The following is a 115,343-nucleotide window of genomic DNA, read 5'->3' on the forward strand; positions in this document are numbered from 1 at the left end:
CCCATGGAAACCGTGCGACCCGAGTCCGTCGGCCTGTCGAGCGAACAGCTCGCCCACGTCGACCGCCACCTGAAAGAGAACTACGTCGATCCCGGCAAGATTCCCGGCTGCCAGGTCCTGGTGTTCCGCCGCGGCGGACTCGCCCATCACAGCGTGCTCGGAAAGGCGGACCTCGAACGCGGAACCGCCGCCGCCGAGGACACGATCTACCGCATCTATTCCATGACGAAGCCGATCACCTCGGTGGCGCTCATGCAGCTCCACGAGGAGGCGCGCTTCTCGCTCTCGGATCCCGTCCATCGCTACATCCCCGAGTTCCGGGACCTGCGCGTCTACGAACAGGGTGTGTATCCGCACTACGTGACGGTGCCCTGCGAGCGGCCGATGACGATCCGGGACCTGCTCACCCACCAGTCGGGCCTGACCTACGGGTTCATGGCGCGGACGAACGTCGACGCCGGGTACCGCAAGGCAGGGATCGGGGACAAGAAGCGGAGCGCGACCCTCGAGGAAATGACGACCGACCTCGCCGCGCTGCCGCTCGAGTTCTCGCCGGGGACGGCCTGGAACTACTCCGTCTCGACCGACGTCTGCGGTCGTCTCGTCGAGGTCCTCTCGGGCCAGTCGCTGGACGCCTATTTTCGCGAGCGGATCCTCGACCCCCTCGGCATGGCAGACACCGGCTTCAGCGTGCCCGATGCGGACCTCCCGCGCTTCGCCGCGAACTACGAGCGGCGGCGGAACAAGACGCTTCGCCTCGTCGACGACCCGCTCGACAGCGAGTACAAGGAAGGCGTGACGCTCCTGTCGGGCGGCGGCGGCCTCGTCTCGACCGCGGCGGACTACCTCCGTTTCTGCCGCATGCTGCTCGGGGGTGGGACGCTCGACGGAACGCGCATCCTCGGCCGGAAGACCCTCGATCTGATGACCCGCAATCATCTTCCGGAGGGACGTGACCTGACCGAAACGAGCATCGGCTCCTTCGCCGAGACGCCCTACGAGGGGACGGGCTTCGGCCTCGGTTTCTCGGTCATCCTCGATACCGTGCGGGGGCAGAACGTGGGCACGCCCGGCGAGTTCGCCTGGGGCGGCGCGGCCAGCACGGTCTTCTGGGTGGACCCCGTGGAAGACCTCACGGTCGTGTTCCTGACCCAGCTCATGCCTTCCCGGACCTTCGATTTCCGCGGGCAGCTCAAGTCGATCGTCTACGGCGCCCTGCTGAACGACTGAGCGGGACCCGCCGTCCCGTGCGCTGGCCCGGCCCCGGTTCAGCGCCGCCCGGGCCGCCCCGCGCGCAGGACGGGGGAGGGCGAATCGTCGCGTCGGCCGGCCTCGGAGTGACGCGCGGTTCGGCCGGCATTGCCGACGAAGGCCCCCGCATCTGATACCCCTCTCTTTCGCGCGCGCCGCTCCCGGCGCGACTCCGCCGGGCTGGATCCGATTCTCCCGGCCAGCACAGGCGACCGGACCGACGCCGAGCGACCCCGCTCCGCATCTCCCGGCGCTCCGCATCGCCCGGAAAGGAGACCCCCGAGATGGCCGTCATCCTCAGCGAAGAGCAGCTGATGCTGCGCGAGAGCGCGCAGACCTTCCTCGCAGACCAATCCCCCGTCACCCGGATGCGCGAGCTCCGCGATGCTTTCGACGAGAAGGGCTACACGCCCGAGATCTGGCGTCAGATGGCCGACCTCGGCTGGCTGGGCATCCTGCTCGACGAAGACCACGGCGGGAGCGGGATGGGCGTCGCCGACCTCGGCGTCGTGCTGTGGGAATGCGGCAGGGTGCTCGCCCCCGAGCCGCTTCTCTCGACGTTGCTGCTCGGCGCCAACGCCGTCCGACTGAGCGGCAACGAGCCGCTCCAGAAGGACGTGTTGCCGGCGGTCGCGGAAGGGGACCGGATCGTCGCCTTCGCCCTCGAGGAGACGGGCCGCTTCGATCCCTACGGTGTGGCGACGAAGGTCGAGGGCGGCGCGATCAGCGGCACGAAGCTTCACGTGCTCGATGCCCACGTGGCCGACCAGATCGTCGTCGTCGCGCGGACGGCCGGTGCGGTCGGCGATCGGGACGGTCTCGCGCTCTATCTCGTCGACGCGAGCGCCTCGGGCGTGACGATCACGCGCAACAACCGCGTGGACGGACGGAACGTCGCGCAGGTGGAGTTCGACGGCGTCGAGGTCGGGGCGGATCGCCTGCTCGGCAACGCAGACCTCCTCGATCGGGTGATCGACCAGGCGACGGTCGGTCTGGCTGCGGAGATGCTGGGGACGGCGGAAGAAGCCTTCGAGCGGACGCTGCAGTACCTGAAGGACCGCGAGCAGTTCGGCGAGAAGATCGGGACGTTCCAGGCGCTCCGACACCGCGCCGCCGAGATGTTCTCCGAGCTCGAGTTCGCTCGCTCGATCGTGCGCGACGCCCTCTCGGCCGTCGACGAGGGACGCGAGGACGCGGCCCAGTGCGTGAGCGCGGCGAAGGCCCAGGCCAGCAAGGCCGGTCGACTGATCGGCGCCGAAGCGATCCAGATGCACGGTGGGATCGGCATGACCGACGAAGAGGAGATCGGTCTCTTCTTCAAGCGACTCAAGGCCGCCGAGCTCAGCCTCGGTGACGAGACCTATCACCAGCGCCGCTTCGCGACGCTGCAGGGCTACTAGACCCGGTAAAGAAGAGGAGCACTCCGATGGCAGACCTCGAAGCGTTCAAGGAAGAAGTCCGCGCGATCATCGCAGAGCACCTCCCCGAGGAGCTCCGCGTCGGCAATCGCCCCGACCTCCCCAAGGAGCCCCTCGGCAAGTGGATCAGCGTGATGGCCGACCACGGCTGGATCACGCCGGATTGGCCGAAGGAGTACGGCGGTGGCGGCCTCGATCGCAAGCACACCGCGGCGCTCAAGGCGGAGCTCAAGAAGGTGCGCGCGCCGGTCGTCAGCAGCTTCGGCGTGTCGATGCTCGGTCCGACGCTGCTCGAGTACGGGACCGAGGAACAGAAGCAGGAGTTCCTGCCGAAGATCTCGAAGCACACGATGCGATGGTGTCAGGGCTTCAGCGAGCCCGGCTCGGGCTCCGACCTCGCGAGCCTGCAGTGCCGCGCGGAGAAGGAAGGCGACGAGTACGTCATCACGGGTCAGAAGATCTGGACGACCGGCGCCGATCGCGCCGATTGGATCTTCTGCCTCGTCCGGACCGATTTCGACGCGCCGAAGCACGAGGGCATCAGCTTCATCCTCTTCCCGATGCACCAGGACGGCGTCGAGGTGGCGCCGCTCACGCTGATCGACGGCTCCGCGCACTTCTCGCAGGTCTTCTTCGACAACGCCCGGGCCAAGGCGGAGCACGTCGTGGGTCCGCTGAACGGCGGATGGACGGTGGCCAAGCGCCTCCTCCAGCACGAGCGGAGCACGGACGGCTCGAGCGACGGCGGGATCGGTGGCGCCGCCAAGGAGACGATCAGCGACTTCGTGAAGCGTGAGGTCGGGCTCGAAGGCGGGGTCCTGGCGGACTCCACCCTTCGCGAGCGCCTCGCCGCGCACGAGATCGACAAGCGCGCGCTCGGACTGACGATGCGCCGCGCCGCGGAAGAGGCGCGCGCCGGTCAGAAGGGACGCGACATCGGATCCCTGGGCAAGTTCCGCTGGGCCAACATGGTCAAGAACGAGCAGGACATCGCGGTCGATGCAGCCGGGACCCAGAGCCTCGGATGGGATGGACCGGGGTACGAGTCCGCCCAGCTCGAGCGAACGAAGAAGTGGCTGATCACGCGGGCCGACTCGATCTGGGGCGGAACGAACGAGATCCAGCTCAACGTGATCGCCAAGCGCGTCCTCGGCCTCCCCGAGTAGGATCCCCCGACGACGAGCGATCGGCCCGGGCCCTTCGCTCGTCTCGCGCGGATCTCGCCCGGCTTCGCATCGCGCTGCGTCGCAGACCCGCTGCGGGCGGAGTCGTGCGACCGCGCAGGGCTAGAACGTGCCCACGATGTTGAAGAAGAAGCCGTGGTGGTCGTAGGAGAGGTCCGTCAGGTCTTCCGAGAAGTCGGTGAAGTTGTACCCGACGCCGGCCTTCAGGTGGTCGCCGAAGTAGCGGTAGACGGCGGTGAGCGCGCCGGCGCGGCGCTCGTCGAGATCGGGGAGGGCGAGGACGCGGCCCTCGGCCATGGCTTCCCAGTCCTCGAGGAATCGCCAGTCGAGGCGCACGATCCCGAGGTGCGCGTCGTTGTCGAAATAGTCCGGGTCCTCGCGGTCGAGGCTGACCTGGCTCAGCCGGTAGGCGTAGCGGGCACCGATCGTCCAGCAGTCGGTCAGGTCGTAGCTCGCATCGATCGAGGCGATGTGGCTCTTCTGCAGGAACTGGGCGGAGGTGCCGTTCTGCCCCGTCTGGTCCGCGGTCGGGACGTTGTAGAAGTAGGTGTACTTCACGAGCGAGAAGAAGCGGTCGTGGGCCACCGGTCGGTAGGCGTAGCCGAGAATCGCCTCCGTGAAGCCGCCGTCGAAGAAGTCCCCTTCGGAGCTGTCGCTGATCGCGTGGTTGAACTTCGCGAGCAGGCGTCCGTCCTCGTCCATCTGCCACTTCAGATTGTTGCGGAAGAGCCAGGTCGACTGCTCCGAATGCGAACCATCCCCCTGCTCGGTGTCGAGGAAGACGTATTCGATCCCGCTCGAGAACTGGAGGTCCTCGCCGGAGAAGCCCCCCCGAAGGCCGGCGGCGCGGCGAGTGGTGTCCGCCGCCGTCCGTCGATCCCGCGTCTCGCCGTCCTCCCAGCTCACGCCGACCGTCCAGCGCTCGGCCGGCGCGTAGTCGACGCCGACCGCGCGAGTGAGACCGACGACCGACGCGTGCTGGTACTGGTTCTCGGCGTAGACGCTGGCGCTGTCGCCGAATCGTGATCGTGCGCCGGTGGTCAGGCTCCCGCGTCGCGCGCTGAGCCCGTCGAAGCCACGCTCGTTGTCGAGCGCGTAGTTCATGTAGAGCTGGGTCCGTTCGTCGTGCTGGTAGTGGCTGCCCGCTCGCGCGGCCGGACCGAGGTCGCCGTGGGAGACCTCGCCGTCCAGACTGAGGCGGTCGCTGATCCGGTACTCGCCGCCGACGCCGCCGCGGTGGTTGTCGTCGCGGTCACCCGTCGATCGGACCGTGGCCTGTCCGAAGGCATAGGCCTGGACTCGTCCGTCGCCGTCCCAGCCGACCTGGAGAACGGCATCGGTCCGGTCGCCTTCCTCCTGGGTCACCGCCACGACCGCCGAGTCGTCGCGACGATCCTCGTGCCGCGCGCCCGCCTCGATCTGCCAGTCGTTCGCGATCGTCACCCGGACGTCGACCTCGGCGGCCGTCAGGACGAGGCCGTCCTCCTGTTCGGTATGGTCGGCCTTCGCGCGGAGCTCGATGTCTTCGCCCACGGGAAGATCGAGGGTGGCGCCGAACTGCTCGGTGTCCGTTGCGGCGTTGAGCCCCGGCGCGGAGTAGCCGGCGTCGAGCCGCTGGCCGTAGGCGGTCAAGCGGCCCCGCATCGCGGCGATCCACTCCGCGAATTCGACGCTCGCGTCGACGCGATAGGCGTAGGCGTCGTCCTCTTCGAGGGCGGGATCCGCCGACGGCTCGAAGTCGAATCCGCCGTCGTTCGAGAGGAGCGAGGTCGAAAGGCGTCCCTCGCTCCGGCTCGCCTGGATCTTGAGCCAGGAGCCGGCACTGCGTCGCAAGGTCAGGTCGGCGGCGTAGAGGCTGGTGTCGGTCGAGGACGCCTCGTTGCGGTTGACCGTGATGCCGAGCTTCGCGAGGTCTCCAATCCAATAGTGAGCGCGCGCACCGGCGTTCAGGACGTCGACCTCGTCGAAGCCCGGTGTGTACTCGTACTGGACGACCAGCCAGACTTCGTCGCCGCTCAGTCCGTCGTTCCGGACGAGCAGGCGATCGTCGGCGATCGCCGAGAGCGGTTCGCTCAGGAGCACACGGCCCTGGATGTAGTCGACGTCGTAGTCGAGCTCGGGCTGGAGACGCGCGACCTCGCGCACGAGACCCGTTGCCTTGTCGCGGACCTCGACGCGGAGTCGCTCGGAGCCGATCAGGAGGTCGCGGCGATTCAGGAAGTAGAGCGAGCCGCCCGTTCCGCGGAATTCCTCGCGGCTCGGGACGGTCCCGGGCTCCGAGGCGAACGCGTCGAGGAGGATCCGGCGCTCGCCGAAGCTCGTCGTGTCCGTGGACTGCGTCCGCAGGTTGGCACCGTAGAGTCCGCGCTCGACCAGGGCGAGCTCGTTGTCGTCGTAGCGAACGAGGAAGTTGCCCCAGAGCAGGTGGTCGTCGCCCTTTTCGAGCTTCACGTAGAACTTGCCGAGGGTCGGTGCGAGCTCTTCGACCGAGCTGTCGTCGCCGAAGGTCGGGAGGTGGTAGTCGGGATCGAGCCGACGGAAGAGCTGGCGAGGCGACTTGTCGAGGAAGTTCGAGAACAGGTTGTCGATCGGCCCTTCACGCGTATCGGCGCTGGCGGTGAGCTCCCAGTCCTCGCCCCACTTCCCGTTCGTGAAGAAGGCGAGCCGGCCGTTCGCCCAGTCATCGAGGTCCGGGCCGTTGGTGCCGTCGAGCGCATCCGACGGTCCGTCGCCGAGATCCGTGGACAGGGTGAGATCGGCCAGGCCGACGAAGAACCAGTCGTTCCGTTCGAGCTCGAGGTCGCGCAGGAAGAGCTCGCCGTTGCCTTCCTCGTCGAGGACCGCCACCTCGACCGTGTGCAGACCGGCCGGCAGCAGCACTTCGCCGGTGAACTGACCGTCCGGGTTCACGGGCAGCTCGGTTCCGGCCAGCCAGACGGTGTGGCCCGCCGGGATGTCGTCGCCGGTAATGCGCACGCTGCTGGCGCTTCCGATCGGGATGTTGCGGACGGTGCGGTCGCTCTCGCCGTAGCCGGCGAGGAGTGCTTCGCCCTCCGTGATCTCCGGCTCGAAGGCGTCCAGCGGGCCTTCGCCGCTCTCGCTGGGCGCCAGCCAGAGCGACTGCGGGGCCGTCTCGTCCCAGAGGCCGTCCTCGTCGTAGACGCGAAGCACGACCGCGAGCGCTTCGAAGGGCGATCGGGCGAGGCTCGGATCCGGGGTCCAGCTGCCTTCTCCGTCGGCGTCGAGCTCGGCGATCGCGATCGGCTCGTCCCGGACCGAGTCGCCCTGCACGAAGATCCGGACCTCCGCCCGCTCGATGAAGTGCGGGTAGTTGTTGTACATGCGGAAGCGAACGGGCTCGCCGGTCGACGTCATGGGTGTCGAGGAGAGGCTCAGTCTTCGCTCGGACTCGAGGTCGTCGAAGCGGAAGGCGATCTCTGCGTCTTCGAGCGCGACGTCGGTGCAGCGCTGGATGTCGGCCGAGTTGCGACGGGGGTCGTCGATCGGCACGCCGTCGACGGTGATGCGCATCGGGTTCAGTGAGAGCGGCGCCTGCGGCTCGAGCTCGCGCGTCAGGGCGAGGGCCTCGATGCCGTCGCGTCGATCGTCGATCGCCGGCTCGTCGTAGACCACCTGGACCCGGATGTGATCGGAATCGCCCTGGAAGAAGCCCCCGTTCACGACGTCGTCCGCGTGAACGAAGCCCCGTCCCTCGTGCTCGACCTGGTCGTCACGCAGCGTGAGCAGCTCCTGCACCCGCTCGAGCGTCCGCCGCGCCCGCGACGTCGACAGGCCGATGTCGTCGCCGTAGACATCGGCGACGCGACGCGTGAGGCCCGCGTTCCGCGTGTAGCCGATGAAGCGCACGCGCGGCGCCTCGCGCTCGGCGATCTCCGAGAGAGCGCGCTCGAGTCGGTCCAGGAAGTCCGCCGGAATCACGGCCTCGCCGTCGACGAATGCGAGCGGAGGGAGACTTCCCTCGCTCGGCTCGTGGATCCGGGTCACCGCCGTATCCGCGTCATCGTCGCTCGGACAGATCTGCGGCTCGTTCGGGAGCTCGAGGAGCGCATCGTCGTACCAGAACTCGACCTCGATCCGTCGGTTGAGTGCGCGTCCGCGTTCCGTCGCGTTCGAGGCGACCGGCCGCGAAGCGCCGAGTCCGTCGCTGTCGACGGCGGCGGAGGGCAGATCGAGGGCGTCCATCAGCTGGAGCGCGACCCGGCGGGCGCGAGCCTTCGAGAGGGAGCGGGCGTCGCCGTAGATCCGGGCGGCGCGACCCTCGAGCGGGACGTCGTCCGTGTGGGCGATGAGCTTGATCGTCACGTTCCGGCGATCCGCCAGACGCTCGAGGGTCTCCCGGATCTGTGCGACGAAACGGTTCGGAAGATCGGTCAGCTCGTCTCGGTACGGGAGCGGCTGGATCAGGTTGCGGATACGCGCGCGCTTCTCGTGGCCGTCGCGGTAGCGGAGCTTGCAGACGGTCTCGGTCCGGCAGACCTTGAATCGACGCACGTCCTCGCGAACCACGACGTCTTCGGTCCCCGCGACGGCGCGGGGCTCGTCGTACCAGATCTCGACCTCGACGCGACGGTTCAGCGCTCGGCCCTCGGGTGTGTCGTTCGAGGAGAGGGGCTGGGTGGCTCCGACCCAGGAGAACGAGATCGATTCCGGCGGGAGGGAGAGGGCGCGCTGGAGCAGCTCCGCCATCTCGCCGGCCCGTTCGCGCGAGAGCCCCTCGTTGTCGCCGAATCGCGCGCGGAGCTCGGCGGAGAGCGCCTGGTCGTCGGCGTGGCCCACGAGGTGGAGTCGCACGTTCTGCAGGTGCTGCATCGACGCGAGCTGGTCGCGGATCGCCGCGACCACGTCCGGCGGGAGGTCCGCGCGACCCGACTCGAAGCGGATCGGCGGGACGACGTCGGTCAGCTTGATCGTGTCGACGGCGTCCTCGAGGACCGCACGGGACTCGAGACGGTCGGAGGTCGACTCGCGGGCCGCCTCCGGATCGGTTGCCCAGAGGGTCGACGTCTCGTCCGGCGAGAGGTGGCGCTCCCCCGACTGCCCGGCGTCCGGCGCGATCTCCGAGAGGAGGGCAGGGGGACCGGCGCCCACGTGGGGCAGGGCGCCCTGGATCGCGCTGGTCTCGTCCGCACTCGGGCGCCGCAGGGGCGTTCGGGTCGCGCGACCATCCGCGCGACGGAAGATCTCGGTCTCGATCTCGAGCTTATCGCCGTCTCGATCCTGCCAACGTTCGCGGATGAGCGCCTCGACCGCCTTCAGTCGCGCGCGAACGAGGGCTTCGTCCTCGCGGTCCGCGAGATAGGAGAGCCGCAGGATCGATTCCGCCTTCCCGAGCTCGTCGAGGAGGAGCGGCAGGCGCGATGCCCAGTGGGCGCGCAGGGTCGTTCCGCCGGGCTCGAAGACGACGTCCGAGAGGTCGAGACCGACCACGCGCTGAATCGCCGCGCCGAAGTCGAGCTCGAGCGTCTTGCCCCGCGTCGCGCGTCCGACCTTCGTCTGGCGCGTGGTCATGCGGTAGCCGCTCGGGAGCGTGCGGTCGTCGAGTTTGAGGACGAAGTTGCTGCCTCGGCGTTCGTTCGGGACGATCGCGCAGGTGATGTGGAAGCGACCGTGGGGATCCGTGCGGACGGCGAGGCCCCGCAGCGTGACCAGCCGGACGTCGGGAAGGCCGAGCTCTCCGGGATCCTGACGGCCGTCGCGGTTCCGGTCGTCGAAGACCTTGCCGATCACGTCGGTACAGTCGAAGGTGGGGTCGGGAGAGACACGGACGGTCGCGCTCGCCTGGGCCGAGACGGCGCCGCCGCTGATCGTGTTCAGTGCGAAGGCGCGATTCGTGAACTCGCCTTCCGTCACGCCGGCGCCGACCGCAAGGAGCAGGACGATCGTGCGCGGCGTGGAGGGGGCGAGCGTGAGGCCGGTCCACACGAGCTCGTTACCCGTCCGGACGGGCTCCGTCGGGGCGCCGTCGAGCCGCGCCGAGCCCTCGACATAGCGGAAGCCGGCGGGGAAGCGGTCGATGATCTCGAGGTCGCCGAGGGGGACGCCCAGGGTGTTGTTCACGACGATCTCGTAGGGGACGAGCTCGCCGCGGGTGACGTCGATCTTCGGGGTGGTCTTGCGGATCGAGACGGCGCCACCGAGGACCGGATCGAGCGGGATCGCGTTGTTGAAGATCTGATTCGTTCCGCTCGAGGCACTGCTGAGCGTCACGTGGAGCTGGTAGTTCGTGCCCGGATCGCCCGACGGCTCGCTCGGCGCGTTCGCGTCGGGGCGGACTTCGCAGTGCTGGTTCGTGGCGGGGATCGCGTCGATGCCGGCGTTCCCGGGACACGCGGGGACGGAGAAGGGCGGCGTCGAGTCGTCGCTCTGCGGCGGGATCAGGAGGGAGAGCGAATCGCTGAAGGCGCCCCCGGTCGGTATTCGGGGTTCGATCAGGTAGGCGCCGCCGTCGGGACACGACGGACCGAAGACCAGGTCGAATTTGTACCAGCCGCTCGTCGGGGTCACCTGGCCCTGCTGGTTCGGGTCCGCGAAGCAGCTGGAGGGAAGCAGGGTCCCCGAGCCGGCGTTGCGCATCTGGAGCGTCGCGCCGGCGACCGGGGTCCGCGCGATCGACTCGTAGATGAGTCCGTTCGGCGTCACCGGCAGGTTCAGGTCGGTCGCGAGTCCGCCCGAGGCGAGTACGATCGCGGTGATCTCCTGCTGCCCGTCGGTGTAGGGCGATACGGTCGCGCCCATCGACGCGGCATTCACCCCCGCCCCCGGCGCCCGGAAGCGCACTGCGTAGGTGTCGGGGCTCAGGTCGTTCGGCGGGATCGCCCGGAATACCCAGGCGCCGTTCGTATCGGTCGTCGCGGTCTGGATCGTCGCGCCGTTGCGCACGAGCTCGACCGTCCAGCCGGCCAGCGCGTCGTCGGTCGGGCCGCCGTTCACGTCGTCGAAGTCCTGGTCGTGCCAGACGCTGCCGCTCAGGGTGCCGACGCCGGGCGTACCGCCGACGGTGATGGTGACGCTGGCGTTCGCCATGCCCGCGGCGCCCCAGGTGACGTCGGCGGTGTTGGTGATCGGCGTGCCCATGAGGGCGGTGATCACGACCTGGAAGCGCAGCGTGACCACGCCGCCGACCGCGAGGTCGCCGTAGGTGGCGCCGTAGTCCGCCGTCAGGAGGGCACCGCCGCCGTCGACGATGCCGGCGGTCGCGCCATTCATCGTGGCGGAGCCGGGGACGTAGGTCGTGCCCGCCGGGATCGGATCGGTCACGACGACGTTCATCGCCGGGGCGCTGCCCACGTTGCGGACCGTGACGAGATACTCGAGCGTGCCCCCGGTCAGCGCCGGACCGCCGCCGACGACGCTCACCTGCTTCGCGATGGTGACCTGCTCGGCGCCGCCGATCACGACGACCGTCGGCTCGGGTCCCGTCGCGGGATTCCCGTCGCCATCCGTCAGCGTGGGAGGCAGCTCGTCGGTCGTGACGCGGGCCTGGTTGCTGATGATCCCGCCGACGGGCGCCGTCCCCTCGACGTCGAGATCGAACGTGACGACCGCGTTCTCACCCGGCGCGATCACCCCCGCGCCCGCGATGGGGAGCGGCGGCGTGAGGCCCGACGAAGCGATCGGGAGGCCCCCGGGCTCGGCGAGCGGACCGTCCGCGCCCGGCGGGTCGGTCACGGCGAGGCCGTTCAGCGTCGTAGAGCCGAGGACGTAGTCGGTGTAGGTCGGGATCGCGTCGAAGAGTGCGACCTGGGTCGCGGGGACCGCGCCGTCGTTGTAGACCGTGATCGTGTAGCGGAGGCGATCGCCCGGATCGACCTGGCCGATCACGCCGCCGTCCGTCACGAGGACGACGCTCTTCGGCGCGAAGAGCAGCGGGGTGCGGCCGACGACGTCGCGGGTCGGATCGTCCGGGAGCGGCGTGCGAGGATCGTCGGAGGGCTGGTCGATCACGTTCGCGACCGGTGCGCTCACGAAAGCCTGGTTCGCGATGACCGTACCGTCGAGGACACCGGCGTCGACGAGGACCTCGAACACGATCGTCGCGACGTTGTCCGCCGTCGGCGAGGTGTCGGCGCGCATCGCTCCCGGCGTCGGGTCCTCGGGCGCATTCAGCAGGATGCCTGCCGTGAGCGGCGAGATCCCGCCCGGTCCATCGGCCACCGGCGCGCCGTTCAGCGTCGTGCTGCCCGCCACGTACGTCGTGTTCGTGGGAATCGGGTCACGGAGGATCGCGTCGACCGCGTCGTCGGTGCCGACGTTCTTGACGGTGATCGTGTAGCGGAGGCGCTCGCCCGCCAGGAGCTCGGCGGGGTCGCCGTCGGGATAGGCCGAGATCTTCTCCACCTGGAAGTCCGGCGCGGAGTCGATCGTCACGACCGTCGGGTCCTCGTCGCCGGCGACGAAGGGGTCGGCGGCGCCGTTCACACTCGGGTCGTCGCTCTGCGCGAAGGCCACGTCGGCGATCGCGAGCGCCGACTGGTTCGTCGCGAGCGTCCCGTCCGGGATCGGCGTTGCGAGCGTGACGTCGAACTCGACGAGCAGGCTACCGCCCGCCGCGACCGCGAGGTCACGGACGTCCAGCAGCCCCGTGCCCGCGGCCCCGCCCGACGGATTCGTGCCGCTCGCGTCGACGCCGGCGGGCAGGGTCACGAGAACGAGGGAGCCCGGCTCGAAGACCGGGGTCGCATTCAGCGCATCGATTTCGTCGCGGAGATCGAACCCGCTCAAGGCATTCGGCGAGCGGTTCTCGAAGGAGAGTCGGTAGCGGAGCGTGTCGCCCGGCACCGCGTTCGTGATCGGCGTGAACGCGACCGGGTCCACGACCGTCTTCTCGAAGAGGTAGTCGAGGGGATCCGTGCTGACGGTGTGGGCATCCTCGTGGTCGACGGTGCCGACGGTGCCGTCGCTGAGCGTGCGCGTGTAGACCCCACGACCGGCATTCGTCGACGCGTCGTCGTACCACTCGGTCGCGCCGGCGACGTTCGTGAGCGAGACACCGGCCTGCGTGTCGCCGTCGAGCTGTGCGCGATAGGTGACGATCAGGCGTTCGTCTTCGGCGATCACCGAAGCCGCCGAGAGCATCGTCAGCTCGAGCTCGCACGTCGGCGCTCCCGCGTACGCGCGCGTGTAGTCCACGCCCTCGACGAGGGGACCCTTCCCGGGGACCGGCGTGACGCCGTCGGCCGCGAAGACCCGGGCCGAGAGGATCTCGGGCGGGACGTCGCAGAGGCCGCCGGTCGCGCCGTCGGGGAGGACGTCGAGCAGGGTGGCGTTCCAGGCGTCGTTCGGCCCGGTGTTCTGGACGTCGAGGGTGAAGGTCCCGGGCTGGGCGAGGGTGAGCGTCGCCGGCCCGGTCTTCGTCATCTCGAGGACCGGCGGGACGAGCGCGAACTCGGTCTCGAGGTCCGCCGTGTTGACGACGCCACCCTCGCGGGTGATGAACTCGCCGACCGGGTCGCCGCTCGGGTCGAGGAAGCTGAGCCCGAGAGTGTAGGTCTTGCCGCCGATCGTGAACGTCGTCGGATCCGGCGCTTCGAAGAAGATCACGCGGTCGGTACAGCCCTCTCCGGGCGGCGTCGGATAGGGACAGGGGTCGAGGTTGTTCGGCGTCTCCTCGTGGGTGAACGAGAAGGTGAAGGTGAGCGGACCGGTCGGGACGCCGTCGACGTCGAACTCGAGCACGAAGTCGAGATCGACCGACGTGAGGGACGGATCGGGGACCGTGAAGTTCCGGTGCGCGAAGTCGGCGACCGGGAACTGGTTCGGGTCCGGGATCGTGATCGTGACGTCGTAGCCACTCTGCGGAAACGCCCCGCCCCAGCTGATGCTCGAGGTCGGCACGCCGTTCGTGATCGCGGGATCGCCGGGCTGGACGCCGGGGACGTTGTCCTGGGCGTTCCGCCAGGAGGCGGTGGCCGAGTTGAAGGTGACGACCTGAGCGGCCGCGGTCCCGGGGAGCGACAACAGGACGATCGCGGCCAGGGTGCGCAACACCCTGCCGAATCTCCCGGCGCTTCTCCGTTCCCACGTTCGCATCACGTTCTCTCGTTCCACCGGGAACTTCGAGCGGGTGCGCGCGTCGGAACGAGAGAGCCCTCGGAATCGGGCCTCGATTCGTCGGCGGTCCCGCTGTCATGGGGCCCGTGCGGGGCCCGTTAGACCGGTGACTTTGCGTCGCCACCTTTCGATGGCTTTGCCTTTTTCTGAATCTCTGTGTCGGCGGCGAGTCTCGCGCCGACCCTGGAAGTCGGTCGGGGTCGTTTCCTCGAGTTGGGGTCAGCTGGCCGGCAGGAAGTCGATCGGATAGACGATCGTGACGGGCGGGATGCCTTCCTTGGCGCCGAAGTCGAAGGTCTTCACGCGTTCGACGACGCGGCTGGCGAGCTCGGGCGCCTTCATGTCGGTGGACTTGACCTCGCAGAGCGAGACCGATCCGTCGGGCTCGATCACGAGACGGAGGACGATCTGACCCCGGAGCGTGGGGTTGCTTCGCAGCGCACGGTTGTAGAGTCGGTAGAGCGCCGCCTTGTGGCGATCGAAGACGATCTGGATCTCCTCGTCCGTGCGCGACGCCGAAGGTCCACCGCCGGCGAGGGGGCGGTCACCGTTTCCGCCTCCGGTGCCGATCGAGCTGGTCGCGCGCTGGATCGCGACGCCCTCCAGACGCTCGCCGGTTCCGCCGGAGCCGCGGCTCAGCTCGGCGACGTTAATGCCACCGCTCGAACCCGCGGCCTGGGAGGCGACCATCGACCGCGTGGGCAGGTCGGCGGCAGCGCGCCCGTCATCCGTGATGCGTGCGTTCGAGCCGAGTCGATCGACGGTTTCGGTCGTCGCGAGGCCGGAGAGCTGCTCGCTGAAGGCGAGGAGGCCGCTGCTCGCGATGTCCTTCTTTCGAGCGGCCGGGCTCGACGCGCTCGCCGGGGCCGGCTCCGCCGCTTCCGCGACCGACTGGCTGTCGTTCGGCGCGACGGGCTCCTGCTCTTCACTCGGGCGGACGGGCTCCGGCTCGCGAACGGCCACGGTCGGCGGCACGGCCACGCGCTCGTCGCGGATCAGCTGGGTGAGGCGGTCCTGCTCGTCGAAGACCTCCCAGCGATCGGGAATCGGCAGATCGATCATCGGGAGAAGGAGGCCGAGCAGGAGGCTGACGAGGAGCGAGATCGCGAGGGTCTTGCGGAAACGCTCGTCGTCCTCGCCGCCGCGCGCCCAGGGCATGATCGAGGTCCGGATCGAGATCGCCCCAGGATCCCGCTCGATCTCCCATTCGTTCTGTCGTTCCTCGACCTTGCGTTCCAGCTCGAGGATCTCGCCCGCGACCCAGTCGGCTTCGTCCTGCTTGCGCTCGATCTCGTCGAGGAGCTCCTCGCGCCGGGCCTCGACGTTCGCGATCTCCTTCTCGAAGCCTTCGATGCGAGTGCGAACGCGCTCGAGATGTCGTTCCGAATCGAGGCTCGGCTGGGACGCCTGCCAGAAGAGGTCGCTCGCGCCCAGCTCGTCGAGTTTCTCGAGAGACGAACAGACGGTCTCGAGATGGACGAATCGCGGGCGCTCCGCCTCGAGCGATTCGAGGCGTGCGTCGACCTCACGCAGGGATGCGAGCGTCGTGTCCAGGTCCGCGCGCGAGCGTCGCAGCTCGTCGCGGAGTTCCTGGCCATGTCTTTCGTCGGCTTCTTCGATCATGGTGTGGGATCCGCGCGGCTATCGGCCGGCCAGCGCCTGCTCCTCGCTGGCCTGCATCACCGCGAGGGAGATCTTCGTGTATCCCTGTCCGGTGCACGTCGACATCACGCGCTTCACGATTTCGAAGGGGACGGATCGATCGGCGAGGACCGTGACTTCCTGACTCTGCGCGACGGCCTGGGTGCTGGTGCCGATCACGCTCTGGCGGAGGTTCTGGAGGCGCGCTGCGATCGCGGGGATCTCGACGCCGGTTTGCGAGAGGATGGCGTCGACGGTCGTCGCGACCTCTCCCTGGACCGTCACCTGCTCGGGGCTCACGAAGACGACCACGGTCTCACGCGGCTTGTCCTCGACCGTCGAGGCCGGAAGCGTGATCTGCTTCGGCGTCTCCAGGACCTCGGTCGTGGCCGAGTTCACGAGCAGGAAGAACACCAGGATCGTGAAGACGTCCATCAGCGACGTGAGGTTCATCTTGGGGACGGCATTCGAGAGGTTGCGGGACATCCGCTTCATTCGGCGGGAGGTGTTCACGGCGCGTCTCCGATCGAGATGTCGGTGAAGAGCGCGACTCGCATGGGCTGCTCCTCGGCGTCCTCCGGCATGTCGGACGTGTCCGCCACGACCTCGCCGTAACCGTCGAGGGAGGCACTCCGGACGGCGTCCATCACCTGGATCAGGTGGTCGTATTCGACCTGCGGCTCGAGGAGGACGGAGGCCTGCGTCGAGTCGGGATGATCCCGCTTGAGAGAGACCGCCAACTCCTTGAGCGTCAAGAGGTCGTAGGCGTCTTCGACCATCGGGATCGTCGCGATCGTCACGTTCCCGTTCGTGATCTCGAGCCCGGCGTCCCGGACGATCACCTCGATCCGGAACTCGGGCGTATCCGATTCCGGGCCGCCCTGGCTCGACGGCATGTCGAGCTCGACGATCGTGATCCGCGAGAAGACGGCCGTGATCAGCAGGAACGGGACGAGCACCACCATCAGGTTGAGGAAGGTGGTCATGTCCAGCTCCGAGGGCTGGGCGTTCGCGCGTCTGTAGTGATGACGTCGCGTCACGGTGTTCAGGCCTCCACGCGTCGCTTCGAGCTCGTCGAGATCACGTTGAGGGCCTTGACCGAAGCCATCTCGAGGCCGTTGATGATCTCCGTCGTCTTGGCGACGAGGACCTGGTTCGTGATCAGGAGCGGGATCGCGACGATGAGACCGAAGGCCGTCGTGTTCATCGCGACCGAGATGCTCGCGGAGAGCAGATCCGCTTTCTCCGCCGGGTTCGCGTTCGCGACCGCGGTGAACGCCGAGATCAGGCCCATGATCGTTCCGAGAAGGCCCAGGAGGGTCGCGATGTTGGAGGCGAGCGCCACGTAGGGCGTCCGCTTCTCGAGGCTCGGGATGATCTCCATCATCCGCTCCTCCATCGCGATCTCGATGTCCTCACGTCGCCGGACGACGCCCTGGAGGTCGAGGCCCATGTTGAGCAGGCGGCCGACCGTGGACTCGTCCTGGCTGGTCAGCTCGCGGGCGCGATCGAAGTCGCCGTCGACGAGGGCGGGCTCGACCTGGGACCAGACGTCGCGGTTGCGCGCCGTGACCTGGGAGAGGGTGACGTAGCGCTCGATGGCGATCGCGGCACCCACCGCGAAGACCACGAGGATCGGGTACATGAAGGGGCCGCCGGTCAAGAAGAATCCGACGATCGAGTAGAACGTATCCATGGCGGTTGCCTCCTGCTTCGTGTCGAAGTCGTCGTCGACGACGCGTTCCGACGCGAGGTTCGTGAGACGGGTCGCGGGCCCTAGCGGGCTTCGTGTCCCGTGCGGATGTCGTGATAGTCGAGGCTTCGACGGAAGACCTCGGGGTCGAGAGCGCTGCGGTCCTGGCCGAAGCGCCGCGTGAGGTCGAGATCGTCGCCGAGATCCGAGGACTTCCAGGGGACGATGACCAACGACTTCGGGGACTCGTCGTTGCCGAGGATCGACATGCCGGAGATGTGCTTCTCCTCGTCACTCGAGTTGCCGTCGTCGGCATTCGCCGCTGAAGCGAAGAGCCCGACGCCGAGTAGGACGGCGAGCGCGAGGGGAAGGAATCGGGGTGAGTCGAACATCTTCGTCCTCCTACTGCGACGCCCGTAGTTCGAGATCGGCGATCCAGATGGCGACCTGAGGGTCTTCGGGGACGATCTCCTGGTAGCGTCGATAGTGGGCGAGGGCGCACCGGGCGTCGTCGAGGAAGAGGTCGCAGAGGATGCCCAGGTTGCGGTGCGCAGGATGGAAGTCGGAATAGAGCGCGATCGCTCGTTCGTAGCTCTCGCGCGACGCCTCGAGTCGGCCGAGCTTCCGGTAGACGAGACCCAGCTCGTTGTGTGCGACGACGTGGCGCGGGTGGAGCGCGATCGCCTGAAGCAGGGCGCGCTCCGCGTCCTCGAATCGCTCGGCGCGCCGGAGGGCGATCGCGAGGTTCACGCGCGGGGTTGCGCGCTCGGGAAGCGCTTCTGCCGAGGCCTCGAGGGCGGCGATCGCCGCGTCGAGATCGTCGCCGGCGAGGGAATCGAGCGCTTCACGGAATCGTGCGCGTTCGCCGAGTCCGACACCGCCGGATTCGGTCAGCCGGAAGCCGTCGTCCGTCCGGACGAGCGTGCCGCCCGAACCCCCGGTGCACGCGATCGTGAAGGAAACAACGACGCCGACCAGCAGGAGGAGTGCAGGCAGGCGGCGGAACGGATGCGTCGGGCTCATCGTTCGACCTCCTCGCTCGTTTCCTCGACGGACGCCGTCGACGGCGCTCCGCTCGCGGGGGCGATCGCTGCGGGCGGCGCGGGGGCGACGTCGGGCGACGCGGCTTCGTCTCCGGGCGTGACGAGCTCGTCCTCGGTCGGCGCCTCGACCTCGGCGAGGACCGCGGGCTCCTCGGCCTCGGCCTCGGTCGGCGTCGGCACGGCCTCGCGGAGCGGTGTGCGATAGACGTACCCGTCGAGGGACTCGAGCGGGCCGGTGCTCATCTCCTGCTTCGCGTAGCGACCAGGAGAGACCTCGGCGAGTCGGGAGAGGCTGCGTTCGATCCAGGCGTTCGCGAGACCGGTCCGGGCCAGCTCGAGGTTCTTTTCGTGGAGAGAGATGGTCCGCTCCTCGAAAGGGAAGGCCTGCTCTTCGAGCATGTCGTCGTAGTCGAGGCGGTCTCCACCCGAGAGATCGGCAGGGCGCTCCGACTCGACGAGGGCACGGCCGAATTCGCCGTAGGCTTCGGCGATGTAGAAGGTCGCCGCCGCGGTGACGTCGCCCACGCCGTAGTCCACCAGCGCTTCGAAGTCCGCCACGACCTGCTCGAGGCTTCGCTTCTTGCGCGCGAGACTCCGGTCGAAGGGCTGGTCCAGCTCGATCACCGCGTAGCGATCGAAGCCGGGCTCGACGAGCTCGAGAGCGGCCTTCGCGGCGAGCCCGCGGACGACGGGCGTACGATCCGATCCCGCCTTCGCATCGAGTGCGACGACGTGCCGGAGTGCTTCGCTCCGCTCGCGCGATTCTTTCAGCTTGCCGTGAATCTCTGCCATCTTGAAACGTGTTACGACCAGTCGTTCCAGCGGGTCGGTGTATTCCGTCACAAGAACCCGGAGAATGTCGAGGGCTCGACGCAGCTCGCCGGCATCTTCGTGCAGCGCTGCGGCAGTCGTGAGCGCTTCGGCTCGTTCCTCGGAGGTTTCGGCGCCGTCGGCGACACGTACGTACTCGACGGCGGCACTCGAGAGGTCACCCTCGGAGCGCCGTACGAACGCCATCTGGCGCGTGACGTCACGCTGAAGCACGTGGTCGGGATGATCGACACGGAAGGCTTCGAGCACCCCGGCGGCAGCGCCCCAGTCCTCGAGGGCGATCAGCGCGGCCGCCGCATCGTACTCGGCCATCGGTCGGATCGTCGAGTCGGGCGCGACCGCCGCGATCCGGAGGAAGTGGTCCGCGGCTGCCTTCGAGTCGCCAGCGACCTTCGCGATCTCGCCCTGCTTGTAGACGGCGGCCGCGAGGTTGTCCGTCACGTCCTCGTCTTCGGGAAGCGCGAGCTCGGTCACGCGCAGGTAGGCGCGCTCTGCTTCCTCGAAGAGCTCGCTGTCGAAGGAGGCGTGCGCGATCGTGAGCCATGCGCCTCGGAGCGTCTTCTGCTCGGTGTCCGGGTAGTCCTCGACGAGTCGCGTCGCATGCCGAATGGCCTCGGCGTGGTCGCCCAGCGTATAGAGATCGTCGGCGGCCGCGCCCAGGACGAGGACCGCTCGCTCGTCCGCGGGGAAGGTCGTCGCGAACTGCAGGGAGGTTCCGACGACCGCACGAAGCGCGGGCTCCGATTCCTCGGGGTTCGTGCCTGCGTGCGCCTCGCGGCGGGCGAAGACGGCGGCGTAGCCGGCATCCGTCGCCTCGTCGTGGGCGGGGTATCCGTAGGCCACGGTCTCGAACGCCTCGGCGGCCTCCGTGAAGCGCTGGTCCTCGAGGAGGAGGTCGGCGAAGCGTCGATGGAGGCCCGGGGTCGCCGGGTTCTCGGGGAACGAGACGAGATACGTTCGGTACCAGCGGCTCGCCTCCGCGAAGTGTTCGGGGCGTCGCGGGGCCTCGTCGTCTTCCTGGTAGAGCGCATGCGCGTGCGTGGCGAGGTCGCGCAGGTTCGTCTCGAGATGGGCGAGGGTCTCCGTGGCGGCCTCGATGTCATGGTGCTCCCAGTAGGGAGAGGACACGCCGTAGGACTCGGCGAAGTCACGCTTGGCCTCGAGCACGAGTCGGGGGAAGTCGCCGGCCTCGTAGATCTCGACGATTCGCATGCCGAAGCGCGGCGCCATCGCGTGGTTCGGATAGCGCGCCGTGAAGGCCTGGTAGGTCTGCGCGGCGTCGGCATAGCGGAGCTTGTCGAGGAAGAACTCGCCCAGCTCGCGGTAGACACGGTGTTCGTAGGGACGGGAACCCTGCCCATCGAAGAACTGCGTGATGACTTCGGGCCCACCCAGCTCGGAGAAGCAGAGGCTGAGTACCCGGAAGGTGTCCGCGACGCGCTGCGCCTCGGCTTCGTCCTCCACCTGATCGAAGTCGTAGTCGGTCGCGACCTTGTGGTCGAGGAGCATGACGTAGCTGTGGAGCGCCTCTTCGAGCAGCATCTGCTTGTAGAGACTCCAGCCGAGCTTGTAGAGAGCGAGCTCGTAGTAGTCGGACGCCGGACCGAGCTCCACGATCGAGGAATAGGAGGACTCCGCATCGAAGAAGCGGCGGCGGACGAAGTGATACTCGCCCCGACGGAAGAGGAGCTCGTCCAGGTGGCGCGAGCCTGGTCGTTCCGCGATCAGCCGGTCCGCGACGGCGACCGCCTCGTCGACGCGTCCGAGCTCGTCGAGGGCCCGCGCCTTCTGGTAGAGCACCTGGTCGAGATACGGGTAGTCGGGATAGCGCGCGAGGATCCGGTCGTAGAGGGCGATCGCTTCGGCGGGCCCGGCGGTGTCTTCCGCGCGGACCGACGGATCGATCTCGGCGGGGTCGAGCTCTTCGTAGGCGAGTGGCTGCGCCGCGAACGTGCGGGACTCGAGCTGAGCTTCGGTCTCGCGCGGGGCGCGCTTCGTCGTTCGCGCCTCGCGTCGCGGGGTCGGCGCCGCGGCGGCAGGAACGGGTAGGGAGGCGCCCGACGGCTCGGACGTTCCGCGCGTCGCACGCGCCCCCAGGCTTCCGTAGGACTTCTCGAGGGCCAGGTCGGCGAGGCGTCGCATCGCTTCCGGCGTCAACGACGACTCGGGTGCCTCCGCGAGGAACTGCCGATAGCCCTCCATCGCCTGTGCGAGACCGTCTCCGACCTCGACCTCCTCGAGGTCGGGCTGCCGTCCCTCGAGATCGGCGAGGGTGGCCTCTCCGCCGAGGCGGGCGCAGCCGACCGCCGAAGTCGCGGCCAGCAGGAACACGAGGGGGCCCGCTCGGAGCGATGGACGAACGGGGCGGCTCATCGCTCGTCTCCCTCGACGTTGCGCTCCGCCTGCTTCTTGACCGCGCGGTCATAGCTGTCCGCGAACGCGAAGCGGGCCTTGTTCTGGTATTCCTCGAGTCGACCGCGGCGCTTCCCGAGCTCGCTCGCGGCGAGTCGCTCGAGCGCACGGCCCTGCGCTTCTCGGACGTCGTCGATCTGTTCGATCGCGCCGTCGATGCGTCTTCGCAGGTCGCCGATCGAATCGTCGAATCCGGTGTGGTCGTGCTGGGCCGCCTGGCGGACGCGGACGAAGCGTTCATACGTCTCTTCGAGCGCTTCGACGTCCCCGTCGAGGCGGCGAAGGGCTTCGTGGACGTGGGTGAGGCGATCGTGGTAGCGGGTCTCGAGGCGCCAGCCGACGACCCCCTCGAGGCGCGCCAGGCGACGGCGCAACGCGTCGGACTCCGGTCCCGATCCGATGCGCGCGCGGAGCGCGTCGAGTCGCTCCGAGATCTCGAGCTCCTCGCCGGTCGCCAGGAGCCGCGGCGCGGGTCGGGTCAGCATCCCGTCGAGCTTCGCGGCGAGATGCTGTCGCTGTTCATGGCGCAGCCGCTTGCGGGCATCGAGGTTGCGGAAGGCACGGTCGATGGACGGGAGGCGGGGGGCGTAGTACGCGCGGCGGGTGCGGACGAGGTCTTCGAATGCGTCGAGGCTCCGGCGACCGTCGACGAGGTGCCGTCGCATGTCGCTCAGGTCCAGGTAGTTCTGGAGGGCGGTCTGGAAGGGATGCGACGCGATCAGGGTCGTCAGGTAGAACGTCTCGGGCATGTCGGGCAGCTCGCGCATCCGCAGCACCCAGTCCCGGTCGAGACGGATCCGCTCGTCGTCGAGCATCGCGAGGAAACGCCCGCTCTCGATGCTGCCGATCGACGCGTCGATCTTCTCGAGCTCCAGGCCGAAGGTCCCGGCAGCGCGTTCGTAGAGCTGGGCGGCACGGCCGTGGACCTCGAGCTCTCCGTAGGCATAGGGGAGCGCGAGCAGCGCTTCCTGCACCGCTTCCTCCGTCGGGTCGCGGTCGGCGAGCAGCGACCAGGGGACGACCGCGCGCTCGAACCGTTCCGCCGAGGCCGCGCTCCATCCGGCGCGCAGCAACGCCTCGTTCGAATGCAGGCCCGAGAGTCGCACACGCTCGAGTACGTCCGTGGCCCGGTCGAACTGTCCCGCTTCGAAGAGGAGGGTCCCGAGCAGCAGGTTCGCCTTGTCTCGGATCGAGGCCGACTCGTCGTCGACGACGGAGAGTCGCCCCGTCCGATCGAGCTGACGAATCGCATCGATCGGCGCGTCCTGTCCGAGCATCGCGATCGCCAGGTTGTAGGCGGCGAAGAAGTCGAGTCGCTCGTCGCCGCGAAGCGGACGAAGCGTCTCGATCGCGTCTTCGAAGCGCCCGAGCGCCATGAGCGCGCTCGCGCGGACGAAATGCGCCTCCTTGCGAAGCGACTCGGGGAGGGGCTCGTCGAGGAGCGCGAGGGTCTCCAGCGCGAGGGTCGGACCCTCCTTCTGCTGGTGGAGGCGTGCGAGCCGGATGATCGCGTCCGCCCGGACCACGGGCGGCACGTCCGCTTCGAGGACCGCGGCCATCGCCCGACCTGCGCGCTGGTGCATGCGGTAGCGCAGCTCGAAGTCGCCGACGGAGAACTCGGCGCGGGGCAGGTCGCCGTAGAGCAGATCCCGCTCGCGCTCGTCGACGTCGCGATGGAGGGCGAGCTCGGTATCGAGGCGCGCGAGCGCTTCGAAGGGATCACCGAGATGCGCATGGAAGAGCGCCTCACGATAGTGGTGATCGACCGCCCGCTCTCCGGCGAAAGCCGGAAGCGCGACGAGCGCCGACACCAGCGCGAGCCCCCTCCTCAAGCCGATCCCCAACATGGTCGTCTACCAGTCCGCGATCGCGACCTGCGCGCCGCCGGTCAGTGAGTCGCTGAGGGTGACGCCGACCTTCTTCGGGCCGACGGCCTTCTCTACGACGAACTCTTCGCTCGTGGCGAAGCGGCCGGTGGTGGTCCGTCGTCCTTCGACCTCGACGCGGAGCGTGTGCGCGCCCTCGCGAAGATTTCCGGTGTAGATCCGCTGGACGCCGCCGTTGCGCAGCGCTTCGAGTTCCCGGTGGGTGTAGACGTGCTGGGCGACGGGCTCGCCGTCGATCCACACGCGGGTCGCATCGACCTTCACGTCCTGGTCGGTACCGACTTCCACGAAGACCGAGACCTGGGTGCTCGAGGGATGGAGCAACTGCTCTTCGAGCGCACGCAGCTCTGCGGCAATGGCGAGCACGTCCGACTTGATGTCCTGCACCTGCTGATCGAGGCTCTGCACGTCGGCCTTGCCGCGTGCGTCGCTGCTCCAAGTGGGAAGCGCGGCCACGAATACGAGCGCAGCCGCAATCGACGCGACGGCGATTCGCATTCCCGCGGACCTGCTGTCGTGGTTCCGTGATCGAGGCATTGGGGGGTCCTCCAGATTCCTTACCCGTCCTCGTCGGCCCGTCGCTTTCTTACCATGATGTCAATCACACCCGGTATGCGTCGAAGAAAGGGGTGATTGCACATCGTTTGCATGCGAGCGGGCCGGGGATTCGCAGGTCAGGCGAGCTCGATCTTCGGGCGCCGACCGCGGGACGCCCCGTCCTGCCGAGGCCCGTGGAGCCAGGCCCAGAGGTTCCGGAAGGTCGGGTCGATTCGGAGCCGCAGGCGACGTGCACGAAGGAGCTCGTCCATCGACGCGCGACCTTCGAGCTGGTCGAGCCAGTAGAGCGCTTCGGCGGGCTGACCGTCGCGGAAGAGCAGGCGCGCGAGCCGGATCAGGACTGCTGGATGACGCGATTCGATCTGGTTGGCCTCGCGGAGCAGGATGATGGCCTCGCCCCGCCGTCGGCGTGCGATGCGATCGCTGACCTCGACGAGAATCCGCATCGCGACGTCGGGACGCCCCTGGGAATGCTCGAAGCGAGCGCGGGTCCGAGCGACGTCGGCATCCCTGGGGAGCGCGATCGAAGCAGCGAGATAGGTGGCTTCGAGTTGCTTCGCATCTTCCTGTCTTTTGAAGCCTGCCTGCGCGATGCGGAACGATTCGCGCGCCTCGTAGCCACGGTTGGATCGCGCGAGGAGCGGTGCGATTCGTGCGTGCAGCTCGGGGTCGTGGGGCTCGGCAGCGAGCACGTGACGATAGAGCGTGAGCGCCCGGCGCCATCGCCAGCCCGATTCGAGCTGGCCGGCGCGCTCGAGCAGGCGCTTCCGGTCGAAGGGAATCTGTCGGCTGAAGAGGGGCATGCCGAGCCTCGCGGATCGTGTGATTCGTGGGGGAGGCTCTGCTTTCGGTCGCGTGTCACAACCGCGGCGTGATCGGGAGCACGGCAAGAAGGAGATCGAACCTGCGCATCTCATGCCGATCCGGAGCCGTGCGGCGGGACATCGAGGGCTCGACGTCCACTTCCTCCGGGCGGACGCCTGGCCCGGCGCGGTAGACTCCCCGTGCGCTCCCGGAAAGAAGGAGGCTTCGTGTCGGTTCCCAAGATCGCGATCAACGGCTTCGGACGGATCGGACGAACGATCGCGCGGATCGCGAAGCTCCGCGGCCACTTCGACCTGGTCGCCGTGAACGACATCGCGCCGCCCGAATCTCTGCTCTACGCCTTTCGCTTCGACAGCATCCACGGCCGCTACCCGGGCGATGTCCACCTTCACGAGGGACGGATGAACATCGACGGCGACCCCTTCGAGATCTTCTCGGAGCGGGACCCGGCGAAGCTCCCGTGGAAACAGCTCGGCGTCGACTACGTCATCGAGAGCTCCGGCGCCTTCCGACGCCTCGAACAGCTCGAGCAGCACCTCGCCGCCGGCGCCCGCCGCGTCGTCCTCACGGTCCCCTGCAAGGACCCCCTCGATGCGACCCTCGTCATGGGCGTGAACGACGGCGTCGTGAACGCGGACTCGACGATCATCAGCAACGCGAGCTGCACGACGAACTGCGCCGCCCCGATCGCGAAGGTCGTGAACGACGCGTTCGGGATCCGCCGCGGGCTGCTGACGACGGTCCATGCCTATACCTCGGACCAGCGTCTGATCGACGCCCCCCACGCGAGCGACCTGCGCCGCTCGCGCAACGCCGCGACGAACATCGTGCCGACTTCGACGGGGGCCGCGAGGGCGATCGGCGAGGTGATCCCCGAGCTCGCGGGGCGACTGGACGGGCTCGCGATGCGCGTGCCAGTCCCGGACGGGAGCGTGATCGATCTGACGGTCGAGCTCGAGAGCGACGTGACCGTCGAGAGCCTGAACCGGGTGGTCCAGCAGGCCGCCGAGGGCCCCCTCCGCGGGATCCTCGCCTACAACACCGAGCCGATCGTCTCCTCCGACATCATCGGCGACACCCACTCCTCCCTCTTCGACGCACCGCTCACGCAGGTCCTCGATGGCCGGATGGCGAAGCTCGTGGCCTGGTACGACAACGAATACGGCTACAGCGCGCGGGTCGAGGAGCTCCTGGTCCGCCTCGCGCGGATCGACGGGATGGACGTCGATCTGCGGGACTGAGGCGCACGGGTCCGGCGATCAGGCGGAAAGGCGCACGCATCTACGTCGTGTGAACGGCTTCACGGTCGCGGGTGCACGGAGGGTCGAGTATTCCTCGAAACCTCCGAAAGGACCCATCCGATGCGCCTCCCGCTCTTTTCACGCCGTACCCTTCCGATCGGGGCCTTCGCTCTCGGCCTCCTGGTCGCGAGCGACGCCCTCGCCATCCAGCTCCTGAGCCGCGTCGCGAACGCGTCGATCCGATCGGGCAACGTCACGCTGACCGACGACAGCGTGTCCGGCTTCGCCCCCGGGCCGGTCGGGTCCACCGGACTCGTCGAAGCCAACGGTGCGAACATCGTCCCCGAGATGCCGCTCATCGATTCCGGCGCGATCACCGACCACGATCTCCCGATCGGCGCGCTCGGCGTGAGCGGTGGCTTCGATTCGATCTCGAACGGTCCCGGCGACAATCGGATCTTCGATTCCGGCGGCGGTGCGAGCGTGAGCTGGTTCGACGACCTGACCGTGACCTCGTCGACGCTCCCGTTCGGGACGCCCGTGGACGTCCGCTTCGTCGTCGATCTGGCCTACACCGCCAGCGCGCAGAGCTCGCTCTCCCTGGCGACGGCGTCCGCCGACTGCACCTCGACCGCCGCAGGCGTCCAGGGGATCGTCCCCGCCGACAACCGCTACTTCGATTCGCTCGAGTTCGGGATCTTCATCCAGAACGGGCTCTTCCTCCCGCCGTACCAGGCCGAGTACACGATCTCGACGACCGTCGGTGCGGTCTTTCCCTTCGGTTTCGCCTGCGACGTGTCGAGCTTCGGTGAGGTCTTCCCGACCGGCCCGCCCAACAACCGGATCAACAACACCGCGAGCGGCTGGTCCGCGCTCGGCGTCGCGATCGGCGCCGAGGTCGTGGGCGCGGACGCCGAGCTCGTCTCGGGGCTGATCGGCGGGCCGTTCCCGGCGGTCTCGGCGTCGGGACCCGCAGCGGCGCAGGCGGCGCTGCCCGTGAACCCGTACGTGGTCCCGGAGCCGGCTTTCGGCGCGGGGCTCTCGCTCGGGGGCCTGTTGCTCGCGGCGACGCGGCGGACGCGGCGACAGGGCGTTCGCGTCGACGGCTAGGGGCCCGCGGCCGCGATGCACTCGACCTCGACCCGGGCACCTGCGGCGAGTCCGTTGGCGCCGAGGGCGCTGCGCGCGGGCAACGCGCCGGGGACGAAGTACCCGACGTAGACTTCGTTGAAGTCCGCCCACTCCGAGACGTCCGCAAGGAAGACGGTGCACTTCACGACCCGGTCCATCGAGGAGCCGTGGCGAGCCAGGACCGCGGCGATGTTGTCGAGGGCCTGCCGCGTCTCGGCCTGGATCCCGCCCGGCACGACCGAGAGCGAGCCGGGGGCGGCCCCGATCTGACCCGAGACGAAGAGCAGCCCACCCGTACGGACGGCTTCGGAGAAGGGCAGGTTCGTCTCGCTCGCGGTGTCGTCCGAAAGGAAGACCGGCTCGCCGGGTGTTCCGGAGCCCGCGCACGCGCAGAGTACGAGAGCGAGTCCGATGAGGGCGCGGGCCATGGCGGGCGATCCTCCCATGCGATCTCAATCCGAGCCGCTGCGCGGCTCGAGCCGGCGACCCGAGAGTGAGTCGATCGACCGGCGGATCCGTTCCTCCGTGCGGTGGATGGCGTAGTTGATGGGGCGCTGCTCGATCTCGCCGTCGACGAGCATCCCGAGGATGCCGATGCGTTCCTCACGGAGGAGCTGCGTGCACTCGGCCTCGTCGATGGCGACGAAGCCGTCGCCGTTCTCGAGTTCCCCGGTCATCTGCGTATTCCTCCGCGGGCAGGATTCGGACGCGCTCCTCCATGCTAGCGCCCGCGAGCGTGTCGCGGTGCACACCGCTTCCGTTCCTGCGTCGCCGTGTCGACCGGACGCCGAACGCACGAGACCCGAGCGACGGCGAGTCTCCTCGCCTCCGCTCGGGTCCGTGGTCGGGTGCGGTTCGCGCGGGCCCTAGCGACGTCCGCGACGCGCGATCCGCGCAAGCGCCGCCGCGGCCCCGAGGAGTCCGAGGCCGAACCCCGGCTCCGGCGCGTCGTAGATCGCCGCTTCCGTGGTCAGGTCCTCGACGTCCGCCGAGACCGTGTTCAGTCCGTCGCTGAGGAAGACCCGGATCATGCCGTCCGCCTTGGCCATCTGGATCTCGGTCGTGTTGACCTCGAACTCGCGGGTGGTTCCGGGCAGCTGCACGGCGAGCGGGACCCAGGTCTCGCCCGCGTCCGGGCTGTAGGCGACGTTCATCATCATCTCCTCGGGATCCGTGTCGGGATCGTCGATCTCGAGCTCGATGATCGTCGTCTCGCCCAGCGCTTCCCCGGGCTGAGGGGATCGGATCTCGATCCGCGGCGACTCCGAGGCCTCGCGCGCGGCCATGAGCCCCTGTCCGTTGTAGATCTCCATGCTCACGATCCGGGCCTCCGGATTCACGGGGACCCTCACCTGGAAGGCACCGAACTCCGTCTCGGGGCCCTGCGGATCCTCGGTGAAGGAAGTGGCGTCGAACTCCTGGACGTATTCCTCGCCGAACTCGTCGACCAGTCGAAGCGTGAACGGACCGCGCTGGAACTCCGGCGGCGTAGGCGGCGACGGCCACGGGTAGCGGAAGATCGGGTTCAGTCGAACCAGCTCGAAGCCACGCGGATCGAAGATGCCCTGGATGACCGCGATGTAGCGGGACAGATCCGGGGCGGTGCACTGGACGGTATGGTCGTCGAGCATCAGGTCGTAGGTCGTCGTGTCGACCCAGGCCTGGTTGCTGAGCAGCCCGGGCACCATGATGTCGTTCCGCTCGAGATCCTTGAGGCGACCGCTGACGTTGTTCGTCGTCGGGTTGCCGTCGAGCCGGGCGGTCACGTCCCAGCCCAGCTCGTCGAGGGTCCGGTTGTTGTGGGAGTAGCCGAAGAGATGGCCGAGCTCGTGGGCGAAGGTCCGCTGGGAGCGGCTGTCCTGCGTGTTGCCCCAGGCCGCGTAGCCGGGAATCGTCGCCCGGCCGTTCCCGGTCGTCGGATTGTCCTTGATCCAGCCGTAGAGGAAGGTCCGGTCGTCGGCCCCGAGGCCGGCGCTCACGATCAGCTGACGGCAGCTCTCGAGAAAGTCCACGAGGGCGGCGCCGTCGGTCGAGCCGTCGATCACGCCGTCGCCGTCCGCGTCGTCCGAGAAGTTGGCCGACGGGAAGAGACCCTGGGTATAGAGACCCGCGTCTCCGTCCTGGAAGGGGAAGATGCCCCGGACGAAGGCGTCACCGACGCCGGGCTCGATCTTCGACGTCTCGGGGAGCCCGAGGCCCCCCGGTAGCCAGTTGACCCGCGTGTAGTAGATCTTCGGGTTGCATCGCCGCTCGAACTCGATGTTCTGGAGCGAGCCCGTGTTGTTTGCGGTGTTGAATTCGCCGACGGCAGGGTCGAGCTCGACGAAGAAGTCGACGTCGGTCGACGGTCCGATGCCCGTGGGCGCCGCCAGCTCGAAGTTCAGCGTGCCGTTCTCGCTCGCGAAGTTCGAGAAGATCGTCGCCGTGATCGGGCCGTTGATCGGTGCGAGGCCCGCGACGGGCGTGATTTCGCTCCCATTCACGAAGACGTGCAGGCGGCCGTTCACGCCCGTCACGGGGACGACCGTGCCGGAGACGTTCACTTCCGCGCGGATGACCGTGCTCCGCTGGGAGATCAGCCTGATCGAGTTCGCGTCGTCCTGGATCGCTTGACTGACCCGGATGTCGCCCACCGAGATGTCGACCTGCGCCTGGGCGGCGGAGGCCATGAGTACGAGGCTGCCTGCCAGCAGGCCGATCACGACCCGCCACCGACCGACGACGGACGTCGGTCTCTTTTTCGATCCGGATTGCACACTTTGCATACGTCACCTCTCCCACCCGTCCGCACCGGCGCGCTCGCTCGCGCCGCCGGGTGGATCCGGGTAGACGATGCCGACGCTCTCCGTCCCGAAGAGGGAGCGCCGACGGATTGCCTTCAGGCTACGAAGCGGGTTCGAGCGGGGCCGTGAAGGCGTTCACAGAGGCGATCGTTTTCTGCTCGCCGGTCGCGCGGCGGGACCTCGGGCCTGCGCCTACCGATCACGCTCGAGCGCTTCCAGGACACGCCGGACTTCTGCGCTCTCGACGTATCCCCCGCGTCGAGCAGCTTCGTCGTGTCGGCGTGCCTTGGCGGGGTCGCGCGGCGTTCCTCCGAGCCCGTCCGCGTAGATGCGCGCGAGGAGTCCGTGCGAGAACGCGAAGTCCTGGGCCGCCGCCTTCTCGAGCCACGGGAGCGCTCCCGACACGTCGACCTGGCCCGTGTCGCCACGGAGCATCCCGTACCCGACATTGTTCTGCGAAAGGGGGAGCCCCGCCTCGGCGGCAACCCGGTAGTACGTCACGGCCCGGGCGAAGTCCACGGGCACGCCTCGCCCGGTGACGTACAGGTCGCCCAGGACCTCGTTCGCTTGCGCTTCGCCCGTTGCCGCCACCTCTCCAAGGAGCCGGTGCGCTCGCTCGAAATCTGCCGTGCGTGGATCCGCGATCCCGTTTCGCACCAGACACAGTCCGACGAGGAGCTTGCCTCGGCGCGAACCCGCTGCGAGGGCACGCTCGGCCCACATGCAGCCTTCCTGGCGGCTCGACGGTCTCGCTTCCCGCATCAGAACTGCGGCCAGCGTATCCATTCCTTCAGGATGTCCGGACTCGGCGGCGACGCGGGCCCATCGGCGCAGCTCCGCCTTGTCGATCCGAGGCGCGAGGCCGCGCGCCTCGAGGCTCACGAGGGCATCCACGGCCAGGGCGTCTCCGCCGCTCGCCGCGAAACGAAGCAGGCGGACGACCTCGGTCCAGTCGGCCTCCGTCGTCGCGACGCGTTCGAGTCGATAGGCGAGCCAACGGGACAACACCACGTTGCCCGAGTTCGCCCCTTCGCGGAGTCGTTCGTCGATCCAGGGGCCCGAGTGCTCCTCGAACACGCCGGCGAATTCGTGGGCGAGGAGACGGTCGAGCGCTGGGATGAATCCCTGTCGGGCGGCGTCCTGGTAGTAGACGCGGGCCTTGGCGAGGTCGTTCGCGTCGATCGCCTCCTCGGCGAGGACGTAGAGCGCTTTTCCGTCGCCGAGCTCGGCGGCGCGCTGCCGTAGCGAGGCGGCCTTCTCGGCGGAGCGTTCGACGCCGCGCCCGAGCTGGTAGTGCAACGCGAGGGCCTCGAGCGCCGCGGGCAGGCCGGACGCTGCCAGGCGTTCGTGAAGGTCGAGCGCTTCCCGGTCCGCGGCCTCGGTCGCCGGCTCCCGCTTCTCGAGGAGCAAGGCAGCGAGGGCCATCATACTGGCCGGGTCGTCTGCGGCCACGCCCTTGCGGTACCAGGCTTCCGCGCGCGCGATGTCCACGCGCCCTCGACCGTCGGCGCCCCCCTCGAAGAGCTGTCCGATCCAGAGGAAGTTCGCGGGGTCGCTCGATGCGCCCGCGAGCTCGAGCCAGCGCAGCGCCCTGGCGTCCGTCTCCGCACCACGATCGAGCAGCCAGAGGACTTCGCCGGCGCGGACACGCGCCCCCGGGTGCCCCTGCGCTGCGGCGAGTTCGTAGAGCTCGATCGCTCTGCGGCGCGATCGAACGGCGCCCTTTCCCAGTTGGTAGCGCCAGCCGAGATTGAACTGGCCCTCGCGATCGCCGAGCTCGGCCGCACGTCGATAGAGTCGAACCGCCTTCGGGTCATCGAGCAGGACACCGGTTCCATTCGCATGAAGGACACCCAGTGCAGAGATGGAAGGAGCGAAGCCCTCCTCGACGTTTCGTTCGTAGAGGCGTGCCGCCTTCCGGGCATCGACGGGGACGCCGCGGCCGAGCTCGTAGATCTTGGCGAGCGCGTGCCGGGCGGGTGCGCTGCCCCGTGCGACGCCTCCTTCGAGCATGCGGCGCGCTTCGTCCGGCGCGTAGTGTCCGAGGGATGGATCGAGCAGAATCGCCGCGAGCTCGGCCTCCGCGGCGTTCCGAAGGGTGCGAGAAGCCGTCTCGTTCGATGCCACGCTTTGAAACAGCTCGACTGCACGCGCCCGCTCGTGCGCGTCGTCCGAGCCTCGGGCGTACACGAGGCCCAGATCGAGCTGGGCGAGGGGGTCGCCTCGCTCCGCGGCGCGTTCCAGGAAGGCTTCGGCCTCCTCGGTGTCTCCGGCGGCGAGCGCGCGCTGCGCACGGCCGTGGAGATCGGCCGTCTGCGTCGCGCAGCTGCTGAGCGCGAGAGCGAAAGCGAATGAGAGCGCCGCAACGCGCATGGATCCTCCCGTCGGCGAGCCGGGTTCGGCTCGGGACCCGCCGCCCAGCCTAGCAACCGGGAGATCGTCTCGATGCGACCGGACGCGCCGAGACGTCGACGTGCTCCGGGGGCAGGGCGGGCGTTCGCGCCAGCCGCGGCGCGCGGATAGGAAGCGCTACCCCTCCGACGCCGTCTCCGCCCGGGCCCCCGCCTCGGCGTAGAAGTGCACGTCGCGCTGCGGGAACGGGATCGACACCCCTTCCCGATCGAAGCGCAGCTTGACCTCGCGGGTGACGTCCCAGTACACGTCCCAGTAGTCGTCGCGGGCGCACCAGGGACGGACGATGAAGTTGACCGACGAGTCGCCGAGCTCCGACAGCTTCACGACGGGCTCGGGATCGCCGAGCACCATGGGATGGTCGGCCACGATCGACGCGAGGATCCCTTCCGCCTTCGGGATGTCGTCGGCATATCCGATGCCGAAGACCAGGTCGACGCGGCGGATGCGCTGGGCCGTGACGTTGGTGATCACGTCGCCCCAGATCTTGCTGTTGGGCACGATCAGGGTCTTGTTGTCGATCGTCAGGATCGTGGTCGAGACGAGGCTCATTTCGTTGACCCTGCCGAAGACGCCGCCGGCGCAGTCGATCATGTCACCCACGTCGTAGGGGCGATAGATCAGGACCATGATGCCCGCGGCGAAGTTGCCGAGGGTGTCCTGGAGGGCGAAGCCCAGGACGAAGCCGGCGATCCCGAGTCCGGCGAGCATGGGGCCGATCTCGATCCCGAGCTGTGAGAGGGCGATCAGGAAGCCCAACGCGAGGACGGCGCCCGAGCTCAAGGAGACGAGCATCCGCTTCAGCAGTTGGGAGAAGCGGAGGTGGGGCGCTTCGACGGCGCGCGCGACCACGCGACGGGCGAGGCGCGAGAGCCAGAGGAAGACGAAGACGATCACGCCGAAGACGATCGCCTGGAAGGCGAGCCCGGGGCCGTTCTCCACGAGCCCCCCGCGCAGATTCGAGATCCACTGACTGATCAAGTCGCCGGCGACGTCCCGGTCGAGGGCGTCGAGCGTGATCTCCCCGCTCGAGGTGACGAGGATCTGCCGGTAGGGCGCGTCGTCGAGGCCGAGGCGCGGCATGAGGTCGAGCAGGGCCTCGAGGCGATCCATCGAGCCTTCCATCCGCGTGCGGATCGCCCACTCGTCGGGTGAGGGGGCGAGTGGCGCGCCGCCCAGATCGGCGCGAGCGGCGAGATCGTCGGCGCGGTCGCGTAGGAGGCCGATCCGGCTCGTGACGAGACGGACCTCGCTCGCGACGCCCGCCGCGAGCCACTCCTGCTTCGCCGGCCGGGCGCCGAGGCGCGAATCGAGCTCGACGAGATCGACGGTGAGGGTGAGGAGCTCGACTTCGGTCTGCTCTGCGCGCTCGAGGCGGTTCACGGCGCTCGCGAGCGCGTCTCCCTCTGCGGTCGCCGACGCGTCACTGAGCTCGCGGATGCGCGCGCGCTGATTCTTCATGTCGAGTCCGAGCTGGGCCTCGGCCTCGTCGAGTCGCGCGAGGAGAGAGGCCTTCTCCCGCTCCGCGGTCGGGTCGTTCGCCGACTCGTCGATCAGCTCGGCCTGCTCCCGCAACGCTTCGAAGGCCTTCATCCGAAGCTCGAGGCCGCGTCTCTCGAGCGCGCGGGCGTCGAAGGCGGAGGCCTTCAGGGCGTCCGCGTCGACGGTGGCCGCCTCGGCCAGGCGGGACCGTCGCGTCTCTTCGAGGCGGTCGAGTCGGTCGCCGAGCGTCTCCGGCCCGCTCTCCTCGGCGGGCGCCGCCTCATCGGCGGCGGTCGCCGCGTTCGGAACCCCGCCCGTGAGCGCCAGCGCGAGGAGGGCGCAGAGGAGCCAGCCGAGACGCACCGGGGGCGGTGCCGCCTTCGTGTGCGATTGCGTCGAAGCTGTTCGTTCCACTCCTTGCGCTCCCTGTGCCGTTCGATCCTGGGTCGCCCTCGCGTCCCGGTTCCGGGACGGGCGTCCGCGGGAGCGTGACACGGCGCGGCCCGACGAGCCATCGCGCGCTGCGGCCCGGTCCGCCTATTCGTCCTCGTCCGGCCAGTGGTCGAGCATCGCGTCGATCAGCTCCTCCGCGGCGCCGAGCCCGCCGAGGTGCCCTTCGCCCGGGCGTCGCTTGAAGACCGCCCCCGGGATCCGCTCTGCGAGATGCTCTCCGTGCTCGACCGGGACGATGTTGTCGGCGTCGCCGTACCAGAGATGGACCGGCACCTCGATCTCGTCGAGGGAGAAGCCCCAATGGCGCCCGAAGAGGGAGGCATCGTGGACGAGCGCCTGCATCTGGCGACGGGCGCCGCGTTGCAGGTCTTCGATGAACATCAAGCGCATGGCGGGGTCTCGGAAGACCTCCCGATCGCCCTCCGGCATGAACCGGGCGAAGGCATCGACCGCCTCGTCGGACCACGGCTCGAGGACGCGGACCAGTCGGGTCAGAACCCTGTTCAGCGGCGACCGCATCCGTAGCAGCAGGTCCGGCGCGAGGCGCACGAGGGGAGAGACACCGCCCTCCGCCGCGTCTTCGCCGACGGAGGGCGCCACGCCGCCGAGCACGACCGCGGCGACGACGCGGTCGGGCATGCGGTGTGCGCAGGAGAGCGCGTAGGGTCCGCCGCCCGAGAGGCCCGCGACGGCGAAGCGGTCGATGTCCTTGGCGTCGCAGAACTGCTCGATGTCTGCGGCCCATTCGCCCACGTTCGTGTAGGCGTGCGGCGTCGAGGCGCCGATTCCCGGGCGCTCGATCGCGAGGATGCGGACGTTGCGCTCGTCGGCGAGCTGTCGCGCGCGGGGTGCGATCTGGCGCCGGGCGCCGGGCGTGCCGTGGAACCAGATCAGGGGACGACCCACGGCGGGGCCGTATTCGGCGTATCCGAGGTCGCGTCCGTCGCTCAGGTGGAACGCGCCCTCGAAGCGGGGCGGGCGGAGTTCGCTCATCTCTCGATGGTCGCCGATGCCGGCCGCTTCGTCATGCGCGGCGAGCGTCCGCGGCGACGCGCAGGAGGTCGCCGAGTCGGCTCGAAGCCTCTGGGCCGAGGTGTTCTACGAGGCGCTCGGCGACGCCACGAAGCTCGGGCTCGCTGGGCGTGATCCGGCCCGTCGCCGCCGCCACCGCCACATCGAGCGTCTCGTCCTCGGCGAGCAGCGTGGCATGGAGGTCCGCCGCCACGTCGCGCAGGTCGCGCCAACGTCGGGTGCCGAGGATCCCTCGGAAGCGTCCCTCGAGTTCGTCGAGCGCGCTGAGCGAGTCCCCGATCAACGTCCGGCCACGGCGCGTGAGAACGACGCGAACGCCCCGGCCGTCGCTCTCGTCGGCTTCGCGGCGCGCGTACCCGAGCGTCTCGATGCTCCGGACCGTCGCACTGGTCGCCTGCCGGCTGACGCCCTGAAGCCGCGAGAGCTCGGAGACACGCGCCCCCTCGTGTCCGATCAACGCGATGAGTCTTGCATGAGAGAGCTGGAGAACGTCGTGTCCTTTCGCGCGCGTCGTCTCACGAAGCTCTTCTTCGACGCGACGGGCGATCAGGGGAAGCACGCCGATCGATCGGCGCGCCGTCTCTCCGAGCGTCGGGTCCGTCTGTTCGTGGAGGCCGAGGTCGAAGAAGACGGACGCGGCGGCGGTGATGAATCGGTCGAGACGGGCCTTTCCGACGCGGTCCGCGTACGCGCTCTGGGCTTCCAGGATCATTCGGACCGCCTCCCGAACGAGTTGTCTCCCTCGGCGGGTCAGTCGCACCTGCTGCGCGCGTTCTCCGTCGACGCGCTCGACGTACCCCGACTGCTCAATCGACTGGACCAGCTTGGTGCACGCCTGGCGGCTGATCGACAGGGCCTGGGCGAGCTGCATCAGGGGGCGCGGTTCGTTCCAGACGAGCGAGAGAACGGGGCCCTGGCTGGCGCGGAGCGGCGCGTATCCGCCCTCGACGGCGAGGCGCGTCACGACCCGTCGTTCGAGATCGTGCGCGATCCCGAGCAGGTGGCGCACCCAGTTGTCGCGATAGCGCTCGACATCCGTGGCGAACGCGGCTCCGGGCCCGGTCGGCGCGTGGGCGGCAGCTCGAGGCATGGCGCAACGGTAACGTGGGTGACACGGAAGGCAACTCGGATTGACAAAGTAATCAGGTTGGGTTTAGTCTCGGGGCGAGCACGATGGAAGTCATCCGCCGGTGCGCGCGGTGCCCGCGCGCGTCGCCCCCGAGGAGCCCGACCGATGTCCCCCGAAACGAACTCCGAACGGACGATCCGCGTCGCGATCGTCGGCGCCGGCCCCGGTGGCCTCTGCATGGGCATCCGTCTCAAGGAGGCCGGCTTCGAAGACTTCGCGATCTTCGACAAGGCCGAGGGCGTGGGGGGAACCTGGTTCCACAACCGCTACCCCGGATGCGCCGTCGACCTGCCTTCCTTCCTTTATTCCTTCTCGTTCGAGAAGAAATACGACTGGCCGCGGCCCTACGCCCCGCAGTCCGAGCTGCTCGAATACATGGAAGGGGTCGCGGATCGGTACGGCCTGCTTCCGCACTGTCGTCTCGGCAACGGGGTGAAGCGACTCGCGTGGCTGGAAGACGAGGCGGTCTGGCGGCTCGAACTCGACTCGGGAGACGTGCACGAGGCCGAGGTCGTCGTCTCGGCCGTCGGGATGTTCAACGACCTGACCTATCCCGAGATCGAGGGGCGGGACGCGTTCGAGGGTGTCGCCTTCCACTCGGCGCGCTGGGACTGGGACGTGCGGCTCGCGGGCAAGCGGATCGGCGTGATCGGGAGCGCGGCCAGCGCCGTCCAGCTCGTGCCCGAGATCGCGAAGGAGGCCGAGCAGGTCCACGTCTTCCAGCGGACGGCGAACTGGGTCCTCCCGAAGGACGACCAGCCCTATACGGAAGAGCAGCTCGCGGCCTTCGTCGCGGACCCGACGCTCCTCGATGCCCAGCGCGACGAGGTCTACCGCTCCGTCGACGAGGGGATGACCTTCGGCGACACCGCGCAGCTCGCCGAGATGGAACGGATCGGCATGGAAGCGCTCGAGCAGGTCGAGGATCCGGTCGTGCGCGAGAAGCTGCGGCCCCAGCACCCCTACGGCTGCAAGCGCCCGCTGCTCTCGAACGAGTTCCTCCCCGCCTTCAATCGACCGAATCTCGAGCTCGTGACCGAGCCGATCGAGTGCCTCACCAAGTCCGGCATCCGGACCACCGACGGTCGCGAGCGCGAGGTCGACCTGATCGTGTATGCGACGGGCTTCTCCGCGACGAAGTACCTGTCCGCTCTCGACGTGACCGGGCGGGACGGACGGCACATCGACGAGGCCTGGGACGACGGTGCCCACGCCTATCTGGGAATCACGACGGCGGGCTTCCCGAACCTCTTCATGCTCTACGGGCCGAACACCAACAACGGATCGATCCTCGAGATGATCGAGCACCAGACGAACCACGTGCTTCGTCACGTGGAACGGCTCGCCGCATCCGATCTGCGATGGGTCGACGTGAAGCCGCAGGCCCAGGAGGCCTACAACGCGAGGATCCAGCAGGCGATCGCGGGTGTTTCGGTCTGGAACCACGAGGTGAACGGCTACTACCGTTCGGCGTCGGGGCGGGTCGTGACCCAGTGGCCCTTCTCGATGACCGAGTTCAAGAACATGACGGAGACGATCGACCCCGACGCCTTCGACGTCGGTTAGGCCGGATCGAGCGATACGCGCGAGATCAGAGAAAGACGAGACGAGACATGGCAGAGAACCAGGAACTCCTCATTCGCGGCGGCAGGATCGTCGACGGCAGCGGCGCCCCCGCCTACGAAGCCGACCTCCGGATCCGGGGTGCTTCGATCGCCGAGATCGGCCCGAACCTCGCGCCGGCGCCCGGTGAGCGCGTCGTCGACGCCGCCGGCTGCATCGTTTCCCCGGGCTTCATCGAGAGCCACACCCACCTCGACGGCGTCATGTGGTGGCAGTCCGATCTCGCGCCGCTTCCCGGCAACGGCGTGACGAGCGTGATCGGTGGGAACTGCGGCTTCGCGCTCGCGCCGGCCCACGACGACCCGAAGGTCCGCGACGAGGTGATCAAGATCTTCTCGTTCTTCGAGGATTTTCCCGAAGGCCCCTTCAAGAGCCATCTGCCCTGGGACTGGCGGACGTGGTCCGAGTACCGACGGTCGATGGAGGAGAACGTGAAGACGCCGATCCACTTCGGCGCCTTCGTGGGCCATATCGCCTTGCGGCTGGCCGCGATGGGCCTCGACGCCTGGGAGCGCCCCGCGAAGCCCGACGAGATCACCCGGATGGCCGAGCTGCTCGAGGACGCGCTCGCTGCGGGCGCGATGGGACTCTCCACGAACCTGATGGATCACGACGGACAGGATCGTCCCGTGCCCTCGCTCCACGCCGACGACGCCGAATTCGAAGCGCTCCTCGCCGTACTCGCGCGCCATCCCGGCGTGACCCTCCAGGTCGTCGTGGACAGCCTGATGCGGATGACGGCGCAGCAATCGACGGAGCGGCTCGCGCGGCTTTCTGACCGGCTCCCGATCCGGATGCAGTGGGCCGGCGTGCCGACGCTGCAGTGGCAGCGGGACTTCGGCCTCCAGGCGCCGCTCGCGGAGCTGCACGAGCGCTTCGGTGCCGAGGGTCGCGACATCTGGACCGGCTACATGCACGTCCCGATCACGACGGTCGCGTCGATTGAGCACTCGCTCCTCTTCGCGCAGTCGAACGACTACGTGTGGCACGAAGTCGTGACCGCAGAGAGCGAAGAGGCGAAGCTCGCGCTGCTGAAGGATCCCGAGTGGCGGGCCCGCGCGCGACACTCCTGGGACAAAGAGGCGAACCCGATCTCGCCCTTCCCGAAGCCGCAGGGGACGGTCCTCGACAACTCGGCGAATGACGTCGGACCGATCGGTGTGACCCTCGGCGAGTTCGCGGAAGAGCTCGGGGTCCACTGCTCCGACGCCCTCGCCGAGTGGTTCGTGCGGAACGGGGTGGCCTCGACGGTCACCATGCCGCCCTGGGAGAAAGACGAGGAGATGGTGGTTCGGTTGATGCGCGATCCGCGCTCGGTCGGGAACATCAGCGACGCCGGGGCCCACGGTCAGATGTTCTGCGGGATCGGCTACAACCTCATGCTCTTCGACCACTACGTGCGCAACGGACTGATCACCGTCGAGGAAGCGGTCCACGTCCAGACCGGGAAGCTCGCTGATCATTTCGGGCTCGCGGATCGCGGGAAGCTCGCCCCCGGCAAGCGCGCCGACGTGACCGTCTTCTCCCTCGACGAGGTCGAGATGCGTCCCCAGGAGAAGACCTACGACGTGCCCGACGGCAAGGGCGGGACGACCTGGCGTTGGACCCGGGCGCCCGGCCCCGTCCGACTGACCGTCGCGAACGGCGAGGTGACCTTCGACCACGGCCGATTCACCGACGCCCGTCCGGGCGAGGTCCTGCAGCCCGAAGCGGTCGCGTGAGCACGGCTTCGGCTCGCTAGCGCGGCGACGCGAGACGATCCCGAGAGGAGAGCCCGGCATGGGACGATTGGATGGCAAGGTGGCCCTGGTGAGCGGCGGCGCGCGCGGGCTGGGTCTCGCGATGGTCGAGGAGTTCCACGAGGAGGGAGCGCAGGTCGTGATCGGCGATCTGCTGATCGAGGAGGCCCGCGCGGCGGCCGACGAGCTCGGGTCGGGATGCGAGGTCGTGACCCTCGACGTCACGAGCGAGGAGAGCTGGGCGGCGGCCATGCAGGCCACGGTGGCGGCGTTCGGGGGCCTCGACGTGCTCGTGAACAACGCCGGCACGGCGGAGGGATCCGCCTTCGCAGACACCACCCTCGAGAGCTATCGGCGCGTCACCGAGGTGAACCAGACGGGCGTCTTCCTGGGCATGCGCGCGGCGGTCGAACCGATGACGGCCCGGGGCGGCGGCTCGATCGTGAACATCTCCTCGATCGACGGCCTGGTCGGTGCGACCGGCATCATCTCCTACATCGCGAGCAAGTGGGCCGTCCGCGGCATGACCAAGGCGGTCGCGATGGAGCTCGCGCCCCTCGGCATTCGTGTGAACTCGATTCATCCGGGGCACGTGCATACGCTGCTTGCTTCCGAGCCCGGCCAGGATCGTGCGCCGATCGAGGCGATGATCGAAGAGCACACGCGTCGCTATGCGGCGATGCGACGGACCGGGACGCCGCGTGAGATCGCGAAGCTCGCGGCCTTCCTCGCCTCGGACGACAGCTCCTACAGCACCGGCTCCGAGTTCGTCGCCGACGGCGGATTCACCGCGGGCTACCCGTCTCCGGGATCGTCCTAGCTCGCCTGAGGGCCTCGCGGCGGCGAAGTGCGGCCCGATACCCGCGTCCATCCACCGCCCCTCGTCGGGCGCGCGCGTGCGGGCGATCGCGCGCGGTCGCATTCGGCCTCGAACCGTCCCCGGCGTCCCGGAACGCGCTTCCCGGTTGCGGGAAACGGTACTCGCGTCCCCCATTTCCTGCTGGACTCCGCGACGCGAATCGGGTCATGATGCCTCGATCCAGCTTCCGAGGAGACCGACCCGCATGCGATCGATTTTGACGATGACCCTTCTGCTCTGCCTGAGCTGGGCGACGACCGCGTCTGCCTGGTTCGAGCAGGAAGTCGAAGTCCCCCAGGACACGCGCGAATTCTTCGTCGACGAGACGAAGCTTCCCTTCGACCCGGTTCCCTTCCTGCCCGCGCAGCAGTACTGGGGCATCGACGAGGGGGCGGGCTATCGGATCGAGGTGCCGGAGGCCTGGAACGGCGATCTCGTCGTCTATACCCACGGCTTCCGCGGCGAGTCGCCGGAGCTGACCGTCGACAACCCGCCGCTCCGCGAGTACCTCCTCGCCAACGGCTACGCCTGGCTCGCGTCGAGCTATTCGAGGAACTACTACGACGTGCGTGCCGGCGTCGAGAGCACGAACAGCCTGGTCCGGTTCTTCAAGGCGAACATCGCCGAGCCGAATCGGATCTACATGACGGGCTTCTCGATGGGCGGGCACGTGATCGGGGCCGCGATCGAGCAGTTCCCGAACTTCGCCTGTCCAGACGGCCGACGCGGTCGCTTCTGCCGCCGGATCGTCGACCTGCTCGGGAAATTCTCGGGTGGCGTCAAGTACGACGGTGCGAACCCGCTCTGCGGCGTGATGGGCGACGAAGCCCTCTTCGACTACTTCGGCGACTTCGCCTACGCCGCCGAGACGCTCGCCGGCGCGCCGTCGGAGTTTCCGCCGCCCCCCGACTACTTCGACCGGATCTTCCTGCCGACGATCTCGGCGCTCTACCTGAACCCGCTGGAACTCCTCGGTCCCAACGGCGCCGCGGCGATCCCGAACGCACAGGGGGAGAAGCTCCGCACGTTCACGACGCAGATCTCGGGTGGTCCTCGGCCGCTCGGGGACGCGGCCTTCCCGTTCTTCCAGCAGCTGCTCTTCAGCTTCGCCGGCGCGGACGGCACCCTCGACGGGATCGTGTCGGGCAACATCTTCGACAACACCGATCGCGCCTATCAGCTCGATGCGGACCCGGCGGTCTCCGCCGAGGAGCAGGCCTTCAACGATGCGATCCTGCGAGTCGCGCGAGACCCGGGTGTCAATCCGCCTCAGTTCCTGCGCGTGAGCCGCGTGCCGATCATCACGGGCCGGGTCGACATCCCGGTCGTCTCCGTGCACACGACGGGCGATCTCTTCGTGCCCTTCAAGATGCAGCAGATCTACGCCGAGGAAGCCGCGTCTCGCGGTCGCTCGCACAATCTGGTCAGCCGCGCGACGCGCGCGATCGGCCACTGCGAGTTCTCGCCGGAGGAGCTGATCGAGAGCTTCGACGACATGGTGAGCTGGGTGGAAGACGGCGTGCGTCCGGCCGGGGACGACATCCTCGATCCGGCCACGGTCGCGGACCCGCTCTTCGGCTGCGGCTTCTCTCGCGGCACGACGGCCTCGCGCCCCTTCGCGCCCTGTCCCTGATCGGGCCTCGCCCCGATCCGCTCGCCTGAGCGAGTCCGGGTCCCACGACGCCCCGCCCGCTGCTCCCACCCGGGAGTGCGGCGCGGGGCGTTCTCGTGGGGACCGGCCGTGAGCGCATCGGCCCGCTGCGGCGCGTCTATTCCGATGCAGGGGCCCGCGAGACAGCGGCCTCGGCGCGACCCACGCGCGCTTCGGCGGCGGCGAGGGCCTCCTCCGCCTCGACGACCTTCGCGAAGCGCGCTTCGTAGCGCTCGATGATCGGGTTCAGCTGATCCATGCCTTCGAAGGCGTAGCGCGCCGGGTCCTCGCCGCGTTCCTCGATGTTCTCGACGAACTGCTCGACCGCTTCGACCTCGCGCTCGAGTTCGTCGAGCTGGCGTTCGGCCTCGCGGAGGGTCTCGCGCGCACCGGCCAGCTGGCTTCGAGCGGCTTCGAGCTCCGCCTCCGGGTCGAGGGCGATGGCGGCTTCGGCCGCCGAGTCGTCTGCGGACCTCGTTTCGCGAGTCGCGCCGAGGCCGCGGGTCCCAGCGCCGTCTTCTGTCGCCGCACCGGGCCGCGGCGCCGCGTCGCCCGCGGGCGCTTCGGGCGCGGACGGTCGCAGGAGCGCGACCGCAACGCCGAGGGCGAGGATTCCGAACAATCCGAGGATGACGCCACGCGCGTTCACGACCGACCGATGACCTCCGCGGCCAGAACCTAGCGTGGTCTCCGGGGCACAGAGCCGACGATTCTTCTTCGGCTGCGCCCGGAAGGGCCGCTACCGCTCCTGGACCGACTGCAGGTCGTTGGCGACGCGCCAGATGAGACCGACGGCCTCGCCGTCGCTGCCGTCCTCGCCCGCGAGGTTCCTGCCCCAGACGGGCATGTCGCTGGTTCCCTGGGCCCGCGGCATCGTCGTCCCCGGCACGTAGGCGACGAATCGGGTCCCCAATGGGTGCCCGTACTTCGAGCGGAGCCGGGTCAGCGCCGGGGGCGGCGGCGTCAGCGCGTTCGCGACCGGCCCCTGCCCATCGGCCTCCGCGCCGTGACAGGCACTGCAATCGCGGAGGTACGGCCCGTGTCCGCGGAGTGCGTTCGCCTCCGCGATCGAGGCCACGCGCATCAGGACCGCGACCCGAGTCGCCATCCGCGGGGATCGACGGCCCGACCGAACCGCTGCGTGCCGGGCTGGAAGCGACGCGGCTCGCACTGAGCGTCGAGCAGCTGCTGCCCGCGGGCGCGTCGCCGTCGGTGAGGGCCGGTTCATCGTCGCGGCCCGCAGGCCGTCTTTCCCGGTACGCTCTGGACCGGGCCCCGAGCGGGCCCGGGGAGGGCGCCCATGAGGACTGGTTCGGGGATCGCGTCGGAGCTTCGAGTCGTCGAGATCGGGTCGAGTCTGTCGGTCGCGTTGGCGGGCATGACGCTGGCCGACGCGGGCGCGGAAGTGATCTCGATCGAGAAGCCGGGCGGCAGCCTGCTTCGGCACGAGCCCGGCTTCGCGATGTGGGGCCGGGGCAAGCGCAGCTGCGAGCTCGATCTCGCCGTGCCGGCCGGGCACGACCGGATGCTCGAGCTCGTCCGATCGGCCGACGTCGTGTTGCTCGGAATGAAGCCGGCGAGCCTGGATCGCCTGCAGCTGGGCTACGAGCACCTCGCGGACGGCGCCGACCATCTCGTCCATGCAACGCTTACGGGCTTCGGGCCGAGCGGGCCCTACCGTGACGTGCCGGTCTACGATGCGGTCATGCAGGCCCGGGGCGGAAGGATGTACGACTTCTCGCCCATGCACGGCGGAACGCGTCCCGCGTTCGCGGCGGCGATGGTGCCGACCTACGGCGCGGCGATGGCGCTCCTGACCGGTGTGTTCGGGGCGCTGCGCGAACGGCTGCGGAACGGCGGGCGCGGTCAGCGAATCGAGACGAGCATGGCCCGGGCCCTCACGGTCTACGACCTGACGGGATGGATGCCCGGTGGCCCGCCGCCGCTTCGCACGGAGGACGTGCCCTTCCTGCCCTACAGCGTCGCGCGCACCCGCGACGGGGTCTGGATCCAGTTCGCGCAGAACGGTCCCGCGCTCTTCGCGGACTTCCTGCGCGTCCTCGGGCTCGAGGACGAGATCGCCTACCTGGACGCGATGTCGCCCACGGCGGATCCCGCGCTCAAGCGGCACCACCGCGATCTCGTGCAGGCGAAGATCCGGGAGAAGACCTGGCAGGAGTGGCAGGCGATCTTCGCCGACGAGCGGAACCTCTCCGCGGAGCCTTTCCACGCGCCGGGTGAAGCGCTCTCCCACGCGCAGTTCGAGGCGATCGGAGACGTCGCCCTGGTCGCCGACGCGGAAGGGCGACCGACGCGGCAGCTCGGTCCCCTCTTCGACGTGCCTTCCCGCCCGCTCGCGCCGGCGGGGTCCGCACCCGGCGCAGCGGAGGCGACGGTGGCCTTCTCGGGACCGCCGGCGGCGGACGTTCCCGAAGCGAAGCCGACCGGGGACGACGTCGGAGCAGGTCTGCTCGCGGGCGTGACCGTGCTCGAGCTCGGCATGTGGATCGCCCTGCCTTTTGCGGCGACCCAGCTCGCCGAGCTCGGCGCGCGCGTGATCAAGCTCGAGCCGCTCGAAGGCGATCCGATGCGCACGACGGGACCGGTCGCGTTCAAGATCGTGCAGGGCAAGGAGAGTCTGGCCCTCGATCTCAAGCGACCCGAGGCGACCGAGATCGTGCATCGCCTGGCCGAGCGTGCTGACGCGGTCCTCCACAGCTACCGACCCGGCGTCCCGGAACGACTCGGTATCGACTTCGCGACGCTCTCCGAGAGGAATCCGAGCCTCGTCTATCTGTACAACGGCTCCTACGGCTCGCGCGGACCGAAGAGTCCGGCCCCGGCCTTTCACGTCACGGGTGGAGCCGTCGCGGGTGGCGCCTGGGCGCAGGCGGGTGCGGGCTGCCCACCGCCGCCCGATGCGGTGCTCTCGGACGAAGAACGCGCGCAGGTGTCGCGACGGCTCGAGCTCGCGAACGAAGCGAACCCGGACTTCAACTCGGCGGTCACGGCGGCCGCCGCGACGGCGATGGGCCTCTATCACCTCGAAAGAACGGGGGAGGCCATCGAGCTCGAGACGCGCATGATGCTCTCGAACGCCATGATGATGTCGCCGGACTTCGTGGCGTTCGCGGGGCGGCCTCCGTCGCGAGAGGTGGACGCGGAGCTCGACGGCTACGGGCCGCTCTACCGTCTCTATCCCGCCGCGACGGGCTGGGTATTCGTCGCGGCGCCACAGCAGCGGGACTTCGAGCGGTTGTGTGCGGCGCTCGGGCTCGAGACGGCCGCGACGGACGATCGTTTCGCGAACGCCGAAGCGCGTGAGCGAAACGCCGACGCGCTCGTGGAGGCGCTCGGCGCGGCGATCGCGAAGCGCGACGCCGACGCGCTCGAGGCGGAGCTCTCGGCGCGAGGCGTCGCCTGCATGCGGGCGGACGCGGGCACGTACCGGACCTGGCTCTTCGAGCAGGATTGGGCCCTCGAGCAGGGCGTCGTCGTCGACGTCGCCGAATCGATGGCGGGCGGATATCGACGCTACGGCGCGCCGCTCACGAACGATCACCCGGCCGAGCTGCGCGGCGCCCGACCGGCCGGCGCCGAGACGCGTTCGCTCCTCGCCGAGCTCGGCTATTCGCCGGTCGAGATCGAGGGACTGCTCGCGGAGAGGGTCGTGGCCGTGGCCGAGGAGGGCTGACCGCCACGAACCGCTGGGACTCGGCGAAGGCCCGAACTCAGGCCCGGGTCCAGCGACTCTCGAACAGGTCGCCCGGCTCGAAGGGCCGCAGGTCGACGTAGATCCGCTCGTAGCCGGTCTTCTGGATCAACCATTCGCCGTCGCGCTTCACGTACTCATCGGCATAGAAGGCCGTGCCGGTCAGGATCGATCGAGCCGGCATCTCGGGTAGCGCTGGGCCGTTGTTGATGACGCGATCCTCGAGATACCAGGTGCCGGTCGCGGCAGTCTCGCTGGTCAGTCGGATTTCGGGGTGGTGGACCTGATGCATCGTGACCAGCTCGTTCTCCATCGCGTCGCGGAGCCAGGCGACGATCGCGTCTCGTCCCTCATAGGCGTTCTTCCCACCGTCGTACGCGGAGACGGCGTCCGGGGCGAAGGTGCTGGCGAGCAGATCCCAGAGCTTGCAGTCGACGGCGCGCAGATAGCGGTACTTGAGCTGGCGGATCGCTTCGATCTCTTCGAGGGGATTCATCGGAGTCTCCTGCATGGGGAACGGGTGGGGAAGAGGGCTCCGATGATGTTGGCAAGCTCTGGGCGGATCGCCAGGATCGATCGATGACCGACATCGCCAGGCCTGGCGGGTGGTACGCTCGGGTGGGTCGATCCGCGATCGGGAAGAGAAGGGGGCGTCATGACTGTCGATGAACGCGAGCTCAAGGAAACCGTGGCTTGCATCGCGATCCAGAGGCTGCTGGCTGCCTACGCCGATGCAGTCAACCGCAGGGCCTGGGGCGAGTTCACGGATCTCTTCCAGGACGATGCGGTGATCGAGATTACGCCGTCGAAGAGCCAGGCCCTCGTCGTCGAGGGGCCCCGCGCGCTCGGCGACTTCATCGGTGAGGCGATCGAGGGCTTCGAGTTCTTCCAGCTCGTCTTCCTGAACTCCCACTTCGAGATCCAGGCGTCGGAGGGGACGGCGACGGGCCGGAACTTCATGGTGGAGATGCGCCAGGACCGGGCATCGGGTCGATGGACCCGCGTCTTCGGCGTCTATCACGATCGCTACCGCCGGGTCGACACCCGCTGGCGCTTCGAGCATCGCGCCTTCCATGCGCTGGCGGCCACCGCCGGACGCGACAACCACGTCTTCGACTTCCCCTCGGTCGGCTGATCGCGCGCGAGGGGCGCGCGCCGGCAACCCGAGCGTCCCCTGGGCCCCGTGCTCGCCCGAATGGTGCCCGGGTGGGATCCGTCCCGAATCGGATCGAGGTCGCTCGGCGGCAGGCAGGAGCGTGCTTCAGGCACCCACGCCCCCGGCCGATACGAAGGTCGAAGAGGGCGAGGGCGACGAGGGTGAGCGGCGAACGGAAGCGGATCGAGGGGCTGGATGGGTTGCGTGCGATCGCGCTGCTCTCGGTCGTCTTCTTCCACCTCGAGACCAAGCCCTGGATTCCCGGCGGCTTCGTCGGCGTCGACCTCTTCTTCGTGCTCTCCGGATTCCTGATCACGGGACTGCTGCTCGACGAGCTCGACCGCCGCCAGACGATCGACCTCACGGCCTTCTATCTCCGCCGGGCGCGAAGACTGCTTCCCGCCTTCGCTGCGATGCTCCTGGGCGTGTTGAGCGTGAGCCTTCTCGTGCTCGACCCCGACGCCCGCGCGTACCCGACGCTCGAGGAACTCAATGCCTCGGTCCTCCTCGCGGTGCTCTACGGATTCAACTGGTTGGTCGCCTTCGATCTGCCCTACATGCGCGCGATCGCGCACGTCTGGTCGCTGTCGATCGAGGAGCAGTTCTATCTCGTCTGGCCGGTCGCCCTGATCTTTCTCACGCGCCACGCCGGATCGGAAGCCGCGATCCGTCGCGTCGTCGTGCTCGGGATCCTCCTCTCCCTCTCGATTCCGTTCTGGGACACGGACTGGGGCTGGAATCGCCTCTACTACGGGAGCGACTACCGCGCGAGCGGGCTGCTCCTGGGGTGCCTCGTCGCGCTCGCTCGCCGGGATCCCGAACTGCGGCAATCCCTCACCGAGCCCTCCGTGCTCGGCCCGGTCGCCGCGGCGTCCTGCGCGTTCCTCGTGTTCGTCGCCGCGACCACCGCTCCCGATCAGCCCTATCTCTACCTCGGCGGATTCCTCTGCATCGGGCTCGCCAGCGCCGCGATCCTTCTCTTCGTCGTCGAGGCAGCCCCCGGGCACCCCGTCGTCCGATTCCTGCAGCATCGGACGCTCGTCTGGATCGGTCGTCGATCCTACGCGGGATATCTCTTCCACATGCCGCTGGTGATCTGGACGCGGCGACTCGACGTTCCACTCTTCGACCAGATGGTTCTCGTCCTCGGTCTGACCTTCTTGCTGGTCGAGGCCTCCTGGCGCTGGATCGAGCGGCCGATGCTGGAAGGACGCGCGGGGACCGCTCCGCAGGCCGGCGAGCGGTAGTGCCCGTCGCGATCGAACTGGGCCCGGGCGCTCCAGGCGTCTCAGCGGACGGGGAGATGCCCGATGCGGGGCCGCCGGCGCGATGCAGCCAGGCCGGCGAGACCGATTCCCAGCAGCAGCGCGGTTCCGGGCTCGGGGACGACGCGGACCCGGAACGACTCGACGACGCGCTCGCCGACGGACACGGTGTCGATCTCGAAGCGGGTCCGTGAGGGGTCGATCCCGACGACGTCGATCCGGTCGAAGCCACCCGAGAGACCGCCGGGCGCCTCCGCGGTGATCAAGGGGTAGACGCCCAGCCCCGTTTTCGGACCGAAGACCACCTCGAGAACGCCGTCGAGGACCGACGTTCCGGTCCGGATCACGGCGGAACGCTCCGCGTCGGGCTCGTGGTCGAGCACGATCGAGAGCTCGGATCCGGTGCCCAGCTCCATCTCGCCGGAGACGTCGACGCGAGCTCCGGCGAGGCGAAGTGCACCGCGCGCCGAGCCGTCGTCGGACTCGGCGACCCCGATTCGCGCGCGCTGCGTGGAAAGGGATCCGCCGTTCAGCGCGACCGCTCCGTCGGCGTGGCCGTCCGCGAGCGCGACGCCGATCTCGGTTGAGGCGAAGCCTTCGATGGAACCGGAGAAGTCGAGCCGTCCCTTTGCGCTCCCCCGATCGTCCACCTTGCCGATGGTGAGCAGGCTCGTCTCGGAGGAGGTGCCGCGAATCGACCCGCCGGCGAGATCGAGGATCCCCGTCGCGTGGCCTGCGTCCTCGCGGGCCGACCGATAGAGGCCGGCGACGAGCACGTCGACCGTCAGTTCAGTGTCGCCCTCCACGGTCAGCCTGGTGTCGTAGTCGCCGGCCCCTCGACCAACGCCGGCCGACACGTAGCCGGTGTCGTAGAGGTCGTCGGTGAAGGGCGCGCTGCGCAGATCGCCTCCGACGCGGACCGCGGCGTGGACCCGATCCGCGGGATCGAAGTGGGATTCCGAGCGGTAACGGGTGGTGCCGAGGTAGAGGGCCAGGGTCTCGAGGTCGCCCCCGATCTCGACCGTGCCGGTCACCTCTCTCGGCGCGGAGACCGGCGTGTCGTTCCGGACGTCGAAGGCGGGAACGAGCTGCCCGACGACCATCACGGTCTGCGCGCCGACGACGTTTCCCGCGACCTCGAACGTCCCTGTCGCGGGGCGGCCGGTCCCCGATCCGACGGTGATGTAGTCGAGGATGGCGTCTCCTCCGACTTCGAGCGTTCCGTCGACGGCGACGACCGGAGCCGACGAGACGCCGACCGCGACGTCGCGCAGGACGGGACCCGACGGCTGGGGGATGCCGAGGGTGACCTCGAGATCGCCTCCGACGGAGAGGCGCCCGACGTTGCGGAAGTCGGGATCGAGAACGAATGAACGCTCGCTGAAGGACGTCCCCACCGCGACGCCGGAGAAACCGCGCACCGATCCGCCGACCTCGATCGCGCCCTCCGAATAGCCCGCTGGCGGGTCCGATTGGCCGATGGAGCCTCGTCCGACCGTGAGCCCGCTCCCGCGGTCGGCGTCCCGACCCGCACTGCCCGTGAGGTTGCCTCCGACACGCAGCGTGTCCGGTCCAGCCGGGTGGGTCGCCCCCTCGAGGCCGAAGTGAGGCGTTCCCACGACCACGGATCGACCGATGTCGAGGTTCCCGCCGAAGGCGGCCGCCGCCGGGCCGATCGCCGGAGGCGATCCCTGGAGTACGAGGCGCTCGAAGCGCCATGCCGTGTCGTCTGCGGCGAGACTTCCTGGCCCGAGGAAGACGTGGTGCCAGGACGAGGGAACGTCGCCCTCCAGGAACGGGGAGTCGGCGCGGAGCGCGACGGTCGCGCCGTTCTCGACGATCACGACGTCGTCGGCGCTTGGTGCGGCGCCGCCGTCCCAGATCGAAGGATCGAACCAGTCCCCTCCGTCTTCGGCCGAGAGCGTCGTCAGGCCGACCTGCGCCTGGGCAGACCCGCCCGCGCCGCCCGCGACGACCATCAGAAGCGTCAGGACGGGGAGCGCGAAACGCCGTCGCTTCACTCGAGGATCCATGGAGCGTCGAGACCTCCTGGCAGACGACCGCCTCGAAGCGAGCCGTGACCCGCCCGCGCGACGCTGCACCCGGACGTGGTCCTCCGCAGGGCGATGTGGCAGATCGATGCGTCCGTCGGCGTCCGGGGGCGGGGCCCGATCCCGAACCGTCGATCGTTCTCGGATTCGATCGACGCGACGCAGGTCGCGCCGCGATCGGTCGGGGCGAAAGTGACTCACTCTGCTCGACTTCGATCGCGCGCCTCCCGAACCGGCTCGCCAGCGCGCTTCGCCGTTCCGGCTCCGGGCTGCTCCGACGAGCGAGGGCCGGGCGTCCAGGCCTAGAGTCCGCCGCGGCAGGGCGCGTGGGCGATCGGTGCGGCCGGGAGGGACGGGATGGGTTCGAGGCGATCGATTCGGAGGGAGCGGAGCTCGGTGTACGCGGTCGGAGCCGGGTGGCTGCTGATCGCCGTGGCGCTCGGTTGCGGCGGTCGCGAGCTCATCGCGTTCGACGACCCGACACGGACGCCGCGACGGACCCTGGAAGCGAGCGAGTACGCCGTCGTCGCCGGGACGCCCTGGGCCGCCGAGGCCATGGACGACGTGCTGGCGCGGGGCGGGAACGCCTTCGACGCCGCGGTCGCCGGTCTCCTCGTGCTGAACGTGACCTTCGGTGAGGCCGCGAGCTTCCCCAGCATCGCGCCGCTCCTCGTGTGGGACGCCACCGCGGGGGAGGCGAGCAGCTACGTCGGCGTCGGCACGGCACCCGCCGCCGCCACGATCGAAGCGTTCCGAGCGCGTGGCCACGAGGTCGTCCCGGCGCGCGACGTGATCGCCCAGCTCGTACCCGCCTCGCCCGACGTGATCGTGGAGCTGCTGCAGCGCCACGGCACCCGCCCCTTCGGCGAGCTGGCCGCGCCCGCGATCGAGATCGCCGAGGCGGGGTTCGCCATCCATGCGACCACGGCGAGGAACCTCGATCTCAGCTGGATCGAGCGGCTCGGAATGCGATTGCTGCTCCCCTACAACGCGAAGGTCTTCACCCAGGGCGAGTGGTGGAAACCGATCCGCGCCGGCGAACGCCTGCGTCGGGTCGATCTGTCCAAGACGCTCGCTGCGCTCGCGCGTACCGAGGCCGGCTGCCTGGAGGAGGGAGGCGAAAGGGAGGTCTGCCTCGAAGCCGTCCGCGAGCGGTTCTATGAAGGGGACATTGCCGAGGCGATCGTCGCGCTCCACGAAGCGCACGACGGGTTCATGACGGCCGAGGATCTGGCGGGTTATGCGGGCAAGTGGGAAGCTCCGCTGCGGGCCCGCTTCGGTGGGTACGAGCTGCTGTCGAACGGGACCTGGACCCAGGGCATCGCACTGTTGATGGCGGCGCAGATCCTCGATGGCGTCGCGGTCGACGGGCTCGAACACAACAGCGCGCGCTACGTCCATACCCTCGTCCAGGCGCTCGAGCTCGCGATGGCGGATCGTGAGGCGTACGCCGGCGATCCCGACTTCGTCGACGTGCCCCTCGGCGTCCTGCTCTCCGAAGCCTTCGCCGCGAAGCGGCGTGCCGAGATGGGGTCGCGTGCATTCGGCGCGCTCCCCCCGCCGGGTGACGTCCCGGGGGATGCCGCCTGGCGTCCGGCTTCCCCGACGCGTCACGCCTTCTCCGCACCGCCGAGATTCGGTCGCGACACGACCTATCTGGCGGTCGTGGACGGCGAGGGGAACAGCGTGTCGATGACCCCGAGCGACTTTCCGGTTTCGCCGATGGTGCCCGACACGGGGCTCGTCCTCGGCATCCGCATGACCCAGTTCCGGCTCGATCCAGAGAGCCCGACGGCCCTCGCGCCGGGGAAACGGCCGCGTGTCACGCCCCACGCCGCGATGCTGCTGCGGGACGGCCGGCACGTCATGAGCTTCGGCACGCCGGGCGCCGAGATGCAGACCCAGGCGAACCTGCAGGTCCTGCTCAATCATCTCGTGTTCGAGATGGGGATCCAGGAGGCGATCGACCAGCCGCGTTTCCGGTCGCTCACCTGGCCGGACTCGTTCTCGCCCCACGATTCCGAGCCCGGCATGATCGAGCTCGAGGCGACGCTCTACGATGCGATCGCCGACGACCTCGAGGCGCTCGGCTACCGCGTTCGTCGCTGGGACGACTGGGATCCGCACTTCAGCGCGGTCGGCGCGATCCGGCGGCGGGACGACGGCACGCTCGCGGTCGGTGCGGATCCGCGCGAGGCGACCACGGCGAAGGGCAGATAGGCGCGAAAGTCGCCTGACCGTGGAACCTCGCCTCGGTTCCATGGCCCATTTCGATCGTCCCGAGACGATCGAGGCCGCCCCTCCGCGAGGGGAGCGAGCCAGAAGGAGCGAGCATGAAATTTCGGAGCATGTCGAGAGGAGCCGGTCGAGTGGTGGGGGCGGCCATCGCTCTCGGCGGACTGGGCGCGGGCGCGGCGGGGGCGGGCGAGCTGCCGTATCGACTGACGACGATCGACCACGACTACGACGCCGACGGCGTGATGGACGCCCAGACGGTGATCCAGTACGACGCCGCCGGCGATCCGACCGGCGCGACCTACACGTACACGGGCGACGGTACGCCCGACCGATTCGTGACCGAGGACGACGAGGCCGCCAGCGAGATCAGCACCTTCGACTTCGACGCGGCGGGCCTGACGACCTCGACGACCCTCGATCGCGTGAACATGGACGCCTCGACCGAATCGATCGCCGTGGTCCAGACCTACGTGGGCGGGGCTGCGACCCGAAGCGACTCGACCTTCGACTTCGATGGCGTGGTGAGCGCGACGTACTCGACTTTCGCCTACGCCGGACCCGACCTCGACACCGTCGAGACGCGGGATGCGGGGACGGACGCGCTGCAGACCACGCTGACCCTCGTCTACGGCGGCGACTCGCTGCCCGACGTGGCGACCCTCGTTTCGCCGGGCAGCATGGGCTTCCCCGGCCTCGAGGTCGAGACGACCTACAACTGGCGCCCCGACGGCCAGCCCGACGATGTCACCTCCACCTGGTCCCAGGTCTTCCCGGGCGGGCCCGTCTTCTTCGGCGGCGGCACGGGCGACTACCAGTACGACGCAGAGGGGCGCCGCGTGGTCGAGGTCTTCACGGTCGACACCAGCCAGGGCGCCTTCGTCGCCGAGTTCTTCGGCTTCGAGTACCGCAAGACGCTCCACTACGACGAGCTCGATCTGCTCGCCCTCGAAGAGATCGACATCGACGACGACGGCTCTCTCGACGCGACCCGCACCGCGACCTGGGAAGCCGGCGACTGCACCCCCGTCTTCGTCTGGGCCCCCAACGGACGGCCGGAGTTCGTCGCCGTGCCCGGCACGCCCTATGTGCCGGGTACGGGCTGGCAGTCCGTGCGGAACTGTCCCGAGCCCGCGACCGGGGTGTCGCTCATGGCGGGCATCGGCGCGCTCGCATGGCACTCGCGGAGGCGCCGCGCGCGCGCAGCGAGGGCGTAGCCCGTCGTCGAACGCGTAGGGAGCGTCGAAGATCTTCTCGTCGCGGTTCGCGGAGCCGTCGACCTTCACGACGGCGTCGCCCTTGCGGAGATTCCCGCCGTTCACCCCGCAGTCCTCGGCGACGGTCCGATTTCGCTTGCGCCTCGAGCAAGAACGGAACGAGGGCCTCGCGAAGGGATGATGAGCCGGCAGGCTGTAGCGCACTGACACCTCGGGGAGGCGGATCGCCCCTGCCCGCGTGCCGTCTCCACGGGCTGTCGCGAGCCTCGCGGACCCGGGGCGATCCCAGGGCGGGGCGAGGGAGCCTTGTGGGCACGATTCGGCGCAAGGGCTATCTTTGCTGACGGACGTTCAGATACATGCCTCGCCGACCCCGGAGCGTGGCCCTTCGCTCCACTGCGGGCTTCTGCCAGGCGGAGGGACGAATCCATGTCGAAGCGAACGCCGACCGTTCTCCTTCTTCTCCTTCTCGGCCTATCGATGGCGACGGCCTGCGCCACGGGCGAACCGGGCGGCGCCCCGAGCCAGGAGAGTCCGCCGCCCGTTTCCTCGCCCCCGCCCGCGGAGCGCATCGGCGACCTCGTGAAGGTCGACATCGAGGCGGACGGCGAGCTCTTCATCCGCGAGGACCATCGGATCGGCGGCTTCGATGCCGTCTACTTCCCGCTCGCGACGATCGAGTACGCGTCGGGTTCGCCGACTCTGAACGAGCGGACCGAGAACGAGTTCCTCGGACTGCTCGAGCAGTCCCTCGTCGACAACGCCGAGAGCGGGGGGATCGAGGTCGCCGACCGGGCAGGTCGGTGTGTGATCCGCCTTCAGATCGCCATCGAGGACCTCGAGATCGCGCGTCGGCGTCGCACGGGCGGCACGGGCGACTGGGCATCGCTGACTTTCGCCATGGAGCTCAGCGATTCGAGAACGGGCGAGCCGCTCGCGCGCTATGCGAAGCCAGAGCGGATCATGTCGCCCGGCACGGGTGAGAACCGCACGGAGCTGATCCTCGCCAACTACGCCGCCATTCTCGAGAACATCGATCTGCCTGCCATCGTGACGGGTGTGACGGCCGAGCCGTCGCCTCCCCGCGACGACTGCGAAGGCGCACTCGCGGGCCTCCGGCCGGACGCCCGACCGTAGCGGCGCGACCTTCGGGGTCTACCTTCCACGGCTTCCGACGCCGCCGCCGCCGCCACCGGCGGACGGGCGCGGGTTCGTTCGCCTCGAATGCGCGGGCGCTACTTCCAGCCGATGGATTCGTAGCCTCGCTCCGCGAGACAACGGTCGACGTAGTTGACGAAGACCGGATCGGGCTCGGAGGAGCCGATCATCCACGAGAAGAATCCGATGATCGATCCCGAGACGAGCCCGATCAGCGCGCCGATTCCCGCGCCGCCCCGGATCGCGCCCGTCGCCGCTCCCGTCGCGGTCCCTACGGCCGCCCCCGCGCCGGTCCTCTTGGCGGCTTCTGCGGCCTGATTCGTATCGAGGTCGGCGTTCTCGGCGAGCGCGATGCAGTCATCGACGTCCTCCTGGGCGACGACCTCTCCGACCTGTTCGTAGTACGCGTTCGGGTAGAGCACGGGGCGCTTCGCGCAGCCGACCACGATCCACATCGGAACGAGAAGAAGGACGAGAACCCGACGCATGTGAAACCCTCCGTGCGACGCACTGCGAAGCCGACCGAAACGATACCTTCCTGAACGGGATGAACGCGATCGCCTTCCGTTTCGTCACCGAGCACGGGTGCGTCGCGGGGCGGACGGCCGTTCCGGCGCAGAAGAACCGCGGGCGGGGCGCTTCGGGGCGGCCCGTCGCGGAGCGCCCGCTGGCAGCGAACTCCGAGGCGCGCTTTCATTGCCCGCCGGGCGGCGGGCCCCTGTCGGTCGGGATCGGCCGGCCTCGCCTAGCGTCCGATCGCAGAGGCCGACGATGGAAGTCCACACCGGCAACCCCTACGTGCGAAAGCTGAAGCGCCTCTTCCGGCGCAAGGTCAAGCTGATGCCGCGGGAAGAGGCCGAGAAGTGGCGCCGCGAGCTGGATGATCTGTACCGCCGCGACTACGGCCTGAGCGCGCATCCTCTGCAGAGCGATCCGGCGGTGGTGCCACCCGTCGACGTGATCGATCAGGTCCAGGGCCCGAGCAAGGCGGATCCGACGACGTTCTTCGGAACCGGGGCACGAGAGACGTGCGTCTATCTGAGCGAGCTCGGCGAGATCGGTGTGAAGATGACCGATGTCGAGCGGATGCTCGACTTCGGCTTCGGCACGGGCCGGATCCTGCTTCACTTCCTGCCCTTCGACGTCGAACGTCACGGGTGCGACGTGAACCAGGCGTCCTTCGACTGGACGACCCGGACACTCGGCGAACTCGCGGACCTCCGCATGTCGAAGCTCGAGCCCCCCCTCGACTATCCCGACGGATCCTTCGACCTGATCATCGCGACCTCGGTCTTCACGCATACGCCCTTTGCGCTGCAGCCGCTCTGGATCGAGGAGTTCGCACGCATCCTGCGACCGGGTGGCACGTCGATCGTCACCGTCCACGACCCGGACAAGATGCCGGCCTCCGGACGCGAGCGGGGTTGGCTCGAGACGGGCAATCGCAAGGGCATCCACATGCGGACGTTCCTGACCGAGGACAAGCTCGCCGAGCTATGGGGCACTTCGCTCGAGTTCGTCGGCCTGCGGCGCTATCCGGGTACCCAGGCCCACGTCATCGCCCGCAAGCCCTGAGCCGCCCGCCCGGCTTCGCGAATCGGACGCGAGCGACCGAACGGCTCATGCTGCGGCGAGGCGAGGGGCACGCTCAAGCACTTCGAAGGCGTCGTGGCGGACATGGTCTCGCGCCATTTCGTCGCGCACGAAATCCTCGCTGATCTCGCCCTTCTCGAGGCACTCGCGCAGCAGGCCGAAGAAGAAGGCCTCCTGACGGGGATCCGGGTGGGGCTTGTAGCGCCCGAGCAGGCCGTAGTCGCCGAAGATCCGTCGACGGGTCCGGCGTAGGACCCCCACGAGCGGAAACGCTCTCGTCCGATCTCCCGGTACGAAGTCGACGGGAAGGCCCGTCTTCCAGGGCTGGGTCCACCGCTTCGTGTTGTGCAGCAGCTTCGTCTCGCTTCCCAGGTGGTCGAAGTCGTTCCAGGCGGGCTCGAGCGGTCCGAGGGTCGCAGGATCTTCCAGACGGAGGCCGATCCAGTCGGTGTAGTCGACCTCGCGCGTGAACATCGCGTCGAACGTCGCTCCGGTCCTCCAATGCTCGAGTCGCGCGCAGTCGAGGAGCATGACGCTGCTCGCCTTGATGCCCGAACGTCCCTTCGAGCCCGTCTTGTGTCGAACGACGACCGCGCGTTGGTCCATGTCCCGGCGAAGGAGCTCGGCGGCGTCGCCGACGGCGAAGACGTCCGGATCGATCACGACGGCCCGCCCGCGGTAGCCCATCAGCTCGGGGGGCATGAAGCGCAGGGGCGTGAACGACTGCAGGTCGTCCATCCGCCAGATTCGCGTTCGACCATCTCGCAGGTAGGGCTCGCCCTCGCGCGCGGCCAGGAAGGCGTGGTCCTCGGTCGAGATGAGGCGCACGTCGAACGCATCGGGCGTCGGGCTGTTGCGCCGCAGCGAGTAGCGCGAGACCCGCGCGCCGAGCATCTGGCGCGGATTCGTCTGTATGAAGACCGTTCCCAGCAACGATTCGAGCTCCCGATGAGCGAAGAACTTGCGCTCGGATCGACTGCGGCGCAACCGGACCCGCGAGCGCTCGATCGAGGAGGCGGTCGTTCAGTCCGTCGCGTCCCCGTCCTCCCAGGTCCACCCCGGGAAGAGCGACTTCACCCGTTTCGCGACCCGCTCGCGCTCGTCGGGAAGCGGAGAGGGGGGGGCGCCGAGCGGATCGCCCGCCCAGACCGCGAAGCCCTCCTTCACGAGCCATTCGTGGAGAACCCGGAAGTCGCGACTCGCCCAGACCAGTCTCGCGCGAAAGACCGACCGCGCCAGCGCGCAGCGGAATCCTTCGAGGAGACCGGGCCCTCGCGGCGCGAAGAGCTTCGAGAGCAGACGGCGCCGCATCAGCTCGAGTCGACCGAGACGCCCGCCCGGCAGGCGAAGGATGCCCAGGGGCTTTCCGAGGCTCGCCACCTCGATCGCCATCGACGCGCTGTCCGCGGTGACCACGAAGCCGTCCGCCAGTCCGAGCAGCCCCAGGTAGGGGTTCTCCTCCGGCTTCGCGTCGGGCTGCCAGCGATGCAGGCATGCGCCGTCCGACAGCCCGGTCTCGAGCGCTTCCACGACGGCCGCCGGCGTTCGGCGGCTCGTGGTGACGAAGGGCGTTCCGCCCTCGGCGAGGACCTGCTTCGAGAGCGCGAGGAGCTCGCTCGTCACCGATCCGTCGTAGACGAAGGGGCGCGTGGGGCCACCGATGAGCAGCGCGACCAGCGGGTGCGGCAAGCCCTCGAAGCGCGCCCGCCACTCGTCCGCAGCTGCGGCGACGCGGTCTCGATCGATGCGCATCATCGGGAGATGGATCTTCATCACGTTGGGCAGGGGAGGGAGCAGGATCTCCGCGCCGCCGATGACCAGCGCCATCCGATTCCAGGAGCCGGAGGGCTTGCCGAGCAGCACGATCCTGGTCTTCCCGCCGGAGCGTTCCTGGATCCAGAGCGCGACGTTCGAGGGCCGCCGGCCACCGGTGACGACCAGATCGGGCCAGGGCGGCTCGAGCGCATCGCTGTGCTCCAGGTCCACGTAGTCGAGGGTCGGCTTCACCGGCGGCTTGGCCTCCAGCCACTCCGGCAGCATGCGCAGCGCGCGCGTCTCGCAGGGCCAGGGCAGGCCCGAGCCCAGCGCCTCGATCTGGGCGTTGTCGCCGCCTTTCTCCGACAGCAGGAGCCAGGTTCGCGGCGTCGGCACGCGGCTCAGGCGTCGAGCGCCAGCGGACCGACGGCGCCGCGGGCGCCGTAGCCGAAGACCGGGGAGAGGTGCTTCGCGACGAGCTCGTCGAGCTCGGCCACCTGCTGCGGGTCGAAGTCCTGCACGTAGCCGCCGATCTTCGCGCGACGCACCTTGAAGCTGTTCGGATCCTCACGGTCTCGCAGCGTGAGTCCACCCTGCTTGAAGTGCCCCTGACTCTCGAGACCACGGAGATGGTCGAAAGAGCCGAAGCGGACCGCTTCCTCGATCTCCTCGTCGCTGAACTGCTCTCCCGCCGTCGCCATCACGGCGCGCAGCGTCTCCTCGGGCTTCGTGCGGAGATCCTCGTAACGGGTCACGAGTGCGTTCGGATGGTCGGCGAGCCGTCGCTGCCAGTCGTTCAGGAACCCGATCAGGTGAAGCAGGCCGATCTCGCTGTTCCGAACGAAGTCCCACATGCCGACGGTCTCGCGGTCGACCGGTCGGGTCAGCTCGGCGTTGATCAGCTCCTGCTTGTGCTTCGACTGTCGCTTGGTGAACTGGTGGTACCAGGAAACGGCGATGTCGCAGGGGTGGCGCGCCAGGAAGACGACCGCCTTGCGATTCATCTCGGCATCCCGCGTCGCGGGTTCGAGGAGCGCGCCGACGGCGGCTTCGTAGCTGTAGATGCCGTTGCTCGCCGCCATCCGCGGTACCTCGGGCACCTTGCGGGTGAACTCGTCGGTCTTGTGGATCTGCGAGTCGGGGAAGCCGTGTCGGACCTGGTAGAGCCGCGAGATCATCACCTTGAGCCAGGTGTTCCCGCTCTTGGGGTGGGCGATGATGAGCAGCTGCGCCTTGCGCGCCTTGGCCACCTCGAGCGACGCGAGGCCTCGTACCCGGAGCGACACCCGCGCGGACGCCGGCAGCGGAGCGGTCCCTCCGATGATCGCGGCCTTCTTCAGCCAATCGGGCACCCCGCTCAAACGATCACCCCTTTCTCTCGACGGTTCATCGACCCGCGCATCGCTCGGATTCGGCGTCGGCGCTCGAATCGCCCGGACCGTAGCCGAAGCCGGGCCGCAGCCCCGCCTTCACGCGTGCGTCGAGCTCCGCGATCTGATCGGCATCGAAGTAGTCCCGCCAGCCCCCGACCTTGGCGCGACGCACCTTGTAGGAGTCGCTCCGGCCGCGCTCGCCTGGCAGGAGCCGACTTCCCGCGGCCGACAGCAGCGACTCGTCCTCGAGGCGTCGCATGTTGTCGAACCTCGCGTACTCGACGGCGTCCTGCACCTCGTCCGGTTGGGGATCGGCTCCGAGGAAGCGCAGCGCACGCTCGAGCGTCGCCACGGGCTCCGCGCGAAGATCCTCGTAGCGAACGACCTCGATCGACTCGAGCTCCTCGGCGGCTCGACTCCAGGCGTTGAGGAACGCGATCGCCCGCTCGAGGCCCGCCTCGTGATCCGCCACGAACTCCCAGATCGTGAGCGCACGACCGTCGGCCGGATAGCGGTTCAGCCACTTCTTGTGGGGGCTCATGCGATTCGCCCACTGGAAATACTGGGACACCGCGATGTCGCGGGGATCACGGACCAGCAGGAGCACGGGCCGGTCGCGAAAGTCCTCGGCGAGATCGTCGAAGTGGCCGGTGTAGTCCCGGAGATAGTTGCCGTGCGTGAAGAAGAGGATCGGGATCTCGGCGTCCTGGCGGTTCAGGTTGTCGTACTCGAAAAACGATCCCGCCGGCAGGCCGTGCCGGCGTTCGTAGAAGCGCGACAGCATCAAGCGCAACCACGTGCGGCCGCTCTTGCCGTAGGACACGACGGCCCCGTGGGCCCCCTCGAGGAGCAGGGACTCGCCCCAGCCTCTCAGCCACCTGCCGGCGGCCAGACGCTGGCGGTCGGGTAGGGGAGCGAATCCCCCGACGGTGGCCAGGCGCGAGAGTCCGAAACGAAGGGAGCGCATTGGAGATTCCGACGACGCGAATGCGCGCCCCTGAGAAGAGAATACGCGGTAGAGTATCCCCTGGCTCGCGTTCGCGCTTCCGATGAATGGGCCTCGCCCCCCCCGGAGCGTCCGGTGCCAGAGCGAGCGTTCGTCGCGTCCGTGGCGAAGGGCCGAGGAAGATCGTGAGTGACCTGATCGATATCCCGGCCCTCGAAGGGGCGAAGGCGGAAACGGAGCCCGTTCCCTACCTCGTGGTCCCGAAGTTCCTGCGCCCCGAGGCGCTGGAGGGCATCTCGAACGACTTTCCGCACGTCACCGAGCCGCGCAACCACGCGGTCGGCAAGCTCGAATACGGTCCGGTCTTCGCCGAGCTGCTCGAGCAGCTCGCCGAGGAGGAGTGGATTCGCATTCTCGGTGCGAAGCTCGGCGTCGAGGACCTGCATGAGCTGCCGTCCAACACGACGGTCCGCGGCCTGAGTGAAGCCAGTGACGGCAATATCCACACGGATCACTGGAGCAAGGTCGTGACGGTGCTGATCTACCCGAACACGGAGTGGACGGCGGAAGGCGGCCGCCTCCGGATGCTCAACTCGGCGACCGACCTGGATGACTACGCGACCGAAGTCGTCCCGGCCGACGGCACCCTGCTCGCCTTCCGGCGATCGCCCCGATCGTTTCACGGCCACGCCCGCTACGTCGGTCCGAGGAAGCTGATCCAGATCAGCTGGCTGCGCCGAAGCCCGCTGGCGCGCGCCTCGCAGGGCATCGCGCGCTTCGGTACGCATCTGTCGAAGCGCCTGGGCCTGCATCCGGACAGCTAGTCCGCCCCACGGCGGATCGCGCCGGAGCTAGTTCTCGTCCCGGCGCTGCTGGGGCACGAGGAAGGCTTCGCGTAGGTCCGCGCGTTCGAGCTCGACGTCGATTCGAAACGGGCCCTCTCGCATCACGAAGCGCCAGGGCAGACGATTCTCTGCATCGAGAGAGATCTCGGCGACGATCGTGGTTTCATCGAGCTTCCCGGCGATCGGACGACTCACGACGGCGAATCGTTCCACGGGCACCGAACCGCGGCGACGGACCGACCGCCCTCCACGCACGATCTGGTAGTCGACGCGCGCGGTGCGCGTCCCGCGCGGCTCCACTTCGACCCGATAGAGCGTCTTGCCCAGGAAATAACAGGCTCGAGACTCCTTGGATCGGACCGTCGTCGCGGCGGGTCCCCAGGTGAGCCACCAGGCGAGTGCTGCGGGACTCGAGACGACGGGACAGCCGAGCGCCTCGGCGTCATAGGCGTGGAAGGTCTCCTGGCCAGCAGGCCAGCGCTCCGGGAACTCGAGGGGCTGACCGGGACGCGGCTTCCGCCGAATGCGCGCGACCCCCCGCGGGCCGAACGCATACGACTTGAGGTCCGGACGAGGTCCCATCGAGAGCTGGCTCAGACGACGTACGACGCCCGTCATCGGATCGAACCGCGCGCGGAGGCGACTGGACTTGTCCGATAGCAGGCGTGCGTCCAGGGTCGTGCGCAGCTCCGTCCTCCAGTCTCCGCGACCCGGGTCTGCGGCCGTGACCTCCCCCTCCGGCAGCTCGGTCTCGATCTCGAGCTCGGCGGAGAATCGCGCCAGCCAGTTCCGGCCTTGGAATCGCAGGGTCCGCCAGGCGTTCGCCGGCTCGCCCGCAGACACGCTCCCTCGCTCCGCCTCCCGCGTCTGCTTCCGTGCCTCCTCCCGTAGAAGGGGGGCGCCCGCCGGACCGTCCGTGGAGGCGGCCGACGCCGCTGGAATCGCGCCCGGAGTCGGGAACGAACCCAGGGCGATCGCCAGGGCGACGGCACGAGCGTACCGGCGGTGGACGCGCCACCGCTCTACGGAGCGTCTCGGGCGGATGGAAGCCTCACTTGCGATTCGGGACGTCGTGCGCTCCCGGTCCGTGGACGCGCTCGGCGTCGGGGGACGAGTTCATGCCGGATCGACCGTGGGCGGGAAGTTCGACCGTTCGGCCCACGATCGCCAGGCCTCGAGCACCGCGTGTGCGTGAATACCCTCGCTTCTCAGCCGATGCCGCGCGACGGTCCGGATGACTTCGGTCGGCGAGGGCCTGCGTTCCGCCCGATCGCCCGTTGGCGGCGCTTCCCGGAGCGCCTGTCGACCCGCAAGGATCCGCCGTTCCAGAAGGCGTGCGAAGCCGCCTGCGAGGGGTCGCGACGCGTCGAGGCGCCATTGCTGACCCGGTTCCAGAGCGTATCTTCGGACAGCCTTTGCCGGCGGGGACGCGCTCCCTCGCCCGAGCAATCCAGGAGGGCCCGTCATGCAGATTTCCCGATCCCACCCGTTCCCGCGCGTGACCGGATCAGCACACGGATTCGTCACCCCGTGGATCGTCGGGGTTTCCCTGATCGCGTTCGCCCTGGGCTCCGTGTCGTGTGCCTCGAGCGGGACGTCCATTGCCGACGCGCAGGTCTTCGCCGAGAACGCGGCGGTCGCCAGCCTGAACACGCAGCTCGAGACGGCCCGCGCCGCCGGCCACGACGTACTCGCCCCCGACGGCGTGAACGCGGCCAGTGAGCTCCTCGACCAGGCCATCGCCGAGGCCCGCGAGGGCAATCAGACCGGCGCCGGCAAATTCGCCGAGAAGGGTCTGGCCCGACTCGCCAAGGCGGCCGAGGACTCCGAGACGGCTTCGGAAGCCCTGCGCGACGTGTTGGCCGCGCGTCGGCGCGCCGCCGAAGCAGGCGCCGAGAGTCTCTTGAGTGATCGCTGGGAGGAGGCCGAGGAGCAGCTCGTCGAGTCGGCCAGCCTGATCGAGGAAGGAGACCTCGAGGGCGCGATGGACGAGACGCCCGAGCTCATCGAAGCGTACTCGGCCCTCGAGCTCGAGGCGCTGGAGTCGGATGCCACCGCGCTGGCCCGCGCCGCGATCGACGCCGCGCGCGACGCGGATGCCAAGGACTATGCGCCGCAGACGTTCAAGCGTGCGAGGAAGGAGCTCGAGATCGCGACCGGCATCCTCGAGACCGACCGAAGTCGCGTCGAGGCCGCCAACGTTCACGCCCGGCAGGCCTCCGCCTTCGCCGCCCGGAGCCAGTACATCGCGGCGCTCGCGAAGGAATTCGAACGGCGCGACTACGACCGCGAAGAGGTGATCCTCTGGTACCAGGAGCAGCTCTCCGAGGTCGCGAAGCCGCTCGGTGACGAGATCGCGTTCACGCAGCCCAATCACGAAGTGATCACCGGAACCCGCCTGCGCATCGAGGAGCTCCTCGCGGCCAGTGAGCAGATCGAAGAGGTCGCGCTCGCCGTGCAGGCCGAGACGCTGGAGGCCGAGGCCCGGCTCGCGATGGAGTCCGCGCAAGAGGCGCGCTACGACCGGGTCCAGCGACTCTTCAGCGAAGACGAGGCCGTCGTTTCGCGTCGCGGCAAGAACGTCGTGCTCTCGACGTACGGCTTCGAATTCGCGGTGGGTGACAGCGAGATCGGGTCCTCGAACTTCCCGCTCCTGAACAAGATCTCGCAGGCCATCGAGGAGTTCGGCGATCCCTCGATCATCGTGAGCGGGCACACGGACGCGACCGGGAGCGACTCGCTCAACCAGCGCCTGTCCACGGAGCGCGCCAAGAAGGTCGGCGACTTCCTCGTGCAGATCGGCAAGCTCGAACCCGCTCGCGTGAGCACCCGCGGTCTGGGCGAGACGCAGCCCCTCGCGTCGAACGAGACGGTCGCGGGACGAGCACGCAACCGACGCATCGAGATCCTGATCGTGAACGATCCGAAAGATCTCATGGGCAGCGACCTGCCGGCCGTGAGTGGCGCACCGCCGTCGAACTGAATCGATACGGTGCGGCGAGCGACCCCGCGAGGGGTCGCTCTCGCGCCCTCGGTCGGCGCAACATCGCGCGGGGGGCGTCCTGCGTCGGGTTCTTCGACTCAACGCACGGCGCGCGTACGTCCCGGAGCACAGCATGATTCGGTTCGATCGCGGACTCGTCCTCGCCATCACGGCGCAGCTGGCCTGCGCGCTCCTGGCGTGTGCGATGCCCATGAACGGCGGACACCCCTCGACCGCGATTTCCCCCTCGCTCCCGGCGACATCGACCCCGTCCCGTCCGAACGTCGTGATCCTGCTCGCGGACGACCTCGGCTGGCGCGACGTCGGCTACCACGGCGCCCGGATCGAGACGCCCAACATCGACGCGCTCGCCCGCGAAGGCGTCGAGCTCGATCGATTCTACGTCCAGCCCGTCTGCACGCCGACGCGGGCCGCCCTGATGACGGGTCGCTCGCCCGTGCGTTCGGGGCTCGCGTTCGGCGTCACGCGTCCGTGGGACTACTTCGGGCTGCCCGTCGGCGAGCGGCTGCTCTCCGAGGCCTTCGGCGAGGCGGGCTACCAGACCGCGATCGTCGGGAAATGGCACCTCGGTCACGGGCACGAGATGTACACGCCGAATCGGCGAGGATTCGACCACTTCTACGGTCATCTTCTCGGGGCGCTCGACTACTACACGCATTCGCGCGCGGGCGGGATCGACTGGCAGCGAAACGGCGAGACGATCCGCGAAGAGGGATACGCCACGGATCTCCTCGGCGACGAAGCGGCGCGGCTGATCGCCGAGCGCGATCCCGCGCGGCCACTCTTCCTCTACGTTCCCTTCAACGCGCCCCATAGTCCCATGCAAGCGCCACAGGAGCTCGTCGAGCGCTACGCGGACCTCTCGAGTGCGCCCCATCTTCGCGCCCACGACGACTTTCTCGAGAAGGTGGCGGCTCGCCTGGGGCTCCCCCTCGAGGCGGCCTCGAAGATCCTCGATCCGCCCGGCGAGGCACCGCGCGCGGTCTTCGCGGCGATGGTCCACCGCCTCGACCTCGCCGTCGGCGAGATTCTCGGTGCGCTCGAAGCGGAAGGGATCGCCGACGACACGATCGTGTTGTTCTTCTCCGACAACGGGGGGCATGTGTCGCTCGGTGCGAGCAATGCACCGCTCCGCGGGGAGAAGTCGACCGTCTTCGAGGGCGGCATTCGCGTCCCGGCCGCCCTGCGCTGGCCCGCAGGACTTCGCGGCGGGAGGACGGTCGAGCAGACGCTTACGGTGATGGACGTGTTTCCCACGCTGCTCGCGGCGGCGGGTGTCGAGGACGCCGGGACCGCGCAGCTCGACGGCTTCGATCGGTGGGCCCAGATCGAGGGCGCCGAGCCCGAGGCGCCGGGAGAGATCTTCTTCGGCGCGAACGGCGTGCTCGGACGCCAGGAGGCGATCCGAGCCGGCCGTTGGAAGCTGATCCGCGATCGCGGCTTCGGAACCGGACCGCCGGAGATCCTGCTCTTCGACGTCGAAGCCGATCCGCTCGAGAAGGTGGATCGAGCGGCCGACGAAGAGACGCGGGTCGCCGACCTCGAAGCGCGCCTCGATCGCTGGGTGGCCCTGCATCCCCCGGGCGGCACGCTCGGCGTCCACTGGCCCCACCCGAGCTGGATCCCCCCGAGCGACTACAACGCGGCGCTGCGACGAGACACGCCGGTGGGCACCTCGGGCGAGGCGACGCCGCGGCGGCCGGCCCCCTCTCGCGACTGAAGACATCTCCGAGCAGGGAATCCGATCGAGCGAACAGGGAGCTCCGGGAGCAAACGAGGGGTTCGATGGTCCCCGCTCCTGATTCGCGTGGGGGTAGGACGTCCAGGCTGCGGTTTCGCCACCACCGCTGGGTCCGTTTCCGACTAGCGTGGGCTCGTGCGCGTGCTCGGAGACGCGGGGCGCGGCGCGTCTCGGACCGACCGCCTACCATCGCTCGGGTCTCAGGAAAGGAGTGCGCCACGTGATTCGTCGAAGTCGCATCGCAGCGTGGGTCGGCCTCGCGCTGATCCCTTTCAGGGGCTCGACCGCCGTCGCGGACCCGGGGGTGTTCCGGGCGACGTTGGATCGGCCGGCGCCGAGAGAGAGCTATTCCGGTCGTGCGGACGTGAGTGGCACCGAGCTGGTCGGGCTGATGCTCGGGGCGCCGGCCGTACTCAGCTTCCCTCCCGAGGTCACGGTCGTGCAACCGACGCCCGGTGAACCGTCGCGGCTCTGCATTCGGGTCGTCACGCGAGACGGTCTCTTCTGGTCCGACAATCCCTTCGACATTGCGGCGTCGCCGTCGGCCTCCGTCGTCGCTGGGCCGATTTCCGTCGACGAGCGCCGACTGCTGTCGCGTTATTCGCCCGAGCAGGTGCTGGTGCGCGCTGCGGTGCCGCAGGGCGGGAAGTGCAGCGACCTGTCCGCGGTGCGGGTGTACGCGCCGGCGCGCGGAGACGACGCGGGGGGCGACGTGCTGCGCGTCCAGCTGAATACGCACGGGCTCCAGGCACACGCGCGGCTGCTCACGCGTGAAGACACGCCCGAGGTCATCAGCTCGACGGCGTGTGGCTCGGTCGACAAGGAAGTGGCGGTCGCGGCGGATCGGGAGTGCGTGCTCGACGTCTCCAGCCCGAAGGCAACGGGGCTGGTCGACCTGCACGTCGTGATCCTCTCGCTCGAACGTCGACACCTCCACTATCCCGTGCGACTTCCCGGCCGGCCGTGAGCGACGACCGACCGGGATCGATGTGGGTTCGGATCCGACGCCGACTCCGTCCCTGCTGCGCCTGGTGCGCGCGCGCGGCCGAGCGCTCCTGGCGTCGGGCGGGTCGCGATATCTGTGACGCCATCGGCGACATGCTGCGGCTCTCCCCGATGCTCGTGTTCGTCGTGGGAGCGGCGTTCCTGACGCTCGTCCTCTTGCCACGGCCCCAGACCATCATGGCGATCGAGGCCGGGACCGAGACGGTCGCCTTCGAAGTGGACAATCCGCAGGCGGCGACGATCGGATCGGTCACCGGTCTCGTGTCGGTCGTGCGTCCGAACGCCGACGTCTTCGAAGACGCGGCGACGCCAGAATGTCGCAAGGGTCGTCTCGAGCCCTCGCTCGGCACGCGCATCCGCTATCGCCGCACCTCCGACTCGCGGACCGAGATCGTCGTCGAGACGCTCGGTGTCGAAGGCGTCGCAACCCGGTTCGTTCCGGAGAGCGGCGCCGTCGCGATGCTTGGTCCGGGTAGCCTGATCGTGATCGAGTCGGACGGGAAGCGCTCGACCTGCCGCGCCGACATGCCGCCGCTGCCGATCTGGGGCGCCGCGGAGATCGGAGACGAGGGCGTCATCGTGGGCGGGTCGGGTCGCGCCGGCGCCTTGATCTCCGCCACGGTCAAGATCTACGCCCGCGCGCTGGAACGGATCGGCCCCTTCCGATTCGCCCCGGGGCTGTACCTCGCAGGCGAGATCGACGTCCTGCCCGGTTCGCGCATCGTCGAGGACCACCCGGTCGAGGGACGCCGGCCGGCGGCCTGGGTCGGCTCGGCGCGCATCGATTCGTTTCGAAGGGACGAGCTGTCCGTCGCCGTGACGACGAGCTCGCCGACGCTGAATCTCTATCGGGCGGGCTTCGAAGGGGCGGACACGCTGGCCGTGAGCGCGCTGGTCCAACAGTTCAAGGACCCCGGCGTCGTGCGCATCCAGTTCATGCTGGGCGTGCTCTTCGCGGCGGTGAATTTCTTGTTCGGATTCCTACGGACGGCCGACGTGGCCGAGGCCGTGGACGGCGCGGCGAACGCTGAGCGGCGGGACGCCTCACGCGACTCGGACCGGGCCGAGGGGAGGGATCGAGATGATGATTGACGCGCGCGTCGTGCGCCTGTCGACGATCGCACTTCCGCTCGTGGCCTGTCTTCTCGCGACGCCGACGTTCGCCGAGCTGGTGGGGGTCCGGCTCTCGAGCGCAGACAGTGGTCAGGGTTGGCTCTTCGGTCCGCCGAGCGACGGACACTGCTGGCTCGCGACACCGGCCCACGTGCTGCGGCGGGCCGACGGGGCGCTCGAGCGCGGCATCGTCGGCTTTCGAGACGGCACCGAGGCCCAGATCGCCGACGAGCCGGTCCAGCCCGTTCCCGCGATCGACCTCGCGTTCGCGCGCGTTCCCTCCGCTGGACCGTGCTTCAGCCGTCTCGGGTTGCCCGAGGCGACGCGCCTGATCGAGGCGGCCGAGGACGTCCAGCTCAAGGCGATGAGCGGGGGAAACGTGAAGGGTTTCGTCGTCACGACCGTCGAGCACGACGCGCGCCGCGGCTACGTGACCGTCCGCTCGCGCAGCGAGGGCGACCGGCTGATGAAGGGGTTCAGCGGCGCGGTCCTCGAGGACACACAGTCGGGGATCGGCATGTCGAACGTCCCGCTCGCGATGCTGCTGAGCGTCTGCACGCCGAACGATGTCGTCGACCCGTTCGCCGAGTCCGACGCACCGACCTGTGACGGCGCGAGCCGCTACGGCATCGCGCTTCGTTTCGATCGGATCCGGTCGGTCTTCGACACCCACGTCGGCTCGCGCCCGGTCGCTGGGTCGCCGTCCGGCGGCGGTGTCGTCGCCGGCGGAGGCGGCGCGAAGACCGTCCGCCTGCTCGGAACGCGCGGACGCACCGTCGACGCCGAATCCGGACCGGGCAACGCGATCGACGCCCCGGACCTGGGCGCGTGCTGGTCCGCGACGACGGATCCGAAGCGGCGCATCGCGCTTCGTATCGCGCCGAATGCGCCGATCTCACGCATCTCCGTACGCGCATGTGCCTACGACGCGACCGGTCTGCCGGACGGCGTCCAGATCAAGCGGCGAACGACGGGCGACCGCGACTGGTCGAGCGTGCGCTACTGCCGTCGAGGCGCCGCGGGCGTGCCCGCGATCGCGTGCGCCTTCGCCCCCTTCGCCGCCGACGAGGTCGAGCTCGAGTTCCATCGTCGCGGCGGCGACAAGATGTCGATCGGCTACGTCGAGATCGAGTAGCCACGCTTCGCGTGGGCCGCGCCGGCCACCTCAGAGCAGGTCGAGCACCGCGGTCGCGCGCGTGTTGTACGGGCACGACAGCAGTCCCACCAGCTTCCCGTCGTCGCCGAGCTCGGCTGAAAGGGAGCAGTTGGCGTAGTGGGTGACGGCGCACTTGCTCGTCATGGTGAGTTCATCGCCCGAAATGGTTCCGGAGAACGAGTAGGCGTCGTTGGGCGTCGCAACGCCGACCATGCAGGCTCCCTTGATCTTGCCGGTCGAGTAGTCGTACTCCAGGACGCGCATCGGCATCACGCTGGAATAGCCGGCGAGCATCTTGGCGTGATTCTTGTACTGGCTCCTCACCGCTTTGATCTTCTGCTCGGATTGTCCGGCCTCCTCGAGGGCTTTCTCGAACCCCGGCGATCGACTCAGCTTGAAGCTGAGCGTCTCGCGCCCCTTGAGCGCGCCGCGCAAGGCGAGCGTGCGGAGATCCGAATCCGTGCTCTGGAGCGCGGTGCGAAGCGCGACGCGTCGGATCGTCGCGTTCTCGGACTGGACCGCCTCTTCGTAGGTCACGAGTCGGATGATCGGATCGGGATCGTTCAGTCCGTCGGAGAGCGCGACGAGCTGGTCGCGCATGGATTGTGCCGAAGCGGTTCCGGCGGTGACGAAGAGGACGACGAGCAGAACGGTCGTCCGGGCGGCGGAAGCGGGCATCGATGGGCTCCTCTGCGGGTTCCGGAGCCCAACGCTTAGCAGCCGAGAGGCCAGCCTGCCGCGCCCAGGTCGACCCGCCCCCCCCCCCGCGATACGGACAGCGCCTACTGCTCGATGCCAGCACGCGTGTCCTCCAGCCACGCCGGCAGCTCGATTCGGGGGATTCGGGAGTCGCTCCGCGCCGCGCTCGGCGACCGTCTCGTCGAAGCCTTCGGGATCGGCCGGGAACGATCGCGGGTCGCCCATCATGACCTCGAAGCGCTCGACGCCTTCGAGGCCCGCGATGAAGGGGCCTAAGGGGGCGCCCTGCTCGAGGGTGATGGGCATGAGGGCGGTGCACTTCATCCACGCGCGCGGAACGGTCGACGACGGTATCGGCCTCGCTTCCCGCAGAGCGCGAACGCGACCGCAGTGGGTCTTCAACGAGCTGCTAGCGCACGCACGGGCTCTCGAGGGGGTCATTGGCATAGTCGGCGTCGAAGGTGATGGAGACGGTCACGATCCGTCCGGGGTCGACCGAGCTCGCCAGTTGCCCGCTCATGACGCCCGTGGCCATCTCGCCGTCCGAGCTCGTGATGGAAATCGAGGGCGCGGCGAGGCCCAGACTGGCGCCGAGGCTCGGGTTCCACGAGAAGCTCTCGCCGAAGGGAGGGGGGCTCGGGATCTGGACGGACATGCTGCTGATCGTGCCCGGCAGATCCCCCACGCGCGCGGCCGCAAGACTCGCCGTGAAGAAGGGACTCGGGAAGCCGCCGCCGATCACGTCGCCGAAGCTCGAAACGTCGACGACGGAGATCTCCCAGTCGCTGTCGAGGTCGATCGTCGCGAGCGTGCCGCCGAAGCTGCCGACTGCTGCACCCGAGGCGTTCGCCTGGAAATCGCACGCCTCGATGACGTGCTCGAGCGGCTCCGCGTAGCTGTTCCCGATCTCGACCGGAAGGCTTCCCAACGTCGGTGGAAAACGCAGCTTGGGGTCGATTCGTAGCGTCTCCCCTGGCTCGAGGTCCTCGGGCAGAAAGACCCGCATCGGCATCGTACTTCGCCAGCGATAATCCTCGGGTGGCCCGACGGCCACCATCGTGTCCTGAGAAAGGGGCAGATCGCTCTCCAGATTCACACCGTCCCGATCGGCGCTGATGAAGCTGATGGTCTCGAGGAACTCGTCGGGGTCGCCCGGAACGATCAGGTCCTCGAGCTCGAAGCCCTGGACTTCGATCGTGAATCCGAAGCCGTCCGCTGGTAGTCCGTCGCCCAGGGTCCCCGTGAAGTCCTTCGGCAGAACGGTGCCGTCGGTTCCGGCGGGCAGGAGCGTGTCGGGGTCGAGAATCGTGAGGATTTCGCGGAGGCGTTGGTCGGCACCATCGAAGGCGTAGAGCAGCTCTGCGGGTTTCTCGTTCTCGTCGATCCAGGCGGTCAAGTCGGCGGCATCGATATCGCCGTCGCCGTCGGGTCCGCCTTCGATGTCCACCCAGTCGCAATCCGGGTTGACCTGCGGATCCTCTCCCAGGCAGGACTCCGCCTCCTCGACGGTCGTGTCGAAGCAGAAGCCTTCTTCGCAGGCGATCTCCCATGCGCGCGAGGTGCGCAGCCCCTTGTCGAGTGCGAGCTCGAAGATCCGCTCTGCCGCAGAGGTGGAGACGTTGTCGTGAACGTACTCGTCCCAGCCCAGGAACACGGAGTGTCGACCCATCAACGTGTTCTGGAATCCCGGAACGCGACTGCTTCGACAGGCATCGAGCCAGACGAAGGCGTTCTCGAGCGCCTGAGGGTAGTGCTGCGTGAAGAAGTCGGGCGTCGCGTCGACAGAGAAGCGCCATCTCGAAGGCTCGCCCTGCGCCGCGATATTCTTCCAGGCACAGCCGATTCCTACGACAGGATTCGCGCCGGGCAGATTCGGGCGCGCCGCCTCCCTCAAGTCGGCGCAGTCGATTGCGAACCCACCCAGCGAGAGCGTTTGCATCGACAGCCGCGTGCCGTTGATCTCGCCCGAGATGGCGTCGCCGTGGGTGGAGACGAAGATCGCGTCGAAGTCGTCCCAGCCCACGTAGTCGTCGATCGTGACCTGATCGTCCACGTGGTAGACGATCTCCCCGTATTCGGGAAAGCTCGCCAGGGCGGCATTCGCGGCGACATCCGAGTCGTAGTTGAACTGGAAGGAGAAGGGCGCAAGGACGAGCGCGCGCTTCTCGCGATCACGACGCCCCTCCTGGTCTCGATCTCGCCCGACGACGCGGTGTCCCAGGGGCCGGCTCGTTCCCGGGAAGGAGGGGACGATCGGGTCCGTCGAGACGAAGGGCTCGCCGACCGGTCGAGACTGCGTCCGCGCGGCCTGTGCATCGTGGAAAACGATGGGTGGCGCGCCGACGAGCCGGAAGGCCAGCGTATGGCCTTCGAGAAACACGTTCGCGACGTCGGGCTCCGCCGCGATGAACGTTCCGACCTGAGAGAGACTCGCGCCCGCGTCGAGCATCGAGGCAGCCTGGGATCCGATCTCGTCCATGCGATCGGCCATGGCATCCGGAACCGTCGAGAGATCGCAGGGGTAGGCGTCGCGAACGCAGTCGAAGAGGGGCCCCGCATACTGGAAGGGCGGACCCACGACGTCGCCGAAAGCGGCGACGACCGCAGTCAGGTCGTCGGCGTCGACATCGCCATCCTCGTCGACATCCGCGGCGTCGCAGGGCGGACCCGCGGCTGGGTCGACGCCCTGGCAGGTGGCGACGAGAGACACGTCCTGCACGTTCACGAAGCCGTCGAGATTGGTATCGGGGTCCGCCAGCGCCGAACCGGCCAAGACCAGGCCGGCCAGGGTCGAGAACGCCATCGGAGAACGCGTTGCCCGCGAGCCGCTCCGCCGCTGAGTCGCGCGCGCCCGCGCCAGGAGGCCGAGAAGCACGAGCCCGGCGCTCGAGGCGATCAGGAAGCCGGGCTCCGGGACCTGGATCGTCGCGTTCCGTGCCTCGAGCAGGGGGATGCGTTCGCCGCCGGCCCCGGCCAGCACGACGTCTCCGAGGACGAGTTCCGTGACTCCCTGACCCGGGCCGGCCATCAGGCTGAGCGTCAGGAGCAGGCCGCTGGTCGTCGACTCCGAAGCGGTCGCACTCGCGACGGCGAAGTTCACGTCGGGCGCCTGGGTGTCGTTCTCGAGCAGGATCGCTCCGCCGCCGAAATAGCCCTCGTCGCTCGCTTGTTGCGGGAGAAGCAGCTGCGAATCGAAGTCGAGATCGAGCTCGATCCCGGCGACGCCCGACTCGGGAGCGATCTGGCTGATCCGAACCGCCACGTCGAACACTTCGCCGGGGGAAACCGATCGGCTCGGCTGTACACCGGGAGCTCCCGGATCTGCATCGACTTCGATGACGACCGCGACGGCCGGCGCTGCGAGGAGCAGGAGCGCGCCGCTCCACACGAGGAAGGCGACGGCGCTTCTCGACCCCCGCAGAAGACGAGCAACGCACGACGGGAGGGCGCGCGATGAACGCGCCCGGCAGGCTCGACGAGTCGATCTTCGGGTCATCACGGTTCTCCGGGTTCGACGGTTTCGATCGCCGCGGGCAGGCGACGATGGGTCGGCGTCACGGTCGATGGGATGGAGCCTACCCTCGCCCGATCGAGGGTCGTATGAACCGGTTCACACAATCGTGATCGTGCCGGAAGCCGGGGTCGGTCAGAGCACGCACACCCCTTTCGCTGAGACCGGAAATACCCCAGGGCGTGTCCGCGATCTGATAGGATCGTCGAGTCGGCACGCGAGAGGAGGCTCGATCATGAACGGGGTCCACTTCAGCGAGAGGTCCCGGGTCTCCGCGTTGCTGCGCTCGCTGGCGATCGTCGTGGTTGCGAGCTGCGCCATTGCGGGCCCGGCGGTCGCGCAGCTCCTCGTCCCGATCGATTCGGTCGCGAACGTGAGCGGCTCGATCACCAGCACGGTCGGCAACTGGTCCGATGCGCAACAGTCTCCCGATCTCGCGCCCAACATCCAGGTCCAGCAAGTGATCACGAGTCTGGGGGCCAACAGTCTCGTCAGCGCGAGCCAGAATCTCGCCCTCGACCTGATTCGGGTCGAAACCGGCTTCTTGGCCAGGACGAGCGGCTCGACTTCGAACGTCGCGATCGACCACGACTACACGCTCCGCTTCAGCCTCACGTCGGCGGCGACCTTCGAGTTTCGCAACGGGAACAACACCGGCGGCTTTCCCATCGCCTTCGCGCCCGATCCCGGCACGACCGCCTCGCTCGTCTACCGCCTCGAAGATGAAGGCGGATCCGTGATCTTCAGCTACGAGGCACCCAACGTGGCGAGCGGCGTGGCCGGGGTCTACGCGTCGGGGACCGTGCCCGCCGGGACCTATCTCTTCTCGGTCGTCGGTTCTGCGGAAGCCCTGGGCGACCCATGCTGTGTATTTCAGAATGCCCAGCCGCGCGGGAACGTGGCCCTCGATTTCGAGCCCGCACCCGACCCTCCGAGCGTGTCGGGTCTGGGCGTCATCGCGAGTTCGTTTCTCCTCGTCGCCCTCGTGGTCGTTGCCGCCTTCGCAGGGGAACGCCGGCGGGCGTTCAGCGACTGAATCACCTGGCGGGCGAGCGGCGGGCGCTACTCGGGTTCGCGTCATAGAGCCGAGGAGTCGAGGAACCGAGAGCAGTCCGGGCCTGGCGCCTGAAGTCGCGAGTCGAATCGACGGCGCAAGCGAACGGCTGAACTTGCCAACAGAGAAATCCGGCGATCGGCGGCCGGTCGACACGCGTTCCCACGGTTCGCATCATCGAACGCGCGTCGCGCAAGACCCCGCGGATCCACGCCTACTCCCCAATCGGAACTCAACGGCGTGGAGAGAGCCTCTGAAGAGAAGGACTCGGGGGCGAAGCGCTTCGAAGCGTACGTCGCCGAGCGCCCGCAAGCGACGACGATGGCGGTGGGGGGAGTCCAGGGCGAACTCGTCTCCAACGGCCGTTCCCTGTCCTGCAGGGAAGGAACGGGGAGCTTCGGCCGTTTCGGCACCAACGACGTCGACGCAGGGCATCCGCAAGCGGTCGGGGCGACCGGCCGCGATGTCACACCGTGGCCGTTCGGCCGCCCAGCAGCGAGAATCGTTGCAGGGGGGGCGATCCGACGGACGCGCCGAACTCGTCGTACGCGAAGAGGACGGCCTCGCCGGAGCGAGCGTCGCCATCCTCGTCGAAGAGCAGGGAGTCGAGAACGCGCTCGTCGACGGGATACGGGAATTCGATCTGCATCTGTTCGGCGGAATCGAGGAGATCGTCGTAGGCGCCGCGGTATACCCGACGCCGGCCGCGCTGCCCTGCTCCGGGTCATTCAGCCGGATTTCGTCCGAAGCCGTGAACTGCGCGTCGCAGAGAACGGGCGGACCGCTGACGGCGAGGTTCAACTGATCGGCGTTCAGGAGATCGAGTTCGAGGGCCCGGTCTCCTGGTACGCGAGCATACTCCGTCGACGTCGAGCCCATGGAACGGTCGATGTGTGCATGCGCCGCGGAGGCCCGTCCGGGAATCCCCGCGACGACGACGCGTTCATGGCGACCGCGAGCGCGGCCTCGGTCTTCACCGCGCTCTTCAACATGACCGGACAGCCGGCCATGTCCACGCCACGCCCGACGACCGATTCGGGCTTCCCGGTCGGCGTGATGTTCGCCGGCCGGCACGGGGACGAAGCGACGCTCTACCGTCTGACAGGCCAGCTCGAACGGGCGCAGCCCTGGATCGACCGAAGTCTGCCGGAGCTCGTCTAACCTTGGATCGCGGGCGATCCGCCCGGCCCAGAGGAGACCGCATGCCGGACTACAGCTTCGAAGCGACCAGCCGATTCGTGGACCTTCCCGAAGGACGACTCCACTACCACGAAGCAGGCGACGGCCCCTGCGTCCTCCTGCTCCATGGGTCTGGCCCGGGGGTGCGCGGCTGGGCGAACTTCGAGAAGAACCTGCCGGTGTTCGCCGAATCGTTCCGGTGCCTGATCATCGACTTTCCTGGCTACGGCGACAGCGACGCGGTGGCGGGTGATCCGATGTCGACGTGCGTCGGCGCGGCGGTGGGACTGCTCGACGCGCTCGGAATCGACCGCGCCCACCTGATCGGGAACTCGCTCGGCGGTGTGATCGGCTCCCTCGTCGCGGCGCAGCATCCGGAGCGGGTCGACCGCTTCGTGAGCATCGGTGGCATGGGCATGAACGTCTTCTCGCCATTCCCCGCCGAAGGCATGCGGCTCCTGTCGGCCTTCGCGGAGGAACCCAGCCGGGAGCGGCTGATCGACTGGCTCCACTCCATGGTCTACGACCCCGCGCTCGTGACCGACGCGCTGATCGAAGAGCGCTTCGCGCAGGCGATGGAGCCGAAGACGCTCGCCACCACGCAGGCCATCTACACGAAGCAGGCGCTCGGCGCGATCGCGCAGGGGCGGCGCACGAACCCGACGGCGGCCCTGGCCCATCTCGCCGCCATCCAGGCGCCGACGCTGCTCACCTGGGGTCGGGACGACCGCGTGACGCCGCTGGACGGAAGCCTGGTTCCGATGCGCCTCGTGCCGAACTGCGAGCTCCACGTCTTTCCGGACTGTGGCCACTGGGTGATGATCGAATGCAAGGAGGGATTCGAGTCCCTCGTGCTGTCCTTCCTGCAGCGGAGCTGAGCGCTGCGGGCGCAGGGTGCCGCGAATCGCGGCGGAGCCGATTCACACACTCCCTCGACCTCCGAGAGGAAGACCTCATGAAAGCCTGTGTCCTCACCGGCGCCGGTGGCGCCATCGGCGGCGCGATCGCGCGCTCCCTCGTCGACGATGGCTGGCGAGTCCTCGGCCTCGACCTCGCCTTCCGCGACGACGACGGGGAGCCGCCGCCCCTGTCCGAACGCGTCGTCTGCGACCTGACCGACGAGGCCCGGCTCCGGGACTGCCTGCGCGCCCTCGCCGAGGTCGAGCCCGTTCGCGGCCTCGTCAACTGCGCGGGGCACTATCCCGTCGAGGCATTCGCGGAGAGCGACTCGACCTCCTGGCGCCAGCAGATCGACGTGAACTTTCTCGCCCCCGCGATCACCTGTCACGCTCTGCTCCCCGGGATGATCGACGCGGGATGGGGACGCATCGTGAACATCACCTCGGACTCGAGTCGAACCGGCGCGTCGCGCCTGGCGGTCTACGCGGGGACCAAGGGCGGGCTGCTCAGCTTCTCGAAGAGCCTCGCCCAGGAGGTCGGCCGAACGGGCGTGACGGTCAACTGCGTATCGCCGGGCACGATCGAGGTCCCGACCACCGACCTGGACATGGCCGCCAAGCTCGCCCGCAAGATCCCGGTCGGCCGCCTCGGCGTCCCCGACGACGTGGCTGCCGCCGTGGCGTTCCTGATGAGCGACGCCGCCGAGTACATCACGGGCGAAGTCCTGTCCGTCGGGGGCGGACTCACGATGGCGAGCTGATCGGCGACGGGCCTCACGAGCGCACCGTGGGATTCGCCGGACGGGCGTCTACGGCGCGTTCGTCGCGGCGTCGAAGATCGCCCGTCGAAGATCCGTCAGATAGACCCGCATGCGCGTGTGGTTCTGCGGTCCGAGCCGCATCAGCTGTTTGTCGAGCGGGGGCACCGCCTCGAGCGCCGTGTCCGCGTACGGGTAGAGCACCGTGGGCTGGACGAGCACCGGGTTGCGTGGCGGCTCGGGCGCCTCGAGGGCGCGGTCGATCGCCTCGATCACGATCGCGCGCGGCGCCTCCTGGGTCCCGAGTTCGCGGAGAGCCGCCCCGAGGATCGGCTCGATTTGCGCGATCAACGCCGCCCCCCCTGTCCGCTATCGCGAACGTCGCTCGCGCAAGAGCCCGCGGATCCCTGGCTCTTTCTCGACCGCTAGCTCAGTGCGACAGAGAGCGTCTCTGAAAAGAAGTACTCAATGGCGGTGGGGGGAGGCTGGTGCGAAGTCGTCTCCGAGGACGCTTCCCTGCTCAACGGGGAAAGAACAGGGAAGCCCGCCCGATTTGCGCGGCGCAAATGCCGGACCAGCAGAGAATCCAGCGCAGAACCAGCCGGCTGGAAAGGAATTCCCTACGGGCTCGAACAGGGAACTCCAGAGGCGGAACAGAAAATCGATACGCGTATAGGAATAGTATGCGGCGTTCTCGCCACCGCCGATATCGGCGATTCTGATAGATGCCGTCCAGTCGGAGAGCAAACGGCCCTTGATGGGGAACTCACCGGCGCCGCTTCTTTCGAGTATTATGCGACGACTCCGCGCGAGGGGATAGCAACATATGCGTCTGTCTATCAGTATCATCATCCTTCTCGTCGTTGCTTCTTCAGCGGCGGCTGACATCTCGTCCGGGTCCGTGGAGGTGGTTTCCGGATCCGTTTCTTCAACTTGCGACATCACCGACGGCACCGGTGCGGCGCCAGACCCCACGATCGTATTCGCGGTCGAAGGGAACGGCTTCCGTACCGCACACGTCTCCGGTCGTTCGAGCCTCTGGATGCTTGGTGGCGAGCCGCTCCGGTTGACCGGATCAGATTCCGCCACAGTCTATCTGGGAGGGGTAGTCTCGCAGGGTGTTAGCCATACGATTGCGGATGACGCGTCGCTAATCGCCGCCTGTGGTGTGCACCCGGGGCTGGATGCTGCGCCCAACAATGGGTCGGGTGGTTCGATTTTCATCTATGAGGACGCCACGATCTCGCCATTCGGCGTGGATCTAGGAGATGATGCATATCTCCTGATGCTGGGAGGCACCGTTGCAAACGTCCTGGAGAACGGCGTGGATGCCGCCGGGGACGGAAGTTTCGCTCGTATCGAAGGCGGTACGATCACTGGCGGACAAGCTTCGCTGCGGGCTCTGCGAACTGCCGAGGTGCTCATCCTCGGTGGAACTTTCAACGGTGACTTCATCATCAATGACGACGCCAGAGTGACTGTCGTCGGCTCCGGATTCAACTTTCCTTTCGGGACGATCGTCGGTGGGGCAGGCGGTACGCCGAGTGGAACTCTTACAGGCACGCTCGCCGACGGTTCGGTCATCTCGGTCGACTTCAGCCTGGAGGACCATGAGAGTCGACTCGTCTTGCAATCGGGCACGCACCAACCGAGCCATCCGACGAACCTTCTCTGCAATGCGTCGGATGCGTCAATCGACGGCGACGACGACGGTTTGCTCGACGTCTTCGAAACGGCGACAGGCGTGTTCGTATCCATCTTCGATACGGGGACCAGCGCTTTGCTGCCGGACTCGGATAGCGACGGGATCAACGACGGAGACGAGGTGGCAAGAGGTTCGAACCCCAATAGTCCGCCCGCTGCCGTTCCGCTGTCGTCGATGTTGGGGTTGCTGATCGTCTCGGCTTGCGCACCAGCCGCTGGACTGTACTTGCTGAGGGACCTCAAGCGATCCTAGAAGCCCCGCCCAAAAGGGCGGTTTCGGCATCGGAATCGCTTCTTCCGCATCTGCCCGTAGTGTGCCAGAGCACAGCCGACGAATTTCGCGAGCAGATTCAACGCGCTGAGAACACGGTGGGAGCTCCGACCTCAGACGATTCTGGCACGCCCTGGCCGGGCTAGCGTTAGTCTCTGGGTCGCGACTCGACCGTCTCGTCTACGAGGAATCGTCGACCCGACGGGAAGCCGCAGTAATCTACAAGTCGAGCGTAAATGCTGGAGGCTGAAATGGGCCCGAGGCCGCTTTGTTTCGTCGTCATGCCCTTCGGCAAGAAGCCCGATCCTACGGGTCGAGGCATGATCGATTTCGATCGGATCTACTCCCAGTCGCTGGCTCCAGCGATCGAAGACGCCGGGCTCGAGCCGATTCGTGCGGACCATGAGCGTACGGGCGGAGTGATTCACAAGCCGATGTTCGAGCGGTTGCTCTTGTGTGATTTCGCGATCGCCGATCTGACGACCGCGAACGCGAACGTCTTCTACGAACTGGGAGTTCGTCACACCGCGAGGCCGGCGACGACCTTGACGATCTTCGCGGATCATCAACCCATTCCGTTCGACGTGAACTTTCTGAGTTCCGTTGCCTACGACCTCGGTGAGAACAATCGTTTCGGCGACGAACAGGCGACGGCACTTCGGACGGTCGTTGCCGACAAGTTGGTGGATCTGCGGAGTCTGGCTGCCAAGCAGTCCGCCGTCGACAGCCCGCTCTTCCAGCTATTGGACGAGTGGCGGCCCAGCGACATCGCCCGATTGAAGGCCGACGTTTTCCGAGATCGCGTACAGCTGAACGAGACGTACAAGCAGCAGCTAGGGGCCATACGTGAGAAGGCAAAGAATGAGGAGTCGCGTCAAGACGCCATGGACGAGCTCGCCGAGATTCGAGGAGGCCTTCCGTCCTTCGATGCCGTCGACGCGGGGACGACGATGGATCTCATGCTCACCTATCGCGCCCTCGAGGACTGGGATGGGATGATCGCGGTCGTCGAGGACATGCCGCAGACGCTCAAACGTCAGGTGTTCGTGCGTGAGCAGCTGGGCTTCGCGCACAATCGCCGGGCTGGCGAAACGAAGAATCCGGCGGATCGAGCAGAAGCTCTGAGAGTTCTTTCCGAAGTCGAGGACCAGCAGGGACCCAGCTCCGAGACCTGCGGGCTGATCGGGCGCATCCACAAGGACAGCTGGAACGCGGCCCTCGAGGCGGGCGATCCTCTCGGCGCCGCGGGGCACTTGAAGATGGCGATCGCGGCCTACACCCGCGGATTCATGGCGGATCAACGGGATGCCTACCCCGGAATCAATGCCATCACGCTACTCGACATCAAGGGAGACGAGCCGTCGTTGAGGCAGAAGGAGAGACTCCTGCCCGTCGTCCGGTTCGCGGTCGAGCAGAGACTCGAGGGTCGTCAGCCGGACTATTGGGATCATGCGACGATGCTGGAGTTGTCTGTCCTGGGGGGCGACGCCGAGTCGGCGAACGAGAGTCTGGCCGATGCGCTCGCGGTGATCAGGGAGACGATGGAGCCTCGGTCGACGGCGAACAACTTGAGGATGATTCGGCGAGCGCGCGAGGAGCGCGGTGAGTTGCAGGACTGGCTGGGGCAGGTGATCGAGGAGCTGGAGAAGAGGGCCGGTTGACGGACATTCGCCGTCTCGATCGACTTTGCGCCGGGACGGCGGAGGGTCGTCCGAGCTGATCGTCCCGACTCATCCGTCGCCGTTGCTCGGAATCCCGCCCCACTCGGGGAAGCGCTCGGTCAACCCGTCTCGAAGCACCTGCTGGGCCTCGCCGAGTCCGCTCGGCGCGAATCGACTTCCCGCGATCCGATCCAGCGACTCGATCGTCGTCTGGATCATGAACCCCGCCCGCGAGCACGCGATCCCCCGCCGAAGGGCTTCGAGGCTCTCGATCGGATCGTCTCGCAGTAGGGTGAACTTACCGAGATCGAACCACGCCCACGGCAGATTGATTTCTGCCGCGGCCTGGTCACGGCAGCGCGCAGTCGCGCGCTCGATGTCCATCGCCCGGGCGCTCGGGAAGTCGACGTCCGGCGTGAGCGCCATCTCCATCTCGAGCAACCCCCACAGAGCATAGGGGTCACCCGGATCGAGCGTATGGGCGCGCCCGTAGTATTCACGCGCGCGTTCTCCCTCTCCGCTGCGCTTGAGCGTTCCGGCGAGTGAGGCCATCGCGTCGGGGTCCGCATGCACGTCGGCCGCGGCCCGTGTGAGTAGGGCCTGACCCCTCTGGTGAGCAGCGGACTCGGGTTCGAGCCGGTGCTTCTGGCAGATCGCGACGCCCATGTCACGCAACGCGGGTTGGTATCCCGCCTCCGCATGCGACTCGAGGGTCTCGATCGCGCGGTCCCAATCCTCGATGCTGATCGCGAGCTTGGCGAGACGCACGGCGACGCTGGGGTCGGGATCGTATTCGAGGACCTTGTCGAGGATGTCGATCTCGCGAAGGGTCTCTTCGAGGGTCAGCTGCGCGGGGTAGGTCGTTCGGTAGGTGCGGAAACCGGCGCGAAGTCGCGAGAAGGAGACGTCGACTGCCTGGAGGACCCGCGAGAGTTCATCGAGCTCCTGGCGCCAGCGTTCGGGAAGCGGCAGCGGAACGTCTCGGCCCATCTCGTGATTCACGTTCGCCCAGGCATCTTCCAGAACGGTCCGTACCTCGATCTCGGCTTCGAGCCCGCAGACTTCGTTCGGCACCTTCACGCCGAGCACGCTCTCGGCGGCCTTCGCTCGCGTTTCGTCGAGGCTGACGACGAGGCGCACGGGATGGTATCCCGAGCCGAGCACCTGAGCGGCGACGTCGCTCTGGTCGATGCTCTTCGATTCGACCTCGAAGTAGCGCTCGATGAAATGAACGATCCGGGTCGCTTGTTCGCGAGTGTGGACCACCACCCTTCCTCCGCACAGGTCGGGCAGCGCCTCCACCAGGTCGCCGCTGCGCTGGAGAATCTCGGCAACCCGCGCGACCGACTTCGCGCGCGTTTCGATCAGTGAAAGGGGCGCATGGTCGCGTACGCCCGCTTCGAGGATGCGTTCCAGGACACCTGCGAACCGCTCGTACCGAGGGCGGATCCGGTTGAACCGACGGATCTCGTTGTCGAGCGAGTGCTGGGCCTCGTGCTGCGATCGCCGTTCGCCACTGATCCCGGCATCGGAGACGGATCGGGTGTTCGCGCCCGGAAGCGGCGAGTCCCCACGGATCTCCCAGGCCTCGTAGAGCGCATCGGCATCCGGGCTCAGGTCCCCGTAGCGAAGGGCATAGGTCGTTTCGAGCAGTCCCTGGAGTTCGCGGACACTGCCTGGCCAGCTGTGAGCGGACAGGATCGAGATGATTTCGGAAGACAGCCTGGCGTCGGGTTGCTGGGTCACCTTCTCGCGCCAGATCTCCTGCGCATGGGCTTCGATGTCATCGCGACGCTCGGCGAGGCCCGGGACTCGAATGACCACTCGAGCCAGACGTTGGGCCAGGTCATCGCGGAACTCGCGATGCCGCGCCATCGCGAAGAGCTCCCGGTTCGTGCTCGCGATCATGCGCGCCGACACCGGGATGTTCTCTCGACCGCCGATGCGCCGGACGGTGCCCTCCTCGAGCGCCCGCAGGATCTTTGCCTGGTGTGGAAGGCTCAGCTCACCGACTTCGTCGAGGAGAAGAGTTCCTCGCTCCTTGCTGGCGAGCTCCCAGAGCCCGACGCGCGCGGCGACCCCCGTTGCCGCATCGGGTGCGACACCGAAGAGTTCTGCCTCGAACATGTCGGGTGCGATCGCCGCGCAGTTCACGTCGACGAACCTGCCCCCCGCGGCGCCTCTCCCGAGATGGTGGATCGCCTTCGCGACGACTTCCTTGCCCGCACCGGTGGGGCCGAGGATCAAGACCGGAACGTCGGCGAACTCCCGGGCATTCGCGGCAACCTCGATCAATCGCCTGACCTTCTGAGCCGCAGGAGATTTGCCCTTGAAGGTCTCCCGCCAATCCATCGTGCCTTCGGCCCACTCGTCGAGTCGGGCCTCTCCCTGGTGGGCAGGCTGGTCCGGGAAACCCTCCGTAGGCTCACCGTGCTCACGAACGTCATCGGGAGCCTCGGCTGCCAGTTCGTCGAAGAGATCCTGTGAAACGCCGAGGAAGTGAAGGCTTCGATCCCCGGCCCGCTCTTCCTTCAGAAGAAAGTTGCGGACACTCGTCAGGAGCTTCGCGGCCGTCTTGTAGTTTCCGTCGAGCGCGACCGGCTTCTCTCCCTTGAGATACGCAGCCAGGCCCTTCCTGGGGTCGCGTGCCTTGAGCGGAGCGATCCGACCGCTCGCCCCCTTGGATCGCATGAGCCTTCCTAGTGCCGACGTCTCCATCACGAAGATCAACGGGCGCGGACCGGACTCGAGGAGCACGTCGATCCGATCGGCCTCGACCGGGCAGATCCGAAGCGTTTCGGTCGTCTCTTCTCTGGAAAGCTCGAGGGCGAACTCGCTCATGCCTGCTCGCTTGCGTGGCCTGGAGGCTCCGAAGGATCGACCCGAAAGACGGGGTCGCGCTTCGACCCGCTCATGATCGCACTTTCGGTGGGGCTCGCCCCTCGACTCGCAGGGAGGCGTCCGGTCCCCCGGTCTGCGCGGCCCCAGACATCAGAGCCCGGGCCGTACTCGCGACTCGAAAGAGGTGTTGCCAGAGCTTCGGCGTGTCGCCGCGGGTGAGCGGGTGACGCGGTCTCGCGTGGTGCGCGCGAGCTCGACACTTCTCTACTCGAACTCAACTGGACTCAACCCGCTCGTGCGCAAAGTCCTTGCGTATCGCGCACTTCCCGCGTTGGTACGTGCCGTGCATAGAGAGGGTGAGAACGGCCAGCCCGCGAGTCCTATCCGGCTTCGCTCGCGGCGCGTCGCATACGGAGAAAACGGAATGGCGCAGCTCTTCGTTCCCAGCACGATCGAAGACGGATCTCAGGATTGGTCGGTTCTGCCGTTGCCGGTGAATCTCTACCGGCTCTCCTCTTCGAGCTCGAAGTCCCGTCTCGATTCAAGGCCGAAGCGGCTCGTCGAGTCACTCACGATCGATGCTGTCGAGTCAGTGGACGCCGAACGGATCGCCAGCGATGGAGCGCTCCTGATCCGGTATGGCGAGTCGCCCCGCGAGTCGAAGGCGTCGACGCCAGCGGTCGCGTCGGGGGGCTGGGCGATTCTCTGGGAGCCGGGAAATCGGATCAGCATCAACGGCGTCGCGACCGCGACGGGTGTCGCCATCCTGCGGAATCGCGATGAGATCGCTCTCGATGGTGGTTCCCGGCTGTACTTCTCGACCGAGCGTCTGGCGGCGGTCGAGACCTACGTCGACGCGGACTCGCCTCGTTGTCCCCGATGCACTCTGCCGATTGAGCGCGGTGAGCGCTACGTGCGATGTCCCGGCTGCAGCGTGCTTCACCACCAGGAGTCGGATCGGGAGTGCTTCACCTACTCGTCCACTTGCGCGCTCTGCGACCAGCCGACCTCGCTCGATACCGGCTTTCGCTGGTCGCCGGAGGGGCTCTAGGTGTCGACGCGGGGAAACGCATTGGCTGGCTCTCTCGCCGCGACGCTCGAGGCGATCGAGGTCCACAAGCTGGTCTCGGGGCAGGGCCTGCAGTCCATCGCGGGGAACGAGGTGCTCTTCGACGCCAGCGTCCCGACGCATCTGGTGACGCGCCTCGTCCGCAATCCGGATTGTCGGTTCTCGCACGAGCGATTCGAGTTGCGCGACGCCCGGATCCGGACCCTGGGCGAGGCCCTCGCGCTGGTGCCGGGACCGCTTGCCGACAAGCGCCTCTGGGTCCCCGACGATTCCTTCGTCTCGCGGCTCGTCTGCGTCGCCTGCGCTGCCGAGGCGAAGCTCTGTTGCCTTCGCGGCTCGATCGGGGAGGATGGGACCGCTTGCCCGGACTGCGGGCAGCCTCGGGCGATTCGGGGATTCGACCTGCGAGAGCGGGTGCTGGGGCGTGATCTCCGTTCCGAAGACCTCGCCCGGCCGCTCGCGGAGCTCGGTCTCCGCGAGCACGAGGTCTTCGGTGTCGAGTCGGCGTCGTCGGGGCCTCGATACTTCGTCCTCGCGGATAGTCGGCTGCCGGCGAACGACGCGTCGGGCGTGACGCTCTTGATCGCGGGGCTGGGCAACATCGGCTCCTTCCTCGTTCCGCTCGTGGCGAGGATGGAGCCCATCGCGCGCCTCGTGCTCGTCGACCCGGACGTCTACGAGCCGGACCAGCAGCTCGGTCAGGACGTCGGGGCCGCCGCAGCCGGTCGTCCGAAGGTCGAGGTCCAGGCCGAGCGCGCGCTCGCGATCCGGCCCGAGCTCGAGCTCGAGACCTTCGCCGAGCGGGTCGAACGGCTGCCTCTGGGCAAGCTCCGGGGCGCCATCGTGGCGAGCTGCCTCGACAGCCGCGCAGCCCGCCTCCAGCTCGCCTCGCGCGTCTGGCGCGTCGGGAGCCCCTTCGTCGACGCAGCCGTCGGCGGCGGATCGAGTCTCCTCGTTCGAACGAACGCCTACCGGCCGGGGCCTGACGTCGCCTGCTTCGAATGTGAACTCGACGAGACCGACTACGCGTCGCTCGATCAGGTCTTTCCCTGCGAGGGGGCGGCCCCCGGTTCGGAGGACGACGGGCCGCACGCGTTCTCCGTCGAATCCGAAACCCAGCCCTCTGCGGGCTCCGCAACCGTCTGACCCGAGGTCGAACCGTGGACGAGATTCTGAACTCCTTCTTGAAGAGCCAGCGCGAGGAAGGCCTCCGGCTCGCCGCCGAGAGCGATCTCCTCGAGCTGATCCCCGCGGACGACAGCTGCTTCGTCGCGATCTTCTCGTGCAAGGGGCTGGTGCGCGCCGCGGAGGGCGAGGTTCGCGAGCGCGATCACTTCGAGGTCGGTATCCGCTTTCCAGAGGACTACCTGCGGTACGTCGATCCGAGCGTGGTCCTCACCTGGCTCTCTCCGTCCGAGATCTGGCACCCGAACATCCGCGCCCCCTTCATCTGTCTCGGCCACATCGCGCCGGGGACGCCGCTCGTCGATCTCCTCCATCGGTGCTTCGAGATCATCACCTTCGACAACGTCACCATGCACGAGGGCGACGCGTTGAACCCGCACGCGTGCGCGTGGGCTCGGCACAACCGCGAGCGCTTTCCGGTCGACACGCGCCCGATCAAACATGGCTCGTCGAACGCGGGCGTCGAGTTCCTGGAGGTGGGATCGTGATTCGCTCCGTGGAACGACGCGAGGACGGTTGGGTGGTTCGCGACGGTCCCTTGCCGAACGCTGCGGCTTCTCGCCCCGGCGGCAGCGATCTCGCCGAGCTGCTCGTCGAGACGAGTGATGCGCCCGGTCCCGACTTCAAGGTCGTGGCCGATGGCGCGTCGGGGCTCCGGCTCCGAGCCGAGCGGCACGAGTCCGATACGCCGACCACGGCGGGTTCGCTCGATTTCCGCGCCGGACGCGAGCACGACGGCGCGGATGCGAAGAGCTGTCCGGCTTCCTTCGATCTCGAGGGTCTGTGCCGCGAGGCGGGCTGGCCCTTCGAGGCTCGTTCCGACGGCGCGCTGGTGGTCGATCTCGGTGTCCGCGACGCCTACGTGCCGGCAGTCGTCGAGGCGCGCTCCTCTGTCCTGTCCGTCGAGGCGCCACTCGTCTCGAACCTTCCGGGCGAGGGGGCGCGGCGCAAGGCCGTAGCCGCGCTCCTGCTGCGGGCCAACGGAGCCTTTCGGATGGTGTGCGGTCGGATGCGTTCGTGCGGCGAGCGCTGCGAGGCGCTTCTCGAAGCGAAACTGCCCGCGACCGCGAACGCGTCGGAGCTGGAAGTTGCGCTCGGTTCCGTTGCGATTGCGGCCAGGCACTGTGCGATCGAGGCGCGGATGCTCGCAACCGACGAACGGGTCGCGCGGGCCTATCTGCAGATCAGTGGCGAGGTCGGCGGGGACGCACCGTAGGTGGGTTCCAGGCTTCGCCGGCCATACCGGGCGGAAACGTCCACAACAGAAGGAGGAAATGGAGATGGAATCAGCAACCGCAACGCTGGATCTCTTCGCTCGCGACATGACCGGGCAGAAGCGATTCCGGCTGAGCAAGGTGCCGTTGAAGGCGAGCGTCGGCGAGATCGTTCGCGGCGCGGTCGCCCGCATGGGCCTCAGCGTGGAGGATCGCGACGGTCGCGAGCTCGACTACCGCGCCCGCAGCGAGCGGGAAGGACGGCAGATCCAGAACTCGGAGCGCGTCGGCGACGCACTTCGCCCCGATGACGAGATCGTCCTGACGCCTCGAATCAGTGCCGGCTGAGAGCTGGAGGGTCCTGGCTCGCGCGTCGAGCGAGTCAGGGCCCGAGGAGTCGGGATTCGCGAATCGAATCGGTCAGGAGAGGGCCTAGACCATGTCCGGAGCAGAACGAACGGCGAGTGCAACGACGCCCCTGCGCGGGTCCCAGAGCAGGGGCTATCGCTACGCAATCGAGTACATGAAGCAGGACGGCACGCATCTCGGTGTCGTTCCGATCGAGCCCGACTTCGAGCCGACGATCGATTGGACCTACTTCCTCGGAGTTCGGCGTGCCGAACTGCCCGCCGTGGTCGACTCGGCGGAGGGGGTGGTTTCGCCGCTTTGGAGCAACGAGCTGGGCGAGCCCTATTGCCACGGCTTCCGGGTCGAGGTGACGAAGCGAGGCGGGGGCCGGGTGGTCCACTGCGATTTTCCGGAGAGCTTCTTTCAGCGCCTTGCGGACGCTGGATCGGCAGAGTGGTTCGAGAAGGGCGATCTCGAGCCCGGTGAGCGATACGCCTACCGGGTCTGTGCCTACCCGATCGCCTCCGATCTGTCCGAGGGCCGCCCCGTTGATTCCGCGCTGGAGGCCGCAGCCTCGTTCGAGGTCGAAGCCGTCCCGGAGCCGATTCCGCTCGTCGAGAGTCGTCTCGAAACGTTCGCGGAACGGGCAGAAGCCGACGAAGTGCACGTCGAAGGCGAGATGCCCGTCTTCATCGTCCGCTCCGTGATCGACGAGGCGTGTGATCTCGCGCGAAGCGCGGGTCGGAACGAGACCGGCGGCATCCTCATCGGCCACATCCACCAGGACCCGACGAAGCCCGAGGTGTTCGTCGAGATCACCGCGCAGATCCCTGCACGACATGCCGAAGCCTCCGAGTCGAGCTTCTCCTTCACGCACGACACCTGGTGCGCGGCGGACGCCGCAGTCCAGCTTCGCGGGCGCGGCGAGTCGTTTCTCGGTTGGTGGCATTCGCACCCTCGCTGGTGCAATCCGGAGTGCCCCGAGACGCGCCGGAAGGATTGCGTTCTGGCGCGCCCCTTTTTCAGTGCGGACGACATCCATCTGCATCGCGTCTGCTTCCCGCATCCGTATCAGGTTTCGCTGCTGATCAGCGATCTCCCCGAGTCCGGACCGTCCCCGGCGCTCTTCGGCTGGCAGGCAGGGGCGATCTCGGCGCGTGGCTACTTCGCGATGCCGTGAGAGAGATGCGAAGCCCGTCCAGTTCATCGAAAAGAATCGAGCCGAGAGACCCCAACCCCAGGAGTAGAAGATGCCCAGGCTCCAGCGAAACCAGACCCCCGACAGCTCGCTACCGACACCGACGGCGCTCCTCGAGGAGAACCAGCAGCTGATGGCTGCGCTCGAACAGGCGCAAGCGACGCAGACGAAGCTGCGCGAGCTGATCGAACAGATCACGGCCGCCCCCTGGTTCCCGGCTCTCTTCCAGAAGCTGGTCGATACGCCACAGGGGATGCGCGCGATGGTTTGGGTGGGGGCGATGCCACGCCTCGTCAATTTGCACCCCTCCGTCGACGGTCCGACGTTGCCCTCGGGCAGCAACGTCTACCTCGATCACGAGCAGGCGACGCTGATGGCGGCAGCGAAGGGGGCCTTCGTGACGCCCACCGAGTCGGCGACCTTCGAGCGGCTCACGCAGGACGGACGGGTCGTCGTACGTTCGCGAGACGAGGAGATCGTTCTCGAACGAGCGGCTTGTCTCGACGATCGCGAGTTCCGATCGGGTAGCAAGGTGCTCTTCGATCGGCCCTCGCGGATCGCGCTCGAGACGATGGATGGAGTAGAGGGCAAACAGTATCAGCTCGAGGATCTCGGTGAACTCTCCCGCGGCGATGTCGGGGGCCATGCGCAGACCCTCGACGATCTGATCTCGCTGTTCTCGGCGAGTCTCGTCGAGCCCGAGTTGGCACGTCTCTATCGGATGACCGGCCGACGCGCCGCACTCATGTACGGTCCGCCCGGGTGTGGCAAGACGTTGATGGCCAAGACCGCGGCTGCCGAGATCCAGCGCATGACGGGCAAGCGCTGCCGGTTCGCGGTGGTCCGGCCCGGGGAGTTCGAGAGCAGCTACGTCGGCGAATCCGAGGCCAACATCCGCGCCTGTTTCCGGTCGCTTCGCGAGGCTGCGGGCGACGACATGGCCGTTCTCTTCCTCGACGAGATCGAGTCGATCGGTCGGATCCGGGGCGGCGCCGGTGGACGTCACCAGGATCGCTTCCTGGCCGCTCTGCTCGCGGAGATCGACGGCTTCTGCGAGCGCGGGAAGGTGTCGATCCTCGCGGCCACCAACCGCCGCGACCTGCTCGACCCGGCGCTTCTGTCGCGGCTCGCGGATACCCAGATCGCCGTTCCGCGCCCGAACCTCCAGGCCGCACGCGAAATCCTCGCGATCCAGCTGCCGGTCTCGCTCCCCTACTACGAGATGGCTGAGGCGGAAGCGGACGGGCAGTCCGCGGCAGAGGCGCGGAGCCGCGTGATCGAGACGGCGATCTCGCGTCTGTACCCCCCGAACGCGGACAACGAAGTGTCCCGCCTCACGCTTCGTGACGGGACCCAGCGGACCGTCCACGCGCGGGAGCTCATGAGCGGCCGACTCCTCGATCAGATCGCCCTCTCCATCCGCGAAAAGGCCTTCCGCCGGCATGTCGCTGGAGACGACGGCGGTCTCCGCATCCCGGATGCGCTCGCCGCGGTGGAGACCTGCCTCGCCGAACTCTCGACGACGCTCACCGTCCACAACGCGCGCGCCTATCTCGACGACCTGCCGCAGGACGTCGACGTCGTGCGCGTCGAGCCGATTCGCACCAAGCCCGAACGGAGGCACCGCTACTACAATGCCGCCTGAACTTCGACGACTTCGGTCGGTCCCCAAGCTCGTGGGGGCCGACTTCGAGCTCGGCAACTTCATCCTCGGCCTCGAGGCCCGCGATGGGACAGGACGCGAAGCCTCTCGCGCGCTGCTCGCCGAGGTCGATGGCGTCCCCGCGAAGAACCGCTCCTACCGCTCCTCAAGCAGCGTCGTGTCCTACGACGGGTTCGGCGGGGAGTACGGTGGGGCTTACGGCTACGGCTGGGGCGACTGGTACGGGGGGAGCGCGCGCGATCCCCAGGATCAGGGCCGGGTCTTCCTCGAGAGCAACGGCGCAAGCGTCTACATCGACCTGGATCATCTCGAATGTGCCGTGCCGGAGGTGCTGAGCGCCTTCGACCTGGCTGCGGCGTCGGCGGCCATGCTTCGGATCGCGCGCGAGGCACAGGTGCGCGCCAACGAGAAGCTCCCGGCCGGGCAGAGCTTGCAGGTCTTGATCAACAACTCCGACTCGCTCTCTCACAGCTACGGGTCGCATCTCAACTTTCTCGTCAGCCGCGCTGCCTGGGAGGACATCCTCGAGCGTCGCCCCCATTTCTTGCAGTTCCTCGCGACTCACCAGCTGTCTTCGATGATTTACTCCGGGCAGGGGAAGGTGGGCTCCGAGAACGGCCGTCCCGACGTGAACTACCAGATCTCCCAGCGCGCGGACTTCCTCGAGACGGTCGCAGCGACGCAAACCACGTTTCGTCGTCCGATCGTGAATGCCCGGGACGAGACGCTTTGCGGCGATAGCGGCGAGCTCGCGCGTCTGCACTGCATCAGCTTCGACAACACTCTCTGCTTCGGGGCCAGCATCCTCAAGGTCGGCGCGATGCAGATCGTGCTCGCGATGATCGAGGCCGAGGACGTCGACACCCGGTGCTCGGTCGACGACCTCGTCGGCGCCGCCGTCGCATGGAGCCACGATCCGAGCCTCGAACGGCGTGTTCGCCGGGTCGAGGGCGGGGAAGCGACGGCGATCGAAACGCAGCAGCGGATCCTCGAGCACGCGTTCGCCCATCGAGATCGCCACGGCTTCGAGACCGTGCCGCGCGCCGACGAGATCCTGGCGCTCTGGGACGACACGCTCTCGAGGCTCGCGGGCGGCGACCGCGACGCGCTCGCGGGCCGCATCGATTGGATCCTCAAGGAGCGGATCCTCGAGCGTGCGCTCGAGCAGCGCGATGATCTCGACTGGAAGTCGCCGGAGCTCAAGTACCTCGATCAGATCTACAGCAGCCTCGATCCCGAGGAAGGTCTCTTCTGGCCCCACCTGCGTTCGGGGCTGGTGGAGCGCTGGATCAGCGAGGAAGAGATCGAGCGCTTCCTGCACGAGCCGCCCGAGAACACGCGCGCGTGGACCCGCGCGATGGTTCTGCGCCGCTTCGAGCGGCACGAGATCCTGAAGGTCGACTGGGACGAGATCACGATCCTGCTCGATACGAGGACCGGGCGGCAGGAGTTCACGCTCCGCCTCGATGACCCGCTCGGATTCACCCGCGCCACTTCCGAAGCGCTCTTCGAGCGCGAAACCCAAACCCCAGAAGGAGACTCCAATGCGAACGCGTGACCTGAACCAGAACGACCAGCGGAATGTGACCCCCGACACCGGGGCCGCTCCGACGGGCGCCGGACCGTCGGCGATCGACGAGACCCGGCGCCGCGCGCAGCGGTTGCTGGACCTCGCCGACGACACGATCAGCCAGGCGCTGTCCCAGAACAGCGAGCGGTTCCTCGCCCAGAACCGCCAGCAGGGAGGTCAGTAGACATGATGGACGAGACCCTCTTCGGAATGGAGACCGAGTTGGCCTTCTCCGCCTTGCGAATCGGCGAGGAAGACCCGAACCAGGAGATCCTGTTCGATCTCCCGCGGCCCATGCATTCCGCCGTCTCGTCCACCGTTGCAGATCTGCTCGTCGCCGACTTCTTCAAGCTGGCCGACGAGCAGATCTGCTCCCTTCGCGACTATCAGACCAACGGGATCTATCTCGCCAACGGGTCGCGCCTCTATTTGGACGCGGGTCGTCACCCCGAGTTCTGCACGCCGGAGTGCCGAAGCCCTGAAGAGCTCGTACGGTGGCAGCTCGCCGGCGAGCGGATCCTCGCGGGGCTCGTCGAAGATCTCGCCATCCTGCGCCCCGACCACGCCTTCGCCCTGTTTCGCTGCAACGTCGACTACGGCGGGATGCAGAGTACGTGGGGCTGCCATGAGAGCTACCAGCATCGATCCGACGAAGTGCAGATGAGCCGACATCTGATCCCGCATCTCGTCTCACGAATCATCTACACCGGCGCGGGCGGGCTCAACAACCGCATCGACCGCCCGCAGTTCCTCATCTCGCCGCGCGTTCCCCACCTGATGCACACGGTCGGAGCAGACTCTCAGCACGAGCGCGCGCTCTATCACACGAAGGACGAACAGCTCGGGGAGAGCGACTTCCACCGCCTCCACCTCATCTGCGGCGAGAGCAACTCGTCGCAGCTTTCGACCTACCTCAAGTTCGGCACGACGGCGCTGATCGTGCGCCTGATCGAGGCCGGGCTCTGCGAGGGAGGGGAGCTGGGTTTCGATCGGCCCCTCGAGGTGATGAACCGGATCGCGCGCGACGTTCGTTGCGAGAAAGAGAGCCGCGTCTCGGGCGGTCGGCGTCTCACGGCGATCCAGATTCAGCGCGAGTACCTCGCGATGGTGGAGGAGCAGCTCGATGCGGACTTCATGCCCGATTGGGCTCCGCGCGTCTGCGAGCGCTGGCGCGAGGCGCTCGACGACCTCGAGAACGACTCGCCTTCGCTCTCGACGCGTCTCGACTGGAAGATCAAGCACGCTCTCTTCGAGGACCGCCTCGAGCGACGAGGCACGTCGTGGAGCGAGCTGACGAGATGGGAGGGGCTCGGAGCCGAGCTCTGCGAGATCGACACGCGGTTCGGAGAGCTCGGATCGGCGGGTCTTTTCCGACGCCTCGACGAGGCTGGGGCACTCGAGCATCGCCTGTCGGAGCTCGGCAGCGTCGAGGAGGCGATGGAATCGGCGCCGCCCGGCGGGAGGGCGGAGGTCCGCGGTCGTGCGATCCGGGAGCTCCGAGAGAAGGACGACTCCGGTCGCTACCGCTGTGGATGGGAAGCCATTCTCGACGACGAGGAGGGCCGCACCTTCGACATGTCCGATCCCTTCGGCCGGAACGCAGAATGGCGCGACGCCGATCTGGGCTGGCGGCGGCGCTCTCCGCATTCCCGCTTCCGCCACAACCTGCTCGACGAGCTGAACCAGGGCGTCGGTCTTTACAGCGGCTGCATGTTCAGCGACGCAGTCGAGCGACTCGCTGCAGTCGCCCAACGCGCCCGGGCTGCTGGGGAGCACGAGATCGAGTCTCAGGCGCGTTTCTGGTCGGCGTCGGCCTATCACGACGCCGGACGGCTTCGGCAGGCGGAACGTGTGCTCTCGCCGATTCTGGAGACCGTCGTGGAGAACGCCAGCCTCGAAACGGCCTGCCGCGTGCTGACGCGACACGCCGTGATCCTGATCGACGGACCGGCCGAGCGCTCCCGGATCGAGGAGTCGATCGCGCGAGCGCGGCGTTGCATGGAGGAGGGCGACGGCGTCCGCGGCGCTTCGCGGATCGCGCTGGCGGAGGCACGGCTATTTGGCGCGATCGGAGACTACGGCTCGGCGATCCTGCGAATGGAGGAGGCGCTCCGGCTCGAACGAGACGACTACATCTCGTTCGCCAGGAGCTCTCACCAGCGCTGGATGATCTACTACCTCCTGCGAGTGAAGCGGTTGGATCGGGCCAACTTCTACCTCGAGGAGTGGTTCGACGAGGTCAAGCGGGGCGTCGGACGCCCCGAGAGCCGGATCATGTTCCATTGCGCCGAGTCCCTGATCGCGCGCGCTCGGGGAGATCACGACCGCGCCTTCGAGCGCGCTCGCGATGCGGTCGAGCACGCCGAGGGCGCCGATCGCAATCGCTACCGAACGAGCGCGAGATGCGCTCTCGTCGAGAGCGCGATCGAGGTCGGCGATCTCAATGCCGCGCGGCCGCACGTCGAGGCCCTCGAGAGGTGGGAGGAAATCGAGATCGGGGAGCAGCATTGCGACGTCCACCTCGTCACGGCGGCCTACCACCGGGCTGTGGAGGGACGGGAACGTGAGGCCAAGGCCGTGCTCGCGGAGGCGGCCGCGCTGGGTGTCGCTCGTCGGATGGATCGCCTGCTGGGCACGCGCCATCACGAGAGGGAGATGGGGGAGGGGTTGCGGCCTGTGGGGTAGCCGTGAGGCAAGCATCTGGGCCGGGGCGAACAGCTGGCACCCGAGAGGGCGATCTGACACCGGAATGACCCGGAAGAGGTGTGCTTCTGGTCGAGATGCGTCGGGCATCGTCACTCCTCGGAATCGACTAAGATCGACCTTGCTGCTCATCTCCAAGGGTGACCGACAGCGTACGGCGCGCGTTCGCCCTGGATGAGTGCAGCCTCGACCTGGCCAGAGGCTCTCCGATGATGGTGCTAGCGTCTTTCGAGTAGCCGTCCGATCCTATCCGGAGCGCTGAGCATGGCGACGACGACGAAGCCCGGCCCGCTCGTCACCCTAGTCACGGGTGACGTCACGATGGATTGGAACGTCGCGCACATCCGCCGCCAATCCGTCGCCTCTATCAGCTGGAGCGGTGAGGATGTGGCTCGTCTCTGCTGGCAACGCGGTGGTGCGGCTCTCGTGGCTGATCTGGTTTCGGCCGTCGCTTCGCGCGTCGCGAAAACGAGTTCGCTCGAGATCGAGCTGCACTCGGTGGCCGCACCGAGTGAGGCACCGAGTCCGGCGGAGACAGGCTTCACGCGCTCGCATGCCCGATGGTCGCCCTTCAGTGATGGCAAGGCGGACAATCGAAAGCGCTGGCGTGTCTCGGATTTTCTCGGTCTGGACGTCATCTCCTCGGAATCGACGGTGGGGAACGGCTCGTGCGCACGAGTGGATCGCGACGAGCCTGGCGCCCCCGAGATCGTCGTCCTCGACGATGCCGACCTGGGCTTTCGCGACGATCGCGATCTCTGGCCGAAAGCCATCGTCGACTCCGAGCAGCGTCCCTGGATCGTGCTGAAGATGTCCAGACCCGTGGCGAGTGGGCGGCTCTGGGACGAGCTCATTCGTTATCACGCCGAGCGACTGATCGTGATCGTCACGATCGGAGACCTGCGGCGAACCGCAGTGCAGGTGAGTCATGGGGTCTCCTGGGAGGAGACGGCTGAGGACCTCACCTGGGAGCTCACGTTCAACCCCGACGTCAACGGCCTATCGCGCTGCGCCCACGCCATCGTTTCGCTCGACACTGCCGGTGCGATGCTGCTCACGGGTGGCACGGAGCAGCCCGCCAGGGCGGAGCTTCTCTTTGATCCGAAGTGCATGGAAGGCGAGTGGACTGAAGGGCGGCGGGGGGGAATGATCGGCAACACGGCGACGCTCACGGCGGCGATCGTCCGATCGTTGTTTCTCGACCCTGAAGAGCCCGATCTTGTTGCCGGGATCCGAGCCGGCATTTCGGCCATGCGCGACCTTTTTGAGCTGGGATACGAGGCTGGAGACCCCAGCCGCCCCGAGCTTCGGTTCCCCATCGACCGAATCGCCGACCGAATCTGTAGTGCGACCGATCATGAACGCACCGGAGCAGAGGCTCTCGCGATTGCGACGGTGCAGCCGCCCCTCCGCGAGCAGCGGATCTCGCGGAATCTCGCTGCAGGCACAGCCACCGAAGATCGCGACGGCGAGTGGCGGATCCTCGCGCAGGCTCACGGCGGCGACCTCGATCGTCTCGCCGCCGAGATCGTGCTCCATGGACTCGAGCATACGCTTCGGGGGATCCCCCAAGCCCGATTCGGCGGGCTCCGAACCGTCGACCGGCGAGAGATCGAGGCTCTCCGCTCGATTGGTGGCCTGATCACCCAGTACTGCAGAGGTCGGGAAACCCGGCCACTTTCCTTCGCCATCTTCGGGCCGCCGGGTGCAGGGAAGTCCTTTGCCGTGAAGCAAGTCGCCGAGTTCGTTCAGCCGGGAACGATCGAGCCGGTCACGTTCAACCTATCGCAGCTCGACGGTCCTTCCGATCTCCTGGGAGCCTTCCACCAGGTCCGCGACATCAGTCTGAAGGGGAAGCTTCCGCTCGTCTTCTGGGACGAGTTCGACACCAGTCTCGCCGGAGATCCGCTCGGGTGGCTTCGCTACTTCCTTGCGCCGATGCAGGACGGAGAGTTCCAGGAAGGTCAGATCACGCATCCGATCGGTCGTGTGATCTTCGCCTTCGCGGGTGGAACCGCGGAGCGGATGAGTGCGTTCGGCAAAGGCGTTCCGGCCGAGCGGCAGAAGGCCCTCAAGCTCCCGGACTTCACGAGCCGCCTTCGCGGCTTCCTCGACGTCCTCGGACCAAATCGTCAGACGACGACTCGAAGCACGGACCCCTACTTCGTCATCCGGAGAGCGATCCTGCTTCGGTCGCTCTTCGAGAGGGTGACGGGGCAGGTCATCCGCAATGGAGAGCTCCAGATCGATCGGGGCGTGCTGCGTGCACTGCTCCGCGTCGAGACCTATCGGCACGGTGCGCGCTCGATCGAGTCTCTGCTTTCGACGAGCCTGCTCGTCGGCGAGAGCCGCTTCAATCGCTCCTCGCTGCCTCCGGAGGCTCAGCTCGACCTCCACGTCGACGCGCAGGAGTTTCTGGCGCTCGTCCACCTGCTCGAGCTCGAAGGGGAGCTGCTGGACGGCGCTGCCCGCGCGATCCACGATGGCTTCTGCCGCAGTCGCGAGGCCGACGGGTATCGGTTCGGGGAGAAGACCGACGATGCGGCGATGACGCATAGCGCGCTCAGGCCCTTCGACGAGCTTCCGCTGAACGAGCAGGAGCAGAATCGCGACGCGGCGCGCGACATCCCCCGCAAGCTGGCGACGCGTCGCTACGTGATGATGCCCGACCGTCGCGACGAATCACGCTTCGAGTTCCCGAATGATGACCTGGACGCGCTCGCCGCGGCCGAGCACCAGCGTTGGATGGACAAGAAACTCGTGGACGGGTGGACCCCGGCGCCCGAGCTCGAGGTGCCCGACAAGGACAATAAGCGGCATCCGGATCTGGTTCCCTACGAGGATCTCTCCGACAAGGAGCAGGAGAAGGACCGGGAGCAGATTCGCGAGCTCGTCGATGTCCTTGCGGCGGTTGGGTACACGGTTGTGCGCCTCCGGGATCGCGATCCAGGAACCAACTGAACAGGCTCGGCGGGGCTATTTCCCGGGTTCGTTGGATTGGGCCATGCGCGTTCCCGGAGCTTCCGTGTGACAGGTGTCAGGGGCATCGTTCCTCGTCGAGGCCTCTCGCGCCCTTCGAAGCCTTCTCGTGAGCTTCTGCGCTGGGTGCAGTCGCCGGTCTCCCTTCGATGGTTGGCCGCATCTTCGGCATAATGAGTAGGGCTTGCCGTCAGGGGTGCCCGGCTCGTTCGGTCGCCGGCTCCGTCTCATTTCACACGTGGTGCCATGTCCGAGGATTCCATTTCTGTTCCCTACGTCGTCCCGATCTGGCTGGTCGGATTCGCGGGACATCGTCCCTCGAACTCGAAAGGGCGTTCGGGTCAGGAGCTCGAGCAATGCTCGGCCGCGATCCGTACAAAGCTTCGGGAGCTGGCCCAGCAGGCGGAGCGAGCCTGTGGCACGATCGAACTCGTCAGCGGCGCGGCCAGCGGAGCTGACCTCGTCGCGATCGCTGCCGCCGATGATCTAGAGATTCCCGTTCATCTGCTGCTTCCCCTCGACGAGGAATCCTTCTTCCAGGATTTCGCCGATTCGCCGGACGACTTGTCGAAGGCGAAGCGATACATCGAACGTGCACACGATCCTGGTTCGGGCTGGACGATCCGTGTCGCGGATGGGGACCAGAAACGACCCGACTGCTATCACGACGCGAGCCTACAGCTCCTCGAGATCGTGAATGTGCTCGTCGCCGTCCTCAGGCCGGGAGAGGCCGACGGCGACCGGATGGGAGGAACGGCCGAGACGGTTCGGCTCGCGAACGCCGATCACATGGACCTTCCGACCATTCTGATCGATCCTGAGAATGGTGGATCGGTCTACAAAGACGTCGACCTTCCCGTCTCGACCGCTGGCGCGACCTACAGACTTCTCCGAGACATCAATGGTGATTTGAGTAGCTCGGCCGCTCATTCGGGCGGATATGATGGGCAGCGGGGACTCGGGGCGGAAGAATCCGTTTGGCAGATCTTTCGCTCTCTCGACAACGTGGCGAACGCCTCAGGCCAGACATACCGGGGATCTCTTCGGGCTTCTGTCCTCCTCCATTTTTTCGCAACCGCGTGCGCAGCGATCGTCGCTTCGTTCTCAGCTCTCTTCATCGACGCATTGGTCGTCGTTCCCAAGCTCCTCACGACGCTAGAGCTCCTGCTCGTGCTGGCCGCACTGCTTCTCCTGGGGCGCACGCACAGACTTGGTACGAACCCGACGTGGCGACGATCGCGATTCGCAGCTGAGCTCGCAGACGGTCTCATCTGCAGCGCGGCGCTTACCGACCCCCTTCGCCCGCGGATCGCGCGTCATGACAACACGTGGAACCTCTTCGCCGTATCTCTCGCGCTTCGCGCGAACCGGGAGCAGCGTCAGCGCCTCGCGGACCTCGATCATGTCAGACGGATTGGTCGATTGTTCGAGGAGTACGGTAGGAAGCGCTTGGAGTATCAACGCGATCAGTACTTCGGTGAGCAACAGAAATATTCTCTCGTCAGTTTCCAGCGGTGGAGCCTTGTCTCCAGGCTGACCTCAGTTGGCGCGATCGGCGTCATTGCGCTTGCCCTCATGTTGAAGGTCGGCGCACCGACCTTCTCCGCCACCCCGGTCGGGTCCTTCGCAGTGCTCTTCCTGCCGATCCTGCTGCCTCTCGTGGCCGGGCTGGCATCCACGATGATCATCTCACTCGACGCCGGGCGTCGCTCTGCGCGATATGAGGAGGTCCTGCAGCGCCTGGATCATTTTCTCAGCATCCGGGACGGACTGCGTACGGAGTCGTCGATGCGCCTCTTCGTCGAGCGCGCCGAGCACGTACTCGAGGACGAGCTGGTGGAGTGGCACGCGACTGCGTCGTCGGTCAATCACTGATCGAGCGAGCTAGGAACGCTAGAACTTGGATAGCGCGTGTTTGGATGGTCGCTGAAGCGACCGCTCAACCGATCCTCGGCGCTCGTGGAAGAGCATGATTGAGATCGTCTTCGGCGCGATCGGCTGTCCGTCCAGATACATATCTGGATCACCGAGATTGATTCTTCGCAGAGCGGCTTCGGCAGCCGCCACGCCTAAGTCGTGGTTATCCGCCCAGATTGCCCCGTTCAGATCGAAGATCGACTGGCAGGTTTGCGGCGGGACTCCTCCGTTTATCGGCGCTGCGAACCCTCTAAAGCGATCAGCTGAAAGTGAGTAGATCCGGAAACTCCTGCCCAGGTTCGCCCGTCAGGTAGAGCGGCGAAATGGCGACGAGGCGATTCAGCAAACCACGCGATCGGCGTATCATGAAGACGCCGACGGATCACAAGGTCCATATCCTGGGTTGCCGCCACGAACACTCCATGGCTGGGCCTTGACCAGTCCGGGACGATGTCTGTATCACTATCAAACTGTTCGATCGCTTGACCCGATCGGACGTCCCAGACGATCACGGAGTTTTCCAGGTCTCGCGAGATTATGCGGGTACCGTCTGGGCTGATCGATACGTGCATCACGCCGCGTGCGTGGCCTACGAGAACGGACTGTATGCTCCCCGTTCTCGCATCCCAGACACGAACGGTTCGGTCCAGAGAGCCGGAGACGATGAAACATCCGTCCGGGCTGTATGCCACGCATCGGACCGAGTCTTCATGACCCAACAGGGCTGCATATTGATGTCCGCTGTCTGTATCCCATATCCGTACAGATTTGTCGGTCGAGCCCGACGCGGCACGGTCGCCGCGCGGGCTGCCCGCGACGGTCCAGACCTCACCCTGATGCCGGCGGAAGACAACCCGTTCTTCTCCACGACTGATCGTCCAAACACGCGCGGTCTTATCCATGGAGCCCGAGACTATGGTTGTGCCGTCTGGACCAAACGACGCACTTGTGACCTCGTGACTGTGTCCGCGAAGAACTTCATTAGTTCTTCCGGTCCGCGCATCCCAGATTCGAATCGTTCGATCCCGAGACCCAGTTGCGACTCGTGCCCCATCCGGACTGATCGTCATACTTCGCACGGAGTCTTCATGTCCAATGAGCTGCGCGTGCTGACGACCGATCTCAGAGTCCCAAACGCGCGCGGTAGAGTCCGAAGAGCCAGAGGCGAAACGATCACCGTTGCCAATGAACGATACGGAGTTCACGCCTCGCTCATGACCGCGGAAAATGGCCTGGGTCTCTCCTGTGGTCGCATTCCAGGTGCGCACGGTCTTGTCCAGTGAGCCTGAGATGATGCGGGTTCCGTCGGGACTGAACGACGCGCTCATCACGCCGCGATCGTGTCCTCGGAGGCATGCCATCAAGTCTCCGGTCTCGACATCCCACAAGCGAAGGGTGTTATCACGAGATCCCGAGACTATTCGTGCGCTGTCAGGGCTGAACGAGACGCTCGTTACCGAGTCTTCGTGGCCGCGAAGAACTAGCTCGATCCTTCCTGTTTGCGCATTCCAGATGCGCACCGTGCTATCCCACGATCCGGAAGCGATGCGCTTTCCGTCGGAACTCATGGAGACGCTGGTCACGCCGCGATCGTGACCCTTAAGTACAGAACATCGCTCCCCGGTATCGGCGTCCCATACGCATACTGTCTTGTCCCAGGAACCTGATACGACGCGACTGTCATCCGGATTGAAACAAACGCTTGCTACATATCCCTCGTGACCCTCGATTACCGTTCTTGCCGCCTTCGCTTCGACATCCCAGACGCATACCGTGTTGTCCCAAGAGCCAGAAACGACCGCAGATTGATTGTGGCTGAATGAGACACATTCCACTTGTTGATCGTGGCCTTGCAGGACTGCATGCGTGTCTCCTGTCTCAGCGTTCCAGATTCGAACGCTATTGTCGTCGGAGCTCGACGCAATCCGGGAGCCGTCCCTGTCGGCAGAGACACTCGTTACCGACCGTCCGTGTCCGCGGAGGACGGCGAGCTGATCGGTACCCAGATGAACCGATGGCGGGCGCATCGCCCGCAGCCAAATAAATCCGGGAGCTGCGGCCTCTCTTTCTGTCCGCCATCGTTCGAGCAGATTGCTGAGATTCTCCCCAGCGCTTGCCGCAGCAAGCCCCGTACTCGCTTCCGCTTCGTAGTACGACTCGGCTTCAACGCTGTCGTACCACCAGCAGCTGTTCCATAGGCTTTGAAAAAGTCCTTGTGGATAGTCAGCAGCATGCCTTGCTATGAAGTGAACGTCGCGGCCGAGAGCTTTCGAAAGCAGGGTGACGACCCGGTGCGTCCGATGTGACTTCGGGAGAGCCTCTGACGTCCGGCGAAAATCCGCGACAAGCTCGAAGATCTGCCCCGCAGTGGTTCGCCTCTCCAAATACTGGAGGTCAAGCAGGATCGATACCAGACTCTCCCAGTCCCCGGTATTCAGCAGATGCGCCGGAAGATGTCTCAAGGCGTAAGGCGACATTCCGTCCACCCCGGCCATGTACTCCTTCCAACAGGCTGCGGCGAGTTGGATCTCTGCTTCTGTCTCGTCGCACCAGAACTCGCCTGCAGCCTGTCGGTTCACCAACCAGTCACGAATCGATTTGTGGAACAGCTGATAGCAATCGTCATCCGCGTCGCGATTCGCTTCCAGGAAGGCTCTGAGTTCCAAGAGATACTGATTCGCAGTTTCGGCCGACTCGTCAATCACACCGCGAATCGTCGAGAAGGGCAGCGGGGCACGTGCCGCCACAAACGCTCTCAGAAGTGGGCGGATCCTCGTGTTGTAGACCGCGATGTCTGCGTATCGGCGTGCGAAACTCACGGCATAGAAATCCTCGAGCTCGGGCATTAGTTGCCCAAGGTCATCGAGTTCGAGGGTTCCCTGTTCCAACTCGTCGAGTACCAACTTCGCGTACAGAAAGAGTCCGGAGGCCAATTCCTCTACGCGGTTGATGATCAGATCGCGGATCGCTGCCGGTTCGTCGCGTACAGAACCGCTGGCGACACGCGCGCTGATGTAGTCGATAAGGTCCAACTTGTTTTCGTTGCGGCTTGCCATCAGCTCGAGTACGTCGAACGTCCGGAGGCGCTTCACGACCGAGTCTTCTGGCCGCGTCGTGGCGATGATGCGCAACCAAGGTGGAAGGTCAGGGGCCTGTTGCACGATTACGTCCAGTACGGACTCCTGACCTGGCCTTCCCTCGGAAGCTTCGTCTCTTCCTGCGCCCACCCTCGACCATGCGTCTGCTTCGTCGAGGGAGTCGACAATGATGAGAAAAGGAGCTGCGGGCGGAGGCAAAGCAGTGGTCGGTTCTACGATGAGTTGCCTGAACGCGTCTGACGCCGAGGAGCGTCGGCGCTCTGGCTCCCTCACCGCAAGCACCGCATCGTATCCAGGCAATCGGGCGTGAAGCTGCGCTACCAAGGCGGCGACGAACTGCTGGGGATCAAGCGACGCCGTATTCTGTCGAATGCAGAAATGCAGAGCGACGACGTCACTACGGCGGGTCAAAGCTGCCGCGATCGCGCTTTTGCCGAGGCCCGGCGCGGCGACCACGACAAACGCGCGTTTCTTCGAGTTCTCCAGCCATCGATCGATCTCGGATCTCAGCCACACGCGCCCCACGAAATTCTGCGTGAACTTCGCGATCTCTACCGAGAAATCTATCGGTGATACCCCGCCGACCATAGAAAGTAGTGGGGCTTTCAGTGCGTGCTCGTCGCCGTCCAAGAACCGAAGCAGGGCTGATAGACCCGTCTCGTACCTTTCCGAGAAATCGACCCAGTTTCGGCGGGCCAAGAGCAGTGTCGGCTTCACGTTCGAATCGGACTCGATTCGGATTGGCACCACCTGCCTGTTTTCATTGATCGCGTAGACGATCTCGTCTCGGCAAACGCTGTCTTCTTCGACCGAACGCGGTGACATGATCGCCGCCACTACGCGAGACGACTGGATCCCTCGCTCGATTCTTACGTCGAAGTCAGCCCCTGATTCGATGCTCTCCAAGTCGAGCCACACCGATTGGCCGTGTTTCTTCAAGTCCCGCGCCAAGCGCTCCGCGAACCCGCGCGCGTCCTTTCGGCCATAGCTGAGAAAAACCGATTCGCTCTTGCGCGTCCCCGACTCCCCCGATGATGGCTTGGGCTCGCGCGGAAGTTGACCGTGTGTCCCGCAGACCCAGAAATCCCCGATCTGGGTGGCTTGGCGCTGACACCGGGGGCAGATCATCGATCGCGGCCTCCGTTGGTTGACACGCTGCGCGGCGACATGAGGCATCCGGATTGTTCAATGCGTCGTGAACGCATCTGCATCTGAGACACGTAGCCCTCCGGTTGGGGCCCATAATCGATGCGCGAAGTATAGCGCCGGTCCGATCTCGCAAGTGGTGGCGATCCGATATCGGCGGAGCGACTCTGTAGGTCACGGCTCGGAGCGTTCACCTTGCGAACGCGGCATCGGACGCGATAGAGCCTGGGGTCGTCGCTGTCGGAACGGGCTCGAAAGCGTGCGCTTGAGAGTCTGGCGACCCGACGACTACGATTGGAAGCCGAATGAAACGGAAAGACGGAGTCATTGTCGGGATCGACATCGGGACGACAAGGATCTGTGTGGCCGTAGGCGAAGAAACGGAGGCTGGTCTCGACATCATCGGTGTTGGGACTCATCCGAGCCAGGGAGTGCGAAGGGGCGTCGTAGTCGACTCAGACGCGGCCGCCGGATCGATCAAGCAAGCGATTGAGCAAGCCGAAGCGATGTCTGGCTGCGAGATCACGTCAGCATATGCGGGTATCTCCGGAAGTCACATTCAATCATTCAATTCCCACGGGATCGTCGCGGTCAAGGATCGAGAGGTTCGCGATGGAGATGTCAGACGCGTCATCGACGTGGCCAAGGCTACTTCCATTCCGATGGATCGCGAGGTCATTCATGTGATTCCGCAAGAGTTCATCCTCGATGACCAGGATGGGATCCGTGAGCCACTAGGAATGACCGGAGTTCGCCTCGAGGTGAAGGTCCATATCGTTACGGCTCACGTGACCGCAGCGCAGCAGGTAACAGAGTGCTGTAACCGAGCCGGGATCAATGTGGCTGATGTCGTGCTCGGAGCAGGAGCGACCGCATCTTCGGTTCTTTCGGATGACGAACGCGAGCTAGGCGTGTGCATGCTCGACATCGGTGGGGGTACCACCGATATTGCGGTCTTCGGTGGCGGTTCGGTCAAACACACTTCGGTTCTGGACATGGGCGCTTGCGATTTCTCGGAAGACATCGCAGCCAATCTAGGAACGTCATTCGAGGTCACGGATCGCTGCAAGGAGGAGTCGAGCTTCGTGTCGGTAGTCGACTCCGCGGACGTCGCTGACCTCACGGAGTCGAGCGTAGGTGGAGATGAGGAACGTGAAGTCGCCCGCCATGCGATGCGCCAGACGATTGATGCTCGTGCAGGGCAGGTCTTGACGGAGGCGCTGTCGAGGCTGTCTGAGGACGGCTTCGACGATCGAAATTTGTGCGGGGTTGTACTTACTGGTGGTGGGGCAGAGCTCGCAGGGCTTCTGGAGAGAGCCGAGAAGGAGTTCGGGCTTCCGACGCGAATCGGATCAGTGATCAAGGTATCTAGCTCCGGAAACCTCGAGCTGGATCCGACATGGGCAACGGCGGTTGGACTCGCGCTGTTTGGTACGTGGCAACAGCGAACGAGTCGCTCAAGCCGTTTCCGAATTCGGGATGAATCGATCTTTGGGCGAGTGAAGCAGCGGATGCGCGACTGGTTTTTCGCCGAGTTTGACTGATCGAGAGTGGGTACGCAGCGCCGCGGTCGAATCAGATTCGTCGACTCTTGCGAGCCCTCGACAGTGTGCGATTAGTTGGCCGAACTCAGGGAATGGAAGATTCAGTTTGCCGGACGAGATGCCGATTATGCGTCTCGGCTTGCATCTCCCGAATGGGATCGTCTGGCTCAGCCGGGATTGGGCGTTCAAGGTGTCTTTTCGGTACAGCCGGTATCTGCTATCTGCGAATCCGATAGCGAGCGACCTGCCGCGCAGAGAGTGCACTTCTCTGGGCGCGCTTCAGTAGGCCCTCCGCTTCCGCATGTTCGGCGGGCTCGACCGGGTAGGACGCGAAGTCGTTCAGGGCGGAGGCGAGCCTGGTTGGCGGGGCCTTCGTTGGGAATTCGGGGGTACGCCGGTCCGGCCGGGCGGCTCCCTATAGGTTGCATCCGCACGCAGGTGCTCCACAAGGTTGTCGCGTCAGACCGCGATTCTCAGTTGCGTCCGGCCGTGCTGCCGGGAGGATTCGAGTCCGAGGCCCCGGTTGGGAAGGCTCGGCTCCTTCCGGTTGAATCCCCCGTCATCGACGAGCCAATCGGGTCCGCGCCGATCGAGCGGCTGAAAGCAGATTGCCCGCAGGGGGCGGGAGATCCCCGACCACTGTACCTTTCGACTGATACGGCGGCGTGCAACTCGTGCCGATGGGTCGCGTCGCGAATTTGCGGGTACCCGTACGCATCATGGAACCTCTCTTCGTTGCATGGGATTTCGAGGCTCGTGGCGTTCGGGACTATCTCGACGCCTTCTACCGGCTGAGAGATTCGTACGAGCTCGACCCGATGATTCCCAGCGTTGGAGGTGTCGCTCCGGGGCTGATCTGGGAGGAGTCGATCCAAGCCAACATCCGGTCCGCTCGCTTCTTCGCGGCGTTTCTCGACCTGCCGAATGTGAATACTGCCATGGAGCTGGGGTTCGCATTGTCCGCCCCCGGCGATCGTCGTGTTCTCCAGACGTATCGCGGCGCGACACGACCGGAATGGCTCTCGAGCCGTCCCTTCAGTCTATACGCGCAGGAGCGGGCGCCCGACGTACCGTTCAGCGCGCGCGACGGTTCGGGCTTCGATCGACTCATCATCGAGCGAAGCGCGCCGCCTCCCCCTTCCGGACGGCGCGGAATACCCAACCGGACTATCCTTCTCTGTCCTCGGGAAACCGGAGGGGATCGTGTTGCGCTCGTTGCGCACGCAGCGATCGACGAGCTCGAGATCGTCGATTCGTCAGACCTCGATCATGCGGCGCTCGTACACCTTCTGCGTTCCGCGGATAGCGTGATCTGGGCAATTCCGCCGGCGCTGGACCACGAGCGGGACGGCGCGGCCAACGCTGGCATGGCCTTCATTGCGGGCTATGCCCTCGGATTGGGACTCGACCTGCGGGTGCTTGTTCCCTCGCAGGGTGTCCGACCGATCGCGGACGTGGAGAGCTTCAGAGGGGCCAGGCACGAGGATCTCGGCCAGTTCCTCGACTTCGTCGTTCAGTGGGCCGAGGAGTTTCGCGACGAGCGGAGAGTCGCTCGTGTCTCGTCGACGAATCCGGACGAAAGCTACTCGGACCCCGCCTCGCTGACGAACGCGCCCTTGCCGATTGCGCAAATTCGCCCCCGACGATCGACTTCCTCGCGGCGGGCCCTGGGCACTGTCGCAGCGGGACTGGACATCGGGACCAGCAAAATCTGCGTGGTCGCCGTCGATGGTGAGTGCGAGGGTGACGTCGCGAGCGTAGTCGGGGTCGGGACGCATCCCTCTCGGGGACTCCGGAAGGGAGTAGTCGTCGACATCGAGGCGACGATCGAGTCCGTTCGCGCAGCGGTCGAAGAGGCCGAGTTGATGGCCGACTGCGAGATTCGCGAAGTCTGCGTCGGAATCGCTGGGGGGCACATCCGTGCAATCAACTCCCGAGGATCGGCGCCGATCCGGACCGGCGAAGTGACTGAGCGCGACGTCCAGAGCGTCTTCGAGGCAGCCAAGGCGGTCGCCGTCCCGCTGGATCGTGAGATATTGCTCGCCCTTCCGCAGGAGTATCTCGTCGACGGGGAGTCGGTTCGGGGCAACCCGGTCGGCAAACTGGGGGAGGGATTGGAAGTTCGTCTTCATATCGTTTCGGGAGCCGTGACGGCAGCAACCAACCTCGTGAAGATCGCAAACAAGGCCGGTCTCGACGTCTCAGACATCGTGCTGGACCCGATGGCGTCCTCCGCCGCGGCGTTGACCGAGAACGAGCGGGATCTAGGCGTATGTCTGATCGACATCGGCGGCGGGACCGCGGACATCGCACGCTTCTCCCGTGGGGCGATCGAACATTCTGCCGTTCTCGGCATGGGCGGATATCAGATGTCGAATGACATTGCGGTCGGTCTTCGTACTCCGTTCGATGAAGCAGAGCGGATCAAGAAGAGGTTCGGCTCCGCCTCCGCGCGGCATGTCGAGGGTGAAGACGTCATTCGCCTGGCATCAGTCGGAGGACGTCCGCCGCGTGAGATCTCACGAAGAATACTCTGCGAGATCATTGAATCTCGTGTCGAAGAGATCCTCGGACTGTGCCGGAGCGAGATTCTCATGGATCGACTCCAGGACGACCTGGGCGCCGGCATCGTGCTCACCGGAGGGGCCTCGAAGCTCCCAGGAATTGGGGACTTCGCGGGCAAGCTCTTCGAGGCGCCCGTTCGGATCGGATCGCCGTGCAACGTCGGTGGACTCACCGACGTCGTGAACGGTCCCATGTACTCGACGGGTGTTGGACTCGCGTTGCATGCCCGATCGCTGCGTCCGTACCGACCGCGATTTCCCGTTCGGGGCAATTGGTCGTTCAGTCGAGTGCTCGATCGAATGCGTGATTGGTACAACCAGGAGTTTGACTGATTCATGTCGCTCGAGCGCGAGTCGGAGAAGCGCCGCATGACCACAGGAGCCGAATTAGGCATTCGCGACATGTAGAAGCGACGAGACTTCAGTCGTTCCGGTACGGTGCCAAGACTCGATCGACGCCTACGCTGCTATCGCGTAGTAGCGAAGTATTCCGCCGAGACTTTCACGCCACTCGACCGGACTGCTACGGGCAAGATCATCGTCGCGCCGGTCGATCAGTCGGTTGCCGATCCCCTTGTGGTTCCGCTTTCGGTGATAGCGCTCGACGTACTCGCTGACGACTCGGCGAAGGATCGCGTTCCCCGATCGGAATCACCTGGGCGACGCACTCGGACTTCGCCGATCGAACGAACCGCCCTGCGTATGCGTTCAGATTGGGGCTTTGGACAGGGAGCTCCACGGGATCGATGCCTGCGCGTCTCGGAGATTCAGCGAACGCGCGAGTGAACAGCGGGTCGCGACCGTGGATCAAGTATCGGCAATCCAACAGAAAGCCGTCTTCGCGATCGACCAGATTCCGGGTGATTCGCTGCATCTGACATGCCCCCGGAGAACTGAGGCGTTTTGAATTCCAATCCGCCGATGGATACGATTGGCGGACTGGATGAAGCGCAGCAGATTCAGTGAAGAGCAGATCGTCGACGCGTTGAAGCGGGTCGAGAACGGCCGAGGGATACCAGAACTCGTTCGAGAGCTCGGGATCACGGAGACGACCTTCTGCCGATGGCGCCGGAAGTACGGCGGCATGGAGGTCTCGGACCCGCGGCGGCTGAAGGAGCTCGAGGAAGAGAACCGGAAGCGCAAGCTGATGGTGGCCGACCAAGCGCTCGGCATCGTCGCGCTCAAAGACTTCGTCTCGAAGAAATGGTGAAGCCGAAGGCCGAGAGAGCGGCGGTTCACCGTGCGCAGGAGGCCCACGGTCTCAGCGAACGCCGTGCCTGGCGACTGGTCGGGATCGGATGTCGGAGCTTGAACTACCAGGCTCGTCCGGATCGCGACGGGGAACTCCGCGAGCGGCTGCAAGAGCTGGCGTCGAAGTGGCGTCGGTTCGGCTATCGCGGCCTGCGTCGTCTCTTTAGGTGAGAGGGCTGGGAGATCAACCAGAAGCGCGCCTACCGGGTCTATCGCGAGATTGGGCTACAGGTGCGTCGACGGAAGCGGAGGCGTCTCAAGCGGGCTCCGCGCGGCCCCATGCCGCTGCCCTCGTCTCGCAACGAGGTCTGGGCGATGGACTTCGTCCACGACGCCCTGGTCGACGGCCGCAGGATCCGCGCGCTTACGATCGTCGATCTCTGCACGAGAGAGGCGCCGTGGATCGAGTTCTCGACCTCGATCCCGGGGGACCGAGTCGTTCGCATGCTCGCGCGGCTCGGGGAAGTCCATGGACTTCCCCGGCGGATCACATGCGACAACGGTCCCGAGTTCGTGAACCTTGCGCTCACGACCTGGGCAGAGGATCGTGGGATCGATCTTGACTACATCGAGCCCGGGGAGCCAGCGCAAATCGCCTTTGCCGAGAGCTTCTACGGGACGCTCCGAGGCGAATGCCTGAACGAGCACGGGTTCACGAGTCTTCGCGCTGCCCGGCGGAAGTTCGAGGCATGGCGGAGGCGTAAGAACGAGTAACGACCTCACGGCTCATTGGGCGAGCTGACGCCGAGGGAGTTCGCAGCAGGGCTGGCATAGCGACTGCCCCAGTTGATAGGGGCACGTCAGAACGAGCACGCGATTGGGCACGAAGTCAGAGCGGACCGCCTCAGCCAGCACCGCGAGCATGTAGACTGTCGAGCGCAAGCGGGCCCAGATGTCCTCTCAAACTCCGCGGGGGGCGTCTCGAGTCAACCCGTCGACGAGTGAACGCATGGCGATTCGCAGGATCTTCCTCTCATACTCACGCGACGATGACGAACCATTCGTTCGGCGACTATTCGACGATCTCACTGATGCAGGATTCGACGTCTGGTTCGACCGCGAGTCCATCGAATCGCGAGCGCTGAGCTTCTACCAGGAAATCCAGGACGCGATCTCGCGATGTGACCGTCTGCTCCTGGTGCTCGGTCCGAACGCCGTGAAATCGGACTACGTCAACCAGGAGTGGCGATTCGCACTCGAGACCGGCACATGCGTGAACCCGATCCTGCGCGCCGGTCGACCCGACAGCAACGACGACGCCTACGTTCTCGTCCCTGAAGAACTCTTTTTTCTCCACGTGGAAGACTTTCGAAGCGACGCCGACTACGCAGTCGCGCTGCGTAGTCTGACTCGGCAGCTGTCGGAGCCGTTGCCAGACATCGGAAAGCTGGTCGCCGTTCCGACACTGCCCGGCACGGTCGTCCGCAATCGCGAGCGTTTGACGGAACTTCGCGATCACCTCCTCCTTGCAGTCAGAACGCCGACGGTCGAAAGCGGAGAAGAGATGCGCATCAGCATCCACGGGATGGGTGGTATCGGGAAGAGTGTGCTGGCAAACTCTCTTGCGAGAGACCACGAGGTCAGACTTGCTTTCCCCGACGGAGTGTATTGGATTCCGGTTGGCCGGAGCCCGAGACTCCTTGACCTCCAGCGCCAGCTGATCGTCGCGCTGGGAGACGACACCGCCGTCGACGACATTCCCTCCGCGCTCCAGCGGCTCCGCGAACTCATCTCGGATCGGAGACTGCTCTTGATCCTGGACGACGTCTGGGAGCGTGCGCACGCAGAGGCATTCGACATCGTCGCTCCGCGCTCCAGGCTTCTGCTGACGACGCGGGATGCAGGTTTTTCCGCCGCATTCGCGGGGAAGTCGTACGCCGTTCAGTCCCCCAGCCAGGAGGAAGCGGTCTCGATTCTTGCGAGATCGTCCGAACAGTCTGCCGGGCAACTGCCCGAGGCGGCGCGCGACGTCGCGGAGGCCTGCGGAAGGTTGCCTCTCGCTTTGTCTCTCTGTGGCGGCATGGCGAGAAAGGGCGCGCCGTGGGATCGGATCCTTCGACTCCTGAGAGATGCGCGCCTCGAGCTCGTCAGGGACCGGCATCGAGTTCAGGCGTCGCATCAGAATCTCTGGAATGTGATCGAAGTCAGTGTCCGTGAGCTCGAGGCCGATGAACAGGACCGCCTCGCCGAACTCGCCACTTTTCTTGGTAACCAAGGGACGCCCGAGGCGGCCGTCGCAACCTTGTGGTCCCACAGCGGCGAGCTCGACGAACTCTCGACCGGGGACCTGCTGGACGAACTGCGGGACCGCTCTCTCGTGCGGCTCGACCTTCCGGTGTCGGTCGAGGATGAACGACTCGGCCGAGTGGTGTTCGTCCACGATCTCGTCTTTAATTTCTCGAGCCGGAAACTCACGGATAGACTCGGCGAGCATCGTTCTCCGGATGATTCGCTGCTCGAAGCGTATCGATCGAACTGCCCGAACGGTTGGAGCTCGGGCCCGAACGATGGCTACTACTTCGAGAATCTTCCGCGCCATCTTCATCTGTCGGGTCGGGGCGAGGAACTGGGCGACGTCCTGCTCGACATGGACTTCGTGGAGGCCAAGCTCTCCGCAACGGGCGTCTGGCCCTTGACGCAAGACTACGATCTCGCACTCGGGGGATCGGAGGGCGAGAGGGGCCGTGAACTCCGGGTGTTGCAGCGAGTTCTCGAGTTCTCCTCCCAAGCACTCACCGAGGATCCCGCCTTTCTGCGCGGCCAGATCATCGGGCGCGCACTCCGAATGGAGAGCCCGGTACATTCGCGACTGATCGAACGTACGACTGCGATGCGCGGCGCACCCTGGCTTCGACCCGTCCTCCCGGCGCTGCACTCACCCGAGGATGGCGCTCGGCGTGTCTTCTCCGGTCATAGCGGAGACGTAAGGTGCGTCGCGATGAATCGGGACGCGACACGCTTCGTCTCCGGAGGTGGAAGGCTCGGCGACGGCTGGATCTGGCAATGGGATCTGGACTCCGGACTGGGCGAACCGGTCTGCCGCCAGTTCGGAGGCGTACGGTCGATTGCGTTGACCCCGGACGGATCGACCGCGATGTGGACATCCGGACAAAGCGAGGATCTGGCGATCATCGTCTGGAATCTCGACGCGAAATCGCTCGTTCGGCGGATGATTGGTCACGAGAAAGGGATCGAGGCTCTGGTCGTTTCACCAGACGCCGAGCGCGTCGCCTCGGGTTCGTGGGACGAGACGATTCGTATATGGGATCTGAGGTCGGGAGAACTGATCGCCACACTCTCCGCACACGGAGGCCCGGTCACGTCCCTCTCCATGAGCGCGGACGGGAGGTGGCTCGCTTCGGGCTCGCACGACAAGACCGTCAAGATCTGGTCCATGGACACCCTCTCGGTCGTGGCCTCGATCGGCCAAGAGAGCAGGGCCTCCAGCGTCCAGATCTCGCCGGCGGGTGACAAGATCCTCGTGGGAGGGGCGAACGGGACGATTCGAGTCTCTCGAATCGAAACGGGAGAGATCTGCGACGAGCTGATGGGCCACACCCGAGAGGTCACTTCGATCGCGGTCGACGCCTCGGGTCGACTTGCGGTCTCGGGTTCGCGGGACGAGACCATTCGGGTGTGGGATCTCGATCAGGGCGCAACGACCCACACGATACGAGAAGGCTACGGCGTCAATGCGATCGCGCTCGACCCGAACGGCCAGTTCGTGCTGAGCGCATCACAGTCCCGGGTCATTCGGATGTGGGATCTCCCCGATGATTCGAGGGGGCGGACCGATGTCGGCGTGGGCGACTCACGGGTCGGCTGCGTTGCCGTGACCCGAGATGGCTCGACTGTGTTGTCGGGGTCGGATGACGGTCGTGTCACGATCGTGCACACGAACGACGGTTCGCGACGGAGGCAACTCGATGCGCATTCGCACGGTGTCGGCTCGGTCGCAGCGACTCTCGACGGCCGGCGAGTCCTCTCGGGCGCGTCGAAACGCTCCGTCCATGCGAGGATCGTCGAGAAACACGAGACCGACCCGGTTAGGATTTGGGACCTGGAATCGGGCGAACTGCTCTCGGAAGTACCACTCGCAAGAGTCGACTTCGGCGTCGAGGCCATCCTTCCGACAGCGGACGGCCGGCGGGCTGTGGTTCAAACGAGCGGCGGACGCCTGATCCTCCTGGATTTGGAGCCGGGCACGATTCGCTCTCAAACCGAGATGTTCTCGAGCGGGATGATGTGTGTCGCGGCGAGCGACGACGGGAACGTGGCCGTTGCCGGATATGGGCATGGCTCACTGAAGGTGTTCGATCTGAACCAGGGCGCGGAGATCTGGTCCGGGTTCGCGCACGAGTACGGCGTTCGCGCCGTGGCGATTTCGAGCGATGGCTGCCGAGCGGTCTCGGCCGGAGGAGACGACACGATTCTCGTGTGGAATCTACATCGCGATGCGCCCTATGCCTTTGCAGAACGTGCTGCCACGCTCACTGGCCACACCGATACGATCTGGTCGCTCGAAATGATCGACGAAGACCGACGCGCTTTGTCTTCCTCGACGGATGGCACGCTTCGGATCTGGGATCTCGATCGGTACGAGCAAGATGCGATTCTCGAGGGAAGCCGCTCGTGGTCTTCGGGTTGGCCGATGCACTGCGTTGCCCCGGAAGTTCGAGCCGCCGCCTCGTTCGGCGACAGGACGATTCACCTCTGGGACTTGGAGCGCGCGGCACACGTGGCGGCCTTTCGAACGGATACCGATATTGGATCGATCGAGATCGATGCAAACGGCCGAACCATCGTGGCCGCGGGACGGGACGGGACGCTGATCGTTCTCGCGGTCGAAGACGCTTAGCCATCGTCCGGGTGCCCGCTGAAGCAGTCGGCTCGTGTCGCGTGCGACACGACTTTGGCGTGACGGGCTGTGTGTTCGGGAGACCCTCCGGGGATCGATCCGGCTAGATTGCGAGGTTCGCAGGCCTGCGGGCCAGCATAGGGAGCGGCACGACAACCCGGGGCAGGTCACCGAGACGAGGCGGGTGGCATCCGCGTGAATGGTCATTCGAGAGATGCTATCCGGATCAGACTACGAACGTCGGTGTCTGATACTCGGCCATGCTCGGGCTGGTATCGATATCCAGATCGGCACCTAAGCTCGAACTTTCTATCGACGAGGGTTCGCGAAGCCCGCCGCTCGAAGGACGCGCCGACGACCGATCGGGAGAAAGCGCGCTTCGCCCCTGACGAATACCAAATACGGCTCTGCCCGCCGCGGAGCGGCGAATTTCCTTCCAGTCTCCGCGAGGGCGAATGTCGCGACACAGGCTCCCAGCCGGCCAATTTCGCCGCAGAGATCTCCGGTCTGTGCTTGCCAGGAATCCGGGTCCGCTCGCTGTCTCCGGTTGGCTGCGGAAAACCGCACCCCGCGAAATCGCCGCGCACCCCTCGGCGTCGCCGCCTTCGCGACCCGGTCGCCATGAGCCTCCGTAAAGAAGGACTCAATGGCGGAGAGGGTGGGATTCGAACCCACGGAAGGCTTGCACCTTCACCTGATTTCGAGTCAGGCACGTTCAACCGAGCTCCGCCACCTCTCCGCGGGCGCGTAGGCTAGCAGGATTCCGTCATTCTTCGCACGCCGGGT

82 protein-coding genes, 1 tRNA gene and 1 riboswitch are annotated in these 115,343 nt (G+C 67.2%); of the genes, 46 read left to right on the forward strand and 37 right to left on the reverse strand.

All coding sequences use genetic code 11. The features are described 5' to 3' along the window. Positions 1-3 precede the first annotated feature (3 nt). From NXI30_20450 to NXI30_20460, 3 genes are all read left to right on the forward strand, one after another. Positions 4-1,230: a beta-lactamase family protein gene (locus tag NXI30_20450; GenBank protein ID MCR9096600.1), complete on the forward strand. Its 1,227-nt coding sequence runs from the start codon at positions 4-6 to the stop codon at positions 1,228-1,230. Positions 1,231-1,535: 305 nt separating this feature from the next. Next, a complete protein-coding gene (locus NXI30_20455) occupies positions 1,536-2,651 on the forward strand; it encodes an acyl-CoA dehydrogenase family protein (GenBank protein ID MCR9096601.1) in 1,116 nt (371 codons plus the stop codon). Between the two features lie 26 nt (positions 2,652-2,677). Then, on the forward strand, positions 2,678-3,835 hold the full coding sequence (locus tag NXI30_20460) for an acyl-CoA dehydrogenase family protein (GenBank protein ID MCR9096602.1): 1,158 nt from the start codon (positions 2,678-2,680) through the stop codon (positions 3,833-3,835). A 120-nt stretch (positions 3,836-3,955) separates the two neighbouring features. Here NXI30_20460 and NXI30_20465 read toward each other — a convergent pair whose 3' ends face one another. The 11 genes from NXI30_20465 to NXI30_20515 all read right to left on the reverse strand — a co-directional run bounded on the left by NXI30_20465 (position 3,956) and on the right by NXI30_20515 (position 24,791). Beyond that, entirely contained in the window at positions 3,956-13,861 is a 9,906-nt protein-coding gene (locus NXI30_20465) for an OmpA family protein (GenBank protein MCR9096603.1), read from the reverse strand. Positions 13,862-13,983: 122 nt separating this feature from the next. After that, a riboswitch (cyclic di-GMP riboswitch) is annotated at positions 13,984-14,075 on the reverse strand. Between the two features lie 68 nt (positions 14,076-14,143). Beyond that, a complete protein-coding gene (locus tag NXI30_20470; protein ID MCR9096604.1) occupies positions 14,144-15,547 on the reverse strand; it encodes an AgmX/PglI C-terminal domain-containing protein in 1,404 nt (467 codons plus the stop codon). Between the two features lie 18 nt (positions 15,548-15,565). Beyond that, complete coding sequence (locus tag NXI30_20475; protein ID MCR9096605.1) at positions 15,566-16,078, reverse strand: biopolymer transporter ExbD; 513 nt, start codon at positions 16,076-16,078, stop codon at positions 15,566-15,568. Beyond that, positions 16,075-16,551 (reverse strand): biopolymer transporter ExbD, encoded by a 477-nt coding sequence (locus tag NXI30_20480; GenBank protein ID MCR9096606.1) that lies wholly within the window; start codon positions 16,549-16,551, stop codon positions 16,075-16,077. The genes NXI30_20475 and NXI30_20480 overlap by 4 nt, the downstream gene beginning before the upstream one ends. Positions 16,552-16,610: 59 nt before the next feature. Beyond that, complete coding sequence (locus NXI30_20485; protein MCR9096607.1) at positions 16,611-17,261, reverse strand: MotA/TolQ/ExbB proton channel family protein; 651 nt, start codon at positions 17,259-17,261, stop codon at positions 16,611-16,613. Positions 17,262-17,341: 80 nt separating this feature from the next. Continuing rightward, positions 17,342-17,650: a hypothetical protein gene (locus tag NXI30_20490; GenBank protein ID MCR9096608.1), complete on the reverse strand. Its 309-nt coding sequence runs from the start codon at positions 17,648-17,650 to the stop codon at positions 17,342-17,344. 10 nt (positions 17,651-17,660) lie between these two features. Beyond that, the gene (locus tag NXI30_20495; GenBank protein ID MCR9096609.1) at positions 17,661-18,281 is read right to left on the reverse strand and encodes a tetratricopeptide repeat protein; all 621 of its coding nucleotides are present in this window, start codon (positions 18,279-18,281) and stop codon (positions 17,661-17,663) included. Beyond that, on the reverse strand, positions 18,278-21,505 hold the full coding sequence (locus NXI30_20500; GenBank protein ID MCR9096610.1) for a tetratricopeptide repeat protein: 3,228 nt from the start codon (positions 21,503-21,505) through the stop codon (positions 18,278-18,280). The genes NXI30_20495 and NXI30_20500 overlap by 4 nt, the downstream gene beginning before the upstream one ends. Continuing rightward, positions 21,502-23,355, reverse strand: a complete 1,854-nt coding sequence (locus tag NXI30_20505; protein MCR9096611.1) for a hypothetical protein — start codon at positions 23,353-23,355, stop codon at positions 21,502-21,504. The genes NXI30_20500 and NXI30_20505 overlap by 4 nt, the downstream gene beginning before the upstream one ends. Before the next feature lie 42 nt (positions 23,356-23,397). Continuing rightward, the gene (locus tag NXI30_20510; GenBank protein ID MCR9096612.1) at positions 23,398-23,928 is read right to left on the reverse strand and encodes a hypothetical protein; all 531 of its coding nucleotides are present in this window, start codon (positions 23,926-23,928) and stop codon (positions 23,398-23,400) included. A gap of 176 nt (positions 23,929-24,104) precedes the next feature. Then, positions 24,105-24,791 (reverse strand): hypothetical protein, encoded by a 687-nt coding sequence (locus tag NXI30_20515; protein MCR9096613.1) that lies wholly within the window; start codon positions 24,789-24,791, stop codon positions 24,105-24,107. Between the two features lie 228 nt (positions 24,792-25,019). Here NXI30_20515 and gap point away from each other — a divergent pair, with 228 nt between their 5' ends. Both gap and NXI30_20525 read left to right on the forward strand, forming a co-directional pair. Further along, positions 25,020-26,054 (forward strand): type I glyceraldehyde-3-phosphate dehydrogenase, encoded by a 1,035-nt coding sequence (gap, locus tag NXI30_20520; GenBank protein ID MCR9096614.1) that lies wholly within the window; start codon positions 25,020-25,022, stop codon positions 26,052-26,054. A gap of 120 nt (positions 26,055-26,174) precedes the next feature. Continuing rightward, a complete protein-coding gene (locus NXI30_20525; protein ID MCR9096615.1) occupies positions 26,175-27,164 on the forward strand; it encodes a hypothetical protein in 990 nt (329 codons plus the stop codon). On the opposite strand, the gene NXI30_20530 is transcribed toward NXI30_20525, so the two are convergent. The 7 genes from NXI30_20530 to NXI30_20560 form a co-directional block, all read right to left on the reverse strand. After that, positions 27,161-27,613: a RidA family protein gene (locus tag NXI30_20530; protein MCR9096616.1), complete on the reverse strand. Its 453-nt coding sequence runs from the start codon at positions 27,611-27,613 to the stop codon at positions 27,161-27,163. The genes NXI30_20525 and NXI30_20530 overlap by 4 nt on opposite strands. 24 nt (positions 27,614-27,637) lie before the next feature. Next, the gene (locus NXI30_20535) at positions 27,638-27,862 is read right to left on the reverse strand and encodes a hypothetical protein (GenBank protein MCR9096617.1); all 225 of its coding nucleotides are present in this window, start codon (positions 27,860-27,862) and stop codon (positions 27,638-27,640) included. A 189-nt stretch (positions 27,863-28,051) separates the two neighbouring features. Beyond that, complete coding sequence (locus NXI30_20540; protein MCR9096618.1) at positions 28,052-29,887, reverse strand: hypothetical protein; 1,836 nt, start codon at positions 29,885-29,887, stop codon at positions 28,052-28,054. A 273-nt stretch (positions 29,888-30,160) separates the two neighbouring features. Further along, complete coding sequence (locus NXI30_20545; protein ID MCR9096619.1) at positions 30,161-32,341, reverse strand: hypothetical protein; 2,181 nt, start codon at positions 32,339-32,341, stop codon at positions 30,161-30,163. Positions 32,342-32,497: 156 nt separating this feature from the next. Next, positions 32,498-34,276, reverse strand: a complete 1,779-nt coding sequence (locus NXI30_20550) for a mechanosensitive ion channel (GenBank protein MCR9096620.1) — start codon at positions 34,274-34,276, stop codon at positions 32,498-32,500. Between the two features lie 123 nt (positions 34,277-34,399). Then, positions 34,400-35,308 carry an alpha/beta hydrolase gene (locus tag NXI30_20555; GenBank protein ID MCR9096621.1) on the reverse strand — a complete coding sequence of 303 codons (909 nt, stop codon included), beginning with the start codon at positions 35,306-35,308 and terminating at the stop codon, positions 34,400-34,402. A gap of 31 nt (positions 35,309-35,339) precedes the next feature. Beyond that, positions 35,340-36,437, reverse strand: coding sequence for a MarR family transcriptional regulator (locus NXI30_20560; GenBank protein MCR9096622.1), 1,098 nt, complete (start codon positions 36,435-36,437; stop codon positions 35,340-35,342). 144 nt (positions 36,438-36,581) lie between these two features. Between NXI30_20560 and NXI30_20565 the strand changes: the two genes are divergently transcribed. The 4 genes from NXI30_20565 to NXI30_20580 all read left to right on the forward strand — a co-directional run bounded on the left by NXI30_20565 (position 36,582) and on the right by NXI30_20580 (position 42,330). Continuing rightward, positions 36,582-38,042: an NAD(P)/FAD-dependent oxidoreductase gene (locus NXI30_20565; GenBank protein ID MCR9096623.1), complete on the forward strand. Its 1,461-nt coding sequence runs from the start codon at positions 36,582-36,584 to the stop codon at positions 38,040-38,042. 47 nt (positions 38,043-38,089) lie between these two features. Then, positions 38,090-39,820, forward strand: a complete 1,731-nt coding sequence (locus NXI30_20570) for an amidohydrolase family protein (protein MCR9096624.1) — start codon at positions 38,090-38,092, stop codon at positions 39,818-39,820. Positions 39,821-39,878: 58 nt separating this feature from the next. Then, positions 39,879-40,658, forward strand: coding sequence for a glucose 1-dehydrogenase (locus NXI30_20575; GenBank protein ID MCR9096625.1), 780 nt, complete (start codon positions 39,879-39,881; stop codon positions 40,656-40,658). Between the two features lie 244 nt (positions 40,659-40,902). Continuing rightward, positions 40,903-42,330 carry an alpha/beta hydrolase gene (locus NXI30_20580; protein ID MCR9096626.1) on the forward strand — a complete coding sequence of 476 codons (1,428 nt, stop codon included), beginning with the start codon at positions 40,903-40,905 and terminating at the stop codon, positions 42,328-42,330. Between the two features lie 136 nt (positions 42,331-42,466). Here the strand turns inward: NXI30_20580 and NXI30_20585 are convergent, their stop codons facing one another. Beyond that, positions 42,467-42,997: a hypothetical protein gene (locus NXI30_20585; GenBank protein MCR9096627.1), complete on the reverse strand. Its 531-nt coding sequence runs from the start codon at positions 42,995-42,997 to the stop codon at positions 42,467-42,469. A 90-nt stretch (positions 42,998-43,087) separates the two neighbouring features. Continuing rightward, a complete protein-coding gene (locus NXI30_20590) occupies positions 43,088-43,456 on the reverse strand; it encodes a hypothetical protein (GenBank protein ID MCR9096628.1) in 369 nt (122 codons plus the stop codon). A 192-nt stretch (positions 43,457-43,648) separates the two neighbouring features. On the opposite strand from NXI30_20590, the gene NXI30_20595 reads away from it, so the two are divergent. Next, entirely contained in the window at positions 43,649-46,042 is a 2,394-nt protein-coding gene (locus NXI30_20595) for a CoA transferase (GenBank protein MCR9096629.1), read from the forward strand. Positions 46,043-46,079: 37 nt separating this feature from the next. Here the strand turns inward: NXI30_20595 and NXI30_20600 are convergent, their stop codons facing one another. Then, complete coding sequence (locus tag NXI30_20600; protein MCR9096630.1) at positions 46,080-46,556, reverse strand: nuclear transport factor 2 family protein; 477 nt, start codon at positions 46,554-46,556, stop codon at positions 46,080-46,082. A 159-nt stretch (positions 46,557-46,715) separates the two neighbouring features. Here NXI30_20600 and NXI30_20605 point away from each other — a divergent pair, with 159 nt between their 5' ends. Together NXI30_20605 and NXI30_20610 are read left to right on the forward strand one after the other, a co-directional pair. Further along, complete coding sequence (locus NXI30_20605; protein MCR9096631.1) at positions 46,716-47,195, forward strand: nuclear transport factor 2 family protein; 480 nt, start codon at positions 46,716-46,718, stop codon at positions 47,193-47,195. A 182-nt stretch (positions 47,196-47,377) separates the two neighbouring features. After that, positions 47,378-48,463, forward strand: coding sequence for an acyltransferase (locus NXI30_20610; protein ID MCR9096632.1), 1,086 nt, complete (start codon positions 47,378-47,380; stop codon positions 48,461-48,463). A gap of 41 nt (positions 48,464-48,504) precedes the next feature. On the opposite strand, the gene NXI30_20615 is transcribed toward NXI30_20610, so the two are convergent. Then, positions 48,505-50,514, reverse strand: a complete 2,010-nt coding sequence (locus NXI30_20615; GenBank protein ID MCR9096633.1) for a PEP-CTERM sorting domain-containing protein — start codon at positions 50,512-50,514, stop codon at positions 48,505-48,507. A gap of 414 nt (positions 50,515-50,928) precedes the next feature. Between NXI30_20615 and NXI30_20620 the strand changes: the two genes are divergently transcribed. The 3 genes from NXI30_20620 to NXI30_20630 all read left to right on the forward strand — a co-directional run bounded on the left by NXI30_20620 (position 50,929) and on the right by NXI30_20630 (position 55,121). Continuing rightward, complete coding sequence (locus tag NXI30_20620; GenBank protein MCR9096634.1) at positions 50,929-52,752, forward strand: gamma-glutamyltransferase; 1,824 nt, start codon at positions 50,929-50,931, stop codon at positions 52,750-52,752. A gap of 113 nt (positions 52,753-52,865) precedes the next feature. Continuing rightward, the gene (locus NXI30_20625; GenBank protein ID MCR9096635.1) at positions 52,866-53,984 is read left to right on the forward strand and encodes a PEP-CTERM sorting domain-containing protein; all 1,119 of its coding nucleotides are present in this window, start codon (positions 52,866-52,868) and stop codon (positions 53,982-53,984) included. Positions 53,985-54,413: 429 nt separating this feature from the next. Further along, positions 54,414-55,121, forward strand: a complete 708-nt coding sequence (locus NXI30_20630) for a DUF3313 domain-containing protein (GenBank protein MCR9096636.1) — start codon at positions 54,414-54,416, stop codon at positions 55,119-55,121. Positions 55,122-55,219: 98 nt separating this feature from the next. Here the strand turns inward: NXI30_20630 and NXI30_20635 are convergent, their stop codons facing one another. Beyond that, entirely contained in the window at positions 55,220-55,630 is a 411-nt protein-coding gene (locus tag NXI30_20635) for a hypothetical protein (protein ID MCR9096637.1), read from the reverse strand. A 283-nt stretch (positions 55,631-55,913) separates the two neighbouring features. Between NXI30_20635 and NXI30_20640 the strand changes: the two genes are divergently transcribed. Beyond that, on the forward strand, positions 55,914-56,717 hold the full coding sequence (locus tag NXI30_20640) for a class I SAM-dependent methyltransferase (protein MCR9096638.1): 804 nt from the start codon (positions 55,914-55,916) through the stop codon (positions 56,715-56,717). 45 nt (positions 56,718-56,762) lie between these two features. Here the strand turns inward: NXI30_20640 and NXI30_20645 are convergent, their stop codons facing one another. From NXI30_20645 to NXI30_20660, 4 genes are all read right to left on the reverse strand, one after another. Then, complete coding sequence (locus NXI30_20645; GenBank protein ID MCR9096639.1) at positions 56,763-57,668, reverse strand: hypothetical protein; 906 nt, start codon at positions 57,666-57,668, stop codon at positions 56,763-56,765. 90 nt (positions 57,669-57,758) lie between these two features. Beyond that, positions 57,759-58,886, reverse strand: coding sequence for a mitochondrial fission ELM1 family protein (locus NXI30_20650; protein MCR9096640.1), 1,128 nt, complete (start codon positions 58,884-58,886; stop codon positions 57,759-57,761). A 5-nt stretch (positions 58,887-58,891) separates the two neighbouring features. After that, a complete protein-coding gene (locus NXI30_20655; protein ID MCR9096641.1) occupies positions 58,892-59,842 on the reverse strand; it encodes a sulfotransferase domain-containing protein in 951 nt (316 codons plus the stop codon). 34 nt (positions 59,843-59,876) lie between these two features. Further along, the gene (locus tag NXI30_20660) at positions 59,877-60,830 is read right to left on the reverse strand and encodes a sulfotransferase domain-containing protein (GenBank protein ID MCR9096642.1); all 954 of its coding nucleotides are present in this window, start codon (positions 60,828-60,830) and stop codon (positions 59,877-59,879) included. Between the two features lie 164 nt (positions 60,831-60,994). On the opposite strand from NXI30_20660, the gene NXI30_20665 reads away from it, so the two are divergent. Further along, positions 60,995-61,633, forward strand: coding sequence for a 2OG-Fe(II) oxygenase (locus NXI30_20665; protein MCR9096643.1), 639 nt, complete (start codon positions 60,995-60,997; stop codon positions 61,631-61,633). A gap of 27 nt (positions 61,634-61,660) precedes the next feature. On the opposite strand, the gene NXI30_20670 is transcribed toward NXI30_20665, so the two are convergent. Next, the gene (locus NXI30_20670; GenBank protein ID MCR9096644.1) at positions 61,661-62,497 is read right to left on the reverse strand and encodes a hypothetical protein; all 837 of its coding nucleotides are present in this window, start codon (positions 62,495-62,497) and stop codon (positions 61,661-61,663) included. A gap of 622 nt (positions 62,498-63,119) precedes the next feature. Here NXI30_20670 and NXI30_20675 point away from each other — a divergent pair. From NXI30_20675 to NXI30_20695, 5 genes are all read left to right on the forward strand, one after another. Then, positions 63,120-64,637, forward strand: coding sequence for an OmpA family protein (locus NXI30_20675; GenBank protein ID MCR9096645.1), 1,518 nt, complete (start codon positions 63,120-63,122; stop codon positions 64,635-64,637). A gap of 133 nt (positions 64,638-64,770) precedes the next feature. After that, positions 64,771-66,378, forward strand: a complete 1,608-nt coding sequence (locus NXI30_20680) for an arylsulfatase (GenBank protein ID MCR9096646.1) — start codon at positions 64,771-64,773, stop codon at positions 66,376-66,378. Between the two features lie 385 nt (positions 66,379-66,763). Beyond that, positions 66,764-67,366 carry a hypothetical protein gene (locus NXI30_20685; GenBank protein ID MCR9096647.1) on the forward strand — a complete coding sequence of 201 codons (603 nt, stop codon included), beginning with the start codon at positions 66,764-66,766 and terminating at the stop codon, positions 67,364-67,366. Positions 67,367-67,497: 131 nt separating this feature from the next. Next, a complete protein-coding gene (locus NXI30_20690) occupies positions 67,498-68,496 on the forward strand; it encodes a hypothetical protein (GenBank protein MCR9096648.1) in 999 nt (332 codons plus the stop codon). Further along, positions 68,486-69,652, forward strand: a complete 1,167-nt coding sequence (locus tag NXI30_20695) for a hypothetical protein (protein MCR9096649.1) — start codon at positions 68,486-68,488, stop codon at positions 69,650-69,652. Before NXI30_20690 ends, NXI30_20695 begins: the two co-directional genes overlap by 11 nt. Before the next feature lie 30 nt (positions 69,653-69,682). On the opposite strand, the gene NXI30_20700 is transcribed toward NXI30_20695, so the two are convergent. Then, positions 69,683-70,351, reverse strand: a complete 669-nt coding sequence (locus tag NXI30_20700; GenBank protein MCR9096650.1) for a hypothetical protein — start codon at positions 70,349-70,351, stop codon at positions 69,683-69,685. Between the two features lie 126 nt (positions 70,352-70,477). On the opposite strand from NXI30_20700, the gene NXI30_20705 reads away from it, so the two are divergent. Then, the gene (locus NXI30_20705) at positions 70,478-70,648 is read left to right on the forward strand and encodes a hypothetical protein (protein MCR9096651.1); all 171 of its coding nucleotides are present in this window, start codon (positions 70,478-70,480) and stop codon (positions 70,646-70,648) included. Positions 70,649-70,781: 133 nt separating this feature from the next. Here NXI30_20705 and NXI30_20710 read toward each other — a convergent pair whose 3' ends face one another. Further along, positions 70,782-73,634, reverse strand: coding sequence for a hypothetical protein (locus NXI30_20710; GenBank protein ID MCR9096652.1), 2,853 nt, complete (start codon positions 73,632-73,634; stop codon positions 70,782-70,784). A 484-nt stretch (positions 73,635-74,118) separates the two neighbouring features. Here NXI30_20710 and NXI30_20715 point away from each other — a divergent pair, with 484 nt between their 5' ends. Continuing rightward, positions 74,119-74,919 (forward strand): hypothetical protein, encoded by an 801-nt coding sequence (locus NXI30_20715; protein ID MCR9096653.1) that lies wholly within the window; start codon positions 74,119-74,121, stop codon positions 74,917-74,919. A gap of 484 nt (positions 74,920-75,403) precedes the next feature. Here the strand turns inward: NXI30_20715 and NXI30_20720 are convergent, their stop codons facing one another. Beyond that, complete coding sequence (locus NXI30_20720) at positions 75,404-75,586, reverse strand: hypothetical protein (protein MCR9096654.1); 183 nt, start codon at positions 75,584-75,586, stop codon at positions 75,404-75,406. A 242-nt stretch (positions 75,587-75,828) separates the two neighbouring features. Here NXI30_20720 and NXI30_20725 point away from each other — a divergent pair, with 242 nt between their 5' ends. The 3 genes from NXI30_20725 to NXI30_20735 all read left to right on the forward strand — a co-directional run bounded on the left by NXI30_20725 (position 75,829) and on the right by NXI30_20735 (position 77,776). After that, positions 75,829-76,098, forward strand: a complete 270-nt coding sequence (locus NXI30_20725; protein ID MCR9096655.1) for an amidase family protein — start codon at positions 75,829-75,831, stop codon at positions 76,096-76,098. Positions 76,099-76,139: 41 nt separating this feature from the next. Continuing rightward, positions 76,140-76,994, forward strand: coding sequence for an alpha/beta fold hydrolase (locus tag NXI30_20730; GenBank protein ID MCR9096656.1), 855 nt, complete (start codon positions 76,140-76,142; stop codon positions 76,992-76,994). 77 nt (positions 76,995-77,071) lie between these two features. Further along, positions 77,072-77,776 (forward strand): SDR family oxidoreductase, encoded by a 705-nt coding sequence (locus tag NXI30_20735; protein ID MCR9096657.1) that lies wholly within the window; start codon positions 77,072-77,074, stop codon positions 77,774-77,776. Positions 77,777-77,824: 48 nt separating this feature from the next. Here NXI30_20735 and NXI30_20740 read toward each other — a convergent pair whose 3' ends face one another. After that, positions 77,825-78,124, reverse strand: coding sequence for a DUF3014 domain-containing protein (locus NXI30_20740; protein MCR9096658.1), 300 nt, complete (start codon positions 78,122-78,124; stop codon positions 77,825-77,827). Between the two features lie 475 nt (positions 78,125-78,599). Here NXI30_20740 and NXI30_20745 point away from each other — a divergent pair, with 475 nt between their 5' ends. Then, positions 78,600-79,730, forward strand: a complete 1,131-nt coding sequence (locus NXI30_20745; GenBank protein ID MCR9096659.1) for a thrombospondin type 3 repeat-containing protein — start codon at positions 78,600-78,602, stop codon at positions 79,728-79,730. Between the two features lie 338 nt (positions 79,731-80,068). Beyond that, complete coding sequence (locus NXI30_20750; protein MCR9096660.1) at positions 80,069-81,409, forward strand: DUF4071 domain-containing protein; 1,341 nt, start codon at positions 80,069-80,071, stop codon at positions 81,407-81,409. A 69-nt stretch (positions 81,410-81,478) separates the two neighbouring features. Here NXI30_20750 and NXI30_20755 read toward each other — a convergent pair whose 3' ends face one another. After that, complete coding sequence (locus tag NXI30_20755; GenBank protein ID MCR9096661.1) at positions 81,479-84,250, reverse strand: sigma 54-interacting transcriptional regulator; 2,772 nt, start codon at positions 84,248-84,250, stop codon at positions 81,479-81,481. A 424-nt stretch (positions 84,251-84,674) separates the two neighbouring features. Here NXI30_20755 and NXI30_20760 point away from each other — a divergent pair, with 424 nt between their 5' ends. From NXI30_20760 to NXI30_20805, 10 genes are all read left to right on the forward strand, one after another. Next, positions 84,675-85,301 (forward strand): hypothetical protein, encoded by a 627-nt coding sequence (locus NXI30_20760; GenBank protein ID MCR9096662.1) that lies wholly within the window; start codon positions 84,675-84,677, stop codon positions 85,299-85,301. 21 nt (positions 85,302-85,322) lie between these two features. Then, a complete protein-coding gene (locus NXI30_20765; protein ID MCR9096663.1) occupies positions 85,323-86,465 on the forward strand; it encodes a ThiF family adenylyltransferase in 1,143 nt (380 codons plus the stop codon). A gap of 14 nt (positions 86,466-86,479) precedes the next feature. Beyond that, positions 86,480-86,992 carry a hypothetical protein gene (locus NXI30_20770; GenBank protein ID MCR9096664.1) on the forward strand — a complete coding sequence of 171 codons (513 nt, stop codon included), beginning with the start codon at positions 86,480-86,482 and terminating at the stop codon, positions 86,990-86,992. Then, complete coding sequence (locus tag NXI30_20775; GenBank protein MCR9096665.1) at positions 86,989-87,720, forward strand: hypothetical protein; 732 nt, start codon at positions 86,989-86,991, stop codon at positions 87,718-87,720. Before NXI30_20770 ends, NXI30_20775 begins: the two co-directional genes overlap by 4 nt. A 64-nt stretch (positions 87,721-87,784) precedes the next feature. After that, complete coding sequence (locus tag NXI30_20780; GenBank protein MCR9096666.1) at positions 87,785-88,066, forward strand: hypothetical protein; 282 nt, start codon at positions 87,785-87,787, stop codon at positions 88,064-88,066. Positions 88,067-88,157: 91 nt separating this feature from the next. Further along, on the forward strand, positions 88,158-89,246 hold the full coding sequence (locus tag NXI30_20785; protein ID MCR9096667.1) for a Mov34/MPN/PAD-1 family protein: 1,089 nt from the start codon (positions 88,158-88,160) through the stop codon (positions 89,244-89,246). A 70-nt stretch (positions 89,247-89,316) separates the two neighbouring features. After that, positions 89,317-90,909, forward strand: coding sequence for an AAA family ATPase (locus NXI30_20790; GenBank protein MCR9096668.1), 1,593 nt, complete (start codon positions 89,317-89,319; stop codon positions 90,907-90,909). Further along, positions 90,899-92,485: a proteasome accessory factor PafA2 family protein gene (locus NXI30_20795; GenBank protein MCR9096669.1), complete on the forward strand. Its 1,587-nt coding sequence runs from the start codon at positions 90,899-90,901 to the stop codon at positions 92,483-92,485. Before NXI30_20790 ends, NXI30_20795 begins: the two co-directional genes overlap by 11 nt. After that, complete coding sequence (locus NXI30_20800) at positions 92,472-92,681, forward strand: hypothetical protein (GenBank protein ID MCR9096670.1); 210 nt, start codon at positions 92,472-92,474, stop codon at positions 92,679-92,681. Before NXI30_20795 ends, NXI30_20800 begins: the two co-directional genes overlap by 14 nt. A 2-nt stretch (positions 92,682-92,683) precedes the next feature. Beyond that, a complete protein-coding gene (locus NXI30_20805; protein MCR9096671.1) occupies positions 92,684-95,182 on the forward strand; it encodes a proteasome accessory factor PafA2 family protein in 2,499 nt (832 codons plus the stop codon). Positions 95,183-95,500: 318 nt separating this feature from the next. On the opposite strand, the gene NXI30_20810 is transcribed toward NXI30_20805, so the two are convergent. Both NXI30_20810 and NXI30_20815 read right to left on the reverse strand, forming a co-directional pair. After that, a complete protein-coding gene (locus NXI30_20810) occupies positions 95,501-96,130 on the reverse strand; it encodes a hypothetical protein (GenBank protein MCR9096672.1) in 630 nt (209 codons plus the stop codon). Positions 96,131-96,199: 69 nt separating this feature from the next. Continuing rightward, a complete protein-coding gene (locus NXI30_20815) occupies positions 96,200-96,739 on the reverse strand; it encodes a hypothetical protein (GenBank protein MCR9096673.1) in 540 nt (179 codons plus the stop codon). Between the two features lie 186 nt (positions 96,740-96,925). Between NXI30_20815 and NXI30_20820 the strand changes: the two genes are divergently transcribed. Next, entirely contained in the window at positions 96,926-98,161 is a 1,236-nt protein-coding gene (locus NXI30_20820; GenBank protein MCR9096674.1) for a RyR domain-containing protein, read from the forward strand. Between the two features lie 264 nt (positions 98,162-98,425). Further along, positions 98,426-100,054, forward strand: a complete 1,629-nt coding sequence (locus NXI30_20825; GenBank protein MCR9096675.1) for a hypothetical protein — start codon at positions 98,426-98,428, stop codon at positions 100,052-100,054. 272 nt (positions 100,055-100,326) lie between these two features. Here NXI30_20825 and NXI30_20830 read toward each other — a convergent pair whose 3' ends face one another. Then, positions 100,327-104,322, reverse strand: a complete 3,996-nt coding sequence (locus tag NXI30_20830) for a TIR domain-containing protein (protein MCR9096676.1) — start codon at positions 104,320-104,322, stop codon at positions 100,327-100,329. 323 nt (positions 104,323-104,645) lie between these two features. Between NXI30_20830 and ftsA (NXI30_20835) the strand changes: the two genes are divergently transcribed. The 5 genes from ftsA (NXI30_20835) (at position 104,646) to NXI30_20855 (ending at position 114,557) form a co-directional block, all read left to right on the forward strand. Continuing rightward, positions 104,646-105,884 carry a cell division protein FtsA gene (gene ftsA, locus NXI30_20835; protein ID MCR9096677.1) on the forward strand — a complete coding sequence of 413 codons (1,239 nt, stop codon included), beginning with the start codon at positions 104,646-104,648 and terminating at the stop codon, positions 105,882-105,884. A 719-nt stretch (positions 105,885-106,603) separates the two neighbouring features. Then, positions 106,604-108,781 carry a cell division protein FtsA gene (gene ftsA, locus NXI30_20840; protein ID MCR9096678.1) on the forward strand — a complete coding sequence of 726 codons (2,178 nt, stop codon included), beginning with the start codon at positions 106,604-106,606 and terminating at the stop codon, positions 108,779-108,781. 610 nt (positions 108,782-109,391) lie between these two features. Next, the gene (locus NXI30_20845; protein ID MCR9096679.1) at positions 109,392-109,658 is read left to right on the forward strand and encodes a transposase; all 267 of its coding nucleotides are present in this window, start codon (positions 109,392-109,394) and stop codon (positions 109,656-109,658) included. Positions 109,659-110,014: 356 nt separating this feature from the next. After that, entirely contained in the window at positions 110,015-110,413 is a 399-nt protein-coding gene (locus NXI30_20850) for an integrase core domain-containing protein (GenBank protein ID MCR9096680.1), read from the forward strand. 235 nt (positions 110,414-110,648) lie between these two features. Beyond that, the gene (locus tag NXI30_20855; GenBank protein ID MCR9096681.1) at positions 110,649-114,557 is read left to right on the forward strand and encodes an NB-ARC domain-containing protein; all 3,909 of its coding nucleotides are present in this window, start codon (positions 110,649-110,651) and stop codon (positions 114,555-114,557) included. Positions 114,558-115,204: 647 nt separating this feature from the next. Here NXI30_20855 and NXI30_20860 read toward each other — a convergent pair. Beyond that, positions 115,205-115,296: transfer RNA gene (locus NXI30_20860), tRNA-Ser, on the reverse strand. Positions 115,297-115,343 lie beyond the last annotated feature (47 nt).

It is taken from the genome of bacterium, assembly GCA_024742285.1.
In the GTDB taxonomy this organism is placed as follows: domain Bacteria; phylum Myxococcota_A; class UBA9160; order UBA9160; family UBA4427; genus UBA4427.

What these genes read in the sequence shown, in the direction of transcription:
- NXI30_20450 (MCR9096600.1), top strand. Translation starts at nt 4, where the DNA reads ATGGAAACCGTGCGACCCGAGTCCGTCGGCCTGTCGAGCGAACAGCTC.
- NXI30_20455 (MCR9096601.1), top strand. Translation starts at nt 1,536, where the DNA reads ATGGCCGTCATCCTCAGCGAAGAGCAGCTGATGCTGCGCGAGAGCGCG.
- NXI30_20460 (MCR9096602.1), top strand. Translation starts at nt 2,678, where the DNA reads ATGGCAGACCTCGAAGCGTTCAAGGAAGAAGTCCGCGCGATCATCGCA.
- NXI30_20470 (MCR9096604.1), bottom strand. Translation starts at nt 15,547, where the DNA reads ATGATCGAAGAAGCCGACGAAAGACATGGCCAGGAACTCCGCGACGAG.
- NXI30_20480 (MCR9096606.1), bottom strand. Translation starts at nt 16,551, where the DNA reads ATGACCACCTTCCTCAACCTGATGGTGGTGCTCGTCCCGTTCCTGCTG.
- NXI30_20485 (MCR9096607.1), bottom strand. Translation starts at nt 17,261, where the DNA reads ATGGATACGTTCTACTCGATCGTCGGATTCTTCTTGACCGGCGGCCCC.
- NXI30_20490 (MCR9096608.1), bottom strand. Translation starts at nt 17,650, where the DNA reads ATGTTCGACTCACCCCGATTCCTTCCCCTCGCGCTCGCCGTCCTACTC.
- NXI30_20495 (MCR9096609.1), bottom strand. Translation starts at nt 18,281, where the DNA reads ATGAGCCCGACGCATCCGTTCCGCCGCCTGCCTGCACTCCTCCTGCTG.
- NXI30_20500 (MCR9096610.1), bottom strand. Translation starts at nt 21,505, where the DNA reads ATGAGCCGCCCCGTTCGTCCATCGCTCCGAGCGGGCCCCCTCGTGTTC.
- NXI30_20510 (MCR9096612.1), bottom strand. Translation starts at nt 23,928, where the DNA reads ATGCGAATCGCCGTCGCGTCGATTGCGGCTGCGCTCGTATTCGTGGCC.
- NXI30_20515 (MCR9096613.1), bottom strand. Translation starts at nt 24,791, where the DNA reads ATGCCCCTCTTCAGCCGACAGATTCCCTTCGACCGGAAGCGCCTGCTC.
- NXI30_20525 (MCR9096615.1), top strand. Translation starts at nt 26,175, where the DNA reads ATGCGCCTCCCGCTCTTTTCACGCCGTACCCTTCCGATCGGGGCCTTC.
- NXI30_20530 (MCR9096616.1), bottom strand. Translation starts at nt 27,613, where the DNA reads ATGGCCCGCGCCCTCATCGGACTCGCTCTCGTACTCTGCGCGTGCGCG.
- NXI30_20535 (MCR9096617.1), bottom strand. Translation starts at nt 27,862, where the DNA reads ATGACCGGGGAACTCGAGAACGGCGACGGCTTCGTCGCCATCGACGAG.
- NXI30_20545 (MCR9096619.1), bottom strand. Translation starts at nt 32,341, where the DNA reads ATGCGCGTTGCGGCGCTCTCATTCGCTTTCGCTCTCGCGCTCAGCAGC.
- NXI30_20555 (MCR9096621.1), bottom strand. Translation starts at nt 35,308, where the DNA reads ATGAGCGAACTCCGCCCGCCCCGCTTCGAGGGCGCGTTCCACCTGAGC.
- NXI30_20560 (MCR9096622.1), bottom strand. Translation starts at nt 36,437, where the DNA reads ATGCCTCGAGCTGCCGCCCACGCGCCGACCGGGCCCGGAGCCGCGTTC.
- NXI30_20565 (MCR9096623.1), top strand. Translation starts at nt 36,582, where the DNA reads ATGTCCCCCGAAACGAACTCCGAACGGACGATCCGCGTCGCGATCGTC.
- NXI30_20570 (MCR9096624.1), top strand. Translation starts at nt 38,090, where the DNA reads ATGGCAGAGAACCAGGAACTCCTCATTCGCGGCGGCAGGATCGTCGAC.
- NXI30_20575 (MCR9096625.1), top strand. Translation starts at nt 39,879, where the DNA reads ATGGGACGATTGGATGGCAAGGTGGCCCTGGTGAGCGGCGGCGCGCGC.
- NXI30_20580 (MCR9096626.1), top strand. Translation starts at nt 40,903, where the DNA reads ATGCGATCGATTTTGACGATGACCCTTCTGCTCTGCCTGAGCTGGGCG.
- NXI30_20590 (MCR9096628.1), bottom strand. Translation starts at nt 43,456, where the DNA reads ATGGCGACTCGGGTCGCGGTCCTGATGCGCGTGGCCTCGATCGCGGAG.
- NXI30_20595 (MCR9096629.1), top strand. Translation starts at nt 43,649, where the DNA reads ATGAGGACTGGTTCGGGGATCGCGTCGGAGCTTCGAGTCGTCGAGATC.
- NXI30_20600 (MCR9096630.1), bottom strand. Translation starts at nt 46,556, where the DNA reads ATGAATCCCCTCGAAGAGATCGAAGCGATCCGCCAGCTCAAGTACCGC.
- NXI30_20605 (MCR9096631.1), top strand. Translation starts at nt 46,716, where the DNA reads ATGACTGTCGATGAACGCGAGCTCAAGGAAACCGTGGCTTGCATCGCG.
- NXI30_20615 (MCR9096633.1), bottom strand. Translation starts at nt 50,514, where the DNA reads ATGGATCCTCGAGTGAAGCGACGGCGTTTCGCGCTCCCCGTCCTGACG.
- NXI30_20625 (MCR9096635.1), top strand. Translation starts at nt 52,866, where the DNA reads ATGAAATTTCGGAGCATGTCGAGAGGAGCCGGTCGAGTGGTGGGGGCG.
- NXI30_20630 (MCR9096636.1), top strand. Translation starts at nt 54,414, where the DNA reads ATGTCGAAGCGAACGCCGACCGTTCTCCTTCTTCTCCTTCTCGGCCTA.
- NXI30_20635 (MCR9096637.1), bottom strand. Translation starts at nt 55,630, where the DNA reads ATGCGTCGGGTTCTCGTCCTTCTTCTCGTTCCGATGTGGATCGTGGTC.
- NXI30_20640 (MCR9096638.1), top strand. Translation starts at nt 55,914, where the DNA reads ATGGAAGTCCACACCGGCAACCCCTACGTGCGAAAGCTGAAGCGCCTC.
- NXI30_20660 (MCR9096642.1), bottom strand. Translation starts at nt 60,830, where the DNA reads ATGCGCTCCCTTCGTTTCGGACTCTCGCGCCTGGCCACCGTCGGGGGA.
- NXI30_20675 (MCR9096645.1), top strand. Translation starts at nt 63,120, where the DNA reads ATGCAGATTTCCCGATCCCACCCGTTCCCGCGCGTGACCGGATCAGCA.
- NXI30_20680 (MCR9096646.1), top strand. Translation starts at nt 64,771, where the DNA reads ATGATTCGGTTCGATCGCGGACTCGTCCTCGCCATCACGGCGCAGCTG.
- NXI30_20690 (MCR9096648.1), top strand. Translation starts at nt 67,498, where the DNA reads ATGCTGCGGCTCTCCCCGATGCTCGTGTTCGTCGTGGGAGCGGCGTTC.
- NXI30_20695 (MCR9096649.1), top strand. Translation starts at nt 68,486, where the DNA reads ATGATGATTGACGCGCGCGTCGTGCGCCTGTCGACGATCGCACTTCCG.
- NXI30_20700 (MCR9096650.1), bottom strand. Translation starts at nt 70,351, where the DNA reads ATGCCCGCTTCCGCCGCCCGGACGACCGTTCTGCTCGTCGTCCTCTTC.
- NXI30_20715 (MCR9096653.1), top strand. Translation starts at nt 74,119, where the DNA reads ATGAACGGGGTCCACTTCAGCGAGAGGTCCCGGGTCTCCGCGTTGCTG.
- NXI30_20720 (MCR9096654.1), bottom strand. Translation starts at nt 75,586, where the DNA reads ATGCAGATCGAATTCCCGTATCCCGTCGACGAGCGCGTTCTCGACTCC.
- NXI30_20730 (MCR9096656.1), top strand. Translation starts at nt 76,140, where the DNA reads ATGCCGGACTACAGCTTCGAAGCGACCAGCCGATTCGTGGACCTTCCC.
- NXI30_20735 (MCR9096657.1), top strand. Translation starts at nt 77,072, where the DNA reads ATGAAAGCCTGTGTCCTCACCGGCGCCGGTGGCGCCATCGGCGGCGCG.
- NXI30_20745 (MCR9096659.1), top strand. Translation starts at nt 78,600, where the DNA reads ATGCGTCTGTCTATCAGTATCATCATCCTTCTCGTCGTTGCTTCTTCA.
- NXI30_20750 (MCR9096660.1), top strand. Translation starts at nt 80,069, where the DNA reads ATGATCGATTTCGATCGGATCTACTCCCAGTCGCTGGCTCCAGCGATC.
- NXI30_20755 (MCR9096661.1), bottom strand. Translation starts at nt 84,250, where the DNA reads ATGAGCGAGTTCGCCCTCGAGCTTTCCAGAGAAGAGACGACCGAAACG.
- NXI30_20760 (MCR9096662.1), top strand. Translation starts at nt 84,675, where the DNA reads ATGGCGCAGCTCTTCGTTCCCAGCACGATCGAAGACGGATCTCAGGAT.
- NXI30_20780 (MCR9096666.1), top strand. Translation starts at nt 87,785, where the DNA reads ATGGAATCAGCAACCGCAACGCTGGATCTCTTCGCTCGCGACATGACC.
- NXI30_20785 (MCR9096667.1), top strand. Translation starts at nt 88,158, where the DNA reads ATGTCCGGAGCAGAACGAACGGCGAGTGCAACGACGCCCCTGCGCGGG.
- NXI30_20790 (MCR9096668.1), top strand. Translation starts at nt 89,317, where the DNA reads ATGCCCAGGCTCCAGCGAAACCAGACCCCCGACAGCTCGCTACCGACA.
- NXI30_20795 (MCR9096669.1), top strand. Translation starts at nt 90,899, where the DNA reads ATGCCGCCTGAACTTCGACGACTTCGGTCGGTCCCCAAGCTCGTGGGG.
- NXI30_20800 (MCR9096670.1), top strand. Translation starts at nt 92,472, where the DNA reads ATGCGAACGCGTGACCTGAACCAGAACGACCAGCGGAATGTGACCCCC.
- NXI30_20805 (MCR9096671.1), top strand. Translation starts at nt 92,684, where the DNA reads ATGATGGACGAGACCCTCTTCGGAATGGAGACCGAGTTGGCCTTCTCC.
- NXI30_20810 (MCR9096672.1), bottom strand. Translation starts at nt 96,130, where the DNA reads ATGACTCACCTGCACTGCGGTTCGCCGCAGGTCTCCGATCGTGACGAT.
- NXI30_20815 (MCR9096673.1), bottom strand. Translation starts at nt 96,739, where the DNA reads ATGGAGCACGATCTCGGCGGCGAGACGATCGAGGTCGCCGCCGTGAGC.
- NXI30_20825 (MCR9096675.1), top strand. Translation starts at nt 98,426, where the DNA reads ATGTCCGAGGATTCCATTTCTGTTCCCTACGTCGTCCCGATCTGGCTG.
- NXI30_20830 (MCR9096676.1), bottom strand. Translation starts at nt 104,322, where the DNA reads ATGATCTGCCCCCGGTGTCAGCGCCAAGCCACCCAGATCGGGGATTTC.
- ftsA (MCR9096677.1), top strand. Translation starts at nt 104,646, where the DNA reads ATGAAACGGAAAGACGGAGTCATTGTCGGGATCGACATCGGGACGACA.
- ftsA (MCR9096678.1), top strand. Translation starts at nt 106,604, where the DNA reads ATGGAACCTCTCTTCGTTGCATGGGATTTCGAGGCTCGTGGCGTTCGG.
- NXI30_20845 (MCR9096679.1), top strand. Translation starts at nt 109,392, where the DNA reads ATGAAGCGCAGCAGATTCAGTGAAGAGCAGATCGTCGACGCGTTGAAG.
- NXI30_20850 (MCR9096680.1), top strand. Translation starts at nt 110,015, where the DNA reads ATGGACTTCGTCCACGACGCCCTGGTCGACGGCCGCAGGATCCGCGCG.
- NXI30_20855 (MCR9096681.1), top strand. Translation starts at nt 110,649, where the DNA reads ATGGCGATTCGCAGGATCTTCCTCTCATACTCACGCGACGATGACGAA.